The organism is Bradyrhizobium sp. LTSP885, from assembly GCF_000938305.1.
GTDB lineage: Bacteria > Pseudomonadota > Alphaproteobacteria > Rhizobiales > Xanthobacteraceae > Bradyrhizobium.
In genome coordinates, this window is the sequence record NZ_JYMT01000042.1 from 860,894 (window position 1) to 975,249 (window position 114,356).

103 protein-coding genes and 2 tRNA genes (2 of these 105 running past the window's edge) are annotated in these 114,356 nt (G+C 62.7%); 34 read left to right on the top strand and 71 right to left on the bottom strand.

The window, feature by feature from the left end:
• On the bottom strand, nucleotides 1–606 hold the 5' portion of the coding sequence (locus tag UP09_RS33065; protein WP_082070373.1) for a YdcF family protein. It extends 186 nt beyond the left edge of the window; 606 of the gene's 792 nt are visible here — the first part of the coding sequence; its start codon is at nucleotides 604–606; the stop codon falls past the left edge of the window.
• Nucleotides 607–672: 66 nt separating this feature from the next.
• On the opposite strand from UP09_RS33065, the gene UP09_RS33070 reads away from it, so the two are divergent.
• The 4 genes from UP09_RS33070 (at nucleotide 673) to UP09_RS33085 (ending at nucleotide 4,502) form a co-directional block, all read left to right on the top strand.
• On the top strand, nucleotides 673–1,614 hold the full coding sequence (locus UP09_RS33070; protein ID WP_044542478.1) for an acetamidase/formamidase family protein: 942 nt from the start codon (nucleotides 673–675) through the stop codon (nucleotides 1,612–1,614).
• 171 nt (nucleotides 1,615–1,785) lie between these two features.
• Nucleotides 1,786–3,612: an AMP-binding protein gene (locus tag UP09_RS33075; protein ID WP_044542479.1), complete on the top strand. Its 1,827-nt coding sequence runs from the start codon at nucleotides 1,786–1,788 to the stop codon at nucleotides 3,610–3,612.
• 176 nt (nucleotides 3,613–3,788) lie between these two features.
• A complete protein-coding gene (locus UP09_RS33080; RefSeq protein WP_044542480.1) occupies nucleotides 3,789–3,989 on the top strand; it encodes a hypothetical protein in 201 nt (66 codons plus the stop codon).
• A gap of 51 nt (nucleotides 3,990–4,040) precedes the next feature.
• Complete coding sequence (locus UP09_RS33085) at nucleotides 4,041–4,502, top strand: GcrA family cell cycle regulator (protein WP_044542481.1); 462 nt, start codon at nucleotides 4,041–4,043, stop codon at nucleotides 4,500–4,502.
• On the opposite strand, the gene UP09_RS33090 is transcribed toward UP09_RS33085, so the two are convergent.
• Both UP09_RS33090 and UP09_RS38680 read right to left on the bottom strand, forming a co-directional pair.
• Nucleotides 4,503–5,465 carry an SDR family NAD(P)-dependent oxidoreductase gene (locus UP09_RS33090; RefSeq protein WP_044542482.1) on the bottom strand — a complete coding sequence of 321 codons (963 nt, stop codon included), beginning with the start codon at nucleotides 5,463–5,465 and terminating at the stop codon, nucleotides 4,503–4,505.
• A 79-nt stretch (nucleotides 5,466–5,544) separates the two neighbouring features.
• Nucleotides 5,545–5,733, bottom strand: a complete 189-nt coding sequence (locus UP09_RS38680; RefSeq protein ID WP_044542483.1) for a hypothetical protein — start codon at nucleotides 5,731–5,733, stop codon at nucleotides 5,545–5,547.
• A 315-nt stretch (nucleotides 5,734–6,048) separates the two neighbouring features.
• On the opposite strand from UP09_RS38680, the gene UP09_RS33100 reads away from it, so the two are divergent.
• Nucleotides 6,049–6,723 carry a hypothetical protein gene (locus tag UP09_RS33100; RefSeq protein ID WP_044542484.1) on the top strand — a complete coding sequence of 225 codons (675 nt, stop codon included), beginning with the start codon at nucleotides 6,049–6,051 and terminating at the stop codon, nucleotides 6,721–6,723.
• Between the two features lie 285 nt (nucleotides 6,724–7,008).
• Here the strand turns inward: UP09_RS33100 and UP09_RS33105 are convergent, their stop codons facing one another.
• Nucleotides 7,009–8,547 (bottom strand): porin, encoded by a 1,539-nt coding sequence (locus UP09_RS33105; RefSeq protein ID WP_044542485.1) that lies wholly within the window; start codon nucleotides 8,545–8,547, stop codon nucleotides 7,009–7,011.
• 450 nt (nucleotides 8,548–8,997) lie between these two features.
• Here UP09_RS33105 and UP09_RS33110 point away from each other — a divergent pair, with 450 nt between their 5' ends.
• From UP09_RS33110 to UP09_RS33120, 3 genes are all read left to right on the top strand, one after another.
• On the top strand, nucleotides 8,998–9,510 hold the full coding sequence (locus UP09_RS33110) for a MarR family winged helix-turn-helix transcriptional regulator (RefSeq protein WP_044542486.1): 513 nt from the start codon (nucleotides 8,998–9,000) through the stop codon (nucleotides 9,508–9,510).
• Nucleotides 9,511–9,597: 87 nt separating this feature from the next.
• The gene (locus tag UP09_RS37255; RefSeq protein ID WP_082070374.1) at nucleotides 9,598–10,182 is read left to right on the top strand and encodes an EF-hand domain-containing protein; all 585 of its coding nucleotides are present in this window, start codon (nucleotides 9,598–9,600) and stop codon (nucleotides 10,180–10,182) included.
• 253 nt (nucleotides 10,183–10,435) lie between these two features.
• On the top strand, nucleotides 10,436–11,356 hold the full coding sequence (locus UP09_RS33120; RefSeq protein WP_245302316.1) for a DUF2927 domain-containing protein: 921 nt from the start codon (nucleotides 10,436–10,438) through the stop codon (nucleotides 11,354–11,356).
• Nucleotides 11,357–11,813: 457 nt separating this feature from the next.
• Here UP09_RS33120 and UP09_RS33125 read toward each other — a convergent pair whose 3' ends face one another.
• The 4 genes from UP09_RS33125 to UP09_RS33140 all read right to left on the bottom strand — a co-directional run bounded on the left by UP09_RS33125 (nucleotide 11,814) and on the right by UP09_RS33140 (nucleotide 15,249).
• Nucleotides 11,814–12,059 carry a hypothetical protein gene (locus UP09_RS33125; protein ID WP_502689104.1) on the bottom strand — a complete coding sequence of 82 codons (246 nt, stop codon included), beginning with the start codon at nucleotides 12,057–12,059 and terminating at the stop codon, nucleotides 11,814–11,816.
• A gap of 77 nt (nucleotides 12,060–12,136) precedes the next feature.
• Nucleotides 12,137–12,520: a hypothetical protein gene (locus UP09_RS33130; protein ID WP_156164894.1), complete on the bottom strand. Its 384-nt coding sequence runs from the start codon at nucleotides 12,518–12,520 to the stop codon at nucleotides 12,137–12,139.
• A gap of 291 nt (nucleotides 12,521–12,811) precedes the next feature.
• Complete coding sequence (locus UP09_RS36525; protein ID WP_052833283.1) at nucleotides 12,812–13,555, bottom strand: outer membrane protein; 744 nt, start codon at nucleotides 13,553–13,555, stop codon at nucleotides 12,812–12,814.
• 68 nt (nucleotides 13,556–13,623) lie between these two features.
• Nucleotides 13,624–15,249: an outer membrane beta-barrel protein gene (locus tag UP09_RS33140; protein ID WP_082070407.1), complete on the bottom strand. Its 1,626-nt coding sequence runs from the start codon at nucleotides 15,247–15,249 to the stop codon at nucleotides 13,624–13,626.
• A gap of 604 nt (nucleotides 15,250–15,853) precedes the next feature.
• On the opposite strand from UP09_RS33140, the gene UP09_RS33145 reads away from it, so the two are divergent.
• On the top strand, nucleotides 15,854–16,567 hold the full coding sequence (locus UP09_RS33145; RefSeq protein WP_044542489.1) for a response regulator: 714 nt from the start codon (nucleotides 15,854–15,856) through the stop codon (nucleotides 16,565–16,567).
• Between the two features lie 789 nt (nucleotides 16,568–17,356).
• Nucleotides 17,357–18,040, top strand: coding sequence for an outer membrane protein (locus UP09_RS36530; protein ID WP_052833284.1), 684 nt, complete (start codon nucleotides 17,357–17,359; stop codon nucleotides 18,038–18,040).
• 303 nt (nucleotides 18,041–18,343) lie between these two features.
• Here the strand turns inward: UP09_RS36530 and UP09_RS33155 are convergent, their stop codons facing one another.
• Complete coding sequence (locus tag UP09_RS33155) at nucleotides 18,344–18,592, bottom strand: hypothetical protein (protein WP_044542490.1); 249 nt, start codon at nucleotides 18,590–18,592, stop codon at nucleotides 18,344–18,346.
• A gap of 102 nt (nucleotides 18,593–18,694) precedes the next feature.
• On the opposite strand from UP09_RS33155, the gene UP09_RS33160 reads away from it, so the two are divergent.
• Nucleotides 18,695–18,883 (top strand): hypothetical protein, encoded by a 189-nt coding sequence (locus UP09_RS33160; RefSeq protein ID WP_044542491.1) that lies wholly within the window; start codon nucleotides 18,695–18,697, stop codon nucleotides 18,881–18,883.
• Between the two features lie 95 nt (nucleotides 18,884–18,978).
• Nucleotides 18,979–19,395, top strand: a complete 417-nt coding sequence (locus UP09_RS33165) for a DUF1236 domain-containing protein (RefSeq protein WP_044542492.1) — start codon at nucleotides 18,979–18,981, stop codon at nucleotides 19,393–19,395.
• A 287-nt stretch (nucleotides 19,396–19,682) separates the two neighbouring features.
• Here UP09_RS33165 and UP09_RS33170 read toward each other — a convergent pair whose 3' ends face one another.
• The 9 genes from UP09_RS33170 to UP09_RS33210 form a co-directional block, all read right to left on the bottom strand.
• Nucleotides 19,683–19,958 (bottom strand): hypothetical protein, encoded by a 276-nt coding sequence (locus tag UP09_RS33170; protein ID WP_156164895.1) that lies wholly within the window; start codon nucleotides 19,956–19,958, stop codon nucleotides 19,683–19,685.
• 244 nt (nucleotides 19,959–20,202) lie between these two features.
• Complete coding sequence (locus UP09_RS33175; RefSeq protein ID WP_044542494.1) at nucleotides 20,203–20,448, bottom strand: hypothetical protein; 246 nt, start codon at nucleotides 20,446–20,448, stop codon at nucleotides 20,203–20,205.
• A gap of 1,027 nt (nucleotides 20,449–21,475) precedes the next feature.
• A tRNA-Pro gene (locus tag UP09_RS33180) sits at nucleotides 21,476–21,553 on the bottom strand.
• Nucleotides 21,554–21,649: 96 nt separating this feature from the next.
• Nucleotides 21,650–22,261 (bottom strand): MerR family transcriptional regulator, encoded by a 612-nt coding sequence (locus UP09_RS33185; protein ID WP_044542495.1) that lies wholly within the window; start codon nucleotides 22,259–22,261, stop codon nucleotides 21,650–21,652.
• Nucleotides 22,262–22,286: 25 nt separating this feature from the next.
• Nucleotides 22,287–22,622 carry an integration host factor subunit alpha gene (locus UP09_RS33190; RefSeq protein ID WP_044542496.1) on the bottom strand — a complete coding sequence of 112 codons (336 nt, stop codon included), beginning with the start codon at nucleotides 22,620–22,622 and terminating at the stop codon, nucleotides 22,287–22,289.
• 131 nt (nucleotides 22,623–22,753) lie between these two features.
• Nucleotides 22,754–23,731 (bottom strand): beta-ketoacyl-ACP synthase III, encoded by a 978-nt coding sequence (locus UP09_RS33195; protein WP_044542497.1) that lies wholly within the window; start codon nucleotides 23,729–23,731, stop codon nucleotides 22,754–22,756.
• Nucleotides 23,728–24,789: a phosphate acyltransferase PlsX gene (plsX, locus tag UP09_RS33200; protein WP_044542498.1), complete on the bottom strand. Its 1,062-nt coding sequence runs from the start codon at nucleotides 24,787–24,789 to the stop codon at nucleotides 23,728–23,730. The genes UP09_RS33195 and plsX overlap by 4 nt, the downstream gene beginning before the upstream one ends.
• 290 nt (nucleotides 24,790–25,079) lie before the next feature.
• On the bottom strand, nucleotides 25,080–25,703 hold the full coding sequence (locus UP09_RS33205; protein WP_044542499.1) for a YceD family protein: 624 nt from the start codon (nucleotides 25,701–25,703) through the stop codon (nucleotides 25,080–25,082).
• Nucleotides 25,700–26,251, bottom strand: coding sequence for a ubiquinol-cytochrome C chaperone family protein (locus UP09_RS33210; protein WP_044542500.1), 552 nt, complete (start codon nucleotides 26,249–26,251; stop codon nucleotides 25,700–25,702). The genes UP09_RS33205 and UP09_RS33210 overlap by 4 nt, the downstream gene beginning before the upstream one ends.
• 136 nt (nucleotides 26,252–26,387) lie before the next feature.
• Here UP09_RS33210 and UP09_RS33215 point away from each other — a divergent pair, with 136 nt between their 5' ends.
• The 3 genes from UP09_RS33215 to UP09_RS33225 all read left to right on the top strand — a co-directional run bounded on the left by UP09_RS33215 (nucleotide 26,388) and on the right by UP09_RS33225 (nucleotide 28,632).
• Nucleotides 26,388–26,864, top strand: a complete 477-nt coding sequence (locus UP09_RS33215) for an outer membrane protein assembly factor BamE (protein ID WP_044542501.1) — start codon at nucleotides 26,388–26,390, stop codon at nucleotides 26,862–26,864.
• 170 nt (nucleotides 26,865–27,034) lie between these two features.
• Nucleotides 27,035–27,391 (top strand): hypothetical protein, encoded by a 357-nt coding sequence (locus UP09_RS33220; RefSeq protein ID WP_044542502.1) that lies wholly within the window; start codon nucleotides 27,035–27,037, stop codon nucleotides 27,389–27,391.
• A 233-nt stretch (nucleotides 27,392–27,624) separates the two neighbouring features.
• Entirely contained in the window at nucleotides 27,625–28,632 is a 1,008-nt protein-coding gene (locus UP09_RS33225; protein WP_044542503.1) for a Bug family tripartite tricarboxylate transporter substrate binding protein, read from the top strand.
• A 36-nt stretch (nucleotides 28,633–28,668) separates the two neighbouring features.
• On the opposite strand, the gene UP09_RS38300 is transcribed toward UP09_RS33225, so the two are convergent.
• From UP09_RS38300 to UP09_RS33270, 10 genes are all read right to left on the bottom strand, one after another.
• The gene (locus UP09_RS38300) at nucleotides 28,669–28,824 is read right to left on the bottom strand and encodes a hypothetical protein (RefSeq protein WP_197082781.1); all 156 of its coding nucleotides are present in this window, start codon (nucleotides 28,822–28,824) and stop codon (nucleotides 28,669–28,671) included.
• Nucleotides 28,825–28,948: 124 nt separating this feature from the next.
• Complete coding sequence (locus UP09_RS33230) at nucleotides 28,949–31,069, bottom strand: sodium-translocating pyrophosphatase (RefSeq protein ID WP_044542504.1); 2,121 nt, start codon at nucleotides 31,067–31,069, stop codon at nucleotides 28,949–28,951.
• A gap of 229 nt (nucleotides 31,070–31,298) precedes the next feature.
• Nucleotides 31,299–32,300, bottom strand: coding sequence for a thiamine-phosphate kinase (thiL, locus tag UP09_RS33235; RefSeq protein WP_044542505.1), 1,002 nt, complete (start codon nucleotides 32,298–32,300; stop codon nucleotides 31,299–31,301).
• A gap of 133 nt (nucleotides 32,301–32,433) precedes the next feature.
• Nucleotides 32,434–32,928, bottom strand: coding sequence for a transcription antitermination factor NusB (nusB, locus tag UP09_RS33240; RefSeq protein ID WP_044542506.1), 495 nt, complete (start codon nucleotides 32,926–32,928; stop codon nucleotides 32,434–32,436).
• Nucleotides 32,929–32,930: 2 nt separating this feature from the next.
• Complete coding sequence (gene ribH, locus UP09_RS33245) at nucleotides 32,931–33,422, bottom strand: 6,7-dimethyl-8-ribityllumazine synthase (RefSeq protein ID WP_044542507.1); 492 nt, start codon at nucleotides 33,420–33,422, stop codon at nucleotides 32,931–32,933.
• Between the two features lie 193 nt (nucleotides 33,423–33,615).
• Nucleotides 33,616–34,224, bottom strand: coding sequence for a riboflavin synthase (locus UP09_RS33250; protein ID WP_044542508.1), 609 nt, complete (start codon nucleotides 34,222–34,224; stop codon nucleotides 33,616–33,618).
• The gene (ribD, locus tag UP09_RS33255; protein ID WP_044542509.1) at nucleotides 34,225–35,376 is read right to left on the bottom strand and encodes a bifunctional diaminohydroxyphosphoribosylaminopyrimidine deaminase/5-amino-6-(5-phosphoribosylamino)uracil reductase RibD; all 1,152 of its coding nucleotides are present in this window, start codon (nucleotides 35,374–35,376) and stop codon (nucleotides 34,225–34,227) included.
• A complete protein-coding gene (gene nrdR / locus UP09_RS33260; protein WP_044542510.1) occupies nucleotides 35,373–35,855 on the bottom strand; it encodes a transcriptional regulator NrdR in 483 nt (160 codons plus the stop codon). The genes ribD and nrdR overlap by 4 nt, the downstream gene beginning before the upstream one ends.
• A 96-nt stretch (nucleotides 35,856–35,951) precedes the next feature.
• Nucleotides 35,952–37,265, bottom strand: coding sequence for a serine hydroxymethyltransferase (gene glyA / locus UP09_RS33265; RefSeq protein WP_044542511.1), 1,314 nt, complete (start codon nucleotides 37,263–37,265; stop codon nucleotides 35,952–35,954).
• Nucleotides 37,266–37,641: 376 nt separating this feature from the next.
• Complete coding sequence (locus tag UP09_RS33270) at nucleotides 37,642–38,520, bottom strand: alpha/beta fold hydrolase (protein ID WP_044542512.1); 879 nt, start codon at nucleotides 38,518–38,520, stop codon at nucleotides 37,642–37,644.
• A gap of 109 nt (nucleotides 38,521–38,629) precedes the next feature.
• Here UP09_RS33270 and UP09_RS33275 point away from each other — a divergent pair, with 109 nt between their 5' ends.
• From UP09_RS33275 to UP09_RS33280, 3 genes are all read left to right on the top strand, one after another.
• Nucleotides 38,630–39,271 carry a TetR/AcrR family transcriptional regulator gene (locus UP09_RS33275; protein ID WP_349643936.1) on the top strand — a complete coding sequence of 214 codons (642 nt, stop codon included), beginning with the start codon at nucleotides 38,630–38,632 and terminating at the stop codon, nucleotides 39,269–39,271.
• Nucleotides 39,272–39,277: 6 nt separating this feature from the next.
• On the top strand, nucleotides 39,278–39,433 hold the full coding sequence (locus tag UP09_RS37925) for a hypothetical protein (RefSeq protein WP_156164897.1): 156 nt from the start codon (nucleotides 39,278–39,280) through the stop codon (nucleotides 39,431–39,433).
• A 282-nt stretch (nucleotides 39,434–39,715) separates the two neighbouring features.
• The gene (locus UP09_RS33280) at nucleotides 39,716–42,871 is read left to right on the top strand and encodes a PAS domain-containing hybrid sensor histidine kinase/response regulator (RefSeq protein ID WP_156164898.1); all 3,156 of its coding nucleotides are present in this window, start codon (nucleotides 39,716–39,718) and stop codon (nucleotides 42,869–42,871) included.
• A gap of 243 nt (nucleotides 42,872–43,114) precedes the next feature.
• Here the strand turns inward: UP09_RS33280 and UP09_RS33285 are convergent, their stop codons facing one another.
• From UP09_RS33285 to UP09_RS33305, 5 genes are all read right to left on the bottom strand, one after another.
• Complete coding sequence (locus tag UP09_RS33285) at nucleotides 43,115–43,468, bottom strand: hypothetical protein (protein WP_044542513.1); 354 nt, start codon at nucleotides 43,466–43,468, stop codon at nucleotides 43,115–43,117.
• Between the two features lie 771 nt (nucleotides 43,469–44,239).
• Complete coding sequence (locus tag UP09_RS33290; protein WP_044542514.1) at nucleotides 44,240–44,461, bottom strand: hypothetical protein; 222 nt, start codon at nucleotides 44,459–44,461, stop codon at nucleotides 44,240–44,242.
• A gap of 20 nt (nucleotides 44,462–44,481) precedes the next feature.
• Complete coding sequence (locus UP09_RS33295; RefSeq protein ID WP_044542749.1) at nucleotides 44,482–44,712, bottom strand: hypothetical protein; 231 nt, start codon at nucleotides 44,710–44,712, stop codon at nucleotides 44,482–44,484.
• 213 nt (nucleotides 44,713–44,925) lie between these two features.
• On the bottom strand, nucleotides 44,926–45,444 hold the full coding sequence (ldtR, locus tag UP09_RS33300) for a transcriptional regulator LdtR (protein ID WP_044542515.1): 519 nt from the start codon (nucleotides 45,442–45,444) through the stop codon (nucleotides 44,926–44,928).
• Between the two features lie 661 nt (nucleotides 45,445–46,105).
• Nucleotides 46,106–46,579 (bottom strand): DUF6163 family protein, encoded by a 474-nt coding sequence (locus UP09_RS33305; RefSeq protein WP_044542516.1) that lies wholly within the window; start codon nucleotides 46,577–46,579, stop codon nucleotides 46,106–46,108.
• 198 nt (nucleotides 46,580–46,777) lie between these two features.
• On the opposite strand from UP09_RS33305, the gene hemB reads away from it, so the two are divergent.
• From hemB to UP09_RS33320, 3 genes are all read left to right on the top strand, one after another.
• Nucleotides 46,778–47,851 (top strand): porphobilinogen synthase, encoded by a 1,074-nt coding sequence (gene hemB / locus UP09_RS33310; protein ID WP_044542517.1) that lies wholly within the window; start codon nucleotides 46,778–46,780, stop codon nucleotides 47,849–47,851.
• A gap of 130 nt (nucleotides 47,852–47,981) precedes the next feature.
• Nucleotides 47,982–48,530, top strand: coding sequence for an RDD family protein (locus UP09_RS33315; protein ID WP_044542518.1), 549 nt, complete (start codon nucleotides 47,982–47,984; stop codon nucleotides 48,528–48,530).
• Between the two features lie 85 nt (nucleotides 48,531–48,615).
• Nucleotides 48,616–49,392 (top strand): arginyltransferase, encoded by a 777-nt coding sequence (locus tag UP09_RS33320; protein WP_044542519.1) that lies wholly within the window; start codon nucleotides 48,616–48,618, stop codon nucleotides 49,390–49,392.
• A gap of 10 nt (nucleotides 49,393–49,402) precedes the next feature.
• Here UP09_RS33320 and UP09_RS33325 read toward each other — a convergent pair whose 3' ends face one another.
• Nucleotides 49,403–50,773, bottom strand: coding sequence for an Nramp family divalent metal transporter (locus UP09_RS33325; protein ID WP_044542520.1), 1,371 nt, complete (start codon nucleotides 50,771–50,773; stop codon nucleotides 49,403–49,405).
• A gap of 121 nt (nucleotides 50,774–50,894) precedes the next feature.
• On the opposite strand from UP09_RS33325, the gene UP09_RS33330 reads away from it, so the two are divergent.
• The 4 genes from UP09_RS33330 (at nucleotide 50,895) to UP09_RS33345 (ending at nucleotide 55,833) form a co-directional block, all read left to right on the top strand.
• Nucleotides 50,895–52,025, top strand: a complete 1,131-nt coding sequence (locus tag UP09_RS33330; RefSeq protein WP_082070379.1) for a PspA/IM30 family protein — start codon at nucleotides 50,895–50,897, stop codon at nucleotides 52,023–52,025.
• Nucleotides 52,022–52,684 carry an OB-fold-containig protein gene (locus UP09_RS33335; RefSeq protein WP_044542522.1) on the top strand — a complete coding sequence of 221 codons (663 nt, stop codon included), beginning with the start codon at nucleotides 52,022–52,024 and terminating at the stop codon, nucleotides 52,682–52,684. The genes UP09_RS33330 and UP09_RS33335 overlap by 4 nt, the downstream gene beginning before the upstream one ends.
• 3 nt (nucleotides 52,685–52,687) lie before the next feature.
• Nucleotides 52,688–54,448, top strand: coding sequence for a flotillin family protein (locus tag UP09_RS33340; RefSeq protein ID WP_044542524.1), 1,761 nt, complete (start codon nucleotides 52,688–52,690; stop codon nucleotides 54,446–54,448).
• 140 nt (nucleotides 54,449–54,588) lie between these two features.
• Nucleotides 54,589–55,833 (top strand): MFS transporter, encoded by a 1,245-nt coding sequence (locus tag UP09_RS33345; RefSeq protein ID WP_044542525.1) that lies wholly within the window; start codon nucleotides 54,589–54,591, stop codon nucleotides 55,831–55,833.
• 131 nt (nucleotides 55,834–55,964) lie between these two features.
• On the opposite strand, the gene UP09_RS33350 is transcribed toward UP09_RS33345, so the two are convergent.
• Nucleotides 55,965–57,224: an adenylate/guanylate cyclase domain-containing protein gene (locus UP09_RS33350; protein ID WP_044542526.1), complete on the bottom strand. Its 1,260-nt coding sequence runs from the start codon at nucleotides 57,222–57,224 to the stop codon at nucleotides 55,965–55,967.
• Between the two features lie 248 nt (nucleotides 57,225–57,472).
• Here UP09_RS33350 and UP09_RS33355 point away from each other — a divergent pair, with 248 nt between their 5' ends.
• A complete protein-coding gene (locus UP09_RS33355) occupies nucleotides 57,473–57,625 on the top strand; it encodes a hypothetical protein (protein WP_349643935.1) in 153 nt (50 codons plus the stop codon).
• Between the two features lie 346 nt (nucleotides 57,626–57,971).
• On the opposite strand, the gene UP09_RS33360 is transcribed toward UP09_RS33355, so the two are convergent.
• From UP09_RS33360 to rpoZ, 11 genes are all read right to left on the bottom strand, one after another.
• A complete protein-coding gene (locus UP09_RS33360; protein WP_044542528.1) occupies nucleotides 57,972–58,922 on the bottom strand; it encodes a cation diffusion facilitator family transporter in 951 nt (316 codons plus the stop codon).
• A 91-nt stretch (nucleotides 58,923–59,013) separates the two neighbouring features.
• A complete protein-coding gene (gene parC, locus UP09_RS33365) occupies nucleotides 59,014–61,269 on the bottom strand; it encodes a DNA topoisomerase IV subunit A (protein ID WP_044542529.1) in 2,256 nt (751 codons plus the stop codon).
• A 72-nt stretch (nucleotides 61,270–61,341) separates the two neighbouring features.
• Nucleotides 61,342–62,091, bottom strand: coding sequence for a DNA repair protein RecO (recO, locus tag UP09_RS33370; RefSeq protein ID WP_044542530.1), 750 nt, complete (start codon nucleotides 62,089–62,091; stop codon nucleotides 61,342–61,344).
• 210 nt (nucleotides 62,092–62,301) lie between these two features.
• Nucleotides 62,302–62,682, bottom strand: coding sequence for a hypothetical protein (locus tag UP09_RS33375; RefSeq protein ID WP_044542531.1), 381 nt, complete (start codon nucleotides 62,680–62,682; stop codon nucleotides 62,302–62,304).
• Between the two features lie 15 nt (nucleotides 62,683–62,697).
• Entirely contained in the window at nucleotides 62,698–63,621 is a 924-nt protein-coding gene (era, locus tag UP09_RS33380) for a GTPase Era (RefSeq protein WP_044542532.1), read from the bottom strand.
• The gene (rnc, locus tag UP09_RS33385) at nucleotides 63,614–64,435 is read right to left on the bottom strand and encodes a ribonuclease III (protein WP_044542533.1); all 822 of its coding nucleotides are present in this window, start codon (nucleotides 64,433–64,435) and stop codon (nucleotides 63,614–63,616) included. The genes era and rnc overlap by 8 nt, the downstream gene beginning before the upstream one ends.
• A complete protein-coding gene (gene lepB, locus UP09_RS33390; protein WP_044542534.1) occupies nucleotides 64,432–65,190 on the bottom strand; it encodes a signal peptidase I in 759 nt (252 codons plus the stop codon). Before lepB ends, rnc begins: the two co-directional genes overlap by 4 nt.
• Before the next feature lie 287 nt (nucleotides 65,191–65,477).
• On the bottom strand, nucleotides 65,478–65,894 hold the full coding sequence (gene acpS / locus UP09_RS33395; RefSeq protein WP_044542535.1) for a holo-ACP synthase: 417 nt from the start codon (nucleotides 65,892–65,894) through the stop codon (nucleotides 65,478–65,480).
• Nucleotides 65,891–66,664 carry a pyridoxine 5'-phosphate synthase gene (locus UP09_RS33400; RefSeq protein ID WP_044542536.1) on the bottom strand — a complete coding sequence of 258 codons (774 nt, stop codon included), beginning with the start codon at nucleotides 66,662–66,664 and terminating at the stop codon, nucleotides 65,891–65,893. The genes acpS and UP09_RS33400 overlap by 4 nt, the downstream gene beginning before the upstream one ends.
• Before the next feature lie 114 nt (nucleotides 66,665–66,778).
• Nucleotides 66,779–69,070, bottom strand: coding sequence for a RelA/SpoT family protein (locus tag UP09_RS33405; protein WP_044542537.1), 2,292 nt, complete (start codon nucleotides 69,068–69,070; stop codon nucleotides 66,779–66,781).
• A gap of 227 nt (nucleotides 69,071–69,297) precedes the next feature.
• Entirely contained in the window at nucleotides 69,298–69,690 is a 393-nt protein-coding gene (gene rpoZ / locus UP09_RS33410; RefSeq protein ID WP_044542538.1) for a DNA-directed RNA polymerase subunit omega, read from the bottom strand.
• A gap of 359 nt (nucleotides 69,691–70,049) precedes the next feature.
• Here rpoZ and UP09_RS33415 point away from each other — a divergent pair, with 359 nt between their 5' ends.
• Nucleotides 70,050–70,688: a LabA-like NYN domain-containing protein gene (locus tag UP09_RS33415; protein ID WP_044542539.1), complete on the top strand. Its 639-nt coding sequence runs from the start codon at nucleotides 70,050–70,052 to the stop codon at nucleotides 70,686–70,688.
• Nucleotides 70,669–71,328: a uracil-DNA glycosylase gene (locus tag UP09_RS33420; protein ID WP_044542540.1), complete on the top strand. Its 660-nt coding sequence runs from the start codon at nucleotides 70,669–70,671 to the stop codon at nucleotides 71,326–71,328. Before UP09_RS33415 ends, UP09_RS33420 begins: the two co-directional genes overlap by 20 nt.
• Before the next feature lie 11 nt (nucleotides 71,329–71,339).
• On the opposite strand, the gene UP09_RS33425 is transcribed toward UP09_RS33420, so the two are convergent.
• The 4 genes from UP09_RS33425 to dapA all read right to left on the bottom strand — a co-directional run bounded on the left by UP09_RS33425 (nucleotide 71,340) and on the right by dapA (nucleotide 73,881).
• Entirely contained in the window at nucleotides 71,340–71,921 is a 582-nt protein-coding gene (locus UP09_RS33425; protein ID WP_044542541.1) for a peroxiredoxin, read from the bottom strand.
• 108 nt (nucleotides 71,922–72,029) lie between these two features.
• On the bottom strand, nucleotides 72,030–72,506 hold the full coding sequence (gene smpB / locus UP09_RS33430; protein ID WP_044542542.1) for an SsrA-binding protein SmpB: 477 nt from the start codon (nucleotides 72,504–72,506) through the stop codon (nucleotides 72,030–72,032).
• Nucleotide 72,507: 1 nt separating this feature from the next.
• Nucleotides 72,508–72,924 carry a large conductance mechanosensitive channel protein MscL gene (gene mscL / locus UP09_RS33435; RefSeq protein WP_044542750.1) on the bottom strand — a complete coding sequence of 139 codons (417 nt, stop codon included), beginning with the start codon at nucleotides 72,922–72,924 and terminating at the stop codon, nucleotides 72,508–72,510.
• Between the two features lie 66 nt (nucleotides 72,925–72,990).
• Entirely contained in the window at nucleotides 72,991–73,881 is an 891-nt protein-coding gene (gene dapA, locus UP09_RS33440) for a 4-hydroxy-tetrahydrodipicolinate synthase (RefSeq protein WP_044542543.1), read from the bottom strand.
• 302 nt (nucleotides 73,882–74,183) lie between these two features.
• On the opposite strand from dapA, the gene UP09_RS33445 reads away from it, so the two are divergent.
• The gene (locus UP09_RS33445) at nucleotides 74,184–76,652 is read left to right on the top strand and encodes a transglycosylase SLT domain-containing protein (RefSeq protein ID WP_245302346.1); all 2,469 of its coding nucleotides are present in this window, start codon (nucleotides 74,184–74,186) and stop codon (nucleotides 76,650–76,652) included.
• 274 nt (nucleotides 76,653–76,926) lie between these two features.
• Nucleotides 76,927–77,020: transfer RNA gene (locus UP09_RS33450), tRNA-Ser, on the top strand.
• A 304-nt stretch (nucleotides 77,021–77,324) separates the two neighbouring features.
• Here the strand turns inward: UP09_RS33450 and UP09_RS36535 are convergent.
• The 3 genes from UP09_RS36535 to UP09_RS33465 are packed head-to-tail and all read right to left on the bottom strand — an operon-like array spanning nucleotide 77,325 to nucleotide 86,997.
• Nucleotides 77,325–80,219, bottom strand: coding sequence for a bifunctional diguanylate cyclase/phosphodiesterase (locus tag UP09_RS36535; RefSeq protein ID WP_052833285.1), 2,895 nt, complete (start codon nucleotides 80,217–80,219; stop codon nucleotides 77,325–77,327).
• On the bottom strand, nucleotides 80,216–85,150 hold the full coding sequence (locus tag UP09_RS36540; RefSeq protein WP_210166775.1) for a beta strand repeat-containing protein: 4,935 nt from the start codon (nucleotides 85,148–85,150) through the stop codon (nucleotides 80,216–80,218). Before UP09_RS36540 ends, UP09_RS36535 begins: the two co-directional genes overlap by 4 nt.
• A 44-nt stretch (nucleotides 85,151–85,194) precedes the next feature.
• Nucleotides 85,195–86,997: a ShlB/FhaC/HecB family hemolysin secretion/activation protein gene (locus UP09_RS33465; RefSeq protein ID WP_156164899.1), complete on the bottom strand. Its 1,803-nt coding sequence runs from the start codon at nucleotides 86,995–86,997 to the stop codon at nucleotides 85,195–85,197.
• A 373-nt stretch (nucleotides 86,998–87,370) separates the two neighbouring features.
• Between UP09_RS33465 and UP09_RS33470 the strand changes: the two genes are divergently transcribed.
• Nucleotides 87,371–88,606, top strand: a complete 1,236-nt coding sequence (locus tag UP09_RS33470; RefSeq protein ID WP_044542546.1) for an alpha/beta hydrolase — start codon at nucleotides 87,371–87,373, stop codon at nucleotides 88,604–88,606.
• Nucleotides 88,607–88,708: 102 nt separating this feature from the next.
• Here the strand turns inward: UP09_RS33470 and UP09_RS33475 are convergent, their stop codons facing one another.
• Both UP09_RS33475 and gcvA read right to left on the bottom strand, forming a co-directional pair.
• Nucleotides 88,709–90,562 carry a putative bifunctional diguanylate cyclase/phosphodiesterase gene (locus UP09_RS33475; RefSeq protein ID WP_052833287.1) on the bottom strand — a complete coding sequence of 618 codons (1,854 nt, stop codon included), beginning with the start codon at nucleotides 90,560–90,562 and terminating at the stop codon, nucleotides 88,709–88,711.
• A 617-nt stretch (nucleotides 90,563–91,179) separates the two neighbouring features.
• Entirely contained in the window at nucleotides 91,180–92,082 is a 903-nt protein-coding gene (gcvA, locus tag UP09_RS33480) for a transcriptional regulator GcvA (RefSeq protein ID WP_044542547.1), read from the bottom strand.
• A 202-nt stretch (nucleotides 92,083–92,284) separates the two neighbouring features.
• On the opposite strand from gcvA, the gene UP09_RS33485 reads away from it, so the two are divergent.
• A complete protein-coding gene (locus tag UP09_RS33485) occupies nucleotides 92,285–93,544 on the top strand; it encodes an MFS transporter (protein ID WP_044542548.1) in 1,260 nt (419 codons plus the stop codon).
• A 67-nt stretch (nucleotides 93,545–93,611) separates the two neighbouring features.
• On the opposite strand, the gene UP09_RS33490 is transcribed toward UP09_RS33485, so the two are convergent.
• The 12 genes from UP09_RS33490 to UP09_RS33545 form a co-directional block, all read right to left on the bottom strand.
• Entirely contained in the window at nucleotides 93,612–94,436 is an 825-nt protein-coding gene (locus tag UP09_RS33490) for a DsbA family protein (RefSeq protein ID WP_044542754.1), read from the bottom strand.
• Between the two features lie 38 nt (nucleotides 94,437–94,474).
• Nucleotides 94,475–98,035 carry a hypothetical protein gene (locus UP09_RS36545; protein ID WP_156164901.1) on the bottom strand — a complete coding sequence of 1,187 codons (3,561 nt, stop codon included), beginning with the start codon at nucleotides 98,033–98,035 and terminating at the stop codon, nucleotides 94,475–94,477.
• Between the two features lie 22 nt (nucleotides 98,036–98,057).
• On the bottom strand, nucleotides 98,058–99,302 hold the full coding sequence (locus UP09_RS33500) for a hypothetical protein (protein WP_044542549.1): 1,245 nt from the start codon (nucleotides 99,300–99,302) through the stop codon (nucleotides 98,058–98,060).
• Nucleotides 99,303–99,730: 428 nt separating this feature from the next.
• Entirely contained in the window at nucleotides 99,731–99,997 is a 267-nt protein-coding gene (locus tag UP09_RS33505; RefSeq protein WP_044542550.1) for a hypothetical protein, read from the bottom strand.
• A gap of 843 nt (nucleotides 99,998–100,840) precedes the next feature.
• A complete protein-coding gene (locus tag UP09_RS33510) occupies nucleotides 100,841–101,503 on the bottom strand; it encodes a hypothetical protein (RefSeq protein WP_156164902.1) in 663 nt (220 codons plus the stop codon).
• A 22-nt stretch (nucleotides 101,504–101,525) separates the two neighbouring features.
• Nucleotides 101,526–103,010, bottom strand: a complete 1,485-nt coding sequence (gene gatB, locus UP09_RS33515) for an Asp-tRNA(Asn)/Glu-tRNA(Gln) amidotransferase subunit GatB (RefSeq protein ID WP_044542552.1) — start codon at nucleotides 103,008–103,010, stop codon at nucleotides 101,526–101,528.
• Between the two features lie 93 nt (nucleotides 103,011–103,103).
• Nucleotides 103,104–104,465 (bottom strand): patatin-like phospholipase family protein, encoded by a 1,362-nt coding sequence (locus UP09_RS33520; protein ID WP_044542553.1) that lies wholly within the window; start codon nucleotides 104,463–104,465, stop codon nucleotides 103,104–103,106.
• A 155-nt stretch (nucleotides 104,466–104,620) separates the two neighbouring features.
• Nucleotides 104,621–104,911 carry a hypothetical protein gene (locus UP09_RS33525; protein ID WP_044542554.1) on the bottom strand — a complete coding sequence of 97 codons (291 nt, stop codon included), beginning with the start codon at nucleotides 104,909–104,911 and terminating at the stop codon, nucleotides 104,621–104,623.
• Between the two features lie 3 nt (nucleotides 104,912–104,914).
• Nucleotides 104,915–106,387, bottom strand: a complete 1,473-nt coding sequence (gene gatA, locus UP09_RS33530) for an Asp-tRNA(Asn)/Glu-tRNA(Gln) amidotransferase subunit GatA (protein WP_044542555.1) — start codon at nucleotides 106,385–106,387, stop codon at nucleotides 104,915–104,917.
• Nucleotides 106,384–106,614 carry a hypothetical protein gene (locus UP09_RS33535; protein ID WP_044542556.1) on the bottom strand — a complete coding sequence of 77 codons (231 nt, stop codon included), beginning with the start codon at nucleotides 106,612–106,614 and terminating at the stop codon, nucleotides 106,384–106,386. The genes gatA and UP09_RS33535 overlap by 4 nt, the downstream gene beginning before the upstream one ends.
• A 29-nt stretch (nucleotides 106,615–106,643) precedes the next feature.
• Nucleotides 106,644–106,931 (bottom strand): Asp-tRNA(Asn)/Glu-tRNA(Gln) amidotransferase subunit GatC, encoded by a 288-nt coding sequence (gene gatC, locus UP09_RS33540; RefSeq protein WP_044542557.1) that lies wholly within the window; start codon nucleotides 106,929–106,931, stop codon nucleotides 106,644–106,646.
• A gap of 132 nt (nucleotides 106,932–107,063) precedes the next feature.
• Nucleotides 107,064–107,378, bottom strand: a complete 315-nt coding sequence (locus UP09_RS33545; RefSeq protein ID WP_044542756.1) for an NIPSNAP family protein — start codon at nucleotides 107,376–107,378, stop codon at nucleotides 107,064–107,066.
• 294 nt (nucleotides 107,379–107,672) lie between these two features.
• Here UP09_RS33545 and UP09_RS37930 point away from each other — a divergent pair, with 294 nt between their 5' ends.
• Nucleotides 107,673–107,843 carry a hypothetical protein gene (locus UP09_RS37930; RefSeq protein WP_156164903.1) on the top strand — a complete coding sequence of 57 codons (171 nt, stop codon included), beginning with the start codon at nucleotides 107,673–107,675 and terminating at the stop codon, nucleotides 107,841–107,843.
• On the opposite strand, the gene UP09_RS33550 is transcribed toward UP09_RS37930, so the two are convergent.
• Both UP09_RS33550 and UP09_RS33555 read right to left on the bottom strand, forming a co-directional pair.
• Nucleotides 107,834–108,913 (bottom strand): NAD(P)H-dependent flavin oxidoreductase, encoded by a 1,080-nt coding sequence (locus UP09_RS33550; RefSeq protein WP_044542558.1) that lies wholly within the window; start codon nucleotides 108,911–108,913, stop codon nucleotides 107,834–107,836. The genes UP09_RS37930 and UP09_RS33550 overlap by 10 nt on opposite strands.
• A gap of 18 nt (nucleotides 108,914–108,931) precedes the next feature.
• Nucleotides 108,932–109,936, bottom strand: coding sequence for an NAD(P)H-dependent flavin oxidoreductase (locus UP09_RS33555; protein WP_283806034.1), 1,005 nt, complete (start codon nucleotides 109,934–109,936; stop codon nucleotides 108,932–108,934).
• A 79-nt stretch (nucleotides 109,937–110,015) separates the two neighbouring features.
• On the opposite strand from UP09_RS33555, the gene UP09_RS33560 reads away from it, so the two are divergent.
• Nucleotides 110,016–110,906 (top strand): LysR family transcriptional regulator, encoded by an 891-nt coding sequence (locus UP09_RS33560; RefSeq protein ID WP_044542560.1) that lies wholly within the window; start codon nucleotides 110,016–110,018, stop codon nucleotides 110,904–110,906.
• Nucleotides 110,907–110,942: 36 nt separating this feature from the next.
• Here UP09_RS33560 and UP09_RS33565 read toward each other — a convergent pair whose 3' ends face one another.
• On the bottom strand, nucleotides 110,943–112,298 hold the full coding sequence (locus UP09_RS33565) for an alpha/beta fold hydrolase (protein ID WP_044542561.1): 1,356 nt from the start codon (nucleotides 112,296–112,298) through the stop codon (nucleotides 110,943–110,945).
• 149 nt (nucleotides 112,299–112,447) lie between these two features.
• On the bottom strand, nucleotides 112,448–114,356 hold the 3' portion of the coding sequence (locus UP09_RS33570; protein ID WP_044542562.1) for a DNA/RNA non-specific endonuclease. Its footprint extends 272 nt past the window's final position; only the last 1,909 of its 2,181 coding nucleotides appear in the window; its start codon lies off the right edge, out of view; its stop codon occupies nucleotides 112,448–112,450.

Here is a 114,356-nt window from a genome sequence, read left to right on the forward strand (position 1 = left end):
AAACAACCCGACCGAACGCGGCATGTGATAGGCCGACGTGATCAGAAGCCAGCGCTCGCCCGGCTTCGGATTGACCAGCGCCTTGGAGAATTCGGCATTCTCCACCGTGTTGCGCGACTGCCGCTCGATGGTCAGACGCGATTTGTCAACGCCAAGGCCTTCCAGCACCTCGCCGGCATAGTCGCCTTCCTTAGCATCGTTCGAAACCAGGTTGGCATTGCCGCCGGTGAACACGATGCGTGCGTCAGGATATTGCCGCGCCAGCTCCGCCGCGACGATTACGCGGTCCGGAGCCTGTCGCACCACCGGAATCTTATGCGCGAGCGAGATATCAGGATCGACCGATCCGCCGAGAATGATGATGCCATCTGGCGCGCCGCGCGCCGGATTCCACGGCGGGAAGCGCTGCTCCAGCGAATAGATCAGGAGGTTGCCCACCGGCGAAAAGGCGATCACCGCAAGCAGCACGGAAGCGGCGACCACCAACCTGCGACCGAGCGCCGCAAACCGCGTCGGCATCAGGGCAGCGCCCAGCAAGCCGACGCCGATCAACAGATTCACCGGCAGCAGCATGATGCCGAGCGTTTTGGAGAGTACAAAAAACAAGGGAAGCCTCTGGGAAGTTCTGCCACAGCGTCATACGCTGCCGGAAGCGCAATCGAAAGACGTCACATGACCCATCATCACCTGAAATCCAGTCCCGAAACCTGTCATTGGGGGTTTTTCGAAGCCAGGCTGAAGCCGGTCCTGACGATTGCGAGCGGCGACGAGGTCACGATCGAAACCGTCAGCGGCGGTCCCGACGTGGTGCCTGATCGCGAGCAATTTCACGTCCCGCCGGAATTGGCCGACATCCACGTCAAGGTGGAACGGATGCTGCCGGGGCACATCCTCACCGGCCCGATCGCGGTAAGGGGTGCCGAACCCGGCGACGTGCTCGAGGTCGACATCCTCGATGTCCAGCTCCGGCAGGACTGGGGCTACAATCTGATCAAGCCGTTGTCCGGCACCCTGCCCGACGATTTCCACGAGCCGCGCATCGTCAACATCCCGCTCGATCGCGAACGCATGGTCGGCCGCATGCCCTGGGGCCTCGACCTGCCGCTGAAACCGTTCTTCGGCGTGATGGGCGTGTCGCCGCCGCCGGCCTGGGGCCGCATCTCCTCGCTGATCCCGCGCGCGATGGGCGGCAATCTCGACAACAAGGAATTGGGGCCCGGCGCCAAACTCTATCTGCCGGTGTTCGTGCCGGGCGCGCTGTTTTCCTGCGGCGACGGTCATGGCGTACAGGGCGACGGCGAGGTCTGCGTCACCGCGATCGAGACCGCGCTGACCGGCCGCTTCCGCCTGACCTTGCGCAAGGATATCAAGCTCGCCTATCCGCGCGCCGAGACCGCCGACCACTACATGACGATGGCGATGGACCCCGACCTCGACCAGTGCGTGGTGCGGGCGCTGCGCGACATGATCGTCCTGCTCGGCGAGAAGCGGAATCTCTCCCGCGAGGACGCCTATATGCTGTGCAGCCTCGCCGCCGACCTGCGCGTGACGCAGACCGTCAACGGCTCCAAGGGCATCCACTGCATGATCGCCAAATCGGTCGTGCACGGGTAACGATCGAAGTCATTCCGGGGCGATGCGCAGCATCGAACCCGGAATCTCGAGATTCCGGGTTCTCGCTTCGCGAGCCCCGGAATGACAGGGTGTTAAATCGCCGCACTTGTGCTCCACAACTTCGCGTCGGTACAATCCCCGTCCCAACGAACATAAACGACAGGGACGGACATGCTGAAGGACAGGCTTTCGCCGGCCGACGAGGCAGCGCGCGACCAGGAGATGCAGGACACGCTCGCCGCCTGCCCGCGCATTCTCGACCTGATTGCCCGCGGCCCGCTCGGCGCGCCGGAGGCCGAAGCTGCGATCTATCTGCGCTCGCCGCTCGATCCGAACCCGGTCGTGATCTCGAATGATCACCTGATGGGCTGCATCAAGGCGGCCGAGACCTACTTCCGTGGGCACGGCATCGGCAAGGACGACGCGGTGGCGATCCTGCTGCCGGTCTGTCCTGCGACCATGGTTGCGATCTTCGGCGCGGCCGCGTGCGGGATCGCCGAGCCGCTCAACCTGCTGTTCACGCGCGAGGCGATCGTAGCGCAGCTCAATGCCATCAAGGCAAAACTGTTGCTGGCGCCGCCGCCGGGCACGCCGGGCGGGCTCTATGAGAAGATCGAGGGCCTGCAACGCGAGGTGCCAAGTCTCAAGCGGATCGTGATCGTGCCGCTCGACGGCAGCATCGCCTTCGACGGCGAGGTGCAGCAGCCAGATCCGGCGTGGCGCGACGACTACGGCAAGTCAAAGGACATCAGCGAGGCCGACCGCGTCGCGGTGATGCTGCCGACCGGCGGCACCACCGGCCATCCCAAGGTGGCGCGGCTGACCAATCGCGCAATGGTCGCCTCCACCGTCTCCTCGCGGATGGCGCTCGACTTCCATCGTGGCGAACGTGCGATGATCACGATGCCGCTCTTCCATGTCGGCGGACTTTTTTGCACCTCGGCCAATGCTCTCGCGGCCGGCACCACCATGTTCATCCCCGGCCCGGCCGGCGCGCGTGATCCTACGCTGATCAGGCACTTCTGGAGCATTGTCGAGACCTACCGCGTCAACATCGCCGGCGGCGTGCCGACCACGCTCGGCGCGATCGCCGACGTCCCGGTCGGTGACAGCGACATCTCGAGCCTGCGCGTCACCGCCATCGGCGCCTCGGTCTGCCCGCCGGAGATCGAGCGACGTTATCTCGCGGCCTGGGGCGGCCCCTGCATTCAACAGCTCTACGGCATGACCGAGCTCGCCGGCGCCATCACCCACGACGTGCACGGCGTGAAGCCGCGCGCCGAGAGCGTCGGCACCCGCAATCCTCTGGTCGAGCTTGCGATCCTCGAGGGTGGCAAGCTGCACACCGCGCCGTGGCCCTCGCCGGTCGGCGAACTCCTGACCAGAGGGCCGCAGGTGTTCGCGGGCTATGTCGACAAGCAGCAGACCGAGGAGGCCTTCCGCGACGGCTGGCTGCGCACCGGCGATATCTGCCGGATCGATGCCGACGGCTTCGTCTACATCCTGGGCCGCGCCAAGGACGTCATCATCCGCGGCGGCCACAACATCGATCCGCGCGCGATCGAGGACGCGGCGCTGCAATTCCCGGGTGTTGCGCTCGCCGCCGCGGTCGGCCGTCCCGACGCCTATGCCGGTGAGGTGCCGATGCTGTTCGTCTCGGCACAGCCTGGCGTCCACATCGATGCGCAGGCACTTGCCGCCTTCGTCCAGGACAACATCCCCGAGCCGCCGGCGCGGCCGCGCGCGGTGTCGGTCATTGCCGAGATGCCGGTCACGCCCGTCGGCAAGATCTTCAAGCCCAAGCTGCGCGAGATCGCCGCCGGCGAAGCCGCGCGCGAGCTGCTGGCGCTGGAGGGGCTGTCTGGAGAGGTCAGCGTGGAGGCGATCACCGACCCGTCCCGCGGGCTGTACCTCAGCGTGACCGCGACGCCGGACAAGGCGGAAACCGCTGAGCGGTTGCTCAAGAGGTTTCCGGTCAAGGTTGAATTGCGCTCCTAACCCCTTATCCAGATTTGAGATTCTGGGCTCACCGAAGGTCCCGCCGAAGCGGCGGGTTGGTCGCGCGCGGGCGGCGAAGCGCGGCCCGATGCATTCGGCTTGACTTCGTGCCCTATTCCTAAATAGACTCTAAATAGATACTTTTCAGTACACGCGTTCAGAGTTAGCGTTCTCTCATGGCTACGGAAAAGGCCGAAACCGACCGCGTACCGGTCACGTTGGCGCTCTCGACCATCGGATACCTCGAGAGGCTGGTGAGACAGGGCACCCACGGCACGAGCGTCCCGGGCGTTGCACGGACATTGATCGAGGAAGGCATTCGGCTCGCCATCAAGGACGGGCTGCTTGCGATCCGCGACAACGGCCGCGCGCCCTGAGGGCACGCGCGGACTTGTGCGCGGCGGTTCAACAGAACGTGGAACCGTCAGATGATCGAACCAACCTGGACGCCCGAGCGCGTCGAACAGCTCAGAAGCTATTTTGAAGCCGGCCTCTCCTGCCGCGACATTGCCGGCAATATCGGCGTCAGCCGCAACGCCGTGATCGGCAAGCTCTCCCGGCTGAACCTGTCCCGCGGCGCCCCCGATGGCGAGCGGCGGCCGCGAAGAAGGAAGCCCGCCGCGCCGGCCGAGCGGCCGAGCGCGAAACAGCAGCTTGTCATGCTGCAGGCGGTTTACGACCAGAAAGCCGACGACGCGCCGGTCGTGAGTTCGAACAGCTGCTCGCTGCTCGAATTGAGCGAGCAGCGCTGCCGCTGGCCGATCAACACGCCGGGTGCCGACGATTTCTGCTTCTGCGGCAACACGCCGCTCGGCGGCATGCCCTATTGCTCAGGGCACTCCCGCCTCGCCTATCAAACCGGCTCACGCCAACGCGCAGCACGCGGTTAATCAACCGACCTTCCAGCCGGTCGCCGCCACGATGCTCTGATAGAACTCCGGCGTGTAGGCCTGCTCGGGCGTCTTGCGCACACGCTCGTCGAGCAAATGCGCATCATCGCCCACCAGGATGCGCCATCGGTCGGCCTTCACACCGTCGAGGATGATCCTGGCGGCAGCGGCCGCCGTGGTCGGCGCCTCGTCGTGGAAGATGCGCGCGCGGTCGAGTGCGATCTGCTGGATGGCTTGATCCGACAGCGCCGCGACGTCGACGCCCTGCCCCTGCAGGCGCTGGCGGGCCTGCTTGATCTCGTCGGGGTTGAGTTGGTCGGAACCATTCTGCACCTTGCGCGAGTTCGACACGATCGAGGTACCGATATGGCCGGGCATCACCACCGAGCATTTCACATGCGGCGCGTTGAGGCGAAGATCGTTGATCAGCGCCTCCGTAAAACCCTTCACCGCGAATTTCGCGGCGCTATAGGCAGTGTGCGACACGCCCATGCCGACCGAGGCCCAGAAGCCGTTGACGCTTGAGGTGTTGACGATGTGGGCCTCGTCGGCCTTCACCAGCAGCGGCAGGAAGGTGCGGACGCCGAGATAGACGCCGCCCCAGCAGATGTTGAAGGTGCGCTCCCATTGCTCGCGCGTGTTGGTGAACAGGCTGCCGCCGCCGCCGATGCCGGCATTGTTGAACAACAGATGGATATTGTCGGTGGCCTGCTGCTCGATCAGCTCGTCGCGAAACCGCTTGTAGTGATCCTCGATCGAGACGTCGGCGATGTGGGTCGTGATGCGCAGGCCCTGCGGCAACTTCTCGACCTCGCAGAGCCGCTTGGTCTCCGCCATCGCCTCGGCCGAGACGTCGCACATCGCGACATTGCAGCCTTCTGCGACCAGCTGGCGCGCCAGTTCACGCCCCATGCCCGTGCCACCACCCGTGATCACGGCAATCTTTCCGGCAAAATCCTTCATCTGAGATCCGTTTCTTCCCTGCTTGTTTTTGTTCCGGTTGAAGCGCGGATCGCAATCCCAACCGTTTGGCCGATCCACACTACATCACGGAGTCATCGCCCATCAACGGCACCCGCCGCGCAATCGCCGCAGGACGTCCGCGCGACGGAATGAACAGCCTGAGCAGGCCGCGCCACGAGAAATCGAGGACCACCTCGTGGTGCCGCAGCCCCTTGCCGCCTTTCACCAGCCCGAGATCCCGTATCAAGCAATACTGGCCGCTGCTCATACGAGCCAGGCGGCTGTTCCTGAAGCGCCCCATGGACCGCGAGAATGCATTACGGATCGATTCCGTCAAATCTTGACGGCGTCGAATCGGTAGCGGCGGCAGCTGCGGACCCATCGAACGATCTCGGCCGCCGGCTCCCGCCAAGGGCGTTCTGTTTCTGTTTCCGTTTTCCGTCTTCGGACCACCGTCCGGCTCGTCGGGCCCGTAATAGTCCGTTTCTTGAAAAGCGAAGGAAACGCACGCAATCTGTGCGCGATGCTTCCAGCCTCGCTGAAGCGAATTGATCGTTAAGTGTTTTCTTTTGGGGGGATATTCATGCGCGTCCTGAGCCTCGCATTCGTCGTCATCACCTTGCTGTCCGCAGTGGCCGCCGAAGCACGGCAGGCCAAGATCGGAGACAAGACGCTCAGTGTCTCGCCACCGGCCGGGTTCTGCGAAGTCGACAAATCCAACAAGCACGACGCCGGTTGGCTCACCAGTGTGATCAACCTGATGAACACCGCCGGGGTCACCGTCATTGCTGCGTTTCCCGACTGCAAGGAGCTGGCGCAAATGCGCAAGACCAACCAGTTCATGCAGACCAAGTTCTACGTGACCGCGGCCACCGCCGCGATCGGAAAGTCATCGTCAAAGACCGTGTCCGAGACCTGCGACGAGCTGAAGACGCGGGAGTATTCAGCCGAAGACAAGGTCAAGCTGGCGAAGGCGGCCGAGGACTACGCCAACGGGAATTCCGCCGTTGATGCCAAGGCGCTCGGCGTGCTCGACGAAACCAAGGGCGAGGTCTGCTATGTCGCGACGCTGCAGAAGGTGAAGACGAAGGCCGGCGATCTCTCGACAATGCTTGCGCTGTTCGTCGTCACCTACATCGATGACAATCTGCTGTTCCTGTATCAGTACACGCCGTATGTCGACGCCAACTCGATGCCGTCGGCGTTTGCGAATCTGAAGATCATCTATTCGCAGTTCTCCGCCGCCAACAGGAAATGAAGCCGCGAATCCCTGAATCAAAAACCTCCGGCAGGGCATTGCCGGAGGTTTGGGAGGCTTAGCAGCAAGCTAAGAGCCATCATTGAATGTGTTGGCTGCTGCTTATGTAGTTTAGTAAATCAGGTAAGTAAATAAGTTTGCGAACCAATGAATCGCATGGCTAATCTTCGCCATTCGCGTGGATCAAAGCGTCGCACCTGCGATCGCCGCTTATTCTCGCCATAAAAAAAACCCCGGCAGTTTCCTGCCGGGGTTCTGTTGGATCGTGATCAGATCAACCGGTGTTTACCAGTTGCGCTGAGCGCGGAGGAGCAGCATCACAGTGTCCTGGTCCTTCAGCTCGTACGTCGCGGTCGGCTTGCCGACCGAAGCAGCGGCCGTGGTGATCGTGCCCGCGTACTTCTGATCGAGATGGGTGTAGGTCACTTCGCCCGAGAAAGTCAGGTTCTTGACCGGGGTCCACCGGGTGAGCAGACCGAGCTGCGCAATGTTGTAGTCGGGGTTGCAGGAAGTCACGCCGGCGCCGCCGGCGAATGCGGTCCGGAACGTGCCGCCCACGCCACCGACGCCGCAGATGTAGGACTTAGCCGTGTCGTTATACATGATCGCGGCATAAGCACCGTAGAGGCTGGTGTTCCAGTAGGCATTCCAGTTGTGGGTGTAGGCGCCACGGAAGCCCCAGGTCTTGATGGTCTGCTGCTGACCACCGGCGACGAACACCGTGTCAGGCGCCGTGCCGAAGCCGACGCTGCCATAAGCACCCGGCAGGTTCGAACCGCTGTAGATCGCGATCGAGCTGGCCTGGCTGGCGAGGTCCTGGATGTTGTAACGGGTTGCACCATCCGTATACACGCCCTGGACGTTGATCGTGTCGCCAGCACCGGTCGGGATGTTCTTGATCGACAAGGCCAACGCACCGGCATAGCCCCACTTGTCGTCCGGATGACCGGTGACTTCGGTGGCGCCGTAGTAGGCCGCGTGGTTGTCATGCGCCGCAACCGACGCCTGGAACAGACCCCAAGCCTGCTCGACCTTGAACGAAGCGATCAAGTCCGGCGCGATCGTGCCGGCCAGGTCGCTGGAGCCATAAGCACCACCAGCAGCGAGGTTGTTCGTGCCAGCCTGCGAGTACGCCGTCTGGTCCTGCGCCGATAGAGTAAACGTCGAGCCATTGCCGAACTGCGCAGTGTAGCTGAACTGGTTCACGCCGGTGGTCGTGTTGACGCCACCGACCAGGGCGTCGAAGTTGTTGCCCGGATAGCCGTTCCAGGGAGCAGCGAACTGCGAGACCGACTTACCGATGGTGAAGCCGGCGAACTGGATGAAGGCGTAATAGACGCCGACCGCACCGCCAGCGACGTTGCCGCCGCTCGCGTTGCCCGGAGCAGAGGCCGTGCCGAGCGGCGCGTAAATGGTCGAGCCTGCCGTAGCTCCCGGTCCGTAGTTGTCAGACGTCCAGGTGAACACCGCATCGAAGTAGGTGCGGACCACGCCGTATTCGGTCGCGGTGCGCGTATCGATGTTGAAGTCTTCACGCGAACGCCAGATGTAGCCGTTCGTGAAGCGGTTGTTGGCACCACCGGCGCCGTTGTAGTTGGGGCCGTAGACGCTGTTGCCATTGACCACAACGTCGGCGCGCAGGTAGCCGCCCAGCTTGATGCAGGTGTCGGTGCCGGGGATGTAGTAGAAGCCGGGACCGTACAGGGAGCAAATCTTCACGTATTCGACCGCTTTGGCCTTGACGGGAAGATCAGCCGCCTGAGCTCCGCCGACCGCCATCAGCGCAGCCGCCGAGCCCAGGATAAGGCTGTTCACGAATTTCATATTAACCTCCAAGTTGCTCATATGCGGAGAGTCCAGGCCGCGATCGCGTCCCTTGATCCCCCGCCTATTCGAAGACCGCCTGGCCAAGTCGCGCCCTCAGAACGATCTGCAGGAGCGCGATGGATGCGAGCAGTCAACGCAACGGGTCGATCGAGATTCCCCTACCGCCGAGGTCCAATATGCATGCGCGGGTTTGCTAATCAAAATAGTTTATAAAGTCAGCTATACGAATGGGGCCGCACTGTGTCTCGCCAGCAACGCTGCCGGTACCCCATTGCTTGCACGGGAAAATCCGTCGCAGGCGAAAAAGTACGTTCGTCATGCAAACATCATAATTTGTTTGCGTACACTTGCGTTCGTGGCACAGTTACGAGAACATTATACCTGCGGCGAGCCAAACAAGAATCAATCAGCGCAAAGCTGTCTGCCGGCGACGAGGAAGGGACAGCTGTGTCAGTGACCAGGAAGGATGCGACGCGGCAACGCGCCATCGAAAATCTCGACATCATCAAGCGCTTCACCCTGGAAATTTCCTCCATGAACTGTCACCTCGAAGAGGTCCGCCAGTTCTGGGGAAAGACGCTCGGCATCACCGGTCCGCAATGGATGATCCTGATGGCGGTGTCCGATCTCGACAAGGACGGCGGCGTGCCGGTCAATTTGGTGTCGAAACTGCTTCACGTCGATCCGTCGTTCGTGACCACCCAGTCGAAGATCCTGGAGCAGAAAGAGCTGCTGCGCCGCGGGCCCTCGCCTGACGATGCGAGGGTGGTCCGGTTGGCGCTGACCGACAAGACCAGGAAGCACTTGGCGAGTCTCGCCGAAGAGTACAAGTCGTTCAAGGCATGCGTCTTCTCGGAGTTCAGCGAGAAGGAGTTGGCGGAGTTCACGGCCAAGCTCGCCACGCTAAACAGCCGCCTCGAAAAGGCGTGTCTGACCGTCGCGCTGAATTACACTCTTTGAGGCTGCGGCTGTAAGCCGGGACTCCGATGGCGCCGCACCCCCGGCTGGCCATGCGACGGCCGTCTCCGTAGCCACTATTATTTTGCTATGAAAGGCACCGCAGATCCATATCGATTTGTTACGCCAATTTCAGCAGATGATCCGAACCAATTCCGGCGGCCAGCCTTGGCCGCGGGCCGGAAACAGGAGAAGGATTTGTCTCGCAGAAAGTCGATTTGCAGGATCACGGCGGCTGTCGGACTGCTTCTGACGAGCGCCGCTTCTGCTCTCGCCCAATCCACGCCTCAGCCCGCCCAGGACGGCATGCTCAAAAGCGGGCCGCCAGCCTGGGACGCAAATCACGACGGCGTCTACACCTGCGATGAATGGAAGAGTTTTGCCGACCGGATCTTTACCTCGGCAGATCGCAACCGCGACGGCAAGCTCGACCCATCCGAATTCGCCATCGTCCAGAAAATCGATCCCAGTCTGGCGGACGCCGATTTCGGCTATTTCGACGAGAACCAGGACGGCAAGATCACGCGCAAGGAGTTCGTCGAGAAGCCGAACGCATTCATCCTGCGCTTCGACCGCAACGGTGATTGTCGCGTCACCGGCGACGAAATGAGAGCGGCGAACGCGCCAAAGGGCCCCCAAGGCCCGGTCGAGCGGCCGCGGGACAGGTTTCATTGATAAGTCCGCGCCTCTCGCGGAACTCCGGCCCTTTACGAAATCCCTATAACAAGCCCTCCCCGGCCCGGCCGAATTCCTATGCCGGGAGGGCTATGTTTGCGCTTGCGGCAGATGCACAAGCGAGCTGCGGGTTCGCCCGTGAGCGGCACGCCGCGCGCGGTGTCGGTACGAGTCTTGCTTGAAAATCCGTGACACCGCGAGTGGGGCAAAAGCCCAGCCGAGGACTCCGATGATGTTTCGCAAGATGCCCGGAATGCGCATTCTGTTCGCGATGATGCTGGCGTTCATCGGCAGCAGCGCTGCGAATGCGGAGAACCCCGACATCAGCAGCCGGCGGGCTTCCGAGCGCACGGAGTTCACCAATGACGAGATCAAGGACGGCTTCTTCAAGATCGCGCTGAAGGCCGAACTGCAACTGGACGGCCCTGTCAACCGCGTCCGCAAGTTCGATGAACCGGTCAGGATCTTCGTAGACAGCAAAGGTCTCCCCGATCGCCGTTCGGAAATATCGACAATCGTCGCCGACATCCGTTCCCGTGTGAACAATCTCGATGTGGCGGTGACGAACGACCGTCAGGCTGCCAACGTCACGGTCGTCCTTGTCTCCGAGCGCGATCTGAAGCGGACCATTCGATCGCGCTACGGCAGCCGCAAGGCAACGCGCATCCAGCAATCGCTCAATCCCGAATGCCTGTCGGGCATCGGCAAGGACAAGCTCTATCGTATCAGGCGCGCCGAAGTGATCCTGCCGGTCGATGCCGGCGAGTTCACCTTCTACGATTGTGCGTATGAGGAATTGCTGCAAGCACTCGGCGCGATCAATGACGACGCTTCCATCCCCTGGACCATGTTCAACGACGACGTCCAGATGGGCTTCTTCGACGTTTACGATCAGTATCTTCTCAATGTCCTGTACGACCCGCGCATTCGCGCAGGGATGACCAAGGAAGAGGTCGCGGGCGTCCTGCCCGAGGTCCTGCCGGCGGTGCGGACATGGATCAGCAACGTCAATCCGGCGCACGCCGCGCAAAACCAACAACCATCCGGCGTGCGCGCCAAGACCGGCGCGCTACTTCAGTCAACCACCGCGCAAACCACGGGGTCGTCGGGGCCGGCTAGCGGTAACCGTGCGTCCGCGATGGATTCTTCGCCGACGACGACGAATATTCCGTAATCCCGACGTCACGATTGCGCGCCGTCCGCGTGACGTGCGAGGTCGCGACCTGGTGGGTGGCAGAGTATTTTGAGGCCGCACTGGCCGACGCTCCAGCCTGGGCCGGTTGGCTTACCAGCAGTGCGACGGCAGCGGCCGCGAGCGTTCCAGAAACGGTGGCAACGAGTTTGGACATGACAGCCTCCATTCGGTTCGAGACAACTCAAACCGAACGAGCCCAAACGTTTCCTGTCGACGGCCCTGTTCGGCGTCTTGTCGTCCCTTCAAGCGATGATGATCTCGATGCGAACAAAGCGCAAGGAACCGTCGGGCGTTGCGCGAAAGATCAGCAAAGCCCTCTGAGCGGTGAAAGAAGCAGCAGATCGTCAGATTCACGTAATGAAAGACTCTATCTCGCACTGCACACGAGCTTCGACACCGCGTCCGCTCTGCCATCACCCCTTCCGTTCGGGGGGTCTTACTTCGTGCTCTTGGCGGACTCCGTTGGGCGGGCGACGCCCCATGGATCGTATTTCTTGCTCGGCTCAGGGATGCGATCGAGAGCGGCCTTGTAGGCCTTTTCGTCGATCTTCGGATGGTTTTCAGTGGGAGGACCGCGGTATCCCCCGCCCTTCTGGCCGATCTGAGCATCTGCCGGAACGATCGACGATGAAATGATCGTGGCCGCAACCGCCAGCGTCTTGATCGCTTTTGCTCGTCCCATCATCTGCGTTCCTGTTCTCGATGATCGGACGCAACTTGACTCGGCTTCTCAGCGCATACCGGCCAGCTTCCGGTCGTCTAGTTTTCGGCTGGCCCGCGCCACATCGGGGATTTCGGACCGCCGTAATAGCGCATCGGTCCAAGCTGGGACGGCTGCTGCCGCACAAGCATCGCCGCCTTTGCCGATCCCTGCACGCTACCTCGTGAGGCCTCATTGTCGGCCGGACCGCGCCACATCGGGGATTTCGGTCCGCCATAATAACGCATCGCCCCAAGCTGGGTCGGCTGCAGCGAAATCAGCTCCGCGTGGCTGTTGGCGAACGCGTGGTGCGCATGAAGGTGAGCATGCAGATGCCCGCTGCGGTGCCTTGCAGACGCCTCGCCGCTGACAACTGATGTCAGCAGCGCGCCGAACAGAATCGCAAAGCCCCACCGCGCAATCCTGGCAACAATGCCGGTCATCATCAGCCTCCAATCAATCCCGGTTAAACTACTGGCCTGACCACATCGGAGACTTCGGGCCTCCGTAGTATCTCATCTGCGCATTGCCATCGGCTCGCTCGGACCTGGTGTTTCCGAGATCGACGGCGCATCCGGCACTGCCCGCACAGAGCACCGCAACGGCGACCACGACCCGGATTCTCTGGACCAGTGCAAAGCCGTTCACTGCCGCTCCTGTTCTGCAGACCGGCGCACCGCGCTTGCGGCAACGCCGTTCTGCCTGCGTCGCGTCAGTACTTCTTCAGTACTTCATCAGTATTTGGCGACGACCGGGCCGCCGAACTTGAAGTCCAGGCCGAGCGTCACGACCGAATAGGTATTGTCCACGGTGTAGGGAATCTGGCCGTTGGTCGGAGCGAGACGCTCGTACCTGCCGAAGTCGTAGTAGCGATATTCGAACTTGCCGATCAGGTTGTTGGTGATCGCGTAGGCGATGCCGGCACCGGCTGCGAGGCCGCTTCGGTTCGCGCTGAACTGGTCGACGCCAAACACCGGATCGGTGTTGGTGTGCTGGAGATTGCCGTAAGCCCAGCCACCGGTGAAAAACAGCAGCAAGCGGTCGACGGCGATACCGCCTCGCGCAAGAACCGTCACACCGCTCCGAAGACTGGTTGCGTCAATCGAGGCAATCGGGAGCGTGCCGGCGTTGAACTGGGAGATATCGCTGCCCTTGATGCCGGACCAGAAGCCGCCGACTTCGATACCACCGACCATGTTGCCGCTTTGGACGTTGTAGCCGGCCTCGCCGCCGGCAACCGCACCCGTCGAATCATAGTTGATCGTGTAGTTGGCGAAGCCGGCCGGCCCGAGCGCGTTGTTGAGATTGTGATTGCCGTAGCCGCCGCCGCCGTAGACGCCGACGTAGAAGCCGGACCAGTCATACGTTGGCGAGGCGAGCGCCGGAGCCTTGGTGTAGGCCGGCAAATCCGCCGCGAGCGCCGGTGACATCAGCCCAAGCACCCCAAGCGAGACCGTGGTGAAAAGAATTCGCTTCATTGTTAGCCCCTGTCGAATTTATCTGATCGGATGTCCGGCGGCATACGCCGCCGGACCCTTGCAACGCATCAGAAGTGAATGATGATGTCCGCCGAGCCGATGATCGCGTAATTCCTGTTCGGCGCGATGCCCAGGTTCGCATTGCCGTTGAAGGCATTCGCATCCAGCGACCTGTAATACGAAACCTCAGGCCTGATCTCGATCTGCGGCGAGAACCAGTGTTGCCAGCCGATACCGGTTTCGATGTAGGCAGTCTTGACGCCGGTGCGCTGTCCCTGGAAGTCGTTAACGTATTCCAGACGGTACGAGATATTGTCGAGCGGCGACGCCTTGTAGTTCAGGTACATCAACGCCGTCTGCCAGCTTGCGGTGCACGACAGCGGAGTTGCGCTCTTGCAGATCGCGCCGCCGGGAGCGTTGAACGGCATGTATTGCGGCGAGAACGGCGTGCCGCCGCCTGCGATGATCGCCTGCGTCGTCGGGTTGAGCAGGTTCGGAACGTTGTTCTGGTGCTCGTTGTAGGACTCGATCGAGATGTGCCACTGATCGTTGAACTTGTGATAATAGGTCAAGCCGTACCATTGCAGGTTGTTGTAACCAAACTGGCCACCGTTGATGCCGTCGGCGACGACGTTGATGTCGTCGTTTCCGCTGTCGCTGGTCCAGCGGATGCCGAGGGTGATGCTCGGTGTCGCGCCTGGATCCTTCGGCATGGTGGCTCCGGGATAGAGCGCGTTCGGCATCGGATTCGGGATCGTGGCGCCGACATGCCAGGGCATTGCCTCGGTTCCGGCAACAATGCCGGTCTGCAGTATCCAGTTCTTGTTCAGCGCGAGGGTCGCCTCGACACCGGTGTTGGTATAGTTGTCGAACGTGTAGGTCATCGAGTGCGAGTACATGTAATTGTTCGGCGCAAGCTGGGCTTCGATATCCGGAATCGAGATGAACCGTCCGAACCGGATCAGCAGGCCGTCCATCACCTGCGGAATGAACACCTCGCCATAGGCCATCGGCATGTCGTAGCCGTTGTTCTTGTTCTGGTTCAGGAGCTGGTAGCTCCAGAGCCCGTACGCCGTCGTGTAGCGGTAATTCTCGCCGTAGATCGGCGCGAGGCGGAAGCCCCAGTCGACGTGATCCTTCTGGACCGTGTCGGGAAGGCGCTCGATGTAGAGCACGGCCTGATCGAGCTGCACCGTGTTCGGATTGTAGCTATAGGCTGCGGGCGAGTTGCCGCCGCGCACCGTGTTGGTCGAGAGGTTGCCGCCGGGATCGACCCAGCCGTAAACCTGGATGTGTGCGTCGTTCATCCACTGCCCGGCTGCGGTATTCGACAGCGCCGCCATCAGCGGGCTGTCGATCGAGCTCGGCCGCGTCACGCCAAGGCTGGTCGTGCCGCCATACGGCCATTCGGTGAACGGATAAGGCGGCGTGGACACGGGCGCGGGCGGGTATTCAGGGCGGCGTGACGCAGGCGCCTTCGGGTCGGCCGGCGCGGCATCGTGTCCCCACTCGAGGCGATAGTAATTGATGAAGCGGGTGAAGAAGTCGCTGCCGAGATACGGGTCGAGACAGCTGTAATTCTTGTAGGGATCGCCGCCGTATGGGCATGGCCCCTTCGATTGATCCGCCGCTTGGGCTGCACTGCTCAGACCGAATGCGGCCAATGAGACGCCCGCCAGAAGAATTCTTTTCATAATCTTGCCCCACATTGCGGTCACAGGTGCATTCGCTTTCGCGACGCAGCGTTAACCCTCGGAGCGATCTTTCGTTGTGAGGCTGGTAAAAATCGATACGGCTTGCCGCACGTTTCCATAGAAAAAAAATAGCTGAATCGAAATCTTTCACGTCGTCTGCATTCGGAAGCGTCAATTGCACGTCGATTTGCTCAAAGATCCGGCGAGAAACACGACAATTCCAAGAAAAACGCGAACAAACCGCTGTTGTTTGTGTCGTGATGTGTCTTTTCCGTTACATGACGCGAGGCTTACAGCCGATTCATTCCGGCCAACAAACATCGCACGGACGCGCGACTACATTTTTTTTATGAACGCGGCCTACCTTGTGCATCGAAGATATATGCCGCACGTCGCTATGCTTATGCATTGAACAGATTTGTTCACTCATCGTGAGACGAACGTGCAGGTCAACCGCCGCGCGCGGGATAGTGCCGCAAACCTGAAACTCTTCGGTCGTTCATCCGCAGCGCGTCCGGCTGGTCACCGCGGCCCTCTCCTGTTTGAGCGATATCTCAACTTCAGCCTGATCCCATGAAGCCTTCCGAACTGACCGCCCTGATCGATGAGTAAACCAGGCAATGTCGTTCTGCTGATCGAGGACGAGGCGAAAATCAGGCGGTTTCTTCGCGCAGGCTTCGAGATTCACGGCTTCTCCGTGTTCGAGGCCGAAAGCGCCGCGGCCGGATTGAAAACCGCAACGTTCAATCCGCCGGACCTCGTCATCCTTGATCTGGCTCTGCCGGACATGCATGGGGTGGAGGTGCTCGAGCGGCTCCGCGCGTGGTCAAACGTTCCGGTGATCATTCTATCCGTCACATCGAACGAGGACGAAAAGGTCCGGCTGCTGCAGGCAGGCGCCGACGATTACGTGGTCAAGCCGTTCGGCATCGCCGAACTGCTCGCGCGCGGCGAAGCCGCCTTGCGGCGCTATTTCAGGCGTGCGACCGAGAACTCCGTGATCGTGGCCGGACCGCTGTCGATCGAACTCGCCAGCCGAACCGTTTCCCTCAACCAGACCAAGATCCGACTGACGCGAAAGGAGTATCGCCTGCTCCACATCCTGGCGACGCATGTCGGCCTGGTCGTGACGCACGACCAGTTGCTCGCGGAAATATGGAGCGGCAACCAGCGCGACAATATCCAGTATCTGCGAACCCTGGTTCGCAAGCTCCGTCAGAAGATCGAAACCGATCCGAACACCCCCCGGCTTCTGGTCACCGAACCGGGGGTCGGCTATCGCCTGCACTCCCGCCTTGAGACGGGCTCGTACGGGTAACGTTCAAACCGCCTCGCGCCGCCGCGATCGGCTGCCGCTGACCGATGGTTGCAAAATAATATACTTCGGTCTCGAAAATTCGCATTCTGCACAAATTCTGGAACTTTGGGGTCAGTGCAGGTCCTCACCGATAATTTCAGTTTTGATCGCTTTCAGCGGCAAAACCCGGTGTTGGCCGTCATGGTGTCAGCCATTGCCCTTCGACGGCCCGCGCAACAATCGGGCACAACGCCCTCTGCGTAATCGCCACCTGCATAATTTTAGAAGACGCGGTTTGCGCTGCGGTGGTGTTAGCATTGGCTTGCGACGCCCTTGAACAAGGCTTCGTGTTTACTCCAAGTGAGCGCTAAGTGAGCCCGTCCGAATTCCAGCTTCGGACGGGCTTTTTGCTGATCTAACGCAGAAATATGCAGCCGATGCGATCGATCAGCCTGCCAATGCAGCCTCGCAAAACGGCAATTTCATCGTCCGTGGCATCGATCAGCGTTGCAAAACGCCCAACCTCGTCCGATCACTTCAATCGAAGCGTGGATATTCTTTCGCTATTTTTCGAAAAGCTTTTCGATGCCGCAGACGCGCAACGCGCGATTGGAAAATGCACTTGCAACAGCGCCGAGCCGCAATTCGCAGTCGCACAAATTTTTTCTTCAAACTAGTTTTGTTTCAGGTTGATGAAATCGTGGCAGCGCGGCCGCGCAGGGGGATGACATGCGTCGACAGATGAAATTGATTTTGGCTGCTTGTATTGCGTGGACATCCGGAGCTGCCGGTGTCGCGTCGGCGGCTGACATGGCCGTCAAGGCCCGGCCGGTCGTAGCCCCGATCTACAACTGGCAGGGCTGCTACATCGGCGGCAACGTCGGCGGCGGCTGGAGCCGGATGACGACGACTCAGTCGGTGATCGATCCGGGCATCCCCGCCACCGGAAACTACGGCCGTGAAAACGATAGCGGCTTCATCGGCGGCGCCCAGGCCGGCTGCGACTTCGTGGCAGGCAAGGATCTGGTGTTCGGCGTGCAGGGCATGTTCGATTTCGGCAGCGTCAAGGGCCAACACGCGCTGACCGACTTCCCGACCTTCTCGGAAACCAACAATTTCCGATCGGTCGGCACCGCGACCGGCAGGATCGGCTACCTCTGGACGCCGCAATTCCTCGGCTACGTGAAGGGCGGCATGGCGTTCCTGCGCAACAAGAACGAGGTCTTCACCCCCGGCGGCGCGCTGCTCGAATCGGCAAGCTTCACCTTGCCCGGCATGACCGTCGGCGTTGGTGGTGAATATATGTTCGCGCCGAATTGGTCGGCATTCCTGGAATGGAACTACATGTGGATCGAGGACACCTCGGGCCAGCATTTCGTCGCCCCGGGCACAGCGATCGGCGAGGTCCTGAACGTGAAGCAGACGGCAGAAACCGTCCAGTTCGGCATCAACTACAAATTCCACTGGGACGGACCGCTGGTCGCGAAATACTGAGGTCTCTCTCCAGAGTACTCAAAGCTCCGGCATCGCCCGGGGCTTTTTTTGTGGCCGAGTGCTGCTTTCGCTCAGACAGAACAGCTGCTTTCGCTCAGACAGAACAAAGGCCATGTGGGCGTTACTCCTCATGGCCTTTGGTGGGACTGTCCCGCTCCTCGCGTAGATTCCGTCACCGCAACGATTCAATGAAACAGACCTGATCTCGTTCCGGGTCCGTGTGCACAAATGCGAGGCGTGCCTTCGAGTGTCATTCAAGGGCGTGACACGAGGCCCAGCTTCCGCCAAGCCTCCTTGATGCAGTTACTTCTGCTGCTGGCTCTTCGAGTGCGCCTGATCGCTGTGCTGATTGGCGGTCTGTGAATGTTGCTTTGCAGCGGAGGCGTGCTCCTTGCCCTTGGTGTGATCGCCCTTGCCATGATGTTCCGCAGCGGAACGGTGTGCCTTGGCTGCAGTCTCGTGATGCTCAGCAGCCTTGTTATGCTCGTCTCGTGCCAAGGTCGTTTCCTCGTCATTCGCTCCCAGCGCGAACCAAGTCGGCCATGACGCCATGGGTTCCTCCGCAACCAAGCATCACACGGAAATGTTTCCCTCACTGCGACACGAGAAACTCCCTATGCTCCGCGTGATTGAACTCAAACGAGGGTCTTCAACATGAGCAAAATGCCACCCATCCCAAAGGGCAATCAGAGCACCAAAGGCCCGAAGCAGAACGCCGAGGACGAGCGAGACACGTCAAAAGGTCATCACGACATCCAGAATTCAGCTGAACAGGGTGAAACCGCCAACATCAAGCAGAACACGACCAACGCAGGCTTCTTCAAGGGGCGCCGCGTCAAGTAAGCCTGCCGCGTCCGGCCCGCGCCCGTTGAATCCCTTCCGGGAACCATTGAGCATCCCTCGGCTTGTTGTGGGCTCTCCAACAACGAGGTTTTTCAATGAAGAGAAGTTTCCTGCTCGCGGCAGCGTTTGCCACTGTTGCTTTGCTCCCCGCTGCTGCCGCCGCGCAAGGCGTACCCGGCGGCATTGAACGCGGATCTCGGGAAGGCGAACGGGCTGCGGGGCCGGTCGGCGCCATCGTTGGCGGCACAATCGGAGGGGTCGTTGGAGGCGTGAACGGAGTGCTGGGCATCGACCAGCGGCCTCGCTTTCACAGCTATGTCGTCGAGCGTCACCACCCCTCCTATACATACGGCGGCGAAGTGAGGGTTGGCGCCGATCTTCCAGGCGACGGCGTGACCTATTACGACGTGCCGCCGGAATATGGCACGCATGACTATCGTTACACCGTGGTCAACGGGCGGACGGTGCTGGTCGATCCTCGCACACACCGGATCGTCGAAATTGTAGAGTGATCCCTACGTGGCCGGCCGCCTGAGGCGGCCGGCTGCGCCGCGGGTCGCATCTCTTCGGATCCTTACGCCATCGCAATCAAAAGTGCAGCGAGCGCACTCGCACCTGCTTTCACACGAAGTGACGAGCTGCCGCGAATATTGCAGCCGGGCTCATCATCAACGCCAATGTCGCGCCGACCAACGCACGGGAGAGGTGCACCGTTCCGACCCGGTACGCCATGTTAGGCCTCCTTGCGTTTCATCGGCGCCTGGCACTTAAACTCCCAGGACGTGGCTTCTGGCGAGGACTACTTCGTCTCGCCTTTCGTCGGCGTCGTATCCGGATTTTGTACCCCGCCGGATTTTGGAATGACGGTGTCCTTCATATTTGTTGGTGGCATGGTCGCAAGCACTTCCATCCGGTTCTCCGGCTTGAGTGCCTTGCAATCCATTCCGTAGATCAATTCAGCCTTCGCGGATTGCCCGATCGGAGCGCAGTCCTGAAGTGCAGTGGGGTCGACAACTTTGTCTTGCGCAAATGCCGACGATGAGAGCAGCACGAGTGCCGCGGCCAGCTTCAACATCATTTCCTCCCAAAACTTTTGATTTACCCGAGCCCAACGGGTGGCGTGGGCACAAGTTCCTGATGCCGCCACAACCATCGTCGCGATCATGCCAGCACTGACCACCAACCTGAAGAGCGCTCGCCCTGCTTGCTCTCGCACGTTGGCAGGGCTCTTGCTGAACAGTTCGTGCGGGTCCGCGCGAGCGACATCCGAGATCGCCGAGGCGATGACGAGGCGGCCTACGGCTGTTGTCGTTCCATGTTCAAGCCTCCGCGCTGACGAAAATATCGAACACCTCGTAAGCCTGTTGCGGCGTCTTTCCTTCCTTGAACGCGCTTGCGAAACTGAAGATCGCATCCGCTAGAAGGAATTCATCCGGGACAGGAAACAGGGCGCGAAGTTCGGCGAGCCAGCTCGCGTAGGAAGGCGCGTTGAACTTGCCCAAGGTGTAGTTATCGCTGAATGTGTGCATCACGTCGGAGCCCTCGGGCTGGGCGAGGCAAGCCACTCACTCATCTGAGCGGCAGTCTCAGCCTGCCGTGCCCGGCGGATCATTCTTTCGCGTTCGATCCCGGGTGGGGTGCCCCTAGCTGCTTGCTTGAGGCGCGCAGCTTCCTGGGCCAGGCGATCTTCGAGAGACACGGTCTGTTTGATGCGGCGTCGTTGCATCGGTGCTGCTCCTTGGAGGGGCGGGAGCGCATGATGGCGTTCTCATCACCGATGCCGTGAGATGCGCGGTGGTGATACCAGTGTGGGGCTTCTGGATCTCTCCCGCTGTTCCTTTTTGAACACCTTCTGAAAAATCATTGAAGCGGGAGGCGATGCTTCATTTGATGCAAAACAGGCCACTCCCAAATTCAACTTGGGCCACCGGGGGAGGACGACGGAAAGGGCTTGTAATGAAAGAGGCCGCCAACTGAGGCGGCCTTACTACCGCAGGCGGTGACGGTCCCACGCGTCCTTAATCTCAAGGACGACAATCGTTACGATGGTAGTCACCAAGATGGGTCCGGCCAGAATTGCCAACAGCGTAAGCATTTTTTCAGCGGGGCGGCTGGAGGCCGGGAGATTGCAGCCAGCCGCTCAGGTGCGATCCGGTTTCGGCTTGTCGCGCCTTGCGGATTGCGGCGTCACGAACCGCACCGGGCGGCAGCAATTTGGACTGCTCCCGCAGATGGTATGCTTCGTCGGCAAGACGTTGCGCTAGGATTTCAGATTTTGTGTGGTGGCGTCGCCGCTGCATAGGGCTGCTCCGTTCCTTAGAGGAAGGCGGGAGCGCAACTGGGCGTTCTCATCACCGATAGGGACCAACAGGGCGGCGCGGTGACGAGGGCAATCTGGCATGTTCGGCAGCCGACATAGTGGTCAATACAGCTCATCTTGGCCGAATCGTTAACAATTCAAATCAGGCAACTGAGGTCGGAAACAGGCCAGTACCTAAAAGGCAAATAGGAACAGCCACCGAATAAAATTGGCAACGGGCGGTCTGTTGGCAACTGACCGCCGAGAATGACCGTTGGATGTATTGAGGAAAATGGTCGGAGCGAGAGGATTTGAACCTCCGACCCCTAGTCTCCCAGACTAGTGCGCTAACCGGGCTGCGCCACGCTCCGATGCCGTTCCATTAGCTGCGATCCCGTATTCGCGCAAGGCGGGAACCGGCCTTAAAGACGGCAATCGGCGGTGCCGGTTCCGCACCCCGCTTCGCCCTAGCCCGAGCCGTCCTTCATTGCCGCATCGAGCAACTGCCGGCAGGCGACCAGGTCTTGGAGCGCGCGTTCGAGGCGCTGGCGGTCGGCGGCCGCGGCGGCTGCCCGCGCCGGGGCGGCGGACGGTGCCTTGACAGGTGCCTTCGCCGGCTGGAGGTGGCTCTTGTAGGTCGACAGGATGGCATCCTCGTCGGTGTCGACGAAGCGATAGTCGATGCCCTTCTCGTCGCCGTCGCCCTCCTCGCCGTCGAGATCGAGGCCGTCGGTGGCCTCGGAATCGTCGGGCTCCTGCATGCTGTGGCCGACGGCCTCCTCGACCGCGCCGAACGAGACGGCCGCGGTCTGGTCGGCGATGCCCTGCACCGACTTGATGCCGTGCTCCTTCAGGATTCGCTGCACGCCGCGGATCGTGTAGCCCTCGCCGTAAAGCAGCCGGCGGATGCCCTTGAGCAGGTCGACGTCATCAGGGCGGTAATAGCGGCGTCCGCCGCTGCGCTTCATCGGCTTGATCTGCGCGAAGCGGGTTTCCCAGAACCTCAGGACATGCTGGGGAATGTCGAGTTCGTCAGCGACTTCGCTGATGGTACGGAACGCATCCGGCGCCTTGTCCAAATGCCTGCTCCCCTGAGGTTAAGGATCAATCGTCCTTGCTGGCGTCGCCATTGGTCGGCGTCTGGCCGTTGATCCGCTGTTTCAGGATCGCCGACGGCTTGAACACCATCACGCGGCGCGGCGAGATCGGCACTTCGGTGCCGGTCTTCGGATTGCGTCCGATACGCTGCCCCTTCTTGCGCACCATGAAGGAGCCGAACGATGACAGCTTCACCGTCTCGCCCTTCTCCAGGCAATCGGTGATCTCCTTCAGCACAAGCTCGACGAACGCCGACGATTCGGTGCGCGACAGGCCTACCTTCTGGTAGACCGCCTCGCACAGATCGACGCGTGTAACTGTTTTCCCGGTTCCGTTGGTCATCGCCTGCCCCGCACTCTCGGCGAACAATTTCTTGACTGAAATTAAAAGCTTAGCACGCAATGGTCAACAGTGACGACCGTACATAGGCATGAAAGAAGCTGGCAAAATGTCAGCGATTTTGAGCGATCCGCTCACCAGCGCACGAGGGCCGAACCCCAGGTGAAGCCGCCGCCCATCGCCTCGAACAGCACCAGATCGCCCTTCTTGACCCGGCCGTCCTTCACGGCGACCGACAGCGCGAGCGGGATCGAGGCGGCCGAGGTGTTGCCGTGCTGGTCGACCGTCAAGACCACCTTCTGCGGCGCAATATGAAGCTTGTGCGCGGACGCGTCGATGATTCGCTTGTTGGCCTGGTGCGGAATGAACCAGTTGATGTCGTCAGCGGTGAGGCCGGTGGCGTTGAAGGCGTCGACGATCACGTCCGTAATCATGCCGACCGCGTGCTTGAACACCTCGCGGCCCTCCATCCGAAGATGCCCGACCGTTTTGGTCGAACCGGGACCGCCATCGACGAACAGCTTCGACTTGTGCCGTCCGTCGGAGCGCAGATGCGTGGTCAGCATCCCGGGATCAGCGATTGTCCCGGCGTGCGGCTGGGCCTCCAGCACGACCGCGCCGGCTCCGTCGCCGAACAGCACGCAGGTGCCGCGATCGCTCCAGTCGAGGAGGCGCGAGAAGGTCTCCGCACCGATCACCAGCGCCCGTTTGTGGGCGCCGGCGCGCAGGAAATTGTCGGCGGTGGTGAGTGCAAAGACGAAGCCGGAGCATACCGCCTGCAGGTCGAAAGCCACGCCGTGGTTGATGCCGAGCGCATGCTGAACCGCCACCGCCGTGGCGGGAAAGGTGTTGTCGGGCGTCGAGGTCGCCAGCACAATCAGGTCGATCGTCTGCGCGTCGATCTGGGCATGGGCGAGCGCGGCGAGCGCCGCCTTGATCGCCAGGTGCGAGGTGAACTCGTCATCGGCGGCGATATGCCGCTGCCGGATGCCGGTGCGCTGCACGATCCAGTCGTCCGACGTGTCAATTCGAGCAGCCAGTTCGGCATTGGTCAGAACCCGCTCCGGCAAATAAGAGCCGCAGCCCAGCACGACCGAACGTATCGCAGTCACGAGACAGCCTCCTGCGCGGCCTGCGTCTGCACCAGCGCACTGCCATCGCGATTAAGCATCTGATTGATCTTGGTGAGGAGATCGAGGTGGGCCATCTCATAGCCAACATCGACCGCATAGGCAAAGCCTTCCGCGCTGATGCCGCCATGGCTCTTGACCACCACGCCCTTCAGGCCAAGCAGCACGCCGCCGTTCGACTTGTTGGGATCGAGCTTGTCGCGCAGCTTCTGGAATGCGCCGCGGGCAAACAAATAGCCGATTCGCGCCATCCAGCTCGAGGTCATGGCCTCGCGCAGAAGCGTGAACATCTGGCGTGCCGTCCCCTCCGCGGTCTTGAGCGCAATGTTGCCGCAAAAGCCCTCGGACACGATCACGTCGGCGTGCCCCTGACCGATCCCGTCGCCCTCGACGAAGCCGATATAGTTGAATTGGGTCGAATTCATCGCGCGCAGTATCTCGGCCGCATCGCGGATTTCCTCGTGGCCCTTGATGTCCTCGGACCCGATATTCAGCAGGCCCACCGTCGGCCGTTCGAGGTTGAACAGCACGCTGGCCATTGCGCTGCCCATCACGGCCAAGGTCGCCAGATGGCGGGCGTCGCCGCCGATCGTGGCCCCGAGGTCGAGCACCACCGAATCGCCGCGCAGCGTCGGCCAAACCGCCGCGATTGCCGGGCGGTCGACGCCGGGCAGCGTCCGCAGATTGAGTGCCCCCATCGCCATCAGCGCGCCGCTGTTACCGGCGGAGACCGCGACATCGGCCTTGCCATGTTTCACGGCATCGATCGCCAGCCACATTGAAGAGGCCCTGCGGGTCCGCCGCAGCGCCTGGCTTGGCTTCTCGTCCATTCGGACGGTGACGTCGGTATGGATCACCTTCGACACTGCCTTGAGTGCGGCATGCCTGGCGAGCTCAGGCTCGATCTTGGCCTGGTCGCCGAAAAGCAGGAATTCGCTGTCGGGGTGACGGCTCAACGAGATCGCAGCACCGGGCACGACGACCGATGCGCCGGCATCGCCACCCATGGCGTCAAGCGCGATTCGAACCTTTTGAGGCATGAATGTCCCGGAAACCTACTCTCCCGCAGCCCCCTCAGACGAAGACCGCGAGCTTGAAGTCACCGCCATCAAAGGCGCGCGGCGAAACGCCATGTCGCATTCCGGCCGGGCCGCGACAATACCGTGTCCGCTGTCCGACACAACCTTTTGACCACCGGCAGCCACGTTGGCGGAACTCCCGCGAAACGCGACTACATAATACATAAAAACACAATAATTCAACAGGTTAATGACACTACTTGAAGTGAGAATGATGGTCTCTCATGCGCTAAAGCAGCTGCATCGTCCCATCAATTATCGTCCTTGTTGCCGTTCGGCTTCTTGCCCGCCTTCTCCTGCAGCGCTTTCAGCGCGGCGAACGGATGATCCTCCGGATCAACGACTTCAACCGCCTGTTCAAAGACGGCGTCCGGCTTGCGCGGATAGGGATCGACGCCGAGAAACAGCGCGTCGGTCGCAAGCCGGCCGATATCGATGAAGCCGTTCACGATCGGCTCCGGCGGGTCCGGCGTATCCTCGTCGCTGTCCTCCGCCTCGTCGACCAGATCGGCCATCTGCGGAATCTGCTCAGGCGGTGCGAAGATCAAGTCGATCCGCTCGTCGATGTCGTTCTCGATCGGATCGAGCGTCACCACGCAGGTCTGCCCGACCCGCGCCTGCACCCTGCCGGTGACGTGGACGCGCCCGTCGCGCTTATTAGGCATGAGGTCGAATGCCGCATGCGCCGATATGACCTCACGTAGCTCGGCGATGTCGGCGATCGCCTTGCGCACCGTCTCGTCCGCCTTGATCTCTTGATGCAGCCCGGTCTCGGGGATCTGCGCCACGGTGACGAGAACGCGCCAAGGATCACGTGAAGGATCACGTAAAGGATCACGCGAGGCACCGGGCCGCTTTGTCGTGTCGCCGCTCATGCCGGGGCACCCGCGGTCTGGAGCGCGGGAAAGCTCCACGCGCCCTGCTTCAGCGCAGCCGCGTCGGCGCGCGCCAGCGCCGTGACTGCGTGCCTGGCATAGGCGGCGAGCTCATGCGCCTTGTCGATATTGGCGCCATTGAGGATGTTCTTGCAGAACGACTGCGCCAGCGCCTCGTCGCTGTCGGTCAGCGCGAGATCATAGGCCGCAGTTCGGCCATAGAACGCCTCGCCGAAGGCCTGCATGCGCTTGGGCACCGTGAGGTCGCCGACGCCCATCTCGCGCAGATTGTCGTCCATGTCGGTGCAGAAATGGTCGAACAGCGCCTGGGATAGGTCCGAACCGGCCTCAACGGATTTAAACCGCCGCAGCACCAACCAGAGATGCATCAGAAGCAGGTCAAAACGGCCATTAACCGTGTCCGGAACGCCCAAGTCCCGGTAAAACAACGGTTCTCGTGCCTGCGTCACGATCATGCCATAGATGGTCTCAATGGTGCCGCGCGGGGGCACCTGGGGTTTTCTGAAGTGATTGAACGGCCAAAGCATGCTGGGTTCCGGCTGCGAGCTCTAAAGGTGCGACAATGAGGGTTCGCCTGTTGGAGGCTCGGCTGTATTGCAATCCATTGAGCTGCCCGGTACGTCAACGCCTCGCGCGATGCAAGGGGACGGATCAGTTCCGCCGATGACCGAAACCAGTCCAAGACAGTCCCGCGCGGCCTCCGCGCGCAGTCTATTCTCGCGCGTCCGTACGGTCGCTGCAATCGGCCTCGTCTGCGCCGTGCTCGGCGCGTGCACCGGCGAGCAATTCCAGAAGGGCTACATCCTGCCCCCGGGGGCGCTCGAGCAGATTCCGATCGGCGCGAGCCAGGATCAGGTGCTGATCGTGATGGGCACCCCCTCCACTGTCGCCACGCTCGACGGCGAGGTCTTCTACTACATCTCGCAGCGCGCCTCCCGCCCGGTCGCCTTCATGAACCAGCGGGTGGTCGACCAGCGCGTGATCGCGGTCTATTTCGACAAGAACCGGCAGGTGCGCAGGCTCGCCAATTACGGCCTGCAGGACGGCAAGGTCTTCGACTTCATCAGCCGCACCACGCCGACCTCGGGTCAGGAAATTTCGTACATCACGCCGCTGCTCAAGCTGCTCAGCTTCAACTAGCGACAGGCTGTCCCGGAGCGCACGGCCGCGCGCGATCCCGCCTTGTGCGAAATGACAATTTATGATTGTGTGTGAGATCATTCACACGTGCATCGCCATCCTCCCTGCTAGGACGGCTGCGAGCCGGACGCAACGGCTCTCACCGCCATCAACTCAGCAGGAGATACGTCATGGGTTTTTTTGGAGCAGAACCTTTCGATAAGGCGCAAGTCGTCTATGTCTGGACCGGCTTGCATTCGCCGGGCTTCTTTTCCGTCACCGTCGAGGGGCACGCCCCAAATTTTACATCCGGCATCCAGCTCGTCCGCGACGAGCAATGGGTCGGCGGTCTGGCCATCAAGGTCATGGGGTGGACCGGTCCGCTCGGCAAAGGCACCAAGCCGTACAAGGTCCATGGGTCCTTCCCTGGGTCCTACCTCAAGGAAATCGTGGTGATCGGCAGCAACAAGCACGAGGTCGTCAAGGTGACCGAGATTCCGTTCACCACGGACGAAGCGTTTGCCAAGAGCGCCGACGCGCTGGTGTAACCGCACCTGATTTGCGCGAAGTCGCCCGCTTGCCGGGTACGCTTCCCGAAATGATCGCAACGCTTCTGCCCGCGCCCCTGACTTTGGTGCGGGCGGAATCATGTGGCGCCGGGGCCTGACGTCGAAAGAAGAATCTCGGCGCACTCCCCGGCTGCGCCAGTTCGCCGCATGCCCGGAACGCATGCGCTCCCCTACCGTCGCGCACAAACGAGACGCGTGCCGGGGGCAAACGCATGGGCAGCGAGAGATTTTCACGCCGTAGGGTGTTGTCGGGCGCAGCCGTCGTGTCGACGGCTTCGATCCTGCCGCGCGCCAGCCTCGGTGCCGGCGACTGGCGGCCGACCGAAACGGTGCGGGTGATCGTGCCGGCGGCAGCCGGAGGCTCGACCGACGTGATGGGGCGGCTGCTCGCCGCGCATCTGCAGCCGATCTGGGGCCAGTCGGTCGTGGTGGAGAATCGCTCCGGCGCCGGTGGCACCATCGGCACCGCAGAGGTGGCGCGCAGCAAGGGCGACGGCCATACCATCCTGATCGGCAATCCCGGACCGAACGCGATCGCCTACAGCATTTTCAGGAACCTGACCTACAAGGCCGACCAGCTGCAGCCGGTCTCCAACATGATCCGGATCCCGAACATCGTCTCGGCGCATCCCTCCACCGGCATCAAATCGATTGCCGAGTTGATCGCATATCTGAAGGCCAATCCGGACAAGCTGACCTACGGCTCGTCCGGCACCGGGCAGAGCCCTCACCTCACCGGCGCCTGGTTCCTGCAACTCACCAGGCTGAAGATGACGCATGTGCCGTTCCGCGGCGCCGGTCCCGCATTGCAGGCCGCGCTCGCTGGCGACATCCAGATCCTGTTCGACAATCTCTATCCGTCATTGCCGCAGGTGCAGGACGGCAAGCTCAACGGGCTCTGCGTCACCACGCCTGATCGCAGCGAGTCGGCACTGAGCCTGCCGGCCATGCGCGAGACCGCGCCGGAGCTCGCCAAATTCGACGTCTCGTCCTGGTTCGGCGTGCTGTTGCCGAAGCCCACGCCCGCGCCTGTGCTCGACGAGCTGAACCGGCAGATCAAGGCGATGCTGGAACGCGACGACGTCAAGAAAAACATCGCCGGCATGGGTGCGAAGGGCGACTACGGCACGCCGCAACAGTTCTCGGATTTCATCGCTGCGGAAACCACCAAGTTTGCCGCCATCATCGAGAAGGAAGGCTTGCAGATGGAGGTGAAGTAACAGGCTCCGTCGCAACCTTTCCGGAGCGGGCTAGCGCTACGAAGACTTGTTGATCTTCTTGATCTTGGCGTCGGTTGCTTCAATTGACGTCGCCAGTTCCAGGATCGCCTTCGACAGCAGCTCGACGGCCTCCTTCTGATCCTGCGACTTCGAGGCGCGAAGCGCATAGTTCCGTGCGGATGAGAGTGACATCGATTGATCTCCGTTTTGCTCGCGTCTGGTTGTCAATTCGGCAGTACACCGAACGAAGTCCACGCAAAACAAAAAACCCCGCGGCTTGCACCGCGGGGATTTACATTCGTTGCTGTCGCGCCGCTCAGTGCGCCAAAATCGCCAGCAGCAGCAGCGCCACGATGTTGGTGATCTTGATCATCGGGTTCACCGCCGGGCCCGCCGTATCCTTGTAGGGATCGCCGACGGTGTCGCCGGTCACCGCGGCCTTATGGGCGTCGGAGCCCTTGCCGCCGTAATGGCCGTCCTCGATGTACTTCTTGGCGTTGTCCCAGGCGCCGCCGCCCGAGGTCATCGAGATCGCGACGAAGAGACCGGTGACGATGACGCCGAGCAGCATGGCGCCGACCGCAGAGAACGCCGCCGACTTGCCGGCCGCGCCGCCGCCCGCGATCGCGTAGATCACGAAGTAGACGAAGATCGGCGACAGCACCGGCAGCAGCGACGGGATGATCATCTCCTTGATCGCCGCCTTGGTCAGGAGGTCGACGGCCTTGCCGTAGTCGGGCTTGTCGGTGCCCTGCATGATGCCGGGCTTCTCGCGGAACTGGCGGCGTACTTCTTCGACGATCGCGCTGGCGGCGCGGCCGACCGCGGTCATGCCCATCGCGCCGAACAAATACGGCAGCAGGCCGCCGAACAACAGGCCCACCACGACGTAGGGATTGTTGAGCGAGAAGTCGGGCAGCACGCCCTGGAAGTAGGGGTACTTCGTGGCATTGGCGATGAAGAATTTGAGGTCTTCATTGTAGGCCGCGAACAGCACCAGCGCGCCGAGACCGGCGGAGCCGATCGCGTAGCCCTTGGTCACCGCCTTGGTGGTGTTGCCGACCGCGTCGAGCGCGTCGGTCGACTTGCGCACTTCCTTCGGCAAACCCGCCATTTCGGCGATGCCGCCGGCATTGTCGGTGACCGGACCGAAAGCGTCGAGCGCCACCACCATGCCGGCCAGCGCCAGCATCGTCGCGGTCGCGATCGCGATGCCGAACAGGCCGGCAAGGCTGTAGGTGACGAGAATGCCCGCGATGATCACCAGCGCCGGACCGGCGGTGGATTCCATCGAGATCGCCAGACCCTGGATCACGTTGGTGCCGTGACCGGTGACCGAGGACGCCGCGATCGACTTCACCGGACGATAATCCGTGCCGGTGTAGTATTCGGTGATCACGATGATGAGCCCGGTAACGACGAGGCCAACCACGCCGCACTCGAACAGCGCCATGCCGGTGTACTTGACGCCCTCCAGCGGACCGAAGCCGATCAGCCAGTTGATCACGCCGGCGACGCCGAACAGCGACAGCACCCCGGTCGCGATCAGGCCCTTGTACAGGGCGCCCATGATCGATTGGCTGGCGCCGAGCTTGACGAAGAAGGTGCCGGCGATCGAGGTGAGGATGCAGACGCCGCCAATCGCGAGCGGCAGCGTCATCATGTTCACCAGCAGCGGCGAGGTCGCAAAGAAGATCGCGGCCAGCACCATGGTGGCGACCGCGGTCACCGCATAGGTCTCGAACAGATCGGCCGCCATGCCGGCGCAGTCGCCGACGTTATCGCCGACGTTGTCGGCGATGGTGGCGGGGTTGCGCGGATCGTCTTCGGGAATGCCGGCTTCGACCTTGCCGACGAGATCGCCGCCGACGTCAGCGCCCTTGGTGAAGATGCCGCCGCCGAGACGGGCAAAGATCGAGATCAGCGACGCGCCGAAGCCGAGCGCGACCATCGCGTCGACAACCGTGCGGCTGTTGGGGGCGAGATCCAGATAGTGCGTCAGGAATGCGAAGTAGATGGTGACGCCGAGCAGCGCCAGACCAGCCACCAGCATGCCGGTGATGGCACCCGCCTTGAAGGCAAGCTCAAGTCCGCCGGCCAGCGACGTGGTCGCCGCCTGCGCGGTGCGGACATTGGCGCGCACCGAGACGTTCATGCCGATGAAGCCGGCCGCGCCCGACAGGACGGCGCCGATCAGAAATCCGACCGCGACCAGCATGCCGAGGAAGTAGGCCAGCACCACGAAGATCACGATGCCGACGATGCCGATCGTGGTGTATTGCCGGCGCAGATAGGCCTGCGCGCCTTCGCGCACGGCGGCCGCGATTTCCTGCATCCGCGCATTGCCCGCGTCAGCGCTCAATACCGATTGCGTCGCCCAGATTGCGTAAACGATGGAAAGCGCCCCGCAGAGCACAATCGCCCATAATGCTGTCATGTGAATTTTGCCTCAGATCCTTGATGTAACCCCCGCGCCTTTTTTTGCCGTTGCGGCAGGCGCTTATTCATGAGGATCATCCCTCCCCAAAAAGGGATGGCCTCAAATCGGGCGCGACCTTGCCAAAATCGTACCCCGTGCGCAACGCCACCAAAGGCGGAAAAGGCCGATATCGGCAGCTATTTAGAGGGAAAATCGAGGAGCACTGGCCGGAATTCCAGACGGAGTTCTAGAAATGGCTGTAGGACAGCCGCTTCAGCGCCAGTTCCCTGCCCTGCGCGTCGAGAAAGCTTGGCGGCGACGAACCTGCGATCAGCCCGCCAATGGCCGTCACCGCGACCCCGGCCTGCCGCGCCTCCCGGGTGAAGGCATCGATGCGGTTATTCGGGATCGCACACAGGATTTCGTAGTCGTCGCCACCCGCCACCAAAGTCTCGATGCCGATCACCTTGCGCGCCAGCAGCGCCGATGCCGCAGGCGACAGCGGAATGCTCTGGACGTCGATCACGGCAGTGACGCGGGAGGCCGCGCAGAGCTTCGCGAGGTCGCCGGCAAGACCGTCGGACACATCCATCGCCGCGCTGGCGTAATTGCGGACGATTTTGGCGAGAGCATTGCGCGGCTGCGGCAGGCGGTAGCGCGAGGCCAGCATCTCCTTCGCCGGATCATCGCCGGCGAGCGCCGCGGCCACCGGTCCGCCGGTCAGCACATCGAGGCCGAGCGCGGCATCGCCGATGGTGCCTGTCACCACCACGCGGTCCCCAGCATGCGCGCCTGAGCGATGGACCATCCGCCCCTCCGGCACCCGCCCGAAGGCCGTGATCGAGATCATCAGGGGCCCCGGCGTCGACACCGTGTCGCCGCCGAGCAACGGGCAGCCATAGCGCGCGGCATCCTCGCCCAGCGCCTGCGCGAACGGCTTCAGCCACGCTTCGTCCGCACCGCGCAGCGCCAGCGTCAGCACGAAGCCGGCAGGCACCGCGCCCTTGGCGGCGATGTCTGAGAGATTCACCCGCAGCGCCTTGCGCGCCAGCGTCTCCGGTGGATCGCCGGGAAGGAAGTGGACGCCCTCGACGATCGCGTCGGTCGTGACCACGATATCCTCGCCGGCCCCCTTCAGGGCGGCCGCGTCGTCGTCGAGATTGAAGGCACCCGGATCGGTCGCCAGCGGCCTGAAATAGCGCGCGATGAGGGAGTCTTCGCCGGATGTCTGCCTGTCGCTCTGCGTCACGATATCAGACCCGTCATCCTGAGGTGCGAGCGGAGCGAGCCTCGAAGGATGCACGGCCCCACTCGGGCCGTCGCCCTTCGAGACGGCCGCTGCGCGGCCTCCTCAGGGTGACGGTCAGATAGAGGCATAGCTCTTACCCCCGCACAAACTCATCGGCGCGGAACTGGCGCGCGATCTGGTCGAGCACGGCGTTCACCATGCCGGTCTCGTCCTTCTCGACGAAGGCATGCGCGACATCGACATATTCGGAGACAACGACGCGGCCCGGTATGTCCTTGCGGTGCTCAAGCTCGTAGGAGCCCGCGCGCAGCACCGCGCGCAGGATCGCATCGATCCGCTGCAACGGCCAGCCCTTCTGCAGGGCGTCATCGATCAGCGGATCGAGCTTGGCTTGGTCGCGCACCACGCCGGATACCACGTCGCGGAAGAACGCGGCCTCGGCCGGCAGGTATGTCTCGCCCTCGACCTCGTTGCCAAGCCAGTGGCTCTCGAACTCGGCGAAGATGTCGTTGATGCCGGCGCCGCCGATATCCATCTGGTACAGCGCCTGTACGGCGGCGAGCCTCGCGGCGCCGCGCCGGTTGGCTTTCTTGTCAGGGCCTTTGGCCGGCTTCTTGTTCTCTGCCATGGTCAGGCCTTTGCCAGCCGGCGTTTGATGCGCAGCATCGCCAGCGCCGCGCGTGCCGCGTCGCCGCCCTTGTTCAACTCGCCTGCGCGCGCCCGTGCCCACGCCTGCGCATCGGTGTTGACGGTGATGATGCCGTTACCGAGCGGGAATTTCCTGGCGACCGAAAGGTCCATCAGCGCGCGCGAGGATTCCATCGAGACGATCTCGAAATGGATGGTGTCGCCGCGCACCACGCAGCCGAGCGCGATCGCCGCGTCATAGGGCTTGCCATTCGCTGACGCCGCATCGATCGCGATCGCAATCGCCGCCGGAATCTCCAGCGCGCCCGGCACCGTGATCAGGTCGTGGGTTGCGCCCGCGGCCTTCAGCTCCGCCAACGCGCCCTCCAGCATCGCATCCTGGATGTCGTCATAGAACCGCGCCTCGACGATCACGACGCGTGCGCCGGAAATGTCGGTCTGGTCCTTCAGGGGTGCGCGTCGCGCGTCAGCCATTACGTATCCATTTCATTCTGGTACCGGCGCGTTTTGTAGTCGCCATGGGTTGTTAAGCCAAGCACGAATGCTCTCGCCGCCGTCATTCCGGGATGGTCCGCAGGACCAGACCCGGAATCTCGAGATTCCTCAGGGCGCAATTGCGCCCTGAGGTTCGATGCTATCGCATCGCCCCGGAATGACCGCTGCGCGGTCACTTCATTTCCGACAGCCGCGCGGCGTAGCGGGCCATCAGGTCGACCTCGATATTGACCTCGCTGCCGGCCTTCCAGCCGCTCAGGGTCGTGACTTGAAGCGTATGCGGGATGATCAGCACCGAAAAGGTCACATCATCGACCGCATTCACGGTCAGCGACACCCCGTCCAGGGTCACCGAGCCCTTCGCCGCGATGAAACGTGCGATTTCGCGGGCGGTTTTCAGCTCGAAGCGCGCCATGTCGGGCAGGTCGTCACGCTTGACGATGCTGGCGATGCCATCGGCGTGGCCGGCCACGATGTGGCCACCGAGCTCGTCGCCGATCTTGAGCGCGCGCTCGAGGTTGAGCCTGGTTCCCATAACCCAGTGCCTGGCCGTGGTCATGCCCAGCGTCTCGGCGGCGGCATCGACGTCGAACCAGGTCTTGCCGCCTGATGTGCCTGACGCAACCACGGTGAGGCAGACGCCGTTGCAGGCGATCGAAGCGCCATCCGCGATCATGGTCTGGTCGTAATCGCAGGAAATCCGCATCCGGTGCAGCTGCCCCTGCGCCACCGGTTTCAGGCTGCTGATTTCACCGACATCGGTGACTATTCCGGTAAACATTTAAGCACGCTCATAGATGTTCAAACTGTCCTTTCCGAGCGCCTCGCTAGCACGAAGCCGGAAGCCGGGCGACTGCGTGATTGCGGCCAGCGGCATTGCGTGCAGCGCGGGAACGCCATCGGCGCCGATCGTATCAGGCCCACGCAACAGCCAGATTTCGTCGACGAGGCCTGCGGCGACGAACGACGATGCGACCCGCGCCCCGCCCTCGACCAGGAGCCGCGTGATGTTCTTCTCCGCCAGCACGTGCAGCACATCAGGCAGATCAAGCCCGGGTGGGGTGGTGGTCGAAGCTGTGCGGATCACCTGCGCGCCGGCCGCGCCGAGCTTCATCGCGGCAGGCGCCTCGGCAAAGTCCGAAGTCATCACCCAGAGCGGCGTTTCGCGCGCGGAATGCACCATGCGGCTATCGCCCGGCATCCGCAGCGCGCGGTCCAGCACCACCCTCACCGGCGAACGGTCAGCCATGCCCGGCAGGCGGCAGGTCAGAAGCGGGTCGTCTGATTTGACCGTGCCGATCCCGACCAGGATGGCGTCGCATTGCGCGCGCAACAGATGCACGCGGGCCCGTGCAGCATCGCCCGTGATCGCGACGGGCTTATGGCCGGCTGAAGCGATCTTGTCGTCGGCGGACACCGCGAGCTTCAGGATTACGTGCGGACGCTTGTCGCGGATGCGCCGGAAATGCCCGGCATGGTCGTGGGCAGCTTCGGCGCCGCACAGCCCGACATCGACCGCGATGCCGGCGGCACGCAGCCTGGCGTGCCCCTGCCCTGCAACTTCCGGATTGGGGTCCTCGATCGCCGACACGACGCGCGCGAGACCGGCGGCGACCACGGCGTCCGCACAGGGCGGCGAGCGGCCGAAATGCGAACAGGGCTCGAGCGTCACATAGAGCGTGGCGCCGCGGGCAGCGTCGCCGGCGCGCCGCAGCGCTTCCACCTCGGCATGCGGGCGTCCGCCCGGCTGGGTCCAGCCGCGGCCGACGACGACGCCGTCCTTGACGATCACGGCGCCAACCGCCGGATTGGGCCAGGTACGCCCTTGCCCGCGCCGGCCGAGCGCCAGCGCAAGCTGCATGAAGCGCAGGTCGGCAGCTTTCGCGTCCCTGGATCTCTGCGCGAACTGGTCTTCCAGGATCCGGAAGATCATTTTCGCAACGTTGCGACCCGCGGATCCTCTTCGCCGGTCAGTTCGTCGAGCACCGCCTCGAAATCCTTCGCCTCGCGGAAATTGCGATAGACCGAGGCGAAACGCACATAGGCGACGTCGTCGAGCTGGCGAAGATGCTCCATCACGATCTCGCCGATCGCCTCCGAGGATATCTCGGCCTCGCCGCCGCTTTCGAGCTCGCGCACGATGGTGGAGACCATCTTCTCTACCCGCTCGGAGTCCACCGGGCGCTTGCGCAGGGAGATCTGCAGCGAGCGCACCAGCTTGTCGCGGTCGAACGGCACGCGCCGGCCGTTGCGCTTGATGACGGTGAGTTCGCGGAGCTGCACTCGCTCGAAGGTCGTGAAACGGAAATTGCAGGCGATGCACACCCGCCGCCGGCGGATCACGGCGGAATCCTCGGTCGGACGCGAGTCCTTTACCTGCGTATCAAGACTGTTGCAGCTCGGACAACGCATCCAGAGGAACCCTTATTTTGCGCATGATCTCCGCGCAAACGCACTTGCGTTTGTCGCGAGGGAAAACCGGTGCCCACTTTTCCGGATCATGCGACCTTACTGATAGATCGGGAAACGATCGGTCAGCGCCTTGACGCGTTCCTTGATCGCAGCCTCGACCAGCGGCGCCTTGCCGTCCGGCGACTGCGCCAGCGCGTTCAAGACCTCGGCGATCATGCCGCCGACCTGCTTGAATTCGGCGACGCCGAAACCGCGCGTGGTCGCAGCCGGCGTGCCCAGACGAAGACCCGAGGTAACGAACGGCTTCTCCGGGTCGAACGGGATGCCGTTCTTGTTGCAAGTGATGGCGGCGCGCACCAGCGCCTTCTCGGAGACGTTGCCCTTCAATCCCTTCGGACGCAGGTCGACCAGCATCAGATGGTTGTCGGTGCCGCCGGAGACGATATCGAAGCCGTGGCTGCGCAGCGTCTCGGCCAGCGCCTTGGCGTTCTCGACCACGTTCTTGGCGTAGATCTTGAAGTCCGGGCGCAGCGCCTCGGCGAAGGCGACAGCCTTGGCGGCGATCACGTGCATCAGCGGGCCGCCCTGCAGACCGGGGAAGATCGCCGAGTTCAGCTTCTTGGCCAGCACCTCGTCATTGGTGAGGATCAGGCCGCCGCGCGGGCCGCGCAGCGACTTGTGCGTCGTTGTCGTGGTGACGTGGGCATGCGGCACCGGCGAGGCATGGACGCCGCCGGCAACGAGGCCGGCGAAATGCGCCATATCGACCAGCAGATAAGCGCCGACGGAGTCCGCGATCTCGCGGAAGCGCTTGAAGTCCCACGCGCGCGAATACGCCGAGCCGCCGGCGACGATCAGCTTCGGCTTGACCTGCTCGGCCTGCCTCTGGACCTCGTCCATGTCGATCAGATGGTCGTCACGGCGCACGGTGTAATGCACGGCCTTGAACCACTTGCCGGACATGTTGACCGGCGAGCCGTGGGTGAGATGGCCGCCGGCGGCCAGATCAAGGCCCATGAAGGTGTCGCCGGGCTGCAGCAGCGCCAGGAACACCGCCTGGTTCATCTGGCTGCCGGAATTGGGTTGCACATTGGCAAAGCCGGCGCCGAACAGCCTCTTGGCGCGGTCGATCGCCAGGTTCTCGGCGACGTCGACCCACTCGCAACCGCCATAGTAGCGCGCGCCCGGATAGCCCTCGGCGTATTTGTTGGTCATCACCGAGCCCTGCGCTTCCAGCACCGCGCGGCTGACGATGTTCTCGGAGGCGATCAGCTCGACCTCATGGCGCTGCCGGCCGAGTTCGCCCTTGATCGCGGCGGCAATCTCGGGATCGGCCTCGGCAAGGGTCGCCGTGAAGAAGGAATCGGGCGCGGAAGCAGTCGTCGAAGCGTTTTGGGGCGAAGAGGTCATCGGCGAAATATCTCCACCGCCGCAAGCCCTTAACGAGGGATGCGGACGGTCACGAGTGGCGGTCGAAGCGGTCCCTGACGGTTACCACATTGCCCCAAATTGGCCAAGCGGTTGCGGTCCCCCGCCGCCAATTATGCCAGATATGGTGGGGATGGCGGGGTTTGCCAGCCGAGCCGCGCCTGCCCGGCGGGACAGGCCGACGACATCCGCAGCCCCGTCAGGGTGACGTCAGCCGAGGGAGCTAAGATAGCGGCAGCGGCTGTACCAGGCCGCGCCCCAGACTGGCCCGCTCCGAATATGCCACCCACGGAGCGGGCTTTTCGCCCTGGTTGACGGCGCTCTGCAGGCGGCGCCGCACGATCTAACGCCAGCTAACTCACGAACGGCGATGCAGGAAGTCGATGACAAGCTTTGTCGTCGCGGCCGGCTGTTCTTCCGTGATCCAGTGCCCGCAATCCGGGATGATCACATCTTCGACGTCATCGGCGACACACCGTATCACCGCGCCGATCATGGGGCCGAATGTAGCTTCGCCACCCAAGGCCAGAACCGGCATCTTGAGCTTGCCCTTCGCAAGGAACGCCGTGTTGTCGATCGCATCCTGGCCGAACGCCAGGAACTGGGCGAAGCCCGCTCGCATTTCGCCAGGTTGCGCATAGAGCGCCGCGTAATGCTCGCGTTTCGCTTCGTCAAACCGCTTTGGGTCCCGGGAAAGATCGTTCCAGAAGCGGTCGAGATAGATGCGCTCGCGGCCGGCGACCAGGCGCTCCATGTCCCGACCTCCGAAGCCAAAGTGCCACATGGCCGGATCCATGACGATCTGCTCCCAGGGTCCGATGCCGGGCAGCGGCGCATCGATCGCCACCCATCGGCTCACGCGCTCGGGGTGGGTGGCGGCAACTGCGTAGCCGACCATGATGCCGATGTCGTGCGTCACCAATTCGAACTTGCCCACACCCAGGGCGTCCAGGACGCCCATCACATCCGTCGCTTGATTCTTCTTGTCGTAGCCGCTCTCAGGCCTCGACGAGAGGCCCAGCCCACGGAGGTCGGGCACGATGATCGTGTGGTCTTCGATGAGTGCGCTCGCCAGATGACCCCACATGTCGCCCGTTGTGCCGAAGCCGTGCAGCATGACCACTGCCGGGCCATGACCGCCGACCCGCAGATGGATGGTGGTGCCGTTGGTTTCGATCGTCCGCGTCTGCATCACAGTCGGGAAGGGATAAATCCCGTCTACGTGGGGCTCGCTCATCTCTGTACTCCAGGTTTGCTTCCAGTTGCGGTCGAGGCCGGGCGCGGCATCGGCTCTCCGCGTTTTATAACGATCGTCAGAAAATGAGCAATAGATTTTTTTGACGATCGTGATAAAACACGACCGTGAGTTATTCGCGCTCATCATTGCCCGACGGATCAAGATGGCCAGGCCCAGGGAATTCGACGAAGACACGGTGCTCGAAGCCGCGATGCAACGTTTCTGGAATAACGGCTATGAGGCGACATCGATGCGCGACCTCGCCGACCGCACCGGAATGACGACGCCAAGCCTCTACAATGCGTTCGGTGACAAGAGAGCCATCTACCGTCTCGTGCTCGATCGGTATGTCGGTCTGGCGCTCGAAACCTGCTCGGCGATCTTCGGAGGCGATGACCCGCCCTTACGCGCATTGGAGCGGTACTTCGATGCAAACGTTGAAGAAGTGCTCGCCGACAGGCTTCACAAGGGGTGTTTTGTCGTGAACACGGCGTTGGAGGTGGCGCCGCACGACCAGGACTTCCGAGATGTTGTAACCAAGGTCTTCGATGGAATTGAAAAATGTGTCCGCGACTGTGTCGCGGCCGGGCAGCGCGACGGATCAATCCTTACCTCGCAACCTGCAGCCGACATCGCGCGGCTCGCTCTGAGCACGATCCTGGGCCTCCGGGTTCTGGCCCGCACCAATCCCGACCGTGAATTGCTGACCGGGGTCGTTCGGCCGTTTTTCGCACTGCTGAGGACACAGTGAAAAAGGTTGAACGACGCGCGCCGCAGCGCCGGCGCCGTCGCGACGGCACCGTTCCGTAACGACGCCTCTGCCTACAACAACGGCTACTACGATCAGGGCTTCGTTTGCCAGCCCGGCACTTGGTTCAAAGGCGAGGACGGACGCCTGCATATCTGCCAGTAGGCTTCAGGAATAGCGTTCACCTGGCAGAGAGGCGGCTAGCGGCCGCCTCTCTCTTTCGTTTTCACTGAGCCAGAAACGCCAGTCGGGACGAGACGCAGATCAAGTGTTTCCAGGAAGAGCTTTTCTTTAAAAATTGCAAAACCGACGGAACCTTTCGCCCCGGCACGAATATGCGTTGGCCGGGATAGCGCTCAGAGCGGCTCCTTTAGCCGTGATCCCCGGGAAGAAGAGCTACGATAGCCGCGATTCTCGCGCAATCGATCAGCTAGGTGCGGGGATACCGTGTTCAATAGAAACGACGAGACGGGCGCGAGAATCGGTGCCCTGCAGAGCGCGATCTTCAACAGTGCCAACTTCTCCAGCATCGCCACCGACGCAAAGGGGGTCATCCAGATCTTCAACGTCGGCGCCGAGCGGATGCTTGGCTACACGGCCGCCGAAGTGATGAACAAGATCACGCCGGCTGACATTTCCGATCCGCCGGAGCTGATCGCGCGGGCCAAAGCGCTGAGTCTCGAGTTTGGCACCCCGATTACGCCAGGTTTCGAGGCCCTGGTGTTCAAGGCCGCGCGCGGGATCGAGGACATCTACGAGCTGACTTACATCCGCAAGGGTGGGAGCCGGTTCGGCGCGGTGGTGTCTGTCACGGCGCTGCGCGACGCGCAGGATGCCATCATCGGCTATCTGTTGATCGGCACCGACAACACCGCGCGCCAGCAGGCGGAAGAAACGCTGCTCAAGGCGGGTGCCCTGCAGAGCGCGATCTTCAACAGCGCCAACTTCTCCAGCATCGCCACCGACGCGAAGGGTGTCATCCAGATCTTCAATGTTGGCGCCGAGCGGATGCTTGGCTACACGGCCGCCGAAGTGATGAACAAGATCACGCCAGCTGACATTTCCGATCCGCCGGAGCTGATCGCGCGGGCTAACGCCCTGAGTCTCGAGTTTGGCACCCCTATTACGCCGGGCTTCGAGGCCCTGGTGTTCAAGGCCTCGCGCGGGATCGAGGACATCTACGAGTTGACCTACATCCGCAAGGACGGCAGCCGGTTCCCGGCGGTGGTGTCTGTCACGGCGCTGCGCGACGCACAGGATGTCATCATCGGCTATCTGTTGATCGGTACCGAGCTCAAGGCGGGGGCCCTGCAGAGCGCGATCTTCAACAGTGCGAACTTCTCGAGCATCGCCACCGACGCGAAGGGTGTTATCCAGATCTTCAACGTCGGCGCCGAGCGGATGCTTGGTTACGCGGCCGCCGACGTGATGAACAAGATCACGCCGGCTGACATTTCTGATCCGCAGGAACTGATCGCGCGCGCCAAAGCGCTGAGCGTCGAACTCGCAACCTCAATCACGCCAGGATTCGAGGCCCTGGTGTTCAAGGCCTCGCGCGGGATCGAGGACATCTACGAGCTGACCTACATCCGCAAGGACGGCAGCCGGTTCCCGGCGGTAGTGTCCGTCACGGCGCTGCGCGACGCGCAGGACGCCATCATCGGCTATCTGTTGATCGGCACCGACAACACCGCGCGCAAGCTGGTCGAAGCCGAGCAAAAAAAGCTCGATCAGCGCCTGCGCGACCAGCAATTCTACACCCGCTCACTGATCGAATCCAACATCGATGCGATCATGACCACCGATCCTTCCGGTATCATCACCGACGTCAACAAGCAGATGGAGTCGCTGACTGATTGCACGCGTGACGAGCTGATCGGCGCGCCGTTCAAGGATTACTTCACCGATCCAGAGCGGGCCGAGGCGGCGATCAAGCTCGTGCTGAGCGAAAAGTCGGTCACCGACTACGAGCTGACGGCGCGTGCCCGCGACGGCAAGGAGACGGTAGTGTCCTACAACGCGACCACCTTTTACGACCGAAACCGTACGCTGCAGGGCGTCTTCGCGGCAGCGCGCGACGTCACGGAGCGCAAGCGGGTGGAGGCGGAATTGCAGCAGGCCAAGGCGAGTGCTGAGAGCGCAAGCCAGACCAAGTCGGATTTTCTGGCGAGCATGAGTCATGAGATCCGAACGCCGATGAATGCGATCATGGACATCGCGGATCTGCTGGCGAAGACCGCTCTCTCCCCGGAGCAAGACAAGTATGTGCAGATCTTCCGCCGCGCCGGCGACAACCTGCTGAATCTCATCAACGACATCCTCGATCTCTCCAAGGTCGAAGCCTCGCAGCTCGAGCTGGAACGGACGGGCTTCTCGTTGAACGACCACCTGGAGAAAGTGATGGAGATGGTGGCGGCTCGGGCCAATGAAAAAGGGCTGGCCCTGGTGTGCAAGATCGCGCCGAGCGTGCCCACCGATCTGGTCGGCGACCCGACACGGCTGCGGCAGGTGTTGCTTAATTTGCTTGGCAACGCGATCAAGTTCACGCAATCGGGCGAAGTGTCCCTGCGCGTTGAGCCGGGTGCGGACCCCTCCATTCCAACCGCATTGCGGTTCACAATTTCGGACACCGGCATCGGCATCTCGGACGAGAAATTGGGCCAGGTGTTTGAACGTTTCACACAGGCCGACTCATCCACAACGCGCAGGTTCGGGGGCTCGGGGCTGGGGCTCACGATTTCGAAGCGCTTGGTGGAACTGATGGGCGGACGCATCTGGGTCGAAAGCGAGGTCGGGGCGGGCAGCGTGTTTGCCTTCGCCGTGCCATTCGAGATCTGGGCCACGGCCGATCGGCCGGTGGCCGTGCCGGTCGGTACGGATCTGGAGCTGCCGCTGCCCGCGCTACGAATCCTTCTGGCGGAGGACTCTCCCGACAACTGCATCATCACGATGGCCTATCTCGAGGGCACGCCGTACCGGGTTGAAATCGCCGAGACTGGGGCCATCGCCTGCAAAATGTTTGAACTCGGTCACTACGACCTTGTCCTGATGGATCGACAGATGCCGGTCATGGATGGCTTGACCGCGACGCGGACGATTCGAGCGTGGGAGCAGGCGAACGGTCGGCCGCCCACACCGATCGTTGCACTGACGGCCTCCGCCTTGAAGGGCGACCGAGAAATGTGCATGGCGGCGGGGTGCACGGCCTTTTTGACGAAACCCATCAAACAAGAGGTGCTGTTGCGAGCGATCAGGGAGCACTCCATAGTCGCTCCTTCGTCATCGGAAGAGGAAAGCAACCGGATGGATCTGATCCGTTTGAGGGCCAAATCCAAATCCGCAATCCGGATTCCCGCGTATCTGCGGAACTGCAAGCAGAATGTCGTCGTGATGTTGGATGCCCTGGATCGGGTTGACTTCGAGACTGTGACGAGTCTGGGACACCAGATGATGGGCTCAGGGGGCATGTTTGGATTCCAGGCCATTACTGACATCGGCCGATCCATTGAACTGGCTGCCGAGAGCGCCGATACCGATGCGTCACGCAAGTGGGTCGGTGCATTGTCCATCTATCTCGATGGTGTTGAGACCACTTCCAACTAGCCCGCACCCAATCTCAAAGCCCAATCTGGCCTATGCAAAAGATTGAGAAATACCGATATTGCACCAAAGGAGTATTTCGACTTACACGATGCCGCTTCGTCTGACGCCGGCCTCTCACATTGTCCAGAGCGTGCCGCCGGCTTGACGTTTGGTTACTTCCGTTGTTGGCCCTACTGCGACCTCCGGCAAGGTCCGCTTTTGCGCAGCAGTTGAGGGACAAGCAGACATCAGACGCGCCCAAGCCTAGTTCTTCTCAGCGCACGACGCTTGGCAACTTTCCAGCCGGTCGAAACACGCATCGACCTCCTTCTTGTCCGGTGCCGTCGGGAAGCACGCCCCCAGGCGATCGCTGCAACTGGCGCGGCAGGCATTGGCCTTCTGCGCAGGCTCGCCTGAGGCGGCCTCGCTTGAGCAAGTGCTTGCAAAAGGCACGTTGCTCCAGCCCCAGTAAAATTCGCGGCCGTCCATATCCACGCATTTTCTGACGGCGCCCGGCGATGGCGTGGCAGCAGGCGCATCGTCGGCAGACGCGGTGCCGCACTCCGCGACGATGCCGAAGACAACCACGACGACTGATAGGCTGCGGGCCCGGATCATGGATCAATCCCGACATCGGAGAATGGGCGACATGTTACACCCACTTCATGGGTCGCCCCTACCTCTGAGTTGCCCGACATGGCAAGCCCCATCGAGAAAAATATTTCGCTTTATCCGAAGGACAGCTCAGTGTATGGATGTGCCCGTCCCACCCGATTGAGGGGCGAGCGCACGTCACGAACGCGCGGTGGGATGCGGTGGACGCCGATTGCGCAACAGACGAGTGCGCAATCCAGCGGACGGTGAAGTCGTGCAGGCCTGACGCCCTGGTGGTAGGTGTCTCCTCGCGAAGTGCGCGAAAGCGTCTTTGCGAGGGCGGTGACAAGAAAGCCCAGTCTCACCGGGGAGAGCACGTATAAGCCGTAACCCATCGCGCAGGGAAAGCCGGAGTTCCCGGTTACACCTGTGGTCCTACCCCGGTGCTTTTTGTTGCACCGGGCCCATGGGTGCGATCGGCACCCGGCTTTCCCTGCGCCCTCTGGTCAAAGAGAGGGCAAACGAAATGCAAAGCTCGGACAAATGATGTCGCGAGAATGCGGAAGCATGACCCACAAGCCGCGCCGCACATTCAGTGTCGTCCCTGCGAAAGCAGGGACCCATAACCACCGATGTTGATTAGTGCGCAACGCTCGAATGACGAGTCCCATTCACAACATCCGCCGCGGCGTATGGGTCCCTGCTTTCGCAGGGACGACACCGATATTGCTGCACGCAAACGCGGTTTATCGCTCGCAGAGACGACAGGTGAGATTGCGCGACGCGCGGAGAACCCTACAGCCCGGTATACCCGGCCTTCACATGATCCGTGCTGCCGTCGAGCTGGCGCAGATAGGTCAGGCCGCACACGGTGAGCCGGTGGGTATCCTTCTCGCCGGCCTCGAACAGCATCCGCACATAATCTGTCACCTTCCCCCTCGCCTCCTCGCTTGCGGCGGTCGTGCGATTGAGCAGCAGATCGTAGGTCTGCATGATGCGGTCGATGGCGGCGTCCATTGATGTCTCCGGGGTGTCAGTCAAGCGAGAACCAGCGTCTCGGCTTCGAATCTGGCGATCGCCTTGTTGGCAAGGCGGATACGGTTCGTCGCGCCGTTATGAAACAGCTTCACGATGATCCCGAGCAGGCGCTCGTTGGTGGAGAAAGTGTCGGGGATGGTGCCGGACTTGCGCAGGTAATTGGACGCGATGGCGTAGGCGTCGCCCACCACCTCGACATTCAGCACCTGCAATCCACGCTCGATCATCACGATCACGGCTCTCCGCGACCAATAAGACTGGAGACGGCGCTTTGGTTCCCGCGACCTGGGCCTTTTTTTCGCAAGTGCACAAACGGCAAAACGCACCGGCCGGGCACAACCGATGCGCTTGTCTGGAGGTCGGTGGCTGCCGGTCTTTTTGAACCGCCGGCTTGGCCAGAAGGCGAAGAAGAAGCGAAGAAGAAGCGAAGAAGGCAGAAAGGCTCAGAGGCGATACAGGATCTGGTCGGTCCAGAACCGCTCGAGGCGGTGCAGCGACTTGTTGAGGCTGGCGAACTCCTCGTTCGAGATGCCGCCGACCTGCTCGACCGTCTTGACGTGCTTCTGATAAAGCGCGTCGACGATCTTGCGGACTTCCTGGCCTTGCGAGGTCAGACGAATACGAACCGAGCGGCGATCGACGCGCGAGCGCTGATGATCGAGGAAGCCGAGCTCGACGAGCTTCTTCAGATTGTAGGAGACGTTGGAGCCGAGATAGTAGCCGCGGGTGCGCAGCTCGCCGGCGGTCAGTTCCTTGTCGCCGATGTTGTAGAGGAGCAGCGCCTGCACCGAATTGATGTCGGCGCGACCGCGGCGATCAAACTCGTCCTTGATGACGTCGAGCAGCCGGCGATGCAGCCGCTCCACCAAAGTCAGTGCTTCGAGATAGAGCGGCTGCACCGGAGCTTGACCGGCAGCGCGATCGGCGGCTTCCACCGCCGTTGTCGCAACGGCTTTCATCATGACACTTCCCCTGTTGTCGTTTTTATCGACTTATTCGACGAAACTTGTGTCCCGCCCGATAGCTGCAACTTAAGGGGGCCGTTTGAAGATCAGCTTAAATAAGACAATAAAGAGATCATGAATTTAAGAGAGTGAATCGTGGATTAAGCCTGTAGATCAAGGGCTTTTCGCAACTTTTCATTGACGGTGTGGAGGCGTTGTTCACGCTTCGTCTGCCTGCCCTGTCGCATTCGGAAACAGCTTCGTTTGAATTCGAAACGGTGAGGTAACGGGTATGAGGGAACCCTTACCAGTGACCGAACGGTTACCGGAACAATCTTGGAAAATCTTACGGGATCGCGTCGCGGATTCTGCACGCCTCGCGCGTAACGGCGGCGTTGCGCGGCGGCTCCCCGAACAAACGGTCCCGCCGCCGACCGACACAACGCCGGCTGACAAATCTGCCGAGAACCGGAAAACGGTCCCGGCGGCGGTCCCGCAGATACGCGCTTCAAGATGGGATGTCTCGGTGCAGCACGCGGTCTGTGACACAGACCTAGCAGAGCGAGCGATGCTGTCTTCTCAGTGCGCGCACCCACGACATGATATTGACAATCGCGAGCCGGATTCCTCCACGCTGTCGCAACGCGGCCACACTGAATCGGATCAGCGACGCACAGCCCTATGGCGGCCGTTCACGCGCCGCCATCCATGCGAGCGCGAGATAGGCCGCAAGCATCACGGCCTCGAACGCAACCACCGTGAGGCTGCCGCCATAGATACCGGGAAACATCAGCTCGATGACCGCCATCGAGACCACAGTGGTCAACCACACCACAGCGCCCCAGGGGGTCGCGAGCCACAGCCCGACGGCGGCGACGAGTTCGATCACCGCGAAATAGATCGTGGCGGTCTGCCAGGCCATCGACTGGTTCTCGAAGGCCTCCTCCTCACCGCCGACGAAGCCGGTCACCTGGGCCCAGTGATAGAGTCCCTTGGCGATCGACACGACCGCCATGATGCGCAGGAAGATGACGAGCCGCCGCGTCCACGCATTCTCGTCCGGCTCAATACGATCCGACGAGATGCTGCCAGCCGGGATGGCATTGTCCCGCGTCTGGTCCCGCGCCTGGTCGCGCGCAGAGGTGTCAGACATGCGAATCGCCGCCGAGAGGCTGCAAAGAGGGGTCCATGGCCGCAGTCTTGGCCCGCCGGGGGGCCAAAATCAATTGCCGTTGCGTCAAATCAGGGGCGCCAAGGGGCGCAATAAGGGGCGCAATGACGGCGCGCCCTTAAAGGTGCTAGATTGGAATTATATCAGGTCCAATCGGCCTGCCGCCAAGGAGAGAGACAAATGGCGATCAAATTTGGGCGTCCGATCGAGATGCGCGACGCGCCGCGACGCCAGACCGAGCGACAGACCCCCCTCGCCGCGCCGGCGCTCGACCTTGCAGTCCGCCCGCGCCGCAACCGCAAGTCGGAATGGGCGCGCCGGCTGGTTCGCGAGAACGTGTTGACGACCGACGACCTGATCTGGCCGATGTTCGTGGTCGACGGCCGCAACACCCGCACGCCGGTGGCCTCGATGCCCGGCGTGGAACGGCTCACCGTCGACCAGATCGTCCGCGACGCCGAGCGCGCGGCAAAACTCAATATCCCCTGCATCGCGCTGTTCCCCTTCACCGAGCCGTCGCTGCGCGACGAGCACGGATCGGAGGCGCTCAATCCCGACAATCTGGTCTGCCAGGCGGTGCGTGCGATCAAGAAGGAATTTCCCGAGATCGGCGTGCTCTGCGACGTCGCCCTCGACCCCTTCACCAGCCATGGCCATGACGGACTGATCGAAGGCGGCAAGATCCTCAACGACGAGACCGTCGCGGTGCTGGTCAAGCAGGCGCTGACACAGGCCGCAGCCGGCTGCGACGTGATCGCGCCGTCGGACATGATGGACGGCCGGGTCGGCGCGATCCGCCAGGCGCTCGACGACAACGGCTTCGTCGACGTGCAGATCATGTCCTATGCGGCGAAATACGCCTCCGCCTTCTACGGTCCGTTCCGCGACGCGATCGGCTCGGCCAAGACGCTCACCGGCGACAAGCGCACCTATCAGATGGACAGCGCCAATTCCGACGAGGCGTTGCGCGAGGTCGAGCTCGACATCGCCGAGGGCGCCGACATGGTGATGGTGAAGCCGGGCATGCCCTATCTCGACATCCTCAGGCGCGTAAAGGACACGTTTGCGATGCCGACCTTCGTCTACCAGGTGTCGGGCGAATACGCGATGATCGCCGGCGCCGCCGCCAATGGCTGGATCGACGGCGAACGCGCGATGATGGAAAGCCTAGTCGGCTTCAAGCGCGCCGGCGCCGATGGCATTTTGACCTATTTCGCACCGAAGGCCGCGGAGAGGATCAAGGCGGAGCGCTGACGTCGCCCGGTATTCGCGCCCGACCAGCCGCGGAATCGCCGGAATATGTCGGCTTGTTAATGTTCGCGCGGGCTTGCGGCCGCAAAGCTGGCTCCCATGTCCTGCGCGGGACGTTCATCGGAGGTTGGTCATGTCTTACAGCGGTTCGGGCAATGACGGCGGCACCTGGCGCAACGGCAGCGGCGTTCCTCCGCATGCGTTCGATCCCTGGGAACAGCCGGACCTGTTCCGCGGCGTGCTGACGCGGCGGGTGTTTGCGTTCCTGATCGACCTCGTGGTGCTGGTCGTCCCGGTGATCCTCGCAAAGATCTTCATCGCCCTGTTCGGCGTGGTCACGCTCGGCCTCGGCTGGGCGCTGTTCTGGCTGGTCTGGCCCGCCTCCGTCGTCTGGGCGATCGTCTATTACGGCTCCTCGATCGGCGGGCCACACTCCGCCACCATCGGCATGCGGATGATGGATCTGGAACTCCGCACCTGGTACGGCGCGCCGGGCTATTTCGTGCTTGGCGCTACCCATGCGGTGCTGTTCTGGGCGTCGGTCTCGTTCCTGTCGCCGCTGGTGCTGCTGATCGGCCTGTTCAACGGCCGCCGCAGGCTGCTGCACGACATCATCCTCGGAACCGTCATTATCAACAGCTCGGTCCGGACCCAGGTAACGCCGGCGGCGCGGGCCTATTAGGCCCGCCTAAACCAATTGACCGTTAGCCTCCGGGGGGCGATGCTGACTTGGCTGCCTGTATTGTAGTGGAGCCTGACGATCTGACGTGACCCAGCACTCGCGTGACACCCCGCAGTTTTACCTGACGGCGCCCTCGCCCTGCCCTTATCTGCCGGGCCGGCATGAGCGCAAGGTGTTTACGCATCTGGTCGGCGACAAAGCCGGCGATCTCAACGACTTGCTGACCCATGGCGGCTTCCGCCGCAGCCAGTCGATCGCCTACCGCCCGGCCTGCGACCAGTGCCGGGCCTGCGTCTCGGTCCGGGTGGTCGCCAACGAATTCCGGCCCTCCCGCAACTTCCGCAAGGTCATGGCCCGCAACGCCGACATCATCGGCGAGCAGCGCAACGCGGTGCCGACGTCGGAGCAATATTCGGTCTTCCGCGCCTATCTCGACCGGCGCCACCGCAATGGCGGCATGGCCGACATGACGGTGCTCGACTACGCCATGATGGTCGAGGACAGCCATGTCGAGACCCGCATCATCGAATACCGCAAGCGCAACATCGACAGCGGCATCACCGGCCGCGGCGACGAGCTGATCGCCGTGGCGCTGACGGACGTGCTCAGCGACGGGCTTTCGATGGTCTACTCGTTCTTCGAGCCGTCGCAGGATGCCCGCTCCCTCGGCACCTTCATGATCCTCGACCACATCGCCCGCGCCCGCCGGCAGGGCCTTCCGTACGTCTATCTCGGCTACTGGATCGAGGGGTCCAAGAAGATGGACTACAAGGGCCGCTTCCTGCCGCAGCAGCGCCTCGCGCCGAGCGGCTGGCTCCGCGTCGAAGCCTCAGGCGAAGTGCTGTCCGAGCCGCAGGATTGATCGTCCGGCCTCAGCCGGAGAAGGTATCGATCAGCAGCTTCACATTGAGGATCACGATCAGGCCGGCCACGATCCACGCTACAGCGGCAACCGGCACCGAGATCGCGAACGCGCCCATCTTGCGCTTGTCGGACACGAAGCGCACCAGCGGGATCACCGCGAAAGGCAGCTGCATCGACAGCACGACCTGGCTGAACACCAGGAGCCGTGCGGTGCCGCTCTCGCCGTAGAGCGCGGCGACGACGACGACCGGGACGATCGCGATGCCCCGCGTCACCAGCCGCTGCGCCCAGTCCGGCAGCCGCAGGTCGAGAAAGCCCTGCATCACGATCTGGCCGGCCAGCGTCGCTGTCACCGTCGAGTTGAGGCCGGATGCCAGCAGGGCTATGGCAAACAGCGTCGAGGCGATGCCGAGGCCGAGCAGCGGCGATAGCAGTTCAAAGGCCTGGTCGATCTCGGCCACGTCGGAATGGCCGCTCTTGTGGAACGTCGCCGCCGCCAGAACCAGGATCGCGGCATTGACGAACAGCGCCAGCATCAACGCGATGGTGGAGTCGGCCGTCGCCCATTTGATCGCATCGCGCCGTCCCTCCTCGGTGCGCGGATAGGCACGGGTCTGCACGATCGAGGAGTGCAGATAGAGATTATGCGGCATCACGGTGGCGCCGATGATGCCGATCGCGATGTAGAGCATCTCCGGATTGGTGACGATCTCGCGCGTCGGCATGAAGCCGCCGAGCACTCCGGCGATCGGCGGCGCGGCGGCGGCAATCTGGACCGCGAAGCAGACCGCGATCACGATCAGAAGCGCGATCACGAAGGCTTCGAGGAAACGGAAGCCGCGGTTCATCAGCAGCAGCAGCAGGAACGCGTCGAGGGCAGCCAACAGCGCGCCGCCGATCAGCGGGATACCGAACAACAGTTTCAGCGCAATTGCCGTACCGATCACCTCGGCAAGGTCGCAGGCGATGATTGCGATTTCGCAGCCAAGCCACAGCAGGAAATTCACCGGGCGCGAATAGGTCGCGCGGCAGGCCTGCGCCAGGTCGCGGTCGGTGGCGATGCCGAGCCTTGCTGAAAGCGCCTGCAGCAGGATCGCCATCAGGTTCGACAGCAGGATGACCGACAGCAGCGTGTAGCCGAACTTCGAGCCGCCAGCGATGTCGGTGGCCCAGTTGCCGGGGTCCATGTAGCCGACCGACACCAGATAGCCCGGACCGGCGAAGGCCAGCAGCCGGCGCCACCATAGGCCGCCGGTGGGCACCGCGACCGTGGAATTCACCTCGGGCAGGCTGCGCGCATGGCCGGCGTCACCGCGCCAGCCAGTGGCGTACGGCGGGGCTTGGGGGACAGCATGTAGTTTGGGTGATCGTGCATCCATGGGGTCAAGGTGACCGAGCTCGCGCGTTAATGCAACTCATTTGCAACTGCATCTAGGCTCACGAAAATGATACCAGCTATGCGCCTTGTAAAGCACTGAGGAAGTGCTTTACGTTAGATGCATGATCAAGCTGCCCGTCGAGACGCCGACCGCAACGCTGCGCTACGCCCTCGCACCCGACCCATCGGGCACCGAGGCGATCGAAGCGACGCTGGCCGCCTATGACCGGATGATGGCGATACTGGCCGAGGTCGCCCCTGTCGGCGCCAATCTCGTCTCGCTGCACGCGCAGGCCTACGAGAGAATACGCCGGGAGACCGGCCTGCCCGCGCGGCTGGTCACGCTCGGCCTGCGTGACCGCGCCGGCTACATGGCAGGCGCAGACGTCCGCCGGATACCGCTCGACGACAAGTTGTTTGCGATCAAGGGTCCAACTTCACTGACCATTAGCACTGTCAGCGGGCGCGTCTTGGTGCCGTTCGACGTGCCGGGATATGTCTCGGGCTGGGAAAGCCCCTTTCCGGCGCATCTGGTCTCGGATGGACGCGGCTACGAAATCCACATCGCCGTCAAATCCAAATCTGCACAACCGGAGGAGAAGACCATGCTTCACGAAGGCATCCTTGCGCGCATGGGCCGGCTTCTTGCCGCCATCGCAAGCCAGACCATCGACAACGCCGAGGCCAACAACAAGGTCGCGCTGGTCAAACAGGCGATCCGCGAGATCGACGCCGGCGCCGACGAGGCACGCTACGCGCTCGGCAAATCGCGCGCCGAAGAATTCCGCCTCAGGAAGCGGCGCGAAGAACTGGATACCGAAACTACCGGTCTTAACGAGAAAATTCGTCTCGCAATCGCGGAAAATCGCGAGGACCTCGCGCGCGCCGGCGTCGCACGGCAAATTGATCTGGAATCCCAGGGGATCGCGCTCGAACGCGCGACGGATTTCATCGAGCTCGAAATCGACGAGCAGACCAAGGCCTTGCAGGCCATGCTTGGCGCTCGGCGCGAGGCCGAGGCGCGATTAACCGATCTCGAACAAAGTCTGATTCGAGAGACCCAGCACGAAACCAGTCGGGGTCCAGCAGCGACCAATACATTAAGTACTGAGCGTGCCATGGCGGCGATCGCACGGGTGACCGGCGTTCCCGCTTCCAGCGTGCTCGGTGACAAGGAGCTCGACGAACTCGATCGCCTGCACCGCGAAAAGGAAATCGCGGCGCGGCTTGAAAGGATCAAGTCACAACAATGAGTGCAGTTGGCGACATTCTGCTCGCCTCCGACGTGCGGCCCTTCGCGGTCGCGGCTGCGATCATGGTGGCGCTTGGCGGTATCGAACTGCTGACCACCATGATCGGACTTTCGATCAGCGAATTCATCGGCAAGGATTTCGCGGTCGAGGCCGAGAGCCACAATGCTCTCAGTGGCCTGTTTCTCTGGATCAACGCCGGACGGCTTCCCCTCCTGATCCTGATCATCCTGATACTTGGTGTGTTCTCGATCGGAGGCTTTCTCCTCCAGGGCCTGGCGCATGCCGTCGGCACCGCCATCCCGGTTTCGATTGCTGCGTTGGCCGCAGCTGCCGGCAGCATTCCCCTGATCAGGAATGCAAGCCGCGGCCTCGCCCGCATCATCCCGCGCGACGAAAGCTATGCGGTCAGCGAAAGCGACTTCGTAGGCCAAGTCGCGACCGTCTCGGTCGGCCCGCTCGATCAGGGCCTGCCCGGCCGCGTCCGTCTCAAGGATGTCTTCGGCAATTGGCACACTGTGTCGGCGCGTGCCAGCCACGATTCCGAGGCGTTGCCGGTCGGTGCCAGCGTCCTGCTGGTCGACCGCGACGCCAAAAGTTTCATTGCGATTACCGCTCCCGCCGACCTCATTGAACAACAACAATCTTCCAACAGGGCATAACACATGTGGGAACTTGCAATACCCGTCGCCATTGGCGTCGCCGCCATCCTCGTCATCGGTCTCCTCTTCGCAAAACTCTACAAGCGCTCGACACGCGATGAGGCCTATGTGCGCACCGGCCTCGGCGGCCAGAAGGTCGTGCTCGACGGCGGTTCGCTCGTGCTGCCGATCTTCCACTCGACCGCCGCGGTGAACCTGAAGACGCTGCGGCTCGAGGTCGCCCGCGGCGGACCTGACTCGCTGATCACCAAGGACCGCATGCGCGTTGATATCGGCGCCGAATTCTATCTCCGCGTCAAACCCGACAGTTCGTCGATCGCGCTGGCCGCGCAAACGCTCGGCAACCGCACCAATGACGCGGCCGAGCTGCGCGAGCTGGTCGAGGCCAAGTTCGTGGACGGCCTGCGCTCCGTCGCCGCCACCATGAACCTCGAGGATCTGCAGGAGCAGCGTGCCACCTTCGTCAAGGCGGTGCAGGACGCGGTCGGCGCCGACATCCAGAACAATGGTCTCGAGCTGGAATCGGTGTCGCTGACGCGGCTCGACCAGAGCGACATCAAGCATTTCAACCCAAGCAATTTCTTTGACGCCCATGGTCTGACCACCCTGACCAAGATCACCAAGGAGCGTGAGCAGGAGCGCAACCAGATCGTTCGCACCACCGAGGTGACGATCGCCCAGCAGGATCTGGTTGCGCGCCAGACCACGCTGACGATCGAGACCACCAAGCGCGACGCGGAACTGGCGCAGCAGCGCGATATCGCCAACAAGACCGCGGCGATGCGAGCGCAGACCGCGCAGGTGGAACAAACCGCCCTGCAGAACGAAGCCGAATACCGCATCCAGCAGGAGCTCGCGGTCGCCAACAAGCAGACCGAAGCCAATCAGGGCCGCGACACCAGAAAGATCGAGGCCGATCTCGCGGTCAAGCGCCGTACTACCGAAATGGAGCGTGATCTGCAGATCGTGGCGCAGGAAGCCGCGATCGTCGTCGCCACCAAGAACAAGGAACAATCCGAAGCGCAGACCATCGCCGAGACTGCGCGTGCGCTGGCGATCGCGGCCGAGGAAAAGGTCATCACCGCCCGCGCCACCGAGGTTGCCGAACGCGACAAGATCATCAACGTGATCGCCGCGCGCAAGGTCGCCGAGACCAACGCGATGCCGATCACCGTGATGGCGGAAGCCGAAAAGCAGGCTGCGGCCAACAAGGCCGAGGCCACCAACGTGCTCGCGAAAGCCGACGCCAATGCCGCAACCACCCGCGCCGCCGGCGTCAAGGCGCTCGGCGAGGCGGAAGCCGGAGTCGCGACGTTGAAGGCGGAGGCGCGCAACAGGCTGAGCCCCACGATGATCGACTACGATCTCAACCTCGCGCGCATCAACATCATCCCGAGCGCGCTCGCCGAAGCGGTCAAGCCGATCGAGAAGATTTCCGATATCCGGATCTTCGACACCGGCGGCCTGCTCGGCCGCGGCGGCAACGGCGCAGTCAATGGCGGCGGCAATGGCGGCCTTGGCCTCGGCGACGGCCTCGCCGCGCAGCTGCTGTCGGTCTCGGCATTCAAGCCGATGATCGACAAGATCCTTTCCGAGGCGGGTTTCCCGGCCGGACCTGATGCACTGACCAGCCTGACCAGCGCGCTCGCGCAACGGAAAGCCGAGGTCCCTGTAGAAGCGCCCACGAGCGGCGACCATATCCCGCCAACCTCGCTGGCCGGCACGATAACCGGTCACCTCGCCGCGGGTCCCAAATCGCCATGACGGACTGAACAGGCTTTGACCGTCGGATTGAAGAGGCCCGTCGCAATTCTGCGGCGGGTCTCTTTGTTGTCGGGAAACGGGTGGGATCGAGCGTCTTCCGATCACACACTATGGCAGATCGAATTTCACAGGATTCCGCTATGTCCGCCGACACGACACCTTCGCTACCCGCCACCTTCAACCGCCTGGCCTGGTCCAACCTCGCCGCGCAATCGGCCGAGCAGGTTGCACTTGCAGCCGCGCCGATTGTCGCCGTGCTGGTGCTCGGTGTCGGCGAAGGTCAGACCGGCATGCTGCAAACGGCACTGACGCTGCCCTTTATCCTGTTCGCGATCCCTGCGGGCCTGCTCGCCGACCGCGTCTCACGGCGTTGGGTGATGGCAGGTTCCGAGGCGCTGCGGGCAGCCGCGCTCGCGGCGATCCTGGCGCTGCTTTGGCTAGGCCTGATGACGCTGCCATTGCTCGCTTTGCTCGGCTTCATCGCGGTCTGTGGCACGGTCGCCTACAGCGTCGCCGCACCCGCGCTGGTGCCGTCGCTGGTGACGCCAAAACAATTGCCAGCGGCGAACGCCCGCATCGAACTCGCACGCACAATCGCGTTTGCCAGCGGGCCCGCGCTCGGCGGCGTGCTGGTCGGCTGGCTCGGCGCAGCACCCGCGTTCGGTTTCGCCGCGGCGCTGTCGGCGATCGCGGTCGTGCTGCTGGCCGGCATCTATGAGCCGGCGCGCCAGCCCGCGCCGCAGCGCCATCCGCTGCAGGACATCAAGGAAGGCGCCGCCTTCGTGCTGCATCACGCCTTGCTGCGGCCGGTGTTCATCACCCAGTTCATCTTCAACACCGCCTCGTTCCTGCTGCTCGCCGTGTTCGTGCCCTATGCTGTGCGCCATCTCGGACTCACGGCAATCGGCGTCGGCACGACGCTGGCGATGTACGGCGTCGGCATGGTGGTCGGCGCGCTGCTTGCGACCCGCGTGATGCGGCGGCTGGCGTTCGGCACCGTGATCGGGCTCGGTCCGGTGACCGGCTTCGTGGCCGCGGCCGTGATGGCGCTGACGACATGGTTTCCGTCGCCGCTGCTCGCGGGCCTCGGCTTCTTCCTGCTCGGTGTCGGCCCGATCCTGTGGGTGATCTCGACCACCACGCTGCGGCAATCGGTGACGCCGCCCTCGCTGCTCGGCCGGGTCTCGGCGATCAACATCATGAGCTACGGCGCCCGCCCGATCGGCTCCGCGCTCGGCGCTGTTGTCGGCGGCCTCTACGGCGCCGAATCGTGCCTCTACCTTGCGGCTGCGATCTTCGCCGTCCAGGCGCTGGTGATCCTGATGTCGCCTGCGGTATCGCTGACGCGGCAGCCCGACATGGTCGGCGAGCCGGCGCGGTGTTGAAGTGCGTCATTGCGAGGAGCCAACGGGTCGCGCGAATGCGCGCCCGATGACAGGCTCCGCGACGAAGCAATCCATACTTCCGCAAGTGGCAAGATGGATTGCTTCGCTTCGCTCGCAATGGCGATGAGAGCCTAGCTCGCCAGGTACCGCTCGTACTTGCCGCCGACAACTTCGTCGGCGGCAATCGCCGGATCGAGCGTGTAGAGATCCTGTGCCTGGCTGATACCGCGCAGCACGAAGCGGCCGGTCGAGACCAGATGGCTTCGCCCTACGGCATCGAGCCCGGCGCGAAAGGCGGTCGACGTCAGCAAATCGCGGTCGACCGAGGCGCACATCGAAGCGATCCGGCTGACCTCGTTGACGGTAGGTCCGACCACCGTGAAATCGAGCCGGTCCTCGCTGCCGATATTGCCATAGAAGACCTGGCCGACATGGAGGCCAACATAAGCCGTCGTGGTCGGCCGCCCCTCGCCGGCGCGGCGGGCGTTCAGCGCGTCCAGGTTGCGGCGGAACTGGTGCTCGGCGCGCAGCGCCCCGCGCTTGGCGATCGCCATGTTCTCGTTGGTGAACATCGCCAGCACGCCGTCGCCGATCAACTTCAGCACCTCGCCGCCGGCGTCGTGGATCGCGTCGATCGAGGCCTGCGCATAGTCGTTGAGGAACGGGATGATCTCGTCCGGCCCGATGCTCTCGCTGATCGCAGTCGAGCCGCGGACGTCGGAGTACCACAGCACGGCCTTGATCTTCTCGGTGGTGCCGCGCTGCATGCGTCCGCGCAGCACCTGCTCCGCGGTGTCGCGGCCGAGATAGACCCGCCCGAGCGTGCGGGCGATCTCGACCTGCGCCGCCGATTTGACCGCGAGCCCGAGCACCGGCACCAGATCGCGCAACGCAGCCATGTGGTTCTCGTCGAAACCATCAGAATGCCGCGTGGTCCAGTAGGAATAGAAGCAGTCCATCTCCCCGATCGTGCCGGCTTCGCCGAAGCGGTGCACGAAAGCGGCCATATGCTTGTAACCCTTTTCCGCGAGCTCGCCGATCACCGAAAAATCGAGCGAGGCAGAGTCGGCGAGATCGATCAACATCTCCTCGTGGCCGTTTTCGAGCATGTGATAGAAGGCCGACCGCCGCCAGTTCTGGTTGGCGTCGCCCGTGCTGGTCGAGCCGTATTCGAAGACATCGGCCTCGTTGGTCACGCCGTCGTTCCAGCGGAAGCCGCGCCCCTCGAAAATCGGATGCAGCGTATCGATAAAGACGATCGCGCGCGACAGCGGCATCCCCGCGGCCCGGCAGCGCTCGCAGAAGCCGCGCAGGAGGTCATTTTCGGGCAGGCCCGTCAGACCCTGGCGGACCAGCCAATTCATCAGGCGCAATCGGGGCGTCAGTTCCATGAGCGGATTATGCCGGGCAATTCGTGCAGGAGGAAGACTTGTCGTTGCATGCCAACCCCAAGCGTGACGGGCGAGCGTGGGACAGATGCGGACGCCAATATGACAATGCAAGCCCTGCCAACTCACGATTCCGCACAGGACACGCGGCTCGCTCCGAGCTGTGATTTCCGGCTTCCCTTTGCGCCGACTTTCGCGCACAAAACGGCATGGACAACGAGACCGACCCGCCCACCCCTATCCGACGCTTCATGCAATGGGCGACCACCCCGCCGCAATCCTATGGGGTCTATCTGGTCGCCCTGATCCTGATCTTCACCGCGTCGTTCTACGCCGGCAGCCTGAAGCCGAAGCACACCCCCGCGCCGCCATCGGTCACCGCGCCTTCCGTGCCGCACAGCTAGAGCAAGATGAAGTCAGGTTGAATCGGTCGCGCCGCAGACTTGGCTGCACCTCTCCGCTTGCGGGCGGGGCGAGGGGCGTTATTCATGATTTCGGAATAATGGAAGAATACCGTTGAGTTGCCCGACGTGTCAAGTTGCGGTGTCGAACGCCGGCTACTTTGCATGGGGTTGTTTTCGATATTTTGGCCGCGCCCCCTGCGACGGACCTCCCCCCGCAAGCGGGAGACGGAGTGCACTGCCATCGTGGCTACCAATCCAACCTAATCTCATCATGCCCTAGCCCGTCGTCCCCAATCGGGCCGGGCCGCCTGGCATTCAATGCGCATGCGATACAGCTCGTTGCCCGCTACACCAGCTCCGCCGGCGCCAGCCGGCAGGTCTCGCTGCTGATCTCGACCTGCAGCGTCGCGTGATGGATGCTGAAGCGGTGCGACAGCTCCGCACAGACCTCGTGCAGGAAGGCGTCGTCATGGCCGCCGGGGCGGACCAGATGCGCGGTCAGCGCGGTCTCGCTGGTGCTCATCGCCCAGATATGCAGATCGTGCACCTCGGTGACGCCCTCGATCGTCGCCAGATAGTCCCTGACCACCTTCAGATCGATGCCCCTCGGCACCGCGTCGAGCGCCAGATTGACGCTGTCGCGTGCCAACTCCCAGCCGCTCACCAGCACGACGACGGCGATGGCGAGGCTGATCGCCGGATCGAGCCACTGCCAGCCGGTCGCCATGATCAGGAGTGCTGCGACCACGACACCGAACGAGACGCCGGCATCCGCCGCCATATGCAGATAGGCGCCGCGAACATTGAGGTCCGAATCACGGCCACGCATGAATAACAATGCCGTGCCGCCGTTGATGAGGATACCGAACGCCGCGACCCAGACCACGGTCCAGCTCGCCACCTCCGCCGGCTCGCGAAACCGGTTGATCGCCTCGACCGCGATGCCGCCGACCGCGATCAGCAACAGCCCCGCATTGAACAGAGCGGCCAGGATCGACGCGCGGCGATAGCCGTAGGTATGGGTGTCGGTCGGCCGCTTGCCCGCCAGCCACGCCCCGCCCCAGGCCAGCAGCAACGCGATCACGTCGGAGAGATTGTGAACGGCGTCCGACACCAGCGCCAGCGAGTTGGCGGAGTAGCCGAAGATCAGCTCGGCAACGACGAACGCCGCATTCAGCGACGCGCCGATCGCAAACGCCCTGCCGAAACTGGCGGGCGCGTGGCTATGCCCGGCATGACCATGGGAATGAGAATGGTCGTGATCGTTGTGATGGTCGTGATCGTGATTGTGCGCCATGGCAGCGTTATAGCGCGGCGAAATATGGATACTATCACACCACGCGCGCCGAAACCGTAACCCGGATGGAGCTATCCGGGCTACGATTCAACTACTCCAAGCCGCGGTTGAACTTGTTCGACTTCGGCAGGCCGTGCGCGAGCCGGCCGGCATCAGCGCGGTTGCCGCGCCAGTCGGCCAGTTCCTTCATGGTCATGCTGTGCTCGCGGCCCGCGGAATCCTTCCAAGTCAGGCCGGCCTTGGCATCGAACACCGCGACATCGGAGAGCGACGCGCTGGTGTATTTCTGCAGCCGCACGCCACGGCCGCGCGCCATTTCCGGCACATCGTCGAGACCAAACACCACCATCTTGTGATTGGTGCCGATCACGGCGACAGTATCGCCGACCACGGTCGTGATGGCACAGGCCTCGTTCGGCATCTCGACATTGAGCACCTGCTTGCCCTTGCGGGTGTTGCCGACGCAGTCCTCTTCCTTGACGACAAAACCCTGGCCCTCGCTGCTCGCGATCAGGAACTTGCGCTCGCCCTTATTGACGAACAGCGAGACGATCGACGCGTCCTGCTCCAGCTCGATGTGCATGCGGATCGGTTCGCCATGGCCGCGGCCGCCCGGCAGTTTTGCGACGTCGAGCGAATAGAATTTGCCGTTGGTGGCGAACAGCAGCAGCTTCGAGGTGGTTTCGGCGAAGAAGGCGTGTTCGAGTTTGTCGTCGGTCTTGAAGGCAAGGCCCGAGAGATCCTCGACATGGCCCTTCAGCGTCCGCACCCAGCCCTTCTCGGAGATCACAATTGTACAGGGCTCGCGCTCGACAAAGGCTTCCTCGATCGCGGCGAGGTCATGCTCGGGCGCGTCGGCAAAAGTGGTCCGGCGCTTGCCGAGCGGCGTCTTCGGCCCGAAAATATCGCGGACCTTGGTGACCTGCTCGCCGACCTTGGCCCATTGCTGGGCCTCGGAGCCGAGCATGCCTTCGATGCCCTTCAGCTCCTTGCGCAGCTCCTTCTCCTCGCCCTGGATCTGCATTTCATCGAGCCGGCGCAGATTGCGCAGGCGCATGTTGAGGATGGCCTCGGCCTGGACTTCGGTGAGCTTGAACGCCTTGATCAGCGCCGGCTTGGGTTCGTCCTCGGTGCGGATGATCTTGATCACCTTGTCGAGGTTCAGATAGGCGATCAGCTGGCCGCCGAGAATCTCGAGCCGATGCTCGATTTCGCCCTTGCGGAAGTTGGAGCGGCGGATCAGCACGTCGCGCAGATGGTCGAGCCATTCGCGCAGGCACTCGGCGAGGCCGACTACCTTCGGAATGCGGCCCTTGATCAGCACGTTGAGGTTCAGCGAGATCTTGCTTTCCAGCTCGCTCAGCCGGAACAGCGACTCCATCATCAACGCGGGATCGACGGTGCGCGATTTCGGCTCGATGACGAGGCGGATGTCTTCTGCCGATTCGTCTCTGATGTCGCCGACCAGCGGCAGCTTCTTCTCGTTGAGGAGCTCGGCGATCTTCTCGACGAGCCGCGACTTCTGCACCAGCCACGGAATCTCGGTAATGACGACGATCCAGGTGCCGCGGGACCCCTCCTCCTGCGTCCAGCGCGCGCGGGTACGGAACGAGCCGCGGCCCGTCATATAGGCCTCGATGATCGATTCCTTGGAATCGACGACGATGCCGCCGGTCGGGAAATCCGGGCCCTTGACCCACCTCAAGAGCGCCTTCGACTTGGCGTCGGGCTTCTCGATCAGATGCAATGCGGCATCGCAGAGTTCGGCGACGTTGTGCGGCGGGATCGAGGTCGCCATGCCGACCGCGATGCCTTGCGAGCCGTTGGCGAGCAGGTTCGGAAAGCCGCCCGGTAGCACCACCGGCTCTTTGGTCTGGCCGTCGTAATTGGCGCGGAATTCGACACCGTCTTCGTCGATACCGTCCAGCAGCAGCCGCGCGACCTCGGTCATGCGCGCTTCGGTGTAGCGGTAGGCGGCGGGATTATCGCCGTCGATATTGCCGAAATTGCCCTGGCCGTCGACCAGCGGGTAGCGCGAGGAGAAATCCTGCGCCAGCCGCACCATGGCGTCATAGATCGCCTGGTCGCCATGCGGATGGAACGAGCCCATCACGTCGCCGACGATTTTAGCCGATTTCTTGAACGCGGTGCCCGGATCGAGCCGCAACAGCCGCATCCCGTAAAGGATACGCCGATGCACCGGCTTCAGCCCGTCGCGGGCGTCCGGCAGTGCGCGGTGCATGATGGTCGAGAGCGCATAGGCGAGATAGCGCTCCTCGAGCGCATCACGCAGTCCGACCTCGTGGATTTCAGCCGGCTCTTCCGGCGGTACCTGTCGTTTTCCCATGGGGAGGCGTTAAACCCTGGCGGTGAATCGGGCAAGCCGCGAATCACCGGCAATTTAGGTTGCGAATCATCCTTACGGGACCGCGGCCCGCGTCCGCGGCTTGGTCACGGCGTTGATAAATCCGTCGCGGGCGTCGGAATGGCCCTGCCCGCGTGGCTCCAGCACATTGCGGAGCAGGAACATGCCGGTGATCTGGAAACCATCGCGCAGGTCCTGCTCCGAGAGGGCATTCGCGCCGTCCGCGCCTTCGCGCAGGAAGGCCGGCAACGGCAGCAGGCGGTCTTGCCACGGCTCGCCGGCTGCGCGCGACACGGCGCCGCCGGATTTCGGCGAGACGTAGACCAGTTCGGTCGTCGCACCCGTTGCCGCACAATTGTCGAGGTCGAGCCCGAAGCCGAGCTCGGCCAGCATTGCGAGCTCGAACCGGATCAGATGCACCGCGGCGACGTCGGAATCGTCGAAATCGTCGAGCGTCCCCTGCAGCATCTCGTAGATGTCTTGATGCGGATCGCGCTCCGGCAACAGCCTGGCCAGCGCGGCCAGATGCGTCACGCCATAGACCGCGTGCGACGAGGCGAGCAGCGTCGCCGCACGCAGCCGCGTGCCCTCCAACGCGTACATGCCGAGATGCTCGTCGAGCCGCGCCCGCCACACCGCGGTCACGCTGTTGCCCGGCTGCAGCAGCGGCCGCATCCGCGAGCCGGCGCCGCCGCGCACCAGGCCGAGATGGCGGCCGTGCTCGCGCGTCAGGAGTTCGACGATGGCGGAGGATTCGCCATGCCGCCGCACCCCCAGCACGATGCCTTCATCGGTCCATTCCATGAAAGAGAGACTACAGGATTCTAGCGCACCGCGCAGTCACCATGCGCCGTCATTTCGAGCGCGGAGGCGCTCACAGCATTTCGGAATATTGGAAGTGTAAGGCTGAGTTGCCCGACGTGTCAAGTTGCCTGGACGAGCGCCGGCCGCCACCGGCTACTTTGCATGGGGTTGTTTTCGATATTTGGCAGCGCCCCGGAGTGACCGCCAACCTCACGCGTTGAACCAGCCCTGGGCGTCGCCGGTGAAGGAGAAATACAGCCCGGCCGTGGTCACGATGCAGGACACCACCTCGATGCCGCTGTCGAGCTCCAGGCCGAGGTCCCCGATCACCTGCACCAGCGAGATCACCGACAGCACCAACGCCGCAACCAGCGCCCAGCGTGGCCAGTTCTTGCGGCGCTGCGCGGCAAGCCAGACGAAATACATCAAGACCAGGATCATGACACCCGCTATCAGCGTGTCGCCCGTGATCATCTGTTCGGTCCTCGCCTCGGTGGGCGTGCGGTCCGCAAGCGCAACCGACAGCGCGTCCAGCGTCAGCGACGAATAGAGCAGCACTTCAAACCAAAACACGTTTCTGGGCAGGTTCATCGCAGACGCCGACTCTTATTCTTTGGGGAATTCAAGTCCAATTTCCCTGTAGCGCTCGGGATCGTCGCCCCAGTTCTCGCGCACCTTGACGAACAGAAACAGGTGCACCGTGACGCCCGTGATCTCCGCAAGTTCGGCGCGCGCCTGCGCGCCGATCGACTTGATTGTCGCGCCGCCCTTACCGAGCACGATCTTGCGCTGGCTTTCGCGCTCAACAAAGATCGTCTGCTCGATCCGGATCGACTTGTCCTTGCGGTCCTTCCAGCTGTCGGTCTCGACCGTCGACTGGTACGGCAATTCCTGATGCAGATGACTGTAGATCTTCTCCCGCGTGATCTCCGCCGCCAGGTGCCGCATCGGAGCATCCGACATCTGGTCCTCGGGATAGAGGAACGGGCCCGGGGGCACCAGCTTCGCCAGTGTCTCGCGCAGATCGGCAACACCGTCGCCCGACAGCGCCGAGATCATAAACGTCTGCTCGAAGCGCACGCGCTCGTTGGCTGTCTGCGCCATCGCCAGCAGCTTTTCGCGCTGAACGAGATCAACCTTGTTGAGCACCAGGATCTTCGGATGCGCGACGGTTTCGAGCTTGCTCAGGATCGCGTTCGCCTCTTCATTGAGACCCGACTTGGCATCGAGCAGCACGCAGACCAGATCGGCGTCATGGGCGCCGCTCCAGGCAGTCGACACCATGGCGCGGTCAAGCCGGCGCTTCGGCGCGAAGATGCCGGGCGTGTCGACCAGGATGATCTGGGCGTTGCCCTCGATCACGATGCCGCGGATCAGCGCGCGCGTGGTCTGCACCTTGCGCGAGACGATCGTGACCTTGGAGCCGACCAGCGCATTGACCAGGGTCGACTTCCCGACATTGGGGGCGCCGATCAGCGCGACGAAGCCGCAGCGCGTCGCCGTCACTTCTGCTTTCGCCTCATCAGTCATTGGTGCCGACACCTTCGCGTTCGATCATTGCGGAGGCCGCCGCCTTCTCGGCCGCGCGCTTGTTGCCGCCGAGGCCTTCAGCGGACATCAGTCCCGGCAGATCGACGGCGACGCGGAATTGTGGATCGTGGTGCGGGCCGGTACGCTCGACCTCGCGATAGACCGGCGTCGGCAGTCCCTTGCCCTGGGCCCATTCCTGCAACACAGTCTTGGGGTCACGCAGCGGCCGCCGGAGCTTGTGCATCCGTTCGGTCCAGTTGCGCTCGACGAATTGCTGCGCAGCCTCGTAGCCGCCGTCGAGATAGATTGCGCCGATCACGGCCTCGCAGATGTCGCCGAGCACCGACTTGCGAAGCCTTGCGCCCTCGACCGCCTTGACCATGCCGAGCTTGATGTCCTCGAGCAGTCCGAGCGTCTTGGCGACATCGGCGCAACTCTCCTTGCGGACGAGATCGGCGAGCCGCTTCGACAGTTCGCCCTCATCGGCCTTCGGGAAGGCGCGGAACAGCATGTCGGAGACGATCAGCCCGAGCACGTGATCGCCGAGGAATTCCAGCCGCTGGTAGCTGTCGGCGCGGTTGCGGGTGGCGGGCTTCAGCGCCGAAACGTGGGTGAACGCGGTGGTCAGCAGCACGAGATCGGAGAATTTGTATCCGATGCGCCCCTCGGTGCCCGCGATCGCGGCCTTCTCGTCCGCAGCCTTGGTGGCCTTGCTGCGCCGCTTCTTCGGCGCGGCTTCTCCGCCGGCGTCAGGCTTCTGGCTCGGCTCGCCGGGTGGCGGTTGATCCTTGATGATTGATGTCTCGTCGTTCATCGCACGATGGAGAATATGCGATTCCACCGCACAGCGGTGGGCCAGCGCCAAAACATCCAGGCGTGTTCGCCTTCAGCGATCGAGAAGAAGATCATCTGGGCCCGTCCGACGATGTTCTCGAGCGGCACGTAGCCGACCGCGGACAGCACCCGGCTGTCGGTCGAATTGTCGCGGTTGTCGCCCATCATGAAGAAGTGGCCTTCCGGCACCGTGTAGACGTTGGTGTTGTCGTAGAAGCCGTTGTCGACGCAATCCAGCGTCTCATAGGTGACGCCGTTCGGCATCGTCTCCTTCCAGCGCTTGACCCTGGCGGTGGCATCCGAGCCGCAGGGGTCCTCGCCGACAAAATCGCTCAATCGCTCGCGCTGGACCGGGACATCGTTGATGTAGAGGAGCCCCTCCTTCATCTGGATGCGGTCACCCGGCAGGCCGATCACGCGCTTGATGTAGTCGGTGGAGTCGTCCTTGGGCAGCCGGAACACGACAATGTCGCCGCGATTCGGGTTGGAGCCGAAAATGCGCCCCGAAAACACCGGTGGCGACAGCGGGATCGAGTAGTGGCTATAGCCGTAGGAGTATTTCGAGACGAAGAGATAGTCGCCGACCAGCAGCGTCGCCTTCATCGATCCCGACGGGATGTTGAACGGCTGGAACAGGAAGGTGCGGATAACGAGCGCGATCAGAAGAGCGTGGATGACGACGCGGATGGTTTCGCCCAAGCCGCTGTCAGATTTGGTCCCGGTGGTCACGCTCATTGCTTTCCCAATTCCCGCGAGCCCCTGGCGCCCGCGTGGTGGCAGAACGTTCTCTTCACGCGAAGCACTCGCCCTTCGCGCGACGAAAATGGCCTTGATTCTGATCTTGAGGGCAAATTCCGGCGTAAGCCCGAATCCGCGTCTCGCTCGATGTTAAACCCTGCGGCGTTTTAGACGGTTGTTCGCGGGCGCGCAATCAATCGCCGGGTAAAAACTTCGCAATCCATTGAAATGTCAACGATTTTTAGTTTTTCCGGAGTTTTCGACCGAACTCCGGGCCGCCGGCCTCATTTGCCGGGGGCAACCGCCGAAATTATGACGAAGGCCTGCGCCAACGGCCAATCGTCGGTTATCGACAGGTCGATCCGGGCTTCCATGCCCTCGGGCGTCAGCTTTCTGAGCCGTTCCAGCGCCCCGCCGGTCAGTTGCATGGTCGGTCGCCCCCCCGGCAGGTTCACCACACCCATGTCCTTCCACCACACACCCTGGCGGATGCCGGTGCCGAGCGCCTTGGAACAGGCCTCCTTGGCCGCAAAGCGCTTGGCATAGGTTGCGACCACCATCTTCTCATTATTGGCGCGGCGCATCGCCTTGGCGCGTTCGGCATCGGTAAAGATGCGATCGAGGAACCGCTCGCCATGGCGCTCGATCACCTTGGCGACCCGGGTGATGTCGATCAGGTCGGAGCCGATGCCGATGATCATGCGCTGACAGCGCCTTCCGCCTTGGCGCGCCCGCGGTCCATCGCCGCGCGCATGGCACGAACGGTCTCGGCGATGCCGACGAACAGCGCCTCGCCGATCATGTAGTAACCGATGTTGAGCTCGCGGATTTCAGCGAGTGCCGAGATCGTCTCTGATGTCTCATAGTCGAGGCCGTGGCCGGCATGGACCTCGACCCCGGCCGCATGCGCGAGCTTCGCCCCCTCGACGATGCGCTTCCACTCGGTGGCGGCCTTGTCCTTGTGGCCGTCGACCACGGCATCGCACCAGCCGCCGGTGTGGAGCTCGATGACCGGCGCCTTCAGTTTCGCGGCCATCTCGATCTGCCTGGGATCGGCGGCGATGAACAGCGACACCCTGATGCCGGCGTCGTTGAGCCGCGCGATGAAGGGCGCGAGCGCATTGTGCTGGCCGACCACATCGAGGCCGCCTTCGGTGGTGAGCTCCTGGCGCCGCTCCGGCACCAGGCAGACGGCGTGCGGCTTGGTGGCCAGCGAAATCCGCAGCATGTCGTCGGTCGCCGCCATCTCGAAGTTCAGCGGCTTCGATATCTCGGCTTTCAGCCGCGTCATGTCCTGGTCGCGGATATGGCGGCGATCCTCGCGCAAATGCGCCGTGATGCCGTCGGCGCCGGCCGCGATGGCGGCCAACGCGAGCCGCACCGGATCGGGCCGCGCGCCGCCGCGCGCATTGCGCAGGGTGGCGACATGATCGACATTGATGCCGAGGCGTAGCGGAGGGGCTTTGGACATTCTCTGACCTGCAAATTCAATCAGCCAAGCACGGGCACGTCCCGCGCATGCATCATTCCTGAAAGACGGGTTGCCGAATCAGGGCCGGCAACGACGACGACCTACCCCAAGCAACTACCCATTGACGCGCTCGACCCGTGCGACGACGGCCTTGGCGCGCAACTGCAAGATGATAGCGCTGAGATGCTTGAGGTCATAGACCTCCAGATCGATGGTCAGCTCCGTGAAATCGGGGGAGCGGCGCGACATGTGGATGTTGTCGATATTGCCGTCATGCTCGGCGATCACGGTGGCGATCTGGGCCAAACTGCCGGGCTCGTTGACATTGTGAATCAGTATCCGCGCCGGGAAGCGCTGCGGCATGGTCTCGTCGATGTCCCAGCGCACGTCGAGCCAGCGTTCCGGCTCCTCCTCGAAATCCTTCAGCGCCGGTGACTGGATCGGATAGATCGTGATCCCCTCGCCCGGCGTGACGATGCCGACGATGCGATCGCCCGGCACCGCGCCGCCATTCGGCGCGAACTTCACCGGCAGATCGGAATTGATGCCGCGTACCGGGATCACCGAGGCGGCGCGCGCCGGATGCGGCGGCGTCTGCGTCTTGAGCTTGGCGACGAGGCCCTTCTTGGCGCCATAGCGCACCAGCCGCTCTTCCTTGTAGTCGGGATACATCGCGCGCGCGACGTCGGACGCCTTGATCTCGCCGCGCCCGACCGAGGCCATCACATCCTCGATCGAGGTGCGCGCCAGCCGCGGCAGCGCGCCCTTCAGCTTGTCGTCGGCATATTCGATCTTGGCGCGGGCAAACAAGCGGTCGACGATGCGGCGGCCGAGGCCGGCATACTGGTCGCGCACCGCGTCGCGGGTGGCGCGCCGGATCGCGGCGCGCGCCTTGCCGGTGACGGCGAGTACCTCCCAGGCCGATGGCGGCGCCGACTGCGCCTTCGAGGTCAAGACCTCGACCTCGTCGCCGTTCTGCAGCTCGGACGACAGCGGCGCGAACTTGCCGTTGATCTTGCAGCCCACCGCGCTGTGGCCGACCACGGTGTGCACCGCATAGGCGAAGTCGATCACATTGGCCTTGCGCGGCAGCGCGATCAGCTTGCCCTTCGGGGTGAAGCAGAACACCTGGTCGTGGAACAGTTCGAGCTTGGTATGCTCGAGGAATTCCTCCGGGTTGGCGCTGTCGGAGAGGATGCCGATGGTATGGCGCAGCCAGGCGAAGGCGTTCGATTCGTGCTTCAGCCGCTCGTGCGGCGAGCCCGCCCCCTCCTTGTAGAAAGCGTGCGCGGCGATGCCGAACTCGGCGATCTGGTTCATGTCCTCGGTGCGGATCTGCAGCTCGACGCGCTGCTTGCCCGGCCCGATCACGGTGGTGTGGATCGAGCGGTAGTCGTTCTGCTTCGGCGTCGAGATGTAGTCCTTGAAGCGTCCCGGCACGACCGGCCAGGTCGTGTGCACGACGCCGAGCGCGCGGTAGCAGGCGCTGACATCGTCGAGGATGACGCGGAAGCCGTAGATGTCGGAGAGCTGCTCGAAGCCGATCGACTTGCGCTCCATCTTGGTCCAGATCGAAAACGGCTGCTTGCGACGGCCGAACACCCGCGCGGTGATGCCGTTCTTCAGCAGGTTCTTCGAGAGCTGGGCTTCGATCTCGCCGATCAGGTTGCGGTTGCGGTCGGCCAGCCCATCGAGCCGCTGCTTGACCACCGCATAGGCCTCGGGATCGAGCACGAAGAACGACAGGTCCTCCAGCTCCTCGCGCATTTCCTGCATACCCATGCGGCCGGCGAGCGGCGCATAGATGTCGAGCGTCTCATCGGCGATGCGGCGTCGCGAGGCCGGCGGCACGAACTCCAGCGTGCGCATGTTGTGCAGGCGGTCGGCGAGCTTGACCAGCAGCACGCGGACGTCGTCGGCAATCGCAAGCAGGAGCTTGCGCAGATTCTCGGCCTGCTTGGCTTCGCGCGACACCAGCTCCAGTCGCTTCAGCTTGGTCAGGCCCTCGACCAGCGCGCCGATCTCATGGCCGAACACATGGTCGATCTCGGCGCGTGTCGCCTCGGTGTCCTCGATCGTATCGTGCAGCAGGGCTGCGACGATGGTGGCGTCGTCGAGCTTGAGGTTGGTGAGGATCGCGGCGACCTCGAGCGGATGCGAGAAATAGGGATCGCCCGAGGCGCGGGTCTGGGTGCCATGCGCCTTCATCGCGTAGACGTAGGCGCGGTTGAGCAGGTCCTCGTTGGTATCAGGGTTATAGGAGCGGACGCGCTCGACGAGGTCATATTGCCGCATCATCCGCGCCCTTGGCTTGGCCGGCTTCTCCGCCGGGGGCGACGCCGGTGCCACCGCGACCGTTTCGGTCGCAGCTTGCATCTGGCTGGTACTGCGGCGTCGATACGCCATGAACTTGATGCCTCTCCCGCGGGCCAAACGGCCCCTTCACTCAATCTAGTGCGCCTTCGAATGAAGCAGCACCCCACGCGGGACCAAAACCGTTCAATTTCCCGCGTCCGTACAGGACGCATCGTAACGGCCAAATTGTCAACAAAAGCAAAGGCCCGGAGCAATCTCCGGGCCTTTGGCAAATCTGTCTGAAAGCGGGACTTGAGCGCCCCGTTGGGAGCCCTGCTTTATTCGTCTTCCTCGGGCTGCTCTTCCGGGGGCGCCAGGCCTTCGAGGCCCTTCAGCAGCTCTTCCTCGGTCATGCGCTCAATGGCAACTTCGGTGTCATCGGCATCGACGCTGGCGCCGGCGGAACCGATCAGCGGCACGGTGTCGGGTTCGGGCTCGTCAACCTCGACGAACTTCTGCAGGGAGTGCACGAGTTCCTCGCGCAGATCTTCCGGCGAGATCGTGGAGTCGGCGATCTCCCGCAACGAAACGACGGGATTCTTGTCGTTGTCGCGATCAACCGTGAGTTGTGAGCCTGAAGAGATCATCCGGGCGCGGTGGGCTGCCAGCAGGACGAGGTCGAAGCGATTGTCGACCTTATCAATGCAATCTTCGACGGTGACGCGAGCCATATCGAGGCGCTCCGTGGTAAAAGGGACCGAACATGTTGGTTATGAGGGTTAGTTATAGGGCCGGCCGTCGTTTCGCAAGGCAAAATTTGTGATTTGCCTTCCCAACAGGCTCTGATAACCCCTGCACAGGGGCCAGAACGGCCGGAGCGTCTGACGACATGGCCTGGTTGCCGTCCCAGACAAGTAAATCTCTTCATTGCAATGTCAAAAGTCTAGGCTTTTTGCCCTCGCCTCACCATAATTGCGGTGGTGACTGTCGTGGGGAAAGATTCACCGAACTTTAGGCAGCAACGCAGGAAATTGCGCGCGGTCGGTCGCCGGTGCGCTAAGAACACTAACAACCACGCGAGAACACTTTGATGTCGTCACCTGTTTCCAACAAGATCGCGCTCTTCATCGACGGAGCCAATCTTTACGCTACCGCAAAGACGCTGGGCTTCGACATCGATTACAAGCGCCTTCTCAAGGAATTCCAGAGCCGGGGCACGCTGCTGCGCGCGTTCTACTACACGGCGATCATCGAGGATCAGGAGTATTCGTCGATCCGTCCGCTGATCGACTGGCTCGACTACAACGGCTACACCGTCGTTACCAAGGCGACCAAGGAATTCATCGACGCCAGCGGCCGCCGCAAGGTCAAGGGCAACATGGACATCGAGCTCGCCGTCGATGCCATGGAACTGGCCGAACATGTCGACCAGATCATCCTGTTTTCCGGCGACGGCGACTTCCGTTCGCTGGTCGAAGCGGTGCAGCGCCGCGGCGTCCGCGTCACGGTCATCTCCACCATCGCCAGCCAGCCGCCAATGATCGCCGACGAATTGCGCCGCCAGGCCGACGTCTTCACCGATCTCGTGGAGCTGCAATCCAAGCTCGGCCGCGACCCCTCCGAGCGTCCGGCGCCGCGCGAGCCGCGCCATCACGCCCCGCAATTCCTGCAGCGCGCGCCCACCACCGTGGCGGCGCCACGGGGAGCCGATGACGATTTCGACGAGTAGTCTCGTCACCGCTGCCACCGCACCCGATCGCAATTGCCAGCTCTGTCCACGGCTGGCCGACTTCCGCGCGCAGACCCGCGCGCGGGAGCCGGGCTGGTTCAACGCGCCGGTCGAATCATTCGGCGACGCCAACGCGCGCCTGCTGATCGTCGGACTTGCACCGGGCATGCAGGGCGCCAACCGCACCGGCCGCCCCTTCACCGGCGACTACGCCGGCGACCTGCTCTACGCGACCTTGCTCGAATATGGCTTCGCCAGCGGCGTCTATCAGGCGCGGCCGGACGACGGAATGAAGCTGGTCGATTGCCGGATCAGCAACGCAGTGCGCTGCGTGCCGCCGCAGAACAAGCCGCTGCCTGTCGAGATCAACACCTGCCGGCAATTCCTCGCCGCGACCATCGCCGCGATGGAGCGCGTGAGCGCGATCGTGCTGCTCGGCCGCATCGCCCACGAATCAACGTTGAGGGCACTCGGGATTCGGTTGGCCGCTGCGCCCTTTAAGCACGGCGCCATGCATATAGCCGGCCCGTACAAGCTCTACGACAGCTACCATTGCTCGCGCTACAACACGAACACGGGCGTGCTGACGACCGACATGTTCCGCAGTGTGTTCGCTACCGTACGGAAGGACCTCGGCTAGGTCTTTTTCGGCTAAGTTTTTTGTGGATTGCGCTTCAGCCAATCCAGCACGTCGCCCGCATTCCGGTCGGGCGGAAACACCGGATAGAACACGTGCGTGATGCGCGCGTCGTCGATAACAAGCGCGAGCCGCTTGATCAGCGTCAGCCCCGCAACCGACATCGTCGGCAGCTTCAACGCACGCGTCAGTTGCAACGCCTCGTCCGACAGCACCGGGAACGGCAGATGCAGCCGCGACGCCATCTCGGTCTGGTAGTCATTGCTCTGCGTCGACAGGCCGAACACCTGGGCCGCGCCGGCCGCCTTCAGCTCGGCGAACAGGTCGCGGAATGCGCAGGTCTGCGGCGTGCAGCCGCGCGCACCGGGGATCATGTCCCAATCATCGACCAGCCCGATCTTGCCGGGCTCGCCGGTCCGCGGATAGCCGAACACGACGGTGCGGCCCTTGAACTCGGATAACGTCACTGACGTGTCGTTCGTCGCCCGCAGCGCGACCGCCGGAATTGTCATGCCCGTCAGATGCGCCGCGCTGCCGTCATCGGAAGGCGCCGGAATCTTGCTCCAGTCGACATCGGTCAGGCTCGATTGAGTCATGTCATGCTCCAGGAAGCAGCGAATAGGGAGTGGCGAATAGCGAATGGATGAGTTCGGAACGAGCCGTCTTGCCCTATTCGCAATTCGCCACTCCCTACTCGCCCCCAATCACCCCCGCGCCCGCAACAGGCGGCCCTTTTCGCGGCTCCAGTCGCGCTTCTTCTCGGACTCGCGCTTGTCGTGCAGCTTCTTGCCCTTGGCGACCGCAAGCAGAAGTTTGGCACGGCCGCGCTCGTTGAAGTACAGCTTTAGCGGAATGAGGGTCATGCCCTCGCGGTCGACCGCGCCAAGCAGCTTGTTGATCTGCTTGCGATGCAACAGCAGCTTCCGCGGCCGCTTCGGCTCATGGTTGAAGCGGTTGCCCTGCAGATATTCAGGGATATTGGCGTTGATCAGCCATATCTCGCCGTTCTTGGAGTCCGCATAGGACTCCGCGATCGTGCTCTTGCCGAGGCGGATCGACTTGACCTCGGTCCCGGTCAGCGAAATGCCGGCCTCGACCGTGTCCTCGATTGCGTAGTTGAAGCGGGCCTTTCGGTTTTCAGCGACAACCTTGATCGGGCGTTCGTTTTTGTCAGCTGCCACTTTAGCTCTTCTTGAGGAGGTCGCGGATTTCCGTCAGCAGCACAACCTCCGCCGAAGGCTTCGGCGGAGCGGCGGGCGCGGCCTCATCCTTGCGCTTCAGCGTATTCATGGCCCTGATGATCATGAACAGCACGAAGGCAATGATGAGGAAGTTGAACGTAAGCGTCAGAAAGTTGCCCCAAGCCAGCACCGCGCCCTGCTTCTTCGCGTCGGCGAGATTGGTCGCGTTGACGGCCTTGGAAAGCCCGGTGAAATAGTTCGAGAAATCGAGACCGCCGGTGATCGAGCCGATAATCGGCATGATGATGTCGCCGACCAGCGACGTCACGATCGCGCCGAACGCCGCGCCGATGATGACGCCAACGGCGAGATCGACGACATTGCCCTTCATGGCGAATTCGCGGAATTCCTTAAGCATCCCCATCCCCTTCTGTTCGACGTTGCGCAGTGTCGTTCACGGCCGTTCTCGACGTGCTCAGTTCGTTCAGTTGATCAGGCCGGCATGCACCATGGCGCTGCGGACGGCCGCGCGGGTGGATTCGCTGACGGGCACCATCGGCAGGCGCAGCTTCTCGTCGAGCTTGCCGAGCAGCGACATCGCGTATTTCACCGGCGCCGGGTTGCTCTCGATGAACAGGTTGGTGTGCAGCGGCATCAGCTTGTCGTGGATCTTCAGCGCCGTGGTGACGTCGCCCTTCTGCCAGGCAATCTGGAATTCCGAGCACAGCCTTGGTGCGACGTTCGAGGTCACCGAGATGCAGCCATGGCCGCCATGCGCCATATAGCCGATGATGGTCGCATCCTCGCCCGACATCTGGTTGAAGTCCTCGCCCATCGCCGCACGCTGCTGCGACACCCGCACCATGCTGGCGGTGGCGTCCTTGACGCCGGCGATGTTCTTCAGCTCGAACAGCCGCGCCATGGTGTCGACCGACATGTCGATCACCGAGCGCGGCGGGATGTTGTAGATGATGATCGGAATCCCGATCGCGTCGTTGATCGCCTTGAAGTGCTGGTACATGCCTTCTTGCGTCGGCTTGTTGTAGTACGGCGTCACCACCAGCACCGCGTCCGCCCCGGCCTTCTCGGCATGCTCGGCCAATTCGATTGCTTCCTTGGTCGAGTTCGAGCCGGCGCCGGCGATCACGGGCACCCGGCCCTTGGCCTCGGCGATGCACCATTCGACCACCCGCTTGTGCTCGTCATGGCTGAGCGTGGGGCTCTCGCCGGTGGTGCCGACCGGGACGAGGCCGTGCGTGCCCTCCGCGATCTGCCAGTTCACCAGGCCGCGGAACGCCGCCTCGTCCACCGAGCCGTTCTTGAAGGGCGTCACCAAGGCAGTGAACGACCCCCGGAATTTTGTCTTGGCTGCCATGGACTTCCTCCAAACGCTTCAGGCTTAAGGCCAGGTCGACTGAGCTTTCTTCGCGGCGTGCTGTCGTAACGCCATGAAAGACCATTCATATCGGGTCTGGCGTACCGGCGAAAGGGCCGCACTGTGGCTATTCCCAGCGGTATTCGTTCGCTGGAAACACCGTTCCCAGCCGCGATTTTGCCGTTGTGCTGGCGCAAACAGCCGCAGCAGCGACGTTCTTAGTATTTTGTCTACATTTTCAATCAAATAAGAACTGATGGCCCGAACGACCAGTTGATTCGGGGCCGCAGAGGACCGCCGTGATCCGTTCCTTCAGCGCAGGTACATTGCGATCGACGGCGCTGGCCACCAGCCTGGCGCTTGTGATTGGTTTTGCCGTCATCGCGGCCGATGCCTGGGCCGCTGCGGACGTTCCAGTCCCAGACCCCGTTGCCCAAAGCGCGGCTCCCAAGGCCGCCGCGGCCAGGAATACTGTCGCCAAGACAACCCCGGCCAAGAATACTACAGGCAAGAATACTGCAGCCAAGAATACTGCGGCCAAGGATACCGCAGCCAAGACGGCCGCTGCAAAGAGCGACGCTGCCAAATCCGGCGCGCCAAAGCCTGCTTCCGCCAAAAAAGACGCTACGAAAACTGACACTAAGACTGGTGCTACCAAGACCGACGCAACCAAGACCGGCACTCCGAAAGCAGGCGCTCCGAAGGCTAACGCCGCCAAGACCACCCCTTCCAAAACCACCGGAACCCTGCCGACCAAGCCTGCCCCCGCGAGTGCCGTCGCGCCCGCGTTGCTGCCTGCGACACGCCAGCACGCCGCACCGGCAGTGCGCAAGCCGGTGACGCCGGCGGCGGTGGCCGCGACGTCATCGACCTCGCAAGAGGACAAGGACGCACTCGAGAACGTCGTCGAGCTCCTGCGCAAGCGCAAGCCTGATGACGCCACCCAGACCGAGGCATCGATCTCCGATCCGGTCGCGCGCAAGCTCGCGGAATGGCTGATCCTGCGCAGCGACAACAACGGCGCCTCCGTCGAGCGCTACCGCAGCTTCCTCGACGCCAATCCGAGCTGGCCGTCGCAGATCTTCCTGCGCCGCCGCATCGAGGCGGCGCTGTGGGACGACCACCGCGACGATTCCGCGGTCTGGACCTGGTTCCAGAATGAATCGCCGGTCTCGGCCAAAGGCCGCTTCGCGCTCGCCAAGGCGATGATCGCGCGCGGCGACCGTGCCAATGCCGAGCGGCTGGTGCGCGAGGCCTGGCGCAACGACACGATGGGCGAGGACACCGAGAGCACCGCGCTCGATCTGTTCGGATCCTTCCTCACGGCCGGCGACCACAAGGCGCGCATGGACACCATGCTGTACGGCACCGACAACGAGGCCGCGGGCATGCGCGCGGCCAAGCGCCTCGGCTCCGGTTATGTGGCGCTGGCGAAGGCGCGGATCGGCGCCAACCGCAAGGAGTCGAACCTGCGCGCGCTGGTCGAGGCCGTGCCGCGCGAGCTGTCCGGCGACCCCGGCTATCTGTTCGCGAAGATCCAGCTGCTGCGCCGCGAGGAGAAATTCGCGGAAGCCGCACAACTGATGCTGAGCGCACCAAAGGAGGCCGCGCGCCTCTTCAACGTCGACGAATGGTGGGTCGAGCGCCGGCTGCTGGCGCGCAAGATGATCGACGTCAACGAATTCCGCACCGCCTATCTCATCGCGCGCGATGCGGCTCTTCCCGCCCGCGACATCTACAAGACCGAGCAGGAATTCACCTCGGGCTGGATCGCGCTGCGCTTCCTCAACGATCCGGCGCTGGCCGAGCAGCACTTCGCCCGGATTGGCGTCGGCAGCACCAACCCGACGGCGCTGGCGCGCGGCGGCTACTGGCAGGGTCGCGCAGCGGAAGCCGCCGGCCGCGGCCAGGAGGCCCGCGCGGCCTATGGGCGCGCGGCCGAGCAGTCGACCAGCTATTACGGCCAGCTCGCGCGCGCCAAGCTCGGCCTGCCGCAGATCGAGCTGAACGGTGCGCCGCGCGGCCGCGGCGCCGAGCGGCTGGAGATCGTGCGCGCGGTGGCGCTGCTCTATGAAATCGACGAGCGCGAGCTTGCGATCCCGATCTTCAGCGACATGGGCGACAATGGCGATCCGGAAGCGCTCGCAGGCCTTGGCGAACTGACGGCGCGCAACACCGATGCGCGCGGCATGCTGCTGATGGGCAAGTCCGCGCTCAATCGCGGACTGCCGTTCGACCACTACGCCTATCCGGTCAACGGTATTCCGGCCTTCAAGCAGGTCGGGCCGGAGGTCGAACCGAGCATTGTCTACGCCATTGCGCGCCAGGAGAGCGCGTTCAATCCGGCCGTGGTGTCGCCGGCCCAAGCCTATGGGCTGATGCAGGTGACGCCGGAGGCCGGCCGCTACGTCTGCAAGCGCGCCGGCATCGGCTTCGACCTCAACCGGATGAAGACCGACCCGGTCTACAACGCGACGCTCGGCGCGGCCGAGCTCGGCGGCCTGCTCGAGGACTATCGCGGTTCCTACATCCTGACCTTTGCCGCCTACAATGCCGGCCGCGGCAGCGTGAGGAAGTGGATTGAGCGCTACGGCGATCCGCGCGATCCCAAGGTCGATGCGGTCGACTGGGTCGAGCTGATTCCCTTCTCGGAGACGCGCAACTACGTCCAGCGGATCATGGAGAACCTGCAGGTCTATCGCGCGCGCTTCGGCGGCGGGACCAAGCTGCAGATCGAGGCCGACCTGCGGCGCGGCAGCAGCGTCGAATGAGCTGCCGCGGGCGGTTTTCAACAGGCAAGTGACCGGCAGATCGAAGGCGGACGCGGCAGGTGGCCACATAAGCCTTTGTTACATATGGTATTTCCATGAATTCAAACGCCCGCCGACCGCGGAATCCGGGCCTAAAATAAAGGCTGACGGCCGGTTTGCTGCCGCTCCCGCCGCCTGAACCCCGGCATGAGACCGCCTTGCCATCAAATCACCTTGCCACAATCTGAATCTGACGCTTGCGGCTCGGCCCCCTCTCGGGCATATCGGCGCCACCGGAGATGTGGCCGAGTGGCTGAAGGCGGCGGTTTGCTAAACCGTTATAGGCTTGTAAAGGCCTATCGAGGGTTCGAATCCCTCCGTCTCCGCCAGCACCTTTGAAATTATTGTAGATTTCTAAATTTGTGTGCTGGACCCACTTTTCTCCCCAGACACGCAAGAGCTCGCGCGAACGGCCCTAGCGGGGCCACCGCCCCCCTCCCAGATAACCGCCCAACATGCCAAAGCTGAAGTGCGATGCGTCCGCCGGCCGAGTGCACCGCATCCGCCATTCTCTTCCACGCGCGTTCCAACCGCGAGGCGACACAATGACTGAGTTCGCCCGCCTATTGCCCCGATATCGGGACTCAACTCGCGCACGAGGCGACGTGGTCGCTCGCTCTCCTTGTCACATCGCTAAGCCTCGGCGAGACGGCGTTCCGAAAGGAAGTTGTTCGCGCCACTCATGTCCTCAAGGTAAAACGGCTCCGAAAAGTAGAAGCCCTGAGCTTGCCGGATACTCGTAGCAGCCTGCAGATATGCGAGCTCTTCGAAGGTCTCCACGCCTTCGGCGACGATCGTCATGTTCAAGGCAAATCCAAGCGAATTGATCGCGCGCAGGATGCTCTGGTTGCGCGGCCGCCGGTGTATGCCCGAGATGAATGAGCGATCGACCTTAATTTCATCTGCGGTAATATCGGCAAGCGCGCTCAACGAGGAATACCCAGTTCCAAAATCGTCAATTGAAACACGGATGCCAATGTCTCGGAGAATCGGGACGATCACCGATTGAAATGCTCCCTTCGGTATGAATGAGTCTTCCGTCAGTTCCAGTATAATTCGATCAGGGACCTTGCTATCCCTTATCGCGCGCGTGAAGGGCAGCATGAACTCCAGATCGTTGGCAAGCGTCGCTGCCACATTGATGCTGACGGTCGTGCCGGACCCGAAAGCCGCGTCGAGCTGATCGACCGATTTGATCACTATGTCCAAAACGCAATTGGTAATCTGATCGATCAACCCCAGCTCAGTCGCGAGTCCGATGAACTCATCCGGCAAATGAATTTCGCCGTCATCATCCCGCAAGCGAACCAGAGCCTCAAAGCCGACTACCCGCCGCTCCATGATATCAACCTTGGGCTGAAACGCGCAGCAAAATCTCCGATCTCTGACGGCGCGCCGGAGGCGTTGTTCGGCCTCCATCCGTGCAGTGGCCGCCTGCATCATGTTGATATCAAAAAATACCACCTCCCCCTTGGCGGACTGCTTGGCCTGGAACATCGCGTTATCAGCATTCCTTCGCAGATCCTCATAGCTGCGACCATGCTCCGGATAAACGCTCACACCAATGCAACACGAACAGAATAGTTCGTGTTCCTCCATCAGGAACGGATGCTTTAACTCATTGCGAACTCGCTCCACTATTGGCTCGATCTGTTGCATGCCTTCGAACGGCTCAAGTAGCAAAAGGAACTCATTCGCGTTGAGACGCGCCAGCATGTCGCTACGGCGAATTTTGCTTACTATCCGCTGACTGATTTTGACCAACAAAGCGTCGGCCACGTTGCGGCCATAGCGGTCGTTGAAATACTCCAAATTGCCAATATCGATGCGTGCGATCGCGAAACATCGTCCACCGATGTCATCTCGGATCATCGCGTCAATATATTCAATGGCCGCCTCGCCGCTGGGAAGGCCAGTCAACTCATCGTGCGACTTTTGAGCAACCCTCGATTTAGCCAAGACCGGCGACGGCGTCGGACTTTCCTTTCTCCCGGTGGTCTGAGCGGGTCTAAGGCCGGGTGCCTGAGACTGTGGTGACATCCTGCTCCAGTTGACAAAGCGATTTCGTCCGGACGTTTTGGCCGCGTACAACGCCTCGTCCGCCCGTTTTACCATGTCGGCGATTTCGCAGCCAACATCGGTGAGCGATGCTATTCCTATGCTGACGGTCACCCGTTCCCCGTTCGGTAACCAAGTCGCAACGCCGGAGATCGCCAGTCGAATTTCATCGGCCAATCGTTCGACATCCTGTTCGGCAGATATGCCGGATAGAATGCAGAATTCTTCTCCTCCGTAGCGGCCGACCAGATTCCCTTCTCCGCAGATCTGCTTCATCACGTCCACCAGGCCAATAAGAACCCTATCGCCCGTGACGTGGCCGAAGCGGTCGTTGATACTCTTGAAGTGATCCGCATCGAGCATGAGAAAGGATAGCCGCTGGCTTTGGCGGCGGGCATTCTGAAGCGCAACCTCTGCCTCTGCGAAGAAAGTCCGCCGATTCAGGCATCCCGTCAACGGATCGCTTGTTGCCAGTCGTTGCAGCTGCTGGTTTTGCTCCGAAATCTTCAGTTGAGAAATATGCAAATGGTCGATTGAAATATGAAGCTGCTCGTTGGTCTGATGAAGAACGGTGACGTCATCAAATGTTGCAATTACTCCACGGACCGTGCCTCTTCCGTCCAGGATCCGCGTCGCGTTTACCAGGAGCCGGCGTTGATTCCCGAAGCGGTCATGGATACCCATGGATACGCCCAAAACCGGCTTCTCGTCGCGCATCGCAGCTCGCCAGGGAAGCTCCGGTGCTTGCGTGCCCTCGTCCGCCAGCAGCCACGGCAGTTCGCTTGCGTCAATGCCGAGAAGGCCTTCGGGGATGGTATAGATGTTTTTGACAAATGCCTCGTTCACAAGCAGTACATATTCCCGTTCGTCCATTATGAGTACGCCTTCAGCAAGCGTGTCGAAGGCCTCCTTGACCCGTTCCGGTATCGCGCGGCCGGGATCCAATTCGCGAAGCGATCGCTTCAAGACGAAATAATAGCCGGCGAAGCCCGCGATGCCGATGAAGCCGATAAACGGCATTATGGCTCGTGGCACCCCAAGAATATTTTCTTTCGTATCGAGCGGTCGAAAAACGATCTCGATCCCGCCCTGCGGCGCGTCGGCGTCCCGCAATGGTACCAACATGTGAGTAGCCGTGGATTTTCCGTCCGCGGGCTCGATCCAATAAACATCATGACCACCTGCTTCGACGAGCAGTTTGCCATCTGCGCCGCGAATGGCGATCGACAGAATCTCGGGGTTGCGGCTGATCACAGACTCCATCGTTTCCTTGATCGCAACGGTGTCATTTCGCCCTGCCAGATTCGCGAGCTGAATGGCCAGATTTTCGGAAATCCGGCCCCTTGCCTCCAAAGCCGCGCCGGCTCCATTTGGAACCAGCCCAAACGAAACGGCGATGAAAATGAGACTCATCGTTAGCGAGAGCAGCCCTACGCTGATCTGAAACGTCGGCGTGATGAATCTCTTCATGCTCCGGAATCGCGGACACGATGGTTGAATTTGCGGGCGTCATCGAACATGAGGTCCACCCTTGAGTGTTGCTGAGACTCGGCGTTCTTGCGCCTCGGTTGGAGGACGACCATCAGAGGGTCGAATCCGCGCCAGAGCGGCATGGAGGACAGTAGCGCGCTTAGCAGCGCGCCTCCTCGGAGAAGCCAGCCCACAAATCCGGCGGTTAGTGCAATGCTGGTCACGGCGATCACCTTGACCGGATCTGCGCGCATACTGAGTTTCGAATTTCGTACTTCGGACAACTCTCGGTCCAATGCCTGAAACAGCGCGCTTTGGTTGAGTTTCGACAGGGCGAAGTCGATCAGGCCGGCAGGCTTCTTTTGAGCGGCTGCAGCCGCACAAGGTTGCGTTCGCTGCTTCGATGAGAGGTCCGTGGCGTAACCCCAGGTGTTGCCCTGTGCTCCGTCGGATTCCCCGATATTCTCGCCGGGGCAAGCAGCCGTCGCGGGCGGATTTGAAGTCGCCGCCATGTAAGGCGATTGACCTGCAAACGGAACTGCCACCGGCCCGTTCAAGCTGATCTGCGGTTGGTCAACCCTCACAGGTCCCACGTCGGGCCCGGCGGCTGGGCCGGTCGGTTTGGCAGGTGAAGCAGCGACCGCTGGCTTGCCGTTGCCACCATTGCCGGTGTTGACACTGCCGGAAGAATTTCCAAGCCCGGAAAGTACGCTGGTGTCGCCGGCTTTTTGCGGGTCTTTCACCGACATGCCTGGGATCCATTGCGACGGCGTGTCGGTCAACGATCCCCGCAGCGGGGCGATGACCCAGGTTCCTGGGTTGGTGCTTACCACCGTGTAATTAGAATTGGTAAGCGCCCCCGTTACGTTCAGCGAGTATTGACCGACCTTGCTGCTATCGGTGACGCCAAACGAGTTGCGGAGTCCGGTCAGCACACTGACGTTCTGGCCGCTCTGCAAGCCTGTTGCCGAAAGACCGGGATTCGCCGGCGACGAACCGAGTGTCGAGCTTCCCCCATTCGCCGTGACGCTGACCGGTGCCGGGTTGACGGTCCAGGTTGCAGCGTTGCTGTTGGCAACGACATAGTTGCCGTTGGTAAGCAAGCCGGCGACGCTCAACGTGTAGCTGCCGGCATTGGTCACGTTGGTGATACCAAAGGAGTTGCTGAGCCCGGTCAACACGCTGACGTTCTGGCCGTTCTGCAGCCCGGTCGCGGACAGACCGGGGTTGGTCGATGAGGCGCCGTAGGTCGAGGTCCCCCCATTCGCCGTGACACTGACCGGCGCCGGATTGACGGTCCAGGTCGCAGCGTTGCTGTTGGCAACGATATAGTTGCCGTTGGTAAGCGAACCGGCGACGCTTAACGTGTAGCTGCCGGCATTGGTGGCGCCGGTGATACCAAAGGAGTTGCTCAGCCCAGTCAGCACGCTGACGTTCTGGCCGTTCTGCAGCCCGGTCGCGGACAGACCGGAATTGGTCGATGAGGCGCCGTAGGTCGAGGTCCCCCCATTCACGGTGACGCTGACCGGTGCCGGATTGACGGTCCAAGTTGCAGCGTTGCTGTTGGCAACGACATAGTTGCTGTTTGTAAGCGAACCGGCGACGCTTAACGTGTAGCTGCCGGCATTAGTGGTGCCGGTGATTCCGAAGGAGTTGCTGAGCCCCGTCAACACGCTGACGTTCTGGCCATTCTGCAGCCCGGCCGCGGACAGACCGGGATTGGTCGATGAGGCGCCGTAGGTCGAGGTCCCCCCATTCGCCGTGACGCTGACCGGTGCCGGATTGACGGTCAGAAGTCCGCTGGCATAGCCGATGGTGTAATTCGAAAGTCCGGTGCCGAGCGCGCTCGAAGCTGTAATCGCATAGGGCCCGCCGGCAACGTTCGCCGCGGCGGTCGAGCCGGAACTGCTCAGTGTCGCGCTTGTAGCGGTGTCACCGTTCACCAGGCCGCTTGTCGTAAATGCCGTCGTCCCTAACAAGGCGACGGCACCGTAGGTCTTCGACTGGTTTGAAGCTGTGATCATCAGTGGCCGGAGCGCGACATTGAGCGTCTCGTTGACGAACCGAAGTGAATAGCCGCTTTGCACGGCCAGCGTTCCCTGAGCGATATAGGCCGGGGCTGAGGCGCCTGCCGGGCTGATGGACGATAATGTCGTATCGACAACAGGCGCACCGGTGAAATAGGTCGAACAGTTCGCGGCGCACAGCACATTGCCGAGTGTATCGGTGACCTTATAAGTGAAGCTCGGGGCGTTTCCGTAAACCGGGTTGCCAAAACTCGCGTCGGTTGCGGTGATCACGACGGTGGTGGTCGGAGATGATGACGGCCCCGGAACTTGCCAGTTCAGGAGAGGATATCGTCCGGAAGCTGCGGTCCAGAACGAGGGGCTTAGGCCTGCTGGCAATGAGCCATTCTGGAATATTGACGTCGTCAACCCTGTCACGCCGGCCGAAGAGCCACTGCCGACGCCAGATGACAGCCCGGTCGTCTGCGTGTCGAAATACGACTGGCTGATGGTTCCGCCGCCAGAGTTCGTACCGACAAGCCCGCCGATACCGGAGAGCAATCCGTTCACCGCGCCCGTGGCGTCGGAACTTGCGATGCTTCCGTTGTTGAAGCCAACGAGACCACCGGCGGTGCCAAGCAGAGAGGTTTGAACCGTGCTGGTCGCGTAGGAATTGCTGATAGCGCCGCCGGCGCCGTTCCGCCCCACAAGCCCGCCGACATTGGACAAAACGCCGCCCAAGAGGCCACCACTGACTGCGCCGGTGACAAAGGACCCACTAATCGTACCGCCAGAATTCACCCCGGCCAGACCGCCGACATTGGTAAATCCAGTCACGGACGCATTCACCACGCCGACGTTACTGATCGACCCGCCGTTGACATCACCAAACAACCCGACGTCACCGGTCAAACCGCGATTGATGGTGAGATTGGAGATGGTCTGCCCCAGTCCATCAAACCTGCCGGTAAAGCCGGCACCACCGGTGCCCAGCGGCGCGAAGCCGGCGCCTGCATTCCAACCGGCTGTCACCGTCGCATCGATATTGGTGCCGAGCGCGTAGTTTGCAGCGAGATTGTTGGTGATGTTCTGAAGATCATAGATGCTGTTGACCAGCATCCAGGGCCTGAGCGTTGCTGCGCTGACGAAATTCGACCAGGTTTCCGCAGCCGGCGTCCCGGTGTAACTCGTCGCATTCACGGTCCCCGCCGCAGCGTTCGTGCCGCCGCTGGCGGGGGTTCGGTTGGACGCAGGGTTGTAGTAGAGATCGACGCTGCCTGACGGCAGGCTGACCTGGGTGCCGCCGGAGAAATTGATCGTGCCTGTTCCGGTGCCGCCCGAATCGGCCCGCAGCGTCAGGCTTGCGCCCGATCCGGTCCCGGTGATCGAAGCGCCCGAAGCGAAGTTGATGCTGCCCGCGGCTTTGAGTGTCAGGTTGCTGTTGCTTGACCAGGCAATCTGCGCATTTGACATCAGGTTGATGTCGCCGGTGGCCCCGTTTGCGCCGGTCGCATTGTTCGTGTCCACGGTGACATTGGACACCGCGAGCTGGGTCGAGAGGAACTGCGCGGTGAACGTGTCGGGGCCGTTGAGCGCCTTGTTTCCGGTCAGGGTCGTCTGGTCGATAATGTTTACCGTTCCGGGATCGAACAGGATGCTTCCCATCTTCCCGTTTGCGGCTGAGAGATTCGCGAGCGGGGTCTTCGTGTAGTCACCGGTCAGATCGAGTGACGACTTTCCGGACACTTCAACCTGACCACCATTGCCGCTCAGCGGACCGCCGCGCGCGGTGATATACCCGGCAAACGTGGTGGTGCCGTCGGCCCAGACCGTGACGTTGCCGCCATTGCCGTCGACGGTCGCATCGGCCCTGATCGTGCTGTTTGAATCGACCGTCGTGCTCGACGCAGCTTGCAGGCCGCCACTCCCCTGTGGGCCGCCACCGATCAATACCGTCCCGCCGCCGGCGCCGCCGGAGACATCGACGATTGCGCCCCTCAGCGCTATGTTGCGCCCGGTGACGATGATTGAACCGCCATTGACACGCTTTCCGGCGGTCGCGAGGAGCTTCCCGGAGACTGTGACATTGCCGCCCGCACCGCCCCCGAGCGTGATATTGCCGCTATGGCCTGAAACGGACCGCGCCGACAATGAACCGGATATATTGACGGCGTCGCGCACCGCCTGTTGCGCGGTCGCGGCCTTGATCGCGATGCTTCCGCCAACCGCGTTGATGCGTCCGGCGACGTCGACCAACGCTCGGCCGTCGGCGGCGACGGCATTGGTCGGGATCGCTACCTGTAGAAACCCGTCTCCCGTCAGGTCGATCGTGGCTTGCTCGCCCGAACCCAGGCCTACTCGGCCGAGCGGAACGATGATCGTGCCGGCGTTCGACACGGTGCCGCCGATGAGACCGACAAATCCGCCCGGCGCACTCGAGATGGTTCCGGCATTTCTGACACTCGCCGACGCGCCATTCCCGCTGAAGAGGAAGTTGCCGGCATTGAAGTCGGCGTTTGTGATGCCGAGCGTGGACGCGATGAAGCCGCCGCCGACCTGTACCGACCCGGTCGACGTGATGGCAATGCCGTTGGGATTGACGAGGAAAACCTGCCCGTTTGCCGTGATCTGACCGGCGATGGTCGAAGGCGTCGAGCCGGTTACGCGATTGAGAACGGCGGACGACGAATTCGGCTGCAGGAAATTGACGCTATTGGCCTGACCAACGGAAAAACTGTTCCAGTCGATGACGGCTTTTGATGAAGTCTGGGTGATCGTAAGCGCGCCTCCCGAGGGAGCTCCGATTTTCGCCTGCCCGGATGCAACCGCTGCACCCTGCGGCAGGATGCCTTGCGCGCGCGAGACGCTCAATGTTGCCGAAGCCAATGTCACCGATGCAATGACGCCTAACGCTTGACGCATCATCGACTCACGGACAACCCGGCAGAAATTCTTGCACGCTACACACATCAGAACGTCACCATGGCATTCACATTCGCCCGCCAACCCTGGCGCAAGCCCACAAGGTCGGTGAATTGCCGCGCCAGCTCGAGACCAAAACCCAGGCCTGGCTGGCCAGCCGCAACGTCGATGGTGCTGCGGACACCAAGTCCAACCGCGCCGGCGTTGATCGTCGATTGTTCGACGGCCGTGACGTCGAACAGCCAGCCGCGCCCAATCGAGCCGAACACATAGGGTGAGACGGTTGCGCCGACGGAGTCGAACCGCGCTGCGATTGGGCGCACCAGTTCGCCGCGAAGCGTCGCGCCCTGATCGACGTTGAACGTTCCGGCAGAAAAAGCGGAAACCGCCTCGGTGCCGTCAAGCGCGAACTGCTCCGAGCGCAACATCGGTCGGCCGTTGGAAAACTGCCCGGATCCGATCAGGTCGAGGCGCAGATCGGCCAGAAGCGGCTGCGACACGCGAACATTTCCTGTGATCTTGGTAAAATCCGGACCGGCTCCCGCTCGTGACAAGGGAACACCGGATGCAACGGCGTCGACCCCGGTACGGCCGCCAAGCCCCTGGGAGAGAACGGCGCCGAGCTGTAGCCCGGCGCCCCAGGGCAGAGTCGTGTTGTAGTCGGGGCCACCCCTGATGACACCATAACGATCGTTGTTGAGGGTGACACCGAACGTGGGCGCCGCGAGTTGTTGCGTCACATACTCGACCGATGCGTTGACGTTCAGTGATGAATTGCGGGTCCAGACCACTGGATCATGCAATCGAAGTGCGTAGCGCTCGAATGTTCCGATCGAAGCCGGCACGCCCGGTGCCTGCGGTGCTTGCGTTTTGGAGTAGGTATATTCCGGATTGAGGGTGAGGCCGTTGGTACCCAGCGGAATGACGGCGCCGCCGCCGACGACCGTCAGCGGCGAGCGCCCGGCGACCGCGGCACTCAAATCCGCGCCCGATCCTGCGGTGCCATAGATCTGCTCGCCAAAGCCGAGCGCGTCGTTGGCCGCGACAGTGCCGCGCAATTGCCACGTCCCGAGCGAACGGCTGAGACGATCGTCGGTGCCTAGCGACCCCGTGACAAGATCGTGCACGCCTTCGAGAAGGAGCCTGGTGCCGCCGTCGCTGGTACCGCGCCTCAGCGTGCTTTTCAATTTGAGGCCGGGTATATCGCCCGCAACGAGCAGGCCGCGCTCGATGGCGTCACGCTTGAGGTGGCGAAGACCGACAAGGAAGTCGAGACGCGCCGCGACCAGTCGAGTGACGCGTTCAGGAACGCCCATCACATCGATACTCTCGATGAAGCCATCGACAACGACGATCACGAGCGGACCGCGATCGACGAGCTTCTGAGGTGGAACGACCACTCGGGCGAGCATGTACCCCGCCTGGGCATAGAGCTGCTCGATCGACTGCGCAAATGCGTAAATCTGCGCGACGGAGACCCGCTTGCCGCTGATTTCGCGGACCTTTGCCGCCGTCAGCGGAGCAAGCTCGGCAAACCCGCCGTCCAGCCGCACATCGCCAACCAAAATATCAAGCTGTTCGGCGCCGGCGGGCGCCGTCAAGGCGGACTGCCCGGACAGGGCAATTCCCGGATCGCGCCCGCCGGAATCGGGGCGAAGGCTCTGCGGTGTCACCTGACTGGGAGCCGCTACCTGGGCACGGCCCATGGTCGGCGCGGCAACCAGCAAAATTCCCGTTGCGATGAGGTCCAGAAACGCGCGCGCATAGATCAGGCGCGCCTTTGGCTTTCGGCGCCGGCTGTTGAGAGGATGGCAGAGCCCAGCTCCTGTCCTTCGGCGACGCGTCGACACAAATAAATCCCGCCTTGGCAACTCGAATGTCTACATTTCATCGAGTTTCTCAAAGCAGGATGAAGACTAGCTATATGCTTGCCCCTACGGAGATGGTTGGGACGAAAGCATTCTATGACCAAATAAAACTTTATGGGGATATAGAAATGGAGCCGATTGGCGGATTGCCGCGAACCAAATACAGGTATTTTGACTGGCGTCGACCGGTCGATCTGCGACCCGATGCAAACGTTATAAAACCGCCCAACTTTGGCAGCGCTTCGCTGCTGACATCGAGCGTGGGCGCAACCACGACGCTCTCCGTCCAATGCAGGACCCCCCTTGGTGACGCGATGAGCGAAGGAACTCCGTTCGAAACAACGAGAAACAGCTGATGCTCAAAGCAAGACTCAAGCAGATCTCCATACTCATCATCGCGACCGCGATCAGCACATCGACGGCATCAGCGGAGTCGCCGTCGATCCCAGGCGATGGCGGTGTCCCCGCGTTCTACACCTGGACCGACAAGGTGCCACCCACGCCCGGACAGATGCTGCGCACTGAGCCGTTGACGGCTACTCAAAGCCTCACTGAGGCCGGGCAGAACATCCGGATCCTGTACACGTCGACCGACAGCATCGACAACCACACACCGATCGTCGTGTCCGGTGCGCTGTTCGTGCCGAAGGGGACGCCGCCACTAGGCGGCTGGCCGCTGATGGCGTGGGCGCACGGCACGGTCGGTAGCGCCGACGTATGCGCACCGTCGTTCACGAGCCGCAGCGGACGCGACTCGCGCTACCTGAATCACTGGCTCGCGCAGGGTTACGCAGTCGTCGCGACCGACTATCAGGGGCTTGGGACACCCGGCCTGCATCCGTACGGGCTCACGCGTCCGCTGGCGTATGGCGTTCTCGACAGCATTCGTGCGGTGATGCAGGGCAGCTTCGACGTGTCGACGCGAGTCGTCGTCTTCGGGCAGTCGCAAGGCGGTCGCGCTGCTTTCGCGACGGCCGTCTATGCGAAGACCTATGCGCCCGAATTGAACATCGTCGGCGTGGTCACGACCGGTACACCATACGCGGCCGTCCACGATCAGGATGACGAAGAGCTGGCGAACGCGCGCAAGTCGGTCGTCCCGACCTTCGCGTACGACGTGCTACGGATCAGTACCGCAGCAATGCTCGATCCGTCGTTCGTCCCCGCCGACTACGTTGACGACCGCGCTATACCCGCGTTCGAACTCAGTCAGCGCGCGTGTCTGCGTGCGATCGAGCAGAAGATCGTCGCGGATGGGCTCACGTTCGACAGCAGCTTCAAGCGCTCGCCGAAGTCCGCGCTCGGTGCGATCAACCGCGAAGCAGCGTATCCGACACTGCAGTCGGACATTCCAATCTTCGTCGGTACGGGTGGCAAGGATCGCGATGTATTCGTGCCGGGCCAAGTCGCGCTCGTAAACAATGCCTGCAAGGCCGGCGACCGGATCGAATGGCATTTGTATCCGGAGCTCGACCATTCCGGAACCGTCAACGGGTCGCTTCCCGATTCCACGCAGTTTGTCGCGAGAGCATTTGCAGGCGAGCATATCGACGGCAATTGCAAATCCCTGCCAAAGTTTCAGCAGGAGTAAAGTCGGCTTCGCGGAGTGGGAGATTGACCCCGTCCTGCCTCCACACACCCGCAGTGAAGCAGCGGGTCCCGCAACTGCTCAGAGGATCAACTCGCCTCTGGTTTAAGCAACGCGGTCCCGCAATGCTGACTCCGCCCCCAAAAGCAAGGTGGCATCGATCTGCTCCGGAGCCATTGGGCGTCCGAACAGAAAACCCTGCACGAGGTCGCATCCAAGTTCCTGGAGCAGCAAATGGTGAGCCGAGGTTTCGACACCCTCCGCCACGACCCGCAGTCCGCAGGCCTGCACCAGCGCGATCATGCCGCTAAGGATCTCGCGCTGCTTTTCGTGCGGGGCGAGAAAGCTGCGATCGATCTTGACGACGCTGCAGGACAAGCGGCGCAAATATCCGATATTGGCGTAGCCTGAGCCGAAATCGTCCAGCCACAGCGCGACGCCGAGCACCTTGAGATCGCGCAGGCAGTTTTCAACAACATTCGATTTTTGCAGGTGAACGCCTTCGGTCAATTCCAACACCAGGCGATTGGGAGCAAGGCCGGACTCGCCGAGAATCCGCGCGACTGTTGCGGCAAAGGCGGGCTGAGACAGGTTGAGCGGCGACAGATTGACGCTCACCTGAACAGGTTCGCGCCAGCGCGAAGCTTGCCGGCAGGCGCTCAACAGCACCCACTCGGTCAGCGGGCCGATGAGGCCGCTGTTTTCCGCGACGGGAATAAACTCCATTGGCGACACGCTGCCTCGGATTGGATCGCTCCAACGCGCCAAGGCCTCGACAGCGATCGGCCGTCGCGTAACGGTGTCGTAAATCGGCTGATAACAGAGATGAATGTGGCCTTCATGGAGGGCGGTCCGAAGATCGTTAGCAAGTACGGCGATCCGGCTCTGCTCCTCGTTCGCAAGCGGAGCGCTTCCCTTGCGGCTCGCGGCAGCTTTGTCCCGCAATTCAACCGCGAGACGTTCGAGTTCTTCGTCGTACAGCAGGGGGACACCAACTCCGCTATATTTCGCGGCGTAAAGCGCCTTGTCGGCTAACAGAAGCAGCGGTCCGGCGGCATCGGCGTGCGTGGGTGCGCAAGCGATCCCGATGCTGACGCCGATCTTGGCCTCGCCGAACGTGCCGAGTGAGTGCGTTTCGCTTAGCCGCGAGGTGACGCGCTGCGCGGTCTTGATCGCCTCGACTGCCGAGGTGTTGGGCAGGACGATTGCAAACTCATCTCCGCCCAAACGGGCCGCGGTGGCGTCCTGCCCGATGCATTTCAACAACCGGCCCGCGACCTCCTGCAGCAGGACGTCGCCCGCGGCGTGGCCCAGCCGGTCGTTCACATCCTTGAAGCCGTCGAGATCAAGGCAAAGCAGAGCGCAATCGACGCCGCACCTGGCCTGGTCAATCGCTTCATCGAGCCGCGAGTTGAACAGCAGGCGGTTGGGAAGCTTGGTGAGGCCGTCATGCTGAGCGAGATACTCGATCTGCGCCTCGGCGCGGCGGCGTTCGGTGATATCCTCGTAGGTGCAAACCCATCCACCATCCTCCAAGGGCTGGTGCGAGATTGCGATCAACCGTTCGCCGCCGAGTTCCTGCAAGAAAGTTCCCTTCTGCCGCTTATCGATGAAGGCCTTGCGGAGCGAATAGATGTCGTTCACCGAACGGCCCGGGTAGTTGCCGATCGCGCAGCTATAGGCGAGCACGTCATAGAAGCTGATGCCGATCGGCAGCTTCGCCATCTCCTGATTGTAAATCTTGCAGAACTGCTCATTGACGAGTTGCAGCCTGTCCTGGGCGTCGTACAGGCAGATGCCCTGCGGCATCGTGGCGATGGCGCGTTCGAAACGATGGCGGAACGCTCCCGGACGGGCGAAGCGCCAAGATAGGTCATAGCGAACAGCGGCAACCAATTGCGCCAGTTGGCGTTGAGCGCCAGGCGCTGCCGGCAGATAGTCCACAATGCGGCGCCACATACTCACGCGGTCACTCTACTCAGTGCCATCAGAACTTCATCGATCAGATCATAGGAGTCTAAGTACCACGTTAAAAAACCGTGCAATTTCCGCTGTTTCAACGGATTGGCGCCAGTGACGATCACACGCAGCCTGACGATCCCCCGCCAATCCCGACGCAGATGGCACGGATTGCGTGCGTCTCGTCATTCACGAGACGTATTCAGCCTCGCGATGTTTCAGAGGTCGACGTCCAGCAGACCCAGGATATATCCGAGCGTGAAATCCAATCCGATCGCGCCTACCAGTATCGCCAGAATCAGCATCTTCTCGGTCATGACCGCCTCCATGCGCCAGCATGAACTGTCCGGCTATTATGGTTAATGAAGCGTTGCCGGGGCTTGAGTGCGACCGGCCGCCGCTTCGGCTGAAATCAACCGCCCCAGCCGGTGGACCGGTCGAAATTTCTATTTTCTCCCCGAGGGATAGGCTTCCAGCCGAGAGAGTTCGATCCATCCCGGCGGCGCTGCATCCTGGCTCGCTCGCAGGATGACACGTTGACGCATACGGGTGCGGTCGCGGCGTCAGCGGCAACAAGTCCCTGGCGTGACCAACAAACCCACGATGACAGGTAGCGGCTACCGGTCCGCATGGGCCGATTGGCCAATCGGACCCAATATCCATTCCCTGAACGCCGCGACCTTCGGAAGCGCCTGCTTGTTGTCGGGAGAGACGAGGTAGTACGCGAACTCCTCCATCTGCGTCGTTTCCAAAAGCTGGATCAGCGCGCCGCTGCCGATTTCATTCGCAACCATCGCCGCCGGCAGCAGGCCTGCACCCTGCCCCGACAAGACCGCGGTCAGGAGAAGGCCCGTATCGTCGAATGACGGCCCGCGCGGCGCGCGCACCTCCACGACGCCGTTGGTCTGAAACCACAGGCTCCAGCCCTTGCGATCGGCGTCATGGACCTGCGGCCAGCGCGCGAGATCGGCTGATGATGTCGGCCGTCCGAGGCGCGCGACGAGCGACGGCGCCGCAACCACCACCATCTCGACTGTGACCACGCGGTCGCTGCGCAGACCGGGATAGCGGCCGAGACCATGACGAACCGCGACATCGACGCCACTTCGTGAAAAATCCACCAGCGCGCCGCTGGTGACGATCTGCAGATCGATCTCGGGATGTATGGTCTGAAACGACGCCATGCGCGGCACCAGCCAGGCTGATGCGAAGAACGGCGTGACGCTGACCGTGAGCACGCCGGCGTCGGTCGACGCTGCGACGCGGCGCGATGCCTCCGCGATCTGGCGAAATGCATTGCGGATCGACGGCAGATAGTCGCGCCCGACATCGGTGAGATAGATGCCGCGCGGCACGCGCTCGAACAGTTTTACGCCGAGATGCAATTCGAGCGTCTTCAGCATCTGGCTAACGGCGCCGGGTGTCACGCAGAGCTCCTCGGCGGCGAGCTTCACCGAGAGATGTCGGGCGGCGGACTCGAACGCTTTCAGCGCGTTCAGGGGCGGAAGCTTATGGCTCATGATTTAGATTTTCTAATCTAATAGAAGGAGAAATTCTGGTTTGTGAACTCATGAATACCAGTGCTTTATTAGCATATCGTACTGGCCTGAACCGCGTCAATGCGGACAAACTTTTACTATATAGATTAGATTTTCTATATACGCGTTGGGAAGCGTATCCGCCCGGCGACACCGCCAACCGCACAACGCCATCGGAGCGACCATGAGGACGACTGCTGTGACCACCGATCATCCCAATACAAAACTGTTCTACGGCTGGTTCGTCGTGGCCGCCGCCTTCGTCGTGACGTTCACAGGCTTCGGCAGCGCCTACACGTTCTCCTCGTTCGTGGAATCCCTGCAACGCGATTTCGGCGCCTCGCGCGGCTCGGTGTCGCTGGTGTTCTCCTTCGCAGGCTTCCTGTATTTCGGCCTCGGCGTGATTTCGGGCCCGCTTGCCGACCGCTGGGGTGCGCGGAACCTTGCCGCCCTCGGCATGGGGCTGGTCGGTCTCGGCCTCGTCCTGGCGAGCCGGGCCCAGACCATCGTTCAGGTCTACGCCGCCTACAGCATTGGCATTGGAGCCGGCGTCGGCTGCGCCTATGTGCCGACGCTCGGCGCCGTGCAACGCTGGTTCGTCAAGCGGCGCGGCTTCGCATCGGGGCTCGCCGTCAGCGGCATCGGTGTCGGAACGCTGGTGATGCCGCCGCTCGCAACCTGGCTGATTGTAAACCTCGGCTGGCGCGACGCCTATCTCGTGCTGGGCATCATGGCCGCCATCATCGGCATCGGTTCATCGCTGCTGATATCAGACGATCCGCGCCGGCATGGCACCGGACCGGACGGCGATCCGCTTGAGACTTCAGGCACGCCGATCCGCCAGGGCGTATCGATCCGCGATGCCCTGCGGACACCCCGCTTCGCCGGCCTCTATGCAGCGTGCCTGATCAGCGCCTTCGGAGTGTTCGTCCCGTTCGTGCATCTGGTGCCCTTTGCCGTCGACCATCAGGTGGCGCCAGCGGCTGCGGTGCTGCTGCTCGGGATGATCGGCATCGGCAGCACCGCCGGCCGTTTCTTTCTGGGCGGCATCGCCGACCGGATCGGACGGGATACGTTCCTCATCGCGATGTATGCCGGGATGGCCGTCTCGCTCGCGATCTGGGCGGTCGCCGGCGGGTTCTGGTCGCTGGCGATCTTCGCGCTGCTGTTCGGCGTGTTCTATGGCGGCTGGGTCGCGATCCTGCCCGCTGTCGTCACCGACCATTTCGGCGGCCGCAATGTCGGCGGCATCATCGGCATCCTCTACACCAGCGTCGCGATCGGAACGCTGCTGGGTCCGAGCGCGGCAGGCTTCGCCTTCGATGTCAGCCACAGCTATGTCATTCCGATTGCGATCAGCGCCGCCGCCAATGTCGTCGCCGCCCTCATCGCGGTGGCGACGAAGCGGACCGGCTCGCCGATTGCTGAGGTTGCGCAATCGTGACGGTCGATGCCACGCCTCGGGCTGACCGCGATCTATCCGGTACGATATTGGTTGTAGATGCGAGGCCTCAGTTCCGTGCCTGCTGTATTGCCTTCATGAGAGCCGCTGCCCCGATGGCTCCCGGCACGACGACATTGCCGACGACGTATCCCGGTGTACCGTTGACGCCGAGCGACTGGCCCAACTGCCGGTCTTCGTCGAGCGTCCTGGAAATCTCGTCGCTCGCCATGTCGGTTTCCAGTTGCGCCATATCCACGCCGGCGTCCTTGGCGGCCTCAAGCGCGGTTTCGCGATTGGCGGGCCCCCTGCTGCCGAGCAGCTTTTCGTGGAAGCTGAGATATTTTCGTCCGCCCGCATCCTGCATGCGCACTGCCACGCCGATGCGCGCGGCCTCCAGGGAGCCCGGCCCGAGGATTGGAAATTCCTTCAGCACGATCCTCAAATTCGGATCGTCGGCGATCAGTTTCACCGTGTCTGAAAGTGCGCGTTTGCAGTAACCGCAATTGTAGTCGAAGAACTCGACGAGGGTCACGTCACCCTCGGCATTGCCCAGCACGACCTGGCGCTGCGAGTTGAACAGCAACTCCGAATTGCTCTTGATCGCTGCCGACCTGTCGGAATTGACCGGCCTTGCATTCGGCGCCTGCGCAAGGGCCGGGTCGCGCTTCTTCATCATGTCGATGATGGCTTGTTGAAGGACTTCCGGGTGCTTCGCGAGATAGTCCTTGACCATGTCGCCGATTTCTTCGGGGTGCTGCGCCAGATATTCTTTGACGATCGTCTCGATTTCGCCGCGAACCGATTGCGCCGACGAGGAATGGATCGACACTGCGGTCGCGATGGCGAAAGTCACGAGCGTCATGATTGCGGCCTTGCGCGCGGCAAATGCCATCAGGCTTACTCCTTGCATGAATCGGTTGCCGACGCCGGTCATCTGCAGACTTCCTTGCCATTGATGAGAATGCAGCGCTGTTGGGGAACAACCGGCCTCAATGACGGACGCAGCCCCGGCGCCGGGGACGGCTGTATCTGGTTGGGAACGGGCCGGCCCGGCGGCGGCAGGACCGGACGAATTGGCGATGGCGCCGTTTCCCGCACCGCCGGCGGCAATGGCGGCGCGATCTGCTGGGACGGCGGTGACGGCTGCACCGTTTCAGGTGTTGCGCGAATGCCCGGCGGCGGTCGTGTTTCATTCGGCGGCGCCTGGGGCGGCAGCGGCCTGCCCGGCACGGCGCAGCGGCCATCGGCGGTGATCCGATTGTCGGCGCAACAGCTGCCATCGGGCATTCGCTTGTAGCCGGCGAAACATTGCGGGACTTCGCCGGAGCGCAGCGCCGGGCATGTATTGGTCTGGGGATCGACGAGCTGGCTGCAGCATTTCGCATTGCCACCCGCGTCCGTGTAGGCATTGGCATTCGGGCAGCACACGCCGTTGACCATTGTTTGGCGCTCGCCGCAAACAGGGATGGCAATGCATGCCCGGCGATTGTTCGGATCGGGTGTCTGCCCCGCAGGGCAGCAATATCCGATCGACGTGACCTGGCCGGGCGCACAACAGCTTCCGGTCACCGTCGGTATCAATCCGTTCGCGCAGCACTTGCCGCCGGTGGAGATCGTGCCCGGATTTCCCGGATTATAGGGCGGGATGCCGCTCTTGAGATCGGGCTGACATTGCGCGTTGTTTGGCCCCGACGGTGTCTGTCCTGTCGGACAGCATTGTCCACTGGAGGTCAACTGGCTGGCGAGGCAACACGACTTGCCGGCCCATTTGTAGCCTGCCGCACAGCAATTCGGATCGGTCGAGCCCGGCGCGCATTGCGGTTGCACCGGCGTGCCCTTGGCGGGCGGCACGCACTGACCATTAACGACCGAAGTGGCGCAACACAGCTGCGCGCCGCCGTTGCCGGTATAGACCCTGCCGGCATCGCAGCATGCATTGCTTGCCCCGGCCGGAGCGCTGCCGACGCCGCAGATGCTGTTTGCGCAAACGCCTCCGGGCTTGAGGTCGCCGGGTGAACAGCACTTGCCGCCAACCTGCTTGTTGGGCGCAAAGCATGCGGTCATTTTGCAGACGCCCTCCGGTCCGGACGCCTGACCAGGCGGGCAACAGCCGCCGCCGGCATTGTTCGGCGACCACCCCGGCTTGCAGCAGGCACCATCGCTGCTTTGCTGCGATGACGCGCAGGACAGTTTTGGCGGAAGTTTCTTGCATTCGCCGGTCTTGGGATCGGGAGAGAGACCGGCGAGACACTTGCTGATGAGTTTGCCGCAGGCGCCGGTCTTTGGATCGGGCGTCGATCCGGCGGGACAGCTCTTGCCGGGCGGCTCGCAGGCGCCCGTCTTGGGATTCGGTTTCGAACCCTGCGGGCAGGCGAAGACCAACTTGCCGCAGGCACCGGTCTTGGGATCGACGACCGAACCGGCGGGGCAGCATTGCCCCGTCGCGCTGATCGCCGAGCCCGGCGCACAGCATTGCCGTCCCGGCCACGCCGTGCCGCCGACGCAGAGCGAATGGCATTTGTTGTCGAAGGGGCTGACCTGCTGGCCCGGCGGGCATTGCATCTGCTGCTTGGTCGGCTGGCAGACATTGCCGACATTCGGCACATCCTGCTTGGCCCAACCAATCTGGCACACCGCCGGATTCAGGACCGGCGAATGGCTGACACACCCGAGGATGCCCTTTCCTTGTGTCGGCGAGGCGCCGCCGATGCATTTGGCGTTTCCGGGGTTGTTCGGATCGAAAGTCGCGTTGTCGAAACCGAGCCCGCAAAGATTCTGGCTCTTGGCGTCCTGTTTCCCGTTCGGGCACCATGGCTTGCACTGTCCGCCGGCGCTCGGAGACGTGCCCTTCGGACAGCATTGAAATCCTGGCTTCTGCTGATCGACGGGGCAGCTGAGGTCCGGCGGCGGCGGGATCGTTCCACCGTCTTCGACCCAGGCGAACCAGCTCGGTAGCATCCAGCCGCCGCGCAAGACCGGACCGCAGACGCGCCAGATCGCAATATCGCCGAGATGTCCTCGCGCTGCGTCGTCGTCGAAGCGGTTATTGTAGTCGATGAAATAGCTGATCAGCGGCGGCGTGTTGTTGGGCCGGATGGTCCAGGCGAAATTGCCCTGCAATCCATCGACGTCGAGCGGGCCCGACTGTTTCAATCGGGCGGCGAGAGACTGATCCGCCGCCTCGCGCAGTCGCTCGCCGCTCGACCAGAGAAAGCCGCCGCAAGTGCCCTGCGCGATGCGGCCAAGGCGATCATAGTCGAATCCGATGGAGACGCCGCCATTGCCGTTGGTCATGGCGCCGGGAAAACCGATCGCGAAATCATCCGGCACCATTTGCCAGGTGCGCGGCAGCCCCGGATAGTTGGTGACGATGGCGTAACGGAGAATACGGCCGCCCCCTTCCCGCGTCAGCGCATGAAAATCTTCCGCCCCGGTTGGATCGGGCCGTTCGGCGAGGATCATCCGCCCCTGATCGTCAAACGTGATCTTCGAGACTTCCGACGAGCCGGAGCCGGGAGGAACGCTGAGTTCCATCACCGGGTCGATCAGCCCCTTCGCTGTCACCTCCACCGACCAGACCTGCAGGCCATCAGCGACGGCGTAGTAGAGCCGGCCGTTGTGAATACCCAGACCGGAAATTCGGCGCGCCGGTGCCGCGTAATTCCAGGTCTCCGGCTGGGCCGCATTGAATTGTGGGCTCGTGATGTCGAGACGCCTTGCCGGATCGAACGCAACCGGTGGAAGTCCCTGCGCAGCGCGGCCCTGGACGCCGTGGTCGTAGCGGCCGATCTCGGTGCCGGTGCTACCAAAGCGATGGATCATGCCGGTCTCGCGATCGGCTGCGAAGAACGTATCGCTGTCGGGATCGTAGGCGAGGCCGCCGAGTGCCGGGCCGGAATTGGCGACACCATCCAGCTTCACATTTGCAAACAGGCTGACCGCGCCGGTTACGCCGTCGATCTTCCAGATCGAGCCCGGCCCGCCGTCGGGCGCGGCCTGGCCCCACATGCCCGGCATGAAGCTGGCGCCGGGAGCACCGATGCGGGCGTGGGTCAGGACGCCATTATTGCCGGGCCTGACAATGTGCAGGCCGTAAGCGGATGTCGCCGCGGCATAGATATTCGGCGGCACCGCATTATCGAGCGCGACCGCGAAGACCTGGCCGATTTGCCCGGCGAGGATGGTGAACGGCTTCGGCGCGTTGACCAGCTGTGCGTTCGGCGGCGCACCCATGTTCTGCAGATCGACGACGCGCAGCGACGGGCCATCGATGTCGATGAATGTGAAGCCGAGCGGGTTGACCCCAGGCGCCATCTGCGCCGGCCCAACCGCACCGGGGAAGCCGCTGACGGCAGCATTGCCAGGAATGAGAAGTCCATGCGGGGCAGTCTGCGCCGACACCTGCAAGGTGCCGATCGGCAGCGACAAAATGGCCGCAGCAAAACCACCTGCCAATCCGATCGCCAACCGCTGACCCAACCACCGTTTCATGGTGCGGGCTGTCGACATCGCTCTACGTCTTCTTCGGCGCTTGCGCCGGTGCAGGAATTTTATTGACGGGAGGCGTCGCCGACACGCAGCTGTCGCCGTGGGCGTCAGGTTTCATGCCGTCCGGACAACATGTGCCGCACGACGTCGACTGCGACGCGGCACAACAGGCGCCGCCTGCGAGCATCACCTGGCTCGCATCGGTGCACGGCGTGACGCAGACGTCGCCGACCTTGGTCAAGCCGGCGGGGCAATCGCAACTGTAGCTGCAGGTCTGCTGGTTGCTGATGGTGCTGAGCAGGCCGGCGGGGCAGCTCGGTTCGCATTTCGGCGGAGGCGGAGGACAGGTCTTGTCGGCGCTGACCGGCGATCCGCTCGGGCACATGCATATGTAAGCGCCGGCGCCGGAGTCGCTCAGGGCTTGCGACCCGTCCGGACAGTGGCAAGAAAGGTATCCGATACAGTTTCCGTTGTCGTCGCCGTATTGATCCCAGGTCTGCATCACCGGCGGACAGAAACAATAATTGCTGTTGCCGCCGCTATATCCCGGGGTGGTGGCCGAAATGCAAAAACTGCCTTGGCAGTTGTAACCGTTGTCGGCGCCGAAGCCGGGGCCGGCGTCGCAATTGTTGGCGTTTCCGACAAACGGTTTGGACCAGTCCCAGTCCCAATAACCGCTCGCGTCCTGATATTTCGGATCCGGCCTGCAATTGATCAGCGCCGGTTGTGTCGGTGGCGTGTCGCTGCCGCAGTCACTGAATCCCGACCAGACGTTGTCGTGCAGCCAATCGTCCACCGAGCACAGGGCATCCGTCACGCAGCTCACAAAATCGCCCCCGAGAGCACCGGGGCCTTTCCATTCCGCCGTCTTGCAGGCGCACACTACGACGTCGAGCGCGCTTGAGGCTGCAGCGGAGTCGGAATTCAGCTCGTCAATGACGGGCGAAAGCGCCGGACTGTCTCCCCCCGGCAGGTTCTTCAGGATCGTGCCGACTTTGGAAGCGGACGCATTCGCCTGCTCCGCAGCATTGCAGAAATCGTTACCTTGAGGCGCCTGCAGCAACGCGATGACATAGGCCAGCACCGGGTAAAACGCCGGATCCGCGACCTGAGGCGAGCAGCTCAGGGGAATATTGTTGAAGGTGTCCTTGGCTGCCTGGCCAATATCGCTCAGGCTACAGCCGGGATTCGAACGAGCGGGCGCCGCACATAGCGAAATGGCTACGAAAAATGCAGCAACAAACTTGGCCGCCAAAAACCCGCGTTTCATAATCTGTTCCCCGAGCCCAGGGAAGAATGCGGTAAATTTACACCTCTTTCGAAGCCAGGCTAGGGAAATTTCAACGACTACGCCGCAAAAGGCGTCATCGCATCGTTGATTTTGGATTCATGGACCCTTTCCCGGGTCCGGCGATTGCGACTTAATGTTGCTGGCAGATCGAGATATCATCCTGATCTGAACAGGGCATGTACCAAACAACAAGCCGCGCGGGCCAACGGTCCGCCGAAGCGCAATCGAAACGCGCCGATTTTCTTCGGCCCCTGGCCGCATCGCGCACGTAATCTCGTCGAACGATCCTTCAACAGGATCAAGCACTGTCGGTGTATCGCCACCGCGATGCCAAACTCGCCGCCAATGACGTCACCTTCGTCAAACTGGCAGCCACCCGTTCCGGTTCCATCGGAACGGAAAAGGCTCTAGTTCGAGGTTGTCCACGCGCGGGCTTCGCGCTGGGCGGAGGCGATCTCGACATCCGACATCTGCTCGGCGATCTCGCGGCGCATCGCGATTGCCTCGGTGCGGCCCTTCAGGGCGGCGAGGTTGAACCATTTATGCGCGGCGACGAGGTTGACCACACCGGAGCGGCCGCTCGCCCAGTAGAGACCGCGCTCGAACAGCACGTCCTGGATCGCAGTCGCCGCAACCGGGATGGCGGTGTCCTGATCGATGAAACCCTGAAACATTGTCGCAACTCCCCTTTTTGTTGTTGGCCGCCCTCCCCCGAGCGCGGCCCCCGTCCACTGTCCAAATCGCCTCATCTTCCCCGCGCTGATCCTTGATCATGCGCCGCGCTAATCCTTTGGATTATGCGCTCGCCGTTAGCCGGCTTGTTGGGATGATCATGGCCCATCAAATTTGAAGAGCGGTTTAAGTATCGCGATGAACGGGGTGTAAATTGGCGCCACGCCCCGCGATTCCGGGAATCGCAGAAGTGCCTGTGCCGCAGTCACTTCCCGGCATTCGTGAACGCCGGTTTACCCTTGTGCTTCGGATTGCGATAACCATTGCAGACAAAGGCGGCGCGGCCGGTGACGGCCATCGTCACACGCAATCGGATTTGGGGTCGAGGAAAGGTCGTAAGGACCGACGAGCGGGTCAGGGTTCCCCGCGCATCGGACGCGCCAGCGGCAAGCGAAGCCGTCCGGCCTGCAGGCGATCAAGGAACAGATATCTGGAAAATGGGTGCCAGGCGCGGAGTGCGCGGGCCGCCGGAACGAGGGCGTCGGCGAACACGTCAGGGCCAGATCTCACTTGGGCATTCGCGCCGGTGAAATTGCGGAGCCAGAAGCATCCGCACCGAACGAAGAAAGCTCTTGCTTCTTCTGCAGGACCGATCTGGGGAGAGCGAGCTCTCTTTCAAGAGCAACCCCTGCCGAAATTCGATCCAGCCGTTTGACCTGATGTCTCGCCGACACCCTCTTTCGTCAACCAGAGCCTCGGGAGACTTTGCCTTGCGGCAGTCCGCCCGGTGGCTCTCGTGACGCGCCGGCATCAAGCCGCCGGCAATCCTCTCGAGCCGAGAAGAGTTACTTCTTCTTCTTGGCGACCTTGCGGGTCTTCTTAGCAGTCTTCTTCACTGCGCTCTTCGCCTTCTTAGCCTTCTTAGCTTTCTTAGCCATGTTGCCCTCCAGTATGTGTGAGATGGCTCTACTTCGCTGCGTGCATTCGGGAATCGAGATGCACACCCATCCCGAATACACCAACACATCGAAAAAAACAGCGTCTCGCTTAAGGAAGTGTTGACGCAGCGATGCGCCGCGGTGCCGCGCGCGTCGCCGAACAATTCGACGACGCGTTCGCGCGACGATGTAAAAAGTGCAGCCACCGCCGACATCGGCATTTGTCAACATCGCAGGAAAGGCTAGCGCCAAAGGCATTTGCTGAATTCGCATCTCGTCGATCGACGCGCGATCGTCATCGTCGTGAGTCGATGCCGCGGCCGAAAAACGCGCCGGCGCGGACGCTGAGTCGCAGAATTTGGCAATGAAAAAATTTTCGTGGGTAACCCGTCTTCGCCCCATCGGCGGTCGCCAAAACCGGATTTCCGGACGAATCGCCGACAGGGCGATTCGGTCGCGACAGGCGTCATCGCGACGACGAAGGGCAGCGTGTGAGGCAAGATCACGTCGCGCTGACACGCGTGCGACGACACCGGAACAGACGACCGAGAGATGATCGAGACGACGCATCCGCGTCGTCTTCGGTGTTCGCTCAGATGCCGAGCTTGGACTTCAGCAGATCGTTGACGGCCTGCGGGTTCGCCTTGCCGCCGGACGACTTCATCACCTGACCGACGAACCAACTGACCAGCTGCGGCTTCGCCTTGGCTTGCGCGACCTTGTCCGGATTGGTTGCGATGATGTCGTCGACCACCTTCTCGATCGCGCCGAGGTCGGTGACCTGCTTCATGCCGCGCGCCTCGACGAGCGCGCGCGGATCGCCGCCCTCCTGCCAAACGATCTCGAACAAGTCCTTGGCGATCTTGCCGGAAATCGTCCCCTCGCCGATCAGACCGACGATCGCGCCGAGTTGCTCGGCCGACACCGGCGAGGCCGCAATGTCGCGGCTCTCCTTGTTCAGCCGCCCGAACAGTTCGTTGATCACCCAATTGGCGGCAAGCTTGCCGTCGCGCGCCTTGTCGGCGAGGCCGGACAACACCGTCTCGTAGAAGTCGGCGCTCTCGCGCTCGGCCACCAGCACGCTCGCATCATAGGATGAGAGACCGAAACCCGTAATAAACCGGGACTTCTTCTGATCCGGCAGTTCCGGCAGATCCGCCTTGAGCTCGTCGACGAAGGCCTGGCTGAATTCGAGCGGCAGCAGATCCGGATCGGGGAAGTAACGGTAGTCGTGCGCCTCTTCCTTCGAGCGCATCGAGCGCGTCTCGCCCTTGTTCGGGTCGAACAGCCGCGTCTCCTGGTCGATTACACCGCCGTCCTCGATGATCTCGATCTGGCGCCGCGCCTCGTACTCGATCGCCTGGCCGATGAAGTTGACCGAGTTCATGTTCTTGATTTCGCAGCGGGTGCCGAGCGGACCGCCCGGCTTGCGCACGGAGACGTTGACGTCGGCGCGCAGGCTGCCCTTCTCCATGTCACCGTCGCAGGTGCCGAGATAGCGCAGGATCGAGCGCAGCTTGGTCACGTAAGCCTTGGCCTGCTCGGCGTCGCGGATGTCGGGCTTGGAGACGATCTCCATCAGCGCGACGCCGCAGCGGTTGAGGTCGACATAAGACATCGTCGGCGACTGGTCGTGCAGCAACTTGCCGGCGTCCTGTTCCAGATGCAGCCGCTCGATGCCAACAGTGACGCTGCGGCCGCCGTCGAGCTCGAGCACCACCTCGCCCTCGCCCACGATCGGCGACTTGTACTGGCTGATCTGGTAGCCCTGCGGCGAGTCCGGATAAAAATAGTTCTTGCGGTCGAACACCGAGCGCAAATTGATCTTGGCGTTCAGCCCGAGCCCGGTGCGCACCGCCTGGCGGACGCACGCCGCGTTGATCACGGGCAGCATGCCCGGCATCGCGGCATCGACCAGCGAGACGTGGCTGTTGGGATCGCCGCCGAACGCGGTGGACGCGCCCGAGAACAGCTTTGAGTTCGAGGTGACCTGGGCATGGACCTCCAGGCCGATCACGACTTCCCAGTCGCCGGTGGCGCCTTTGATCAGTTTGTGGGGTGCGGCAGAAGCGTTCATGGCTCTCGGTGTCCGGACATCTGATATCTGGGATGGATTGGGCTTCGCGCAACCGAAAGCGGCAGTCAAGCCGGCTCCGAGCATGATTTGGGCTTACAGCCCGTGCCGGAACGACTGATAGGCCTTGCTCAAGCGCAAGGCATCGCCGCCGCCGGCGATCAGCTGGTCGACCTGCTCCGCGGGGAGTGAAAACCGCGTCGGGATGGCGTTCAGGATGCCGGCGCGTTCGGGGCCGAGCTGGTCGAAGCTCAGCCGCTCGATATAGAAGGAGACGTCGCCGCACTTCCAGTTGGCGCCGACGCCGAGCCTCACGCGCTCGGCCGCCGACAGGCCGCAGCGCCAGCGCTTCAGCTTGCCGTTCCAATCATTGGCCAGCGCCGTGAACGCCGCGTAGCTCGACCGCACGCTGGAATCGATCGCGGTGTCGGCCGCCGCGGACACAAGCTCGACGCCGTTCGGGCCCTCCAGGGTCTGCACGAAGTCGCCGGAGATGCCGCGCCCGGCATCGACCACCAGAAACAGCACGCGCCTGAGTTTTGCCGCCTGCCGCTCGCTCAACGGCTCGTAGGGCCGCTGCGCCGCGAGCAGCCCGATGCTGATGCCGGACAGGCCGTAATTGTCGACGAGGCCGCCATCGAGCAGCTTGACGTAGCGCATCGAGCCGTCGCGGTAGCGCGCCTGGGCCTCGGCAAACGAGCGCAACAGCGGCTGCGCATTCGGATCGTTCCTGACACGCTCGAGCCAGGGCGGCAGCGGTGCCTTGCAGCCGCCGGGAAAGGTCTCCAGCACGATCGGCGCGAACGCCAGCGGCACCGCCGCCGAGGCGGCCACCGCTTCGGCGACGCGGTAGGAGCGGATGTCGCTGCACAGCGCGTCGAAGGCGGTCTTGCCGAACACGAAGGGCGTGCGGTTGTAGATGTCTGACGCGTTGATCCAGACCCGCGGCCTGCGGTCGTCGGACAACGAATCGAAGCGCGCACCGTTGAACAGGTTGCGGTCGAGCCAATCGGTGAACTGGCTGTCGTTGATGCCACCGCCGAGCGCACGCCCGATATTGCCGAGCGAGATCTGGGTCTTCAGTCCCTCTTCGGCGTTGCGCAGCAGGAAGCGTTCGCGGAAATCGTCGAGCGCCGCGCGGCGCTTGAGGCCGAAATAGGCGGCGGTGACCGAACCGCCGGAGACGCCCGACACGAAGTCGACGCGGTCGAGCAGCGTCTTTGCGCCTGATACACCGGACCGCGCGCGGTCGAGTTCCCCGAGCACGCCGAAGGAGAACGCTGCGGCGCGCGTGCCGCCGCCGGAGAACGACAGCGCGAGCAGGACATCGTCCTGGTAGTCCGGAATGTCGCGGGCGCTGTTGTTGTCGGCGAGCGCGGCACCAAGCGGCACATTGCCGGGCAGATTGTAGACGGTCGCGCAGCCCGCAAGGCCCGCCGCCACCACGGCCACCAGCACTGCCGGCAGCCACGCCCCTATGCCCGACCCACGCACGAATACTCTCTTGCCACTGGGCCCCCGCCCCGGTTCCGCAAGCGTATCACGGGCAATCTGGGCGGCGGCATGGCGGCCGAAACAGGGTTAATGATCGCGGTGCCTCGGCACCGGCACGATTACGTGCGCTGGGGCAGCAGCGTGGACACGATCCGCTGCCACTCCGCCTCGAGCGCATCCTTCGCCACCAGCTGGCCGGCTTGCCGATACCAGTAGCCGGCATTGCCGAGATCTCCCTCGACGCGATGCAGATAGGCGTGCACCCACGCCGAATTGGCGTCGCTCTCGTCCTGCACGATTTTGTGCGCCTGCTCCCAATCGCCCTTGGCCGCCCACCACAGCGCCGCGAGCGGCGGCGACAGCCTCGCATCAGGCGCAGCGTCAGCGAGACTGGCGCGGAACTCGGCCATCGCTCACCACCATTTCGGCGGAGTGAAGTGACCCGCCGCCTGCTCGATGACGGCACCGAGCGAGAACAGCGTCTCCTCGTCGAACGGACGGCCGATCAATTGCAGGCCGAGCGGCAAGCCTTGCGCATCCATGCCCGATGGGACCGCGATGCCCGGCAGGCCCGCCATGTTCACGGTCACGGTGAAGATGTCGTTGAGATACATCTCGACCGGATCGGCGCCCTTTTCGCCGACACCGAACGCAGCCGACGGCGTCGCCGGTGTCAGGATCGCGTGCACGCCCTTGGCGAAGCAATCCTCGAAGTCCTTCTTGATCAGCGTCCGCACCTTCTGCGCGCGCAGGTAATAGGCATCGTAATAGCCGGCCGAGAGCACATAGGTGCCGATCATCACGCGGCGGCGTACCTCGTCGCCAAAGCCTTCGGCGCGGCTGTTCTCGTACATCTCGATGATGTTCTTGCCCGGCTCGCGCAGGCCATAACGCACGCCGTCATAGCGCGCGAGGTTGGACGAGGCCTCCGCCGGCGCCACGATGTAATAGGCCGGCAGTGCGTATTTGGTATGCGGCAGCGACACCTCGACGAGTTCGGCACCGGCGGCCTTCAGCCATTCCGCGCCCTGGCTCCAGAGCTTTTCGATCTCGGCCGGCATGCCGTCGAGACGATACTCCTTGGGGATTCCGATCTTCATGCCCTTCACCGACTTGCCGATCGCAGCTTCGTAATCCGGCACGGCGATATCGACCGACGTCGTGTCCTTCGGATCGTGGCCGGCCATCGAGCGCATCAGGATCGCGGCGTCGCGCGTGCTGCGCGCGATCGGCCCGGCCTGGTCGAGCGACGACGCGAACGCGACGATGCCCCAGCGCGAACAGCGGCCGTAGGTCGGCTTGATGCCGACGGTCGCGGTGAACGCCGCCGGCTGGCGGATCGAGCCGCCGGTGTCGGTCGCGGTCGCGCCCATGCAGAGCAGCGCCGCCACTGCCGAAGCCGAGCCGCCGGACGAACCGCCCGGCACCAACGCGGTGTTGGAGCCTCCGCGCCGCCACGGGTTGGTCACCGGGCCGAAGCACGAGGTCTCGTTCGACGAGCCCATCGCGAACTCGTCATTGTTGAGCTTGCCGAGCAGCACCGCACCGTCGCGCCAGAGCTGCGACGTCACCGTCGACTCATAGGGCGGGATGAAATTGCCGAGGATCTTCGAGCACGCGGTGGTTCTGATGTCGCGGGTCGCGAACAGGTCCTTGATGCCGAGCGGAATCCCGGCGAGCGGGCCGCCCTCGCCCTTCGCGATTTTCGCGTCGGCGTCCTTCGCCATCTCGCGCGCGCGGTCGGGCGTCGGCAAGACATAGGCATTGAGCATGCGCGCGGCCTCGATCGCGGCGAGATGCGCCTCAGTCAGCTCAAGTGCGGTGAAAGACTTGCTCGCCAGGCCCTGACGGGCCTCGGCGATCGTCATCGATGTCAAATCAGTCATTTATTGATCGGGCTGCAGAAGAACGGAGACAGGGTCTTGTCGTTGGCGGGATCGTCTTGCCGCGCCTTGCTATTTTCCTTGGCGCGCGCCGCATCGAGCGCCTCGAGCTGGTCGAGCACGGCATCGATCGCCTCATTGGGATCGGCGACCTTGCCCTTCCGCTCCATCACATCGAGGAAGTCCATATAGGCCTTGTAGGCCTTCTCATCGTCGCACAGCATGCACATCGGACTGTCGTTCCCGGATCGTAAAAGAACTACTCGACCACCTTCGGCACCAGGAAGAAATGGTTCAGCGTATCGGGCGCGTTGCGGACGATGTCATCGGCGATCTCGCCGTCATTGACCACATCGGCGCGCTTCTTCATCTCCATCGGCGTCACCGAGGTCATCGGCTCAACGCCCTCGACGTTCACCTCCGAGAGCTGCTCGACAAAGGCCAGCATCGCGTTCAGCTCGCCCTGGAGGTGGGGAACTTCGGCGTCGCTGACCGCGATCCGCGCCAGATGCGCGATGCGGCGGACAGTCGTGGCGTCTACGGACATAATATAGGGCCCCAAGGCTCACAGGTCAGCCTGAAAGGTCAGGCTCAAAGGTCAGGCTGAAAGGTCAGCCTGCCGTATAGCAGAGGCCGGTTTTGCGCCGCAACCGCGCCAACGCAACCCAAGGCGTCGGGGCTATGCGCTTTTCGGGAACAAAGGCCGGAAAAACGACCGTTCATAGCGGATGAAGCAGCCCGTCTCCTTGGCGAAGGCCACGGCCTTCCGAACGTCCGGATCCAGGGCAGCGTCCTTGCGGTACTGCTCGTAGGCCGCGAGGCTCGGAAAGCTGAACATCGCCAAGGCGATGTCGCTGGCTCCTTCGGACGGCAGAAAATAGCCGTGATGAATACCGCCAAACCGGGGCATCAGCTCCAGCCACATCGCACCGTAAGCCTCGAAGTCGGCGAGCTTGTCCGGGTCGACTTCGTACCGCAGGTAACAAGTGATCATGTTGTGGTGCTCCCGCGCCAAGTGAACCGCCGTCTCACCATGTCCGGGCGCCGGCAGCCGATGATTTAGACTGCAAAACCCCACGACGAAACCACTTTGCGCCCCCGACGCAGTCGTCCTGAAACATTCCCGGCGCGTAGTCGTTCCAAACAGAAGAAATTTGGAGCGCGTCATGTCCATGCTCAACAGCAGCCCGCGGCCGGAAGGCTGGGATCCCGCCCTCTGGTCGATCGGAACGGTCATCGGGTTCGCGATCCTTTACGTTGCCTGCCTGGCCTAAGCGGGCAAGCAGCCATGTCCCAGGCAAGAGGCCTGCAGGAAAAGGCCGAGATGTTCGAGCGCCGCGCCGAAAGCGCCAGCGATCCGATCTCGAGGCGGCACTACAAGGAAATGGCCGCGCATTATCGCGTGCTCGCCGCGGAGCATCTTCAGATCAACCGCGACGAACCCGCGCATCAGGCCTGAGACAAAGCGCTCATCCGCGCCAATGCGGCCCCCGCCAGCGCCCTGGTGAGCTCGGCCGCAGGCATCTCGCGGCCCATTCGGACCGCCTGGCCGGCCCAAAGATTGGTGAAATCGACCTTGCCCTGCTTTTCGGCAGCCGCCTTCAGCGACCCGAGGGCGGTTGCGGCATGCGGGAACGCAGGCGCGTCTGATGAAATCGGGCCGACCTCGCGCATGACGCGGTTGGCGACGCCGCGCGCCGGCCGGCCGGTCATCACATTGGTGATAACGGTCGTATCGTCCCGTGCCTGCGCCAGCGCAACGCGGGCCGCGGGACCGACGGTCGATTCCGGGCAGCGCAGATAGGCCGTGCCGATCTGCACCCCGGACGCGCCGAGCGCAAACGCCGCCGCGATCCCGCGCCCATCGGCGATGCCGCCGGCCGCCACGACCGGCACCTTCACCGCATCGACCACCTGCGGCACCAGCGCAAACGTGCCGGGCTGCTCGGCGATGTTGTCGGTCAGGAACATGCCGCGATGGCCGCCGGCTTCAGCCCCCTGCGCGATGATGACATCGGCGCCGTTCTCCTCCAGCCAGATCGCCTCCTTCACAATGGTGGCCGACGCCATCACGATGGCGCCTGCCGCCTTGACGCGCTGGAGCAGCTTTGGCTCCGGCAAGCCGAAATGGAAGCTGACGATCTCCGGCTTCAACTCCTCCACCACCGCACAGAACGCGGCATCGAACGGCGCACGGTTCGCGGCATTAACAAGCGCATCCGGATCGAGCCCGTGCTCGCGATAGTAAGGCGCCAGCCGCTTGCGCCACGCCGCCTCGCGCACGGGATCGGCCTCAACCGCGGTGTGGCAGAAGAAGTTCAGGTTGACGGGTGCTGCCACGCGCTGGCGGATGATGTTGACCTGCTCGCGCGCCTTCTCCGCCGACAGCATCGCGCAGGGCAGCGAGCCGAGCCCACCGCCCTGGGCCACCGCGATCACCAGTTCCGCATCCATCACGCCGGCCATCGGCGCCAGCACGATCGGGAATTCGGTCTTGAAGAGGTCGATCAATCGACGGTCTGGCCACATGGTGTGTCCCGTGCGGTTTCAGGTGACAGAGGGAAGAGAGTTGCGCCGGCCCTGCAGCGATTGCTCGGCCTCAGCGACGATGCGGCCGACGATCTCGGCAGCAGAAGGAATATCATGGATCAGGCCGGCAGACTCGCCGGCAAACACCGCCGCGATGTCGAAATTGCCGGCAGCCTTGGCCTCGGCGTACTCCACCGCAACCTCGTCCGCCCGCTGCATCAGCTCGATCTCGCGGCCGCTCCAGCGCCGCAGATGATCGTTGACCAGCGTGCGCGCCGTGAATGGCGCAGGCCACATCAGTTTGCGCGACCAGTCGAACACGACGCCCCGCGCCGTCTCGCCGCTCTTGGCCGCGCATATCAGTTGCTTCGCCTGCTCGGCGCCGTCGGCTTCGATACTGGCATAGAAGCGCGTTCCCATCAGCACGCCGGATGCACCAAGCATCAGCATCGCCGCCAGCCCGCGCCCGTCAGCAATGCCGCCGGCAGCGACCACCGGCACACGTCCCGCCGCGAGATCGACGATCGCGGGCACGATATCGATCGTGGTACGCGACGCGCCGTGACCGCCGGCCTCGGAGCCCTGCGCGATCAATATGTCGGCGCCGCAGTCGAGCGCCTGCCGCGCCATGTCCTCGTCCTGCACCTGGCAAATCAAAAGCGCGCCTGCGGCCTTGATGCTGGGCGCGAACGGCGCGGGATCGCCGAACGACAGCATCACCGCGCGCGGTTGCGCCTCAAGCGCGAGTTCGAGCAGTTCAGGCTGCTTCGCCAGGCTCCAGGTGATGAAGCCGATACCGAACGGTCGATCAAAGCCCTTCAGCTTTGCGATGTCGCCCACAAGCCGGGCGCGATCTCCGTAGCCGCCGCCGAGAATGCCGAAGCCGCCGGCTTCACTCACTGCCCTGACCAGCCGGGTGCCCGCGATCGTATCCATTGGCCCCAGCAGGATCGGGTGCTGGATGCCCAACCGCGCGGTCAATTCGGTGCTGACAGGCATGCGTTTGCTCCCGGTTCTGGACAGCAACCCTAAGCGGGCCTAACATTCTCTGAAAATGAATACTTGAGAACTCTGATATCTCAAAAACAAAACGGAGCGTGCCGTGGAACTGACCGATCTCCTCACCTTCTCCACCGTCGCCCGGCTCGGCGGCATTACGCGCGCCGCCGAAGAGCTCAACACCGTCCAGTCCAACGTCACCCAGCGCATCAAGGCGCTGGAGGCCGAGATCGGCACCGCGCTGTTCGAGCGGCACAGTCGCGGCATGACGCTGACCGGCGCCGGCCGACGGCTGTTGCCTTACGCGCAACGCATGGCGGCGCTGTCGCGCGAGGCCGTGCTCGCCGCGCGCGATGATGGCGAGCCGAAGGGTCCGCTGTCGATCGGCTCGATGGAGACCACAGCCGCAGTGCGGCTGCCGACACTGCTCGCCGATTTCCATCGCCGCTATCCTGCGGTGCGCCTGACGCTGCGGACCGCACCGACCGCCGATCTCGTCGCCGCAGTGCTCGACGGTACGCTCGACGGCGCGTTTGTCGCTGGTCCGATCGAGCACGCCGAACTCACCACAACGGTCGCCTTCCAGGAAGAGCTGGTGCTGGTCACCGCGCAACGCTGGACGTCCCTTGCCGCCTTGCGCGCTGGTACGCCGGAGTCCGGCCCGACGGCGCTGGTGTTCCGCACCGGTTGCACCTATCGGCAGCGCCTCGAGCAGGCATTCACCGAGTTCGGCTGGCCATCCGCGGCGCGCTTCGAGCTCGGCACGCTCGACGGCATGATCGGCTGCGTCGCCGCCGACATGGGCGTGACCATGCTGCCGCGCACCGTCGTCGAGCGCGATCACGTCCAGCGCGACGTCAGCATCCACAAGCTCAGCCCGCAGCACGCGCGCGTCGAGACGCTGTTCATCCAGCGCCGCACCGCGCATCAGTACAGCGCGCTGCAGGGATTTGCCGCCTGCCTTGGCGGTGGCGATCGCGTGATCGCCGCTTGACGCATGCGATCATGCAGCGCGGGCCGCCGGCGGGGATCATTTGGTCAAAAACAGATTGATCTCGTCGAAGAACCGGGCTGCGGCGGGTTCGTGCTTCAGGAAGAGGTGATTTCGCCCGGGAAGCGCTACGAAGCGTGCTCCGGGGATCCCGGCCGCCATCTGACGCCCCGCATCGATCGGAACCATGAGATCGCCGCGCACATGCATGACGAGCGTCGGCACCTTCACGTGCGGGAGCAACTCGCGCACATCGACATATCCCACCACGTCAAAGTAACGCGCCGCGCATTCAGCCGATGTGGTCTTGCGCTGCAGGTCGTTGAACCAATCAGCCTGTTCCTTTGTGCCTTCAGGAATGAAATGCGAGGTGAACATCTGCCGAAATGCCGGATCATCCATGCCCCAGCCGAGGCGCATCAAGGTCCCCATCGCCTTGCGCTTCTCAAGCTCCTGCGGCGATCGCTTCGCGCCGCCCAGCGCAAAACCGCCATACAGGATCAGGTGAGATAGGCGCTCCGGATGCCGCGCCGCATAGGCAACGGAAATGGCGCATCCCTGAGAGACGCCCAACAGCGGAAAGCGCTCGAGCCCCATGGCGTCAACAACGGTTTCCAAATCGCTGACCCACGCGTCGAGAGACACCTCATCGACATCCCAATCCGACAGCCCGTTGCCTCGCGCGTCGTATCGAACCAGCGTGTGCTCTTTCGCCAATCCCTCCAGCAAATGATGCCAGATCGGGCTCTCCCAATCATATTCAAGATGGTTCATCCAGTTCGCGGTCTTGACCAAGGGTGACCCCTGCCCCACGGACGCATAGGCAAGGCGGACCCCATCGGGCGCCCGGCAATAATTGATCTGCTGCGCCATGCTGACGGAACTGAAATTCACCGAGAAGACCTCGACGGGCTTCGCGATGTTCTTGAGGTTGCGAAACCCCATTTTCTCGCAAGTGAACGAGAGTTTCTCGACCAGATGATCGTGGGCCTGGCGCGAAATGCAGATTCCGCCCGGTTCGGCAATTCCCTCGAGCCGTGCGGCAATGTTGACGCCATCGCCATAGATATCGTCGTCTTCAATCATGATGTCGCCGAGGTTGATGCCAACGCGAAATTCGATCCGCTTGTCGACCCTGACCCGCGCATTCCGCTCGCTCATGCCGCGCTGGACGTCAACAGCGCATCGCACCGCATCAACCACGGACGCGAACTCGACCAGTACGCCGTCTCCGGTCGACTTGACGATACGGCCGTGGTGTTCTTCGATTTTCGGATCGAGCAACGCTTGGCGATGCCCCTTCAATTGCGCGTGGGTGCCTTCCTCATCGATGCCCATGAGGCGGCTGTAGCCAGCTACATCCGCAGCCAGAATTGCTGCAAGCCTGCGCTCCAAGATGCGTCCTCCGATAACTGTCCGTTACCGCTTACGGATCTTTCACAACCCGTCCGGCTTCCGGCCTTTTCGGGAAGGCAGGGAAGCTGGCCCAGGCACAATCGCGCTGCACCGGAAGTAGAGCAGCAAAGACGGATAGCGGCAACGTCCTAGATCCTGATGTCGTCGAACGTCTCGATCTTGCGTGGTCCGACCGCGGTCGCTTCGTGGGTGTCGGCGGAATCGAGGTTGCCGAAGTCGAGCTTGGTCAGTTTCGTCAGGTCGGCGATCGAGACCTGGAAGACTTTGACATCGGTTTCCGACAGCTTTTCGAGACCATCGGTCTCCTGGATCCGGGCGATGCCCATGACGAGGTCGCGCTGGCTCATCAGGAACGCCGCAGCCTTGAGGCCGTCGTCGCCCTTGGTAATCAGTATCTTCCAGAAATATTTCGGAATCTGGACGCCTCCGAAGCTGGGATCCTTGTGCGGCTTGCCCGAGGGTTTGGGCAAATCGCTGCCGTCGGCGTCGGGCCCGTCGAACACCGGGCCGTTCATGACGATGCCCTTCTCCTCGTCCTTCAGCAGCACATCGCGCGTGTAGTCTTCGAGACCGGCCCACAATTGCTTGCCCTGGTTGAAGGAAAAGAACTGCGGCGAGCAATTGGTGAAGTGGAATGAATCGTCGCCGTGCTCTTTGGCTTCGTCGACAGTATCACCCCAGGTGGCGTCGAGCCGGCGCACCAGATGGCCGCGGTCGAACGGATTGGCGATGCGGTCCGCCTCGAGGGTCGATTGCTTCTTGTAGAATTCGTCCCCGATCTGGAACTCTGCGTCGATGCGCGGGTCGCGCAGCCAGGAATCGCCCTCGCGCTTGCCGACATCCTGTTGCTTGCCACCGTCGATGTTGACGCAACTGAAGAAGGCGAACTTGCGCTCCTTGTTCATCACCACGCTGTAGTTGAAATATTTCAGTTCGCTCTGCCCGGAACTGCCCTTGAGCGTCGCTACCTTCGATTTGAGCCCGGCCGGAATCTTGGGCAGCGATACCGACAGCTTGCCGCTGCCGATGAAGTTCGCCTTGTATCCGGGCCGCGAGCCCAGCGTGGTCTGGTCGATATGCACCGCCTCCATCACCATGCCGGTTGCGGCACCGATCTGCGGTCCCGCCGGGACGATCGGCGGCGACTTGACCGGCGGAGGCAATGCCGCGGCGGGCGGTGTTGCCCCTGCACCTGACTGCAGCCTGATCACAGGCATCGGGACGCGAAGTGGCACCACGAGCGTGGTCACATCGCCGGCCTGCTCCAGCCACAGGTTTGTGCCATAGATCGTCGGCAGGACCACTTTCTCGGTGCCCGGCCGCTGCGGCGACGGAGGTGGCGGCGGCTGTTGCTGATCCAGCACCGGCTTGATCACCGGATTTGAACCGACCGCGACCTTGAGATCGGCGACGATCGCGCTGACCCGGACGCCTTCATTGGCGATCCACTCGATCAACGTCTCGTCCATCGAGGAATCCCACTCCTTGCCATCCGTGGTCAGGATATGGCCGGCCGCGTTCTTCTTCGGCACACCGCTGTGGTGCAGCGCAATCACCTGCCAGAACCGGTTGAATGCGGGCGAACCCGACGAGCCCGCCGTGGTGTCGGTTTTGTACCAGACGAAGTCTCCGACATATTGCAGCAGCTTGTTTTCGCGGACGCAGACCTGCTTGAGCTCACCGCCCGGATGCTGGATGATGGTGAGATATTCGCCGGGGTCGCCCTTGCCCGGCTCGCCGCTCAGCGGCAGCCATCCCCATTCGGTCAAATCCCTGTCGCCTGACAGCGATTTTGGCGCCACGGCGACGATCGAATAATCGAGCTTGTCATTGGTGTAGAAGAACCGTGCGGGCTCGAAGCCGAACCTGACAACCGCGCGTTCCATGCCGGCGACGTCGAGTTCATAGTCGAAATCGGCGATCGAATTGGCGGCGTCGCCAGGACTGCCGAATACGTGATGATTGGTCATCAATAGGCCAGGCCCGATCAGGAAGCCGGATGCATAACCGATCAGGTTGGCGCGCGCGTCCTTGAGC

What these genes read in the sequence shown, in the direction of transcription:
- UP09_RS33070 (WP_044542478.1), top strand. Translation starts at nt 673, where the DNA reads ATGACCCATCATCACCTGAAATCCAGTCCCGAAACCTGTCATTGGGGG.
- UP09_RS33075 (WP_044542479.1), top strand. Translation starts at nt 1,786, where the DNA reads ATGCTGAAGGACAGGCTTTCGCCGGCCGACGAGGCAGCGCGCGACCAG.
- UP09_RS33080 (WP_044542480.1), top strand. Translation starts at nt 3,789, where the DNA reads ATGGCTACGGAAAAGGCCGAAACCGACCGCGTACCGGTCACGTTGGCG.
- UP09_RS33085 (WP_044542481.1), top strand. Translation starts at nt 4,041, where the DNA reads ATGATCGAACCAACCTGGACGCCCGAGCGCGTCGAACAGCTCAGAAGC.
- UP09_RS33090 (WP_044542482.1), bottom strand. Translation starts at nt 5,465, where the DNA reads ATGAAGGATTTTGCCGGAAAGATTGCCGTGATCACGGGTGGTGGCACG.
- UP09_RS38680 (WP_044542483.1), bottom strand. Translation starts at nt 5,733, where the DNA reads ATGAGCAGCGGCCAGTATTGCTTGATACGGGATCTCGGGCTGGTGAAA.
- UP09_RS33100 (WP_044542484.1), top strand. Translation starts at nt 6,049, where the DNA reads ATGCGCGTCCTGAGCCTCGCATTCGTCGTCATCACCTTGCTGTCCGCA.
- UP09_RS33105 (WP_044542485.1), bottom strand. Translation starts at nt 8,547, where the DNA reads ATGAAATTCGTGAACAGCCTTATCCTGGGCTCGGCGGCTGCGCTGATG.
- UP09_RS37255 (WP_082070374.1), top strand. Translation starts at nt 9,598, where the DNA reads ATGAAAGGCACCGCAGATCCATATCGATTTGTTACGCCAATTTCAGCA.
- UP09_RS33120 (WP_245302316.1), top strand. Translation starts at nt 10,436, where the DNA reads ATGCGCATTCTGTTCGCGATGATGCTGGCGTTCATCGGCAGCAGCGCT.
- UP09_RS33125 (WP_502689104.1), bottom strand. Translation starts at nt 12,059, where the DNA reads ATGGGACGAGCAAAAGCGATCAAGACGCTGGCGGTTGCGGCCACGATC.
- UP09_RS33130 (WP_156164894.1), bottom strand. Translation starts at nt 12,520, where the DNA reads ATGACCGGCATTGTTGCCAGGATTGCGCGGTGGGGCTTTGCGATTCTG.
- UP09_RS36525 (WP_052833283.1), bottom strand. Translation starts at nt 13,555, where the DNA reads ATGAAGCGAATTCTTTTCACCACGGTCTCGCTTGGGGTGCTTGGGCTG.
- UP09_RS33140 (WP_082070407.1), bottom strand. Translation starts at nt 15,249, where the DNA reads ATGAAAAGAATTCTTCTGGCGGGCGTCTCATTGGCCGCATTCGGTCTG.
- UP09_RS33145 (WP_044542489.1), top strand. Translation starts at nt 15,854, where the DNA reads ATGAGTAAACCAGGCAATGTCGTTCTGCTGATCGAGGACGAGGCGAAA.
- UP09_RS36530 (WP_052833284.1), top strand. Translation starts at nt 17,357, where the DNA reads ATGGCCGTCAAGGCCCGGCCGGTCGTAGCCCCGATCTACAACTGGCAG.
- UP09_RS33155 (WP_044542490.1), bottom strand. Translation starts at nt 18,592, where the DNA reads ATGGCGTCATGGCCGACTTGGTTCGCGCTGGGAGCGAATGACGAGGAA.
- UP09_RS33160 (WP_044542491.1), top strand. Translation starts at nt 18,695, where the DNA reads ATGAGCAAAATGCCACCCATCCCAAAGGGCAATCAGAGCACCAAAGGC.
- UP09_RS33165 (WP_044542492.1), top strand. Translation starts at nt 18,979, where the DNA reads ATGAAGAGAAGTTTCCTGCTCGCGGCAGCGTTTGCCACTGTTGCTTTG.
- UP09_RS33170 (WP_156164895.1), bottom strand. Translation starts at nt 19,958, where the DNA reads ATGTTGAAGCTGGCCGCGGCACTCGTGCTGCTCTCATCGTCGGCATTT.
- UP09_RS33190 (WP_044542496.1), bottom strand. Translation starts at nt 22,622, where the DNA reads ATGACCAACGGAACCGGGAAAACAGTTACACGCGTCGATCTGTGCGAG.
- plsX (WP_044542498.1), bottom strand. Translation starts at nt 24,789, where the DNA reads ATGCCTCAAAAGGTTCGAATCGCGCTTGACGCCATGGGTGGCGATGCC.
- UP09_RS33205 (WP_044542499.1), bottom strand. Translation starts at nt 25,703, where the DNA reads ATGAGCGGCGACACGACAAAGCGGCCCGGTGCCTCGCGTGATCCTTTA.
- UP09_RS33210 (WP_044542500.1), bottom strand. Translation starts at nt 26,251, where the DNA reads ATGCTTTGGCCGTTCAATCACTTCAGAAAACCCCAGGTGCCCCCGCGC.
- UP09_RS33215 (WP_044542501.1), top strand. Translation starts at nt 26,388, where the DNA reads ATGACCGAAACCAGTCCAAGACAGTCCCGCGCGGCCTCCGCGCGCAGT.
- UP09_RS33220 (WP_044542502.1), top strand. Translation starts at nt 27,035, where the DNA reads ATGGGTTTTTTTGGAGCAGAACCTTTCGATAAGGCGCAAGTCGTCTAT.
- UP09_RS33225 (WP_044542503.1), top strand. Translation starts at nt 27,625, where the DNA reads ATGGGCAGCGAGAGATTTTCACGCCGTAGGGTGTTGTCGGGCGCAGCC.
- UP09_RS38300 (WP_197082781.1), bottom strand. Translation starts at nt 28,824, where the DNA reads ATGTCACTCTCATCCGCACGGAACTATGCGCTTCGCGCCTCGAAGTCG.
- UP09_RS33230 (WP_044542504.1), bottom strand. Translation starts at nt 31,069, where the DNA reads ATGACAGCATTATGGGCGATTGTGCTCTGCGGGGCGCTTTCCATCGTT.
- nusB (WP_044542506.1), bottom strand. Translation starts at nt 32,928, where the DNA reads ATGGCAGAGAACAAGAAGCCGGCCAAAGGCCCTGACAAGAAAGCCAAC.
- ribH (WP_044542507.1), bottom strand. Translation starts at nt 33,422, where the DNA reads ATGGCTGACGCGCGACGCGCACCCCTGAAGGACCAGACCGACATTTCC.
- UP09_RS33250 (WP_044542508.1), bottom strand. Translation starts at nt 34,224, where the DNA reads ATGTTTACCGGAATAGTCACCGATGTCGGTGAAATCAGCAGCCTGAAA.
- ribD (WP_044542509.1), bottom strand. Translation starts at nt 35,376, where the DNA reads ATGATCTTCCGGATCCTGGAAGACCAGTTCGCGCAGAGATCCAGGGAC.
- nrdR (WP_044542510.1), bottom strand. Translation starts at nt 35,855, where the DNA reads ATGCGTTGTCCGAGCTGCAACAGTCTTGATACGCAGGTAAAGGACTCG.
- glyA (WP_044542511.1), bottom strand. Translation starts at nt 37,265, where the DNA reads ATGACCTCTTCGCCCCAAAACGCTTCGACGACTGCTTCCGCGCCCGAT.
- UP09_RS33270 (WP_044542512.1), bottom strand. Translation starts at nt 38,520, where the DNA reads ATGAGCGAGCCCCACGTAGACGGGATTTATCCCTTCCCGACTGTGATG.
- UP09_RS33285 (WP_044542513.1), bottom strand. Translation starts at nt 43,468, where the DNA reads ATGATCCGGGCCCGCAGCCTATCAGTCGTCGTGGTTGTCTTCGGCATC.
- UP09_RS33290 (WP_044542514.1), bottom strand. Translation starts at nt 44,461, where the DNA reads ATGGACGCCGCCATCGACCGCATCATGCAGACCTACGATCTGCTGCTC.
- ldtR (WP_044542515.1), bottom strand. Translation starts at nt 45,444, where the DNA reads ATGATGAAAGCCGTTGCGACAACGGCGGTGGAAGCCGCCGATCGCGCT.
- UP09_RS33305 (WP_044542516.1), bottom strand. Translation starts at nt 46,579, where the DNA reads ATGTCTGACACCTCTGCGCGCGACCAGGCGCGGGACCAGACGCGGGAC.
- hemB (WP_044542517.1), top strand. Translation starts at nt 46,778, where the DNA reads ATGGCGATCAAATTTGGGCGTCCGATCGAGATGCGCGACGCGCCGCGA.
- UP09_RS33315 (WP_044542518.1), top strand. Translation starts at nt 47,982, where the DNA reads ATGTCTTACAGCGGTTCGGGCAATGACGGCGGCACCTGGCGCAACGGC.
- UP09_RS33325 (WP_044542520.1), bottom strand. Translation starts at nt 50,773, where the DNA reads ATGGATGCACGATCACCCAAACTACATGCTGTCCCCCAAGCCCCGCCG.
- UP09_RS33330 (WP_082070379.1), top strand. Translation starts at nt 50,895, where the DNA reads ATGATCAAGCTGCCCGTCGAGACGCCGACCGCAACGCTGCGCTACGCC.
- UP09_RS33335 (WP_044542522.1), top strand. Translation starts at nt 52,022, where the DNA reads ATGAGTGCAGTTGGCGACATTCTGCTCGCCTCCGACGTGCGGCCCTTC.
- UP09_RS33340 (WP_044542524.1), top strand. Translation starts at nt 52,688, where the DNA reads ATGTGGGAACTTGCAATACCCGTCGCCATTGGCGTCGCCGCCATCCTC.
- UP09_RS33345 (WP_044542525.1), top strand. Translation starts at nt 54,589, where the DNA reads ATGTCCGCCGACACGACACCTTCGCTACCCGCCACCTTCAACCGCCTG.
- UP09_RS33350 (WP_044542526.1), bottom strand. Translation starts at nt 57,224, where the DNA reads ATGGAACTGACGCCCCGATTGCGCCTGATGAATTGGCTGGTCCGCCAG.
- UP09_RS33355 (WP_349643935.1), top strand. Translation starts at nt 57,473, where the DNA reads ATGCAATGGGCGACCACCCCGCCGCAATCCTATGGGGTCTATCTGGTC.
- UP09_RS33360 (WP_044542528.1), bottom strand. Translation starts at nt 58,922, where the DNA reads ATGGCGCACAATCACGATCACGACCATCACAACGATCACGACCATTCT.
- parC (WP_044542529.1), bottom strand. Translation starts at nt 61,269, where the DNA reads ATGGGAAAACGACAGGTACCGCCGGAAGAGCCGGCTGAAATCCACGAG.
- recO (WP_044542530.1), bottom strand. Translation starts at nt 62,091, where the DNA reads ATGGAATGGACCGATGAAGGCATCGTGCTGGGGGTGCGGCGGCATGGC.
- UP09_RS33375 (WP_044542531.1), bottom strand. Translation starts at nt 62,682, where the DNA reads ATGAACCTGCCCAGAAACGTGTTTTGGTTTGAAGTGCTGCTCTATTCG.
- era (WP_044542532.1), bottom strand. Translation starts at nt 63,621, where the DNA reads ATGACTGATGAGGCGAAAGCAGAAGTGACGGCGACGCGCTGCGGCTTC.
- rnc (WP_044542533.1), bottom strand. Translation starts at nt 64,435, where the DNA reads ATGAACGACGAGACATCAATCATCAAGGATCAACCGCCACCCGGCGAG.
- lepB (WP_044542534.1), bottom strand. Translation starts at nt 65,190, where the DNA reads ATGAGCGTGACCACCGGGACCAAATCTGACAGCGGCTTGGGCGAAACC.
- acpS (WP_044542535.1), bottom strand. Translation starts at nt 65,894, where the DNA reads ATGATCATCGGCATCGGCTCCGACCTGATCGACATCACCCGGGTCGCC.
- UP09_RS33400 (WP_044542536.1), bottom strand. Translation starts at nt 66,664, where the DNA reads ATGTCCAAAGCCCCTCCGCTACGCCTCGGCATCAATGTCGATCATGTC.
- UP09_RS33405 (WP_044542537.1), bottom strand. Translation starts at nt 69,070, where the DNA reads ATGGCGTATCGACGCCGCAGTACCAGCCAGATGCAAGCTGCGACCGAA.
- rpoZ (WP_044542538.1), bottom strand. Translation starts at nt 69,690, where the DNA reads ATGGCTCGCGTCACCGTCGAAGATTGCATTGATAAGGTCGACAATCGC.
- UP09_RS33415 (WP_044542539.1), top strand. Translation starts at nt 70,050, where the DNA reads ATGTCGTCACCTGTTTCCAACAAGATCGCGCTCTTCATCGACGGAGCC.
- UP09_RS33420 (WP_044542540.1), top strand. Translation starts at nt 70,669, where the DNA reads ATGACGATTTCGACGAGTAGTCTCGTCACCGCTGCCACCGCACCCGAT.
- UP09_RS33425 (WP_044542541.1), bottom strand. Translation starts at nt 71,921, where the DNA reads ATGACTCAATCGAGCCTGACCGATGTCGACTGGAGCAAGATTCCGGCG.
- mscL (WP_044542750.1), bottom strand. Translation starts at nt 72,924, where the DNA reads ATGCTTAAGGAATTCCGCGAATTCGCCATGAAGGGCAATGTCGTCGAT.
- dapA (WP_044542543.1), bottom strand. Translation starts at nt 73,881, where the DNA reads ATGGCAGCCAAGACAAAATTCCGGGGGTCGTTCACTGCCTTGGTGACG.
- UP09_RS36535 (WP_052833285.1), bottom strand. Translation starts at nt 80,219, where the DNA reads ATGAAGAGATTCATCACGCCGACGTTTCAGATCAGCGTAGGGCTGCTC.
- UP09_RS36540 (WP_210166775.1), bottom strand. Translation starts at nt 85,150, where the DNA reads ATGATGCGTCAAGCGTTAGGCGTCATTGCATCGGTGACATTGGCTTCG.
- UP09_RS33470 (WP_044542546.1), top strand. Translation starts at nt 87,371, where the DNA reads ATGCTCAAAGCAAGACTCAAGCAGATCTCCATACTCATCATCGCGACC.
- UP09_RS33475 (WP_052833287.1), bottom strand. Translation starts at nt 90,562, where the DNA reads ATGTGGCGCCGCATTGTGGACTATCTGCCGGCAGCGCCTGGCGCTCAA.
- gcvA (WP_044542547.1), bottom strand. Translation starts at nt 92,082, where the DNA reads ATGAGCCATAAGCTTCCGCCCCTGAACGCGCTGAAAGCGTTCGAGTCC.
- UP09_RS33485 (WP_044542548.1), top strand. Translation starts at nt 92,285, where the DNA reads ATGAGGACGACTGCTGTGACCACCGATCATCCCAATACAAAACTGTTC.
- UP09_RS33490 (WP_044542754.1), bottom strand. Translation starts at nt 94,436, where the DNA reads ATGGCATTTGCCGCGCGCAAGGCCGCAATCATGACGCTCGTGACTTTC.
- UP09_RS36545 (WP_156164901.1), bottom strand. Translation starts at nt 98,035, where the DNA reads ATGAAACGGTGGTTGGGTCAGCGGTTGGCGATCGGATTGGCAGGTGGT.
- UP09_RS33500 (WP_044542549.1), bottom strand. Translation starts at nt 99,302, where the DNA reads ATGAAACGCGGGTTTTTGGCGGCCAAGTTTGTTGCTGCATTTTTCGTA.
- UP09_RS33505 (WP_044542550.1), bottom strand. Translation starts at nt 99,997, where the DNA reads ATGTTTCAGGGTTTCATCGATCAGGACACCGCCATCCCGGTTGCGGCG.
- UP09_RS33510 (WP_156164902.1), bottom strand. Translation starts at nt 101,503, where the DNA reads ATGCGTCGTCTCGATCATCTCTCGGTCGTCTGTTCCGGTGTCGTCGCA.
- gatB (WP_044542552.1), bottom strand. Translation starts at nt 103,010, where the DNA reads ATGAACGCTTCTGCCGCACCCCACAAACTGATCAAAGGCGCCACCGGC.
- UP09_RS33525 (WP_044542554.1), bottom strand. Translation starts at nt 104,911, where the DNA reads ATGGCCGAGTTCCGCGCCAGTCTCGCTGACGCTGCGCCTGATGCGAGG.
- gatA (WP_044542555.1), bottom strand. Translation starts at nt 106,387, where the DNA reads ATGACTGATTTGACATCGATGACGATCGCCGAGGCCCGTCAGGGCCTG.
- UP09_RS33535 (WP_044542556.1), bottom strand. Translation starts at nt 106,614, where the DNA reads ATGTGCATGCTGTGCGACGATGAGAAGGCCTACAAGGCCTATATGGAC.
- gatC (WP_044542557.1), bottom strand. Translation starts at nt 106,931, where the DNA reads ATGTCCGTAGACGCCACGACTGTCCGCCGCATCGCGCATCTGGCGCGG.
- UP09_RS33545 (WP_044542756.1), bottom strand. Translation starts at nt 107,378, where the DNA reads ATGATCACTTGTTACCTGCGGTACGAAGTCGACCCGGACAAGCTCGCC.
- UP09_RS37930 (WP_156164903.1), top strand. Translation starts at nt 107,673, where the DNA reads ATGTCCCAGGCAAGAGGCCTGCAGGAAAAGGCCGAGATGTTCGAGCGC.
- UP09_RS33550 (WP_044542558.1), bottom strand. Translation starts at nt 108,913, where the DNA reads ATGTGGCCAGACCGTCGATTGATCGACCTCTTCAAGACCGAATTCCCG.